The sequence below is a fragment of the Plantibacter sp. CFBP 8798 genome (assembly GCF_014841195.1).
In the GTDB taxonomy this organism is placed as follows: Bacteria; Actinomycetota; Actinomycetes; order Actinomycetales; family Microbacteriaceae; genus Plantibacter; species Plantibacter auratus.
The window spans coordinates 966,393-1,074,439 of record NZ_JACYTS010000003.1; the positions used below are offsets into that span (position 1 = coordinate 966,393).

A 108,047-nucleotide genomic window follows, 5' to 3' on the forward strand; every position below is an offset into this window, starting at 1 on the left:
GGAGATCACCGTGATGACCTCCTCCTCGCCCGGGTGCTGATGGGGTGCGTGGCCCTGCCCGGGGTAGACGATGACCTCGCCGACCGTGAGCCCGGCGCCCTCGTCGAGATGCGGGGTGACGAGCCACTTGATGGTGCCCCAGTCGAAGACCCGGGTGGGGACCTCGTCGGGGCGACGGCCGGCGGTGGCGGGGGTGATGGCGTGTTCGGTCATGTGAGGCTCCTCGTCGAGTGGTCGTGCGATGGGCGGTGCGGGCGGTCAGCGGGTCGGGATGGCCTTGAAGTCCTCGATCTGGCGCTTGATGGCGCGCTCGGTCGGGAGACGCTCGACGGATGATGCGCCGAAGAACCCGGAGACACCAGTCGTGTTGGCGAGGATGTAGGCGGCGTCCTCGGGTTCGGCGATCGGACCGCCGTGGCACAGCACGATGACGTCCGGGTTGATCGCGACGGCCGCGTCCCGCATCTCCTGTACCCGGTGCGCCGACTCCTCCAGCGAGAGCGCCGTGGTCGCGCCGATCGTGCCGGCGGTCGTGAGGCCCATGTGCGGGACGAGGACGTCGGCACCCGCCTCGGTCATCGCGACCGTCGACTCGACGTCGAAGACGTACGGCGCCGTGAGGAGGTCGCGCTCGGCGGCGAGGCGGATCATGTCGACCTCGAGGTCGTAGCCCATGCCCGTCTCCTCGAGGTTCTGGCGGAAGACGCCGTCGAAGAGCCCGACGGTCGGGAAGTTCTGCACGCCGGTGAACCCCATCGTCTTGAGTTCGTCGAGGAAGCGCTCCATGATCCGGAACGGGTCCGTCCCGTTCACGCCGGCGAGCACCGGGGTGTCGCGGACGATCGGCAGCACCTCCCGGCTCATCTCCACGACGACCTGGTTGGCGTCCCCGTAGGCGAGCAGCCCCGACAGTGAGCCGCGACCGGCCATCCGGTACCGGCCGGAGTTGTAGATGATGATGAGGTCGACGCCGCCCGCCTCCGCGGACTTCGCCGAGATGCCGGTGCCCGCCCCGGCGCCGATGACGGCCTCACCGCGCGCGACGGTGGTGCGGAGACGTTCGAGTGCGATGGTCCTGTCCATGGTCAGTCCTCTTCCGTTGTGCTGTGCTGGCCGGTGCTGTTCCGCTCGATCAGGGCGTGCAGGGTGTCGGCGGCGAGCCTCGCGAACACCGGATCATTGAGATGCTCCAGACGGTCGACGACGGTGACCGCGCTGCCCGCCACGCCCGCGAGCACCGCATCGACGAGCGCCGCGTCCGCCGCCGCGTCGCGGAAGGGCAAGCCCTCGGCGTCGAGCGCCGAGACACCGCCGCGCGGGATCAGCAGGACCGTGGGGGCCTCGGCTCCTGCGAGCTTCACCCCGATCCGCTCGCCCAGTTCGCGGTTCTCGTCGACCGTGGTGCGCATGAGCGTCACCGTCGCGTTGTGGACGAAGAAGTCGCGATCGGCGAACCGCTCCGGCACGGTGTCGCGAGGGCCGAAGTTCACCATGTCGAGCGCTCCGAGGCTGACGAGCTGCGGGACGCCTGCCGCGCCGGCCGCGGTGAGTCGGTCGGCGCCCGCCGTCAGAACGCCGCCGACGAGGTCGTCGGCCAGTTCGGTCGTCGTGAGGTCGAGGACCCCCGCGAGCATGCCGCTGCGGGCGAGCGACTCCAGCGCCTGCCCACCCGAGCCGGTGGCGTGGAAGACGAGGACCTCGTAGCCGAGTTCGTCGAGGCGCTCGCGAGCCACGTCGACCGCCGGCGTCGTGACCCCGAACATCGACGCCCCGACGAGCGGGCGGTCCGTCCGTTCGGCGGACGAGGCCGGACCGCGCGCCTGCGCAGCCGCCGCCATGCCGGCGATGGCCGCCACCGCGTTCCCGAGGACGGCACGGGAGATCTGGTTGATCCCGGCGATGTCGACCACGCTGTACATGAGCGTCACATCGTTCGCGCCGACGTACGGCGCGACGTCCCCGGACGCCATCGTCGACACGAGGAGCTTCGGGGCCCCGATCGGCAGTTCGCGGAAGACCCGGGCGGCGATGGCCGACCCACCGCTGCCACCGAGGGCGAGGACGGCGTCGACCCGCCCGGAGGCGTGCAGCCGGCCGATCATGGTCGCGGCGCCCTCGGCCATCGCACTCACGGCGGCGCCACGATCCTCCGCGGCGAGCAGCGTCTCGAGATCGGTCCCGGCGGCGGCCGCCACCTCGTGGTTCGGATGATCCACGGCAGCGTCGTACTCGTGGGGCTCACGCGTTCCGGCGTCGACGACCACGACGTCCGCGCCCAGTTCGCCGAGACGCTCGGCGACCCACCGGTACTCGGCGCCCTTGGTATCGAGGGTGCCGACGAGGGCGACGGTCGGTCGGACTCCTGCTTCGGGTGCTGTCATCGTCGCTCTCCATCGTCGTCGTCGTGAGCGCAGGACGGCCGCGTATCGGCGCGCCCCACCTGACGGATCCGCTCCGACCCCGCCAGCGCCTCCATCCTGGTCCAGGTTTTGAAACGTGTCAAGAAGTGGCGCAGCATCCTCGCTTTCTCGCATACCAACGCTGTAGCATCAGCTTTTGAAACGTGTCAGAGTTGATCGCTGAGCGAGCTGCGACGCGCCTGCCTGACGAAAGGACCAGCAGCCACGATGGTGACCACGAGCGCCCCCAGATTCGAGCACCTCCGAGAGGCCCGAGGGATCGGCGACGCCACCCCGAGGCTGAGCTGGACGAATCTGGCGCCCGCCGGCTGGGAGCAGCACGCCGCCGAGATCGAGATCACCCGCGACGGACGGGTCACGACCACGGGCCGGGTCGCCACCGGTGAATCCGTCCTCGTCGCCTGGCCCGCCGCTCCCCTCCGCTCGCGTGAGGTGGCATCGGTGCGCGTACGGGTGTGGGGCACCGACGGCGGCCCTGGCCAGGCGGTCGAGGTGGCCGACTGGAGCCCGGTGGCGACGGTCGAGGCCGGCCTGCTCGCACCGGGCGACTGGGTCGCGGTGCCGGTCGCAGCAGACTGGGATGAGGATCCGGAGAGCGACACCCGCCGGCCGCCCCTCCTGCGGCGCGACTTCGTCGTCGGCGCCGGTCTGGCCTCCGCCCGCCTGTACCTCACCGCGCACGGCGTCTACGAAGCGGAGATCAACGGTCATCGCGTCGGGGACGAGGCGCTCGCGCCGGGTTGGACCAGCTACGCGAGCCGGCTGCGCACAGCGACGCACGACGTCACCGAGCTCCTGCACCCCGGCGACAACGCGATCGGCTCCTGGATGGGCGACGGCTGGTACCGGGGTCGACTGGGGTGGCGCGGTGGCTTCCGCAACCTGTTCGGCTCGGACCTCTCACTCATCGCCCAGCTCGAACTCCGCTATGAGGACGGTCGCGTCGAGACCATCGCGACCGACGAGCACTGGCACGCCTCGTTCGGCCCCATCATCAGCTCCGGCAACTACGACGGTGAGCACTACGACGCCCGCGAGGAGCTCCCCGGATGGTCGGAGCCCGGCTTCGACGACAGCGGGTGGGCCGGCGTACGGATCGGCACGCGCGACCCCGCCACCTTCGTCGCACCGCAGGGACCCCCGGTGCGCGCGACGCAGGAGGTCGCGCCGATCGCGGTCCTCACGAGCCCGAGCGGCAAGCGGATCCTCGACCTCGGCCAGAACCTCGTCGGTCGACTGCGGATCCGGGTGACCGGTCAGGCGGGCGAGACGGTCGTGATCCGGACCGCGGAGGTCATGCAGGGGGGCGAGATCTACACCCGTCCGCTCCGCGAGGCGAAGGCGACCGACAGCTACACCCTCGCCGGCCGCCCGACCCCGGTCGACGGCGGTCCCGCGGAGGAGTGGGAGCCGCGGTTCACGATCCACGGCTTCCGGTACGCGGAGATCACCGGATGGCCGGGCGATCTCGACGAGGCGGTCGCGAACGGCGACGTCGTCGCGCGGGTCTACCACTCCGACCTCGAGCGGACGGGCTGGTTCGAGAGCTCCGACGAGCGGGTGGACCGCCTGCACGAGAACGTGCTCTGGAGCATGCGTGGGAACTTCGTCGACCTCCCCACCGACTGCCCGCAGCGGGACGAGCGCGTCGGCTGGACCGGCGACCTGCAGGTCTTCGCACGGACCGCGTCCTTCCTCTACGACGTGTCGGGCATGCTCGGCTCCTGGTTGCGCGACGTCGCGGTCGAACAGCACGAGGACGGCACCGTGCCCTGGTACGTGCCGTTCATCCCCGACGACGGCCAGTGGACGCCGAACCGGCCCGGTGCCGTGTGGGGCGACGTCGCCGTCCTCACCCCGTGGGTGCTCTACGAGCGGTTCGGCGACATCGGCGTCCTCGCGACGCAGTACGACAGCGCGAAGCGGTGGGTCGACCTCGTGCACCGGCTCTCCGGGCCGAGCCATCTGTGGGACGAGGGGTTCCAACTGGGCGACTGGCTCGACCCCGCGGCACCACCGGACCGGCCGGCCGAATCGCTGACCGACCGCCACCTCGTCGCGACCGCCTACTCCGCCTGGTCCACGGCGCACCTCGCGAAGACCGCCGCCGTGCTCGGTCGCGTGGACGACGCCGAGTACTACGCCGAACTCGCAGAGGCGACCCGCCGGGCGTTCCTCGCGGCGTACGTCGGCGAGGACGGGCTGATGGCGAGTGATGCGCAGACCGCGTACTCGCTCGCGATCGCGTTCGAGCTCCTGCCGGACCCGGCGGCCGTGGACCGCGCCGGCGAGCGGTTGAGCGCCCTCGTCGCCGCCGCCGGCAACCGCATCGCGACGGGCTTCGTCGGGACGCCGATCGTGAGCGACGCGCTGACGACGTCGGGACATCTCGACCGCGCGTACGACCTCCTGCTCGAGGACGAATGCCCGTCCTGGCTGTACGCCGTCGATCAGGGCGCGACGACCATCTGGGAGCGCTGGGACAGCATGCTGCCCGACGGGACCGTGAACCCGGGGCAGATGACCTCGTTCAACCACTACGCGCTCGGAGCGGTGGCGGACTGGCTGCACCGGGTCGTCGCCGGCATCGCTCCGGCGGCGCCCGGCTACCGCTCGATCCTGTTCCGACCCCGACCCGGCGGTGGGCTCACCCACGCCTCGGCCGTGCACCTGACGCCCTACGGTCGCGCGTCGATCGCCTGGCGGATCGTCGACGGCATGCTGCACGTCGAGGTCGAGGTGCCCACGGGGACGACGGCCGTCGTCGATTTGCCGGGCGACGAGCCGCTGTCGGTGACGAGCGGCACGCACCGATTCGAGGTGGCGGTCGGAACGGTAGACGATCCATTCAGAGGAATAGAACCGCTCCACGCGACGCTGTAGTCAGCGTGAAGAAGATCGGGTTCCTGTCCTTCGGACACTGGCAAGACGTTCCGGGCTCGAGCGTGCGCACCGGGCGTGACGCACTGCTGCAGAGCATCGACCTCGCGGTCGCGGCGGAGGAGGTCGGTGTCGACGGCGCGTACGTGCGCGTGCACCACTTCGCCCGACAGCTCGCGTCGCCGTTCCCGCTCCTGGCGGCGATGGCGGCGAAGACCTCGACGATCGAACTCGGCACCGGTGTCATCGACATGCGCTACGAGAACCCCCTCTACATGGCCGAGGAGGCGGCGGCCACCGACCTCATCAGCGACGGCCGACTGCAGCTCGGCGTGAGCCGGGGATCACCCGAGACGGCGCTCCGCGGTTCGGAGTCGTTCGGGTACGCACCGGGTGAGGGTGAGACCGACGCTGACGTGGCTCGCGCCCACACCGAGGTGTTCCGCGCGGCCATCGCGGGCGCGGGTGTGGCTCGCGCCAACCCGCAGATGACGGGGACAAACGGTCTGCTCGCGATCCAGCCGCAGTCCCCGGAGCTCGGTGAGCGCATCTGGTGGGGCGCCGGCTCGCGGTCCACCGCGGTGTGGACGGCGGAGCAGGGCATGAACCTCATGTCGTCGACGCTCCTCACCGAGGACACCGGGGTGCCGTTCGACGAATTGCAGGCGGAGCAGATCCAGATGTTCCGTGACGCCTGGTCCGAGGCCGGTCATGAGTGGCAGCCGCGGGTCTCCGTGAGCCGCAGCATCCTGCCGCTCATCGACGATGAGACGCGCCGCTACTTCGGGCTGCGCGCCCAGGCCGACTCGAAGGACCAGGTCGGACACCTCGACGGCGGACTCGCGCGCTTCGGCCGCAGCTTCATCGGCGAGCCCGACGTCATCGCCGCAGAGCTCGCGAAGGACGCAGCCGTGCAGGCCGCCGACACCGTCCTCGTCACCGTCCCGAACCAACTCGGCGTCGAGTTCAACGCACGCGTCCTGGAGTCGATCGTCAAGGACATCAAGCCGTCACTCGGGTAGCCCAAGGGATCACAACTCCTGCCGACCGCCTGTCCGCAGTTCGACATGCGCACCAGGCGCCGCCACCACGGTCGACGGCGAACCGTCTGCAGGAGTTGTGGTCGCCGGACTCAGCCCAACAGCTCGGCGAGCGCCGCGGGCACCTGCCACGCGCCGGCCGCGTCGCGCTCAAGCGGGAGCTCGGCGGTGATCGCCGGGCCGGCGGTCGGGAGCGGGGCGATGACGCGCGGCGTCGGAGCCCAGGTGACCTGGAGGCCCGCCGCCTGCAGCTCCTCCACGTCGAGCACGATGAGCACGAGCGGCAGCTGGAGCGACCCGTACACCCGCTCGAGCACCTCGGGCAGTCGGTCAGGGGTCGTCGCATGGACGAAGCCGGCGTCGACGAACGGCACGGCTCGAGTCGACACCTCGTACTCGCCGAACGGCCGACTGGCCTCCCAATCGTCGACGATCGCGACATGCAGGATCTTCGTCATCTCCACCCTCTCCCTTTAATGAGACGCTACCGTATCATTAGAGCATGGAATCGAGACGTGGTCGCCCGACGGCAGCCGAACGTGACCGACGGCGCGACGCGATCCTCGACGCCGCCATCCGCCGGTTCACCGAGCACGGGTACGGCGGGACGACGATCGAGGCGATCGCCGCCGACGCGGGCGTGACGAAGCGGACGATCTACGCCTGGTTCGGCGATCTCGCCGGCATGCTGACGGCGGCGGTCGAACGGCAGCACGGGTATCTCCTCGCGGCCGACGAGCCAGGCTCCGAAGCCGAACCCCTCGAGGACGCGGCGACACGACTCGTCATCGCGCTGCACTCGGATGTCTCGATCGCGCTGCACCGGCTCGTGATCGCGGAGTCTCCGCGCTTCCCCGAGGTCGCCGCCGGCTTCTACGCCGCCGGCCCGGCCCGCTCGATCGCGTTCCTCGCCGACCACGTCGGCGAGCGCGCGGAACAGCTCTACACCCTGCTCCTCGGCGAACCGCATCGACGCAGGCTGCTCAGCTTGTCCGCTGCGCCGACGCCGACCGAAGCACGAGCGCACGCCCGCGCGTGCTTGGCGCTGGTCGCCGACAGGTAGCCCACGACCTGTCGGCCACGCAACCCGGGCCGGCCCCGATTTTGACCGCGTAAGTCGTCTGACACACTGACGATCATGAAGCGCTCCACCATCCCCGCCCTCGCCGTCATCCTCCTCACCCTCGCCGGCTGTTCGGCGGGCACCCCGGGGCAGACCTCGTCGCCCTCCGCGACCACCGCGGCGCCGACGCCGACGGCCACACCCTCGGCGACCTCCGAGCCCATGAGCGACGCGACCTGCGAAACCGTCCTGACGGAAGAGGAGTACGCGAGCCTCGCGGAGGACGGGCTGGTCCTGAACCCCGACATCTTCGTCCTCGACGACACGATGCAGTCGATCATCGACGCCGGCGGCCTCGGTTGCTACTGGACCCGCTCCGGCGGCGACATCCGCGTCTGGTACGCGCAGGGAGCCACGACCAGCGCCGAGTGGGACGCGCAGCAGCAGTCGCTCATCAGTGCCGGGTGGACCGAGATCGACACGCCGGTCGCCGACACACTCCAGGCTCCCGACGTGAACGACCCCGACTACCTGCCCGTCGTGACCTACCGGGACGGCGTCATCTACTACGCCAGCTACGTGGAGCTGCTCCCCTCGGTGAAGGCCCTCCAGGAGTAGGCACCCGCCGCACGCTCAGCGGTCGAGCGTGACCACGTCACTCAGGCCCGCGGTCGCGTCTGCGGCCAGAACCCCGTGACGCGCGAAATCGGCCCACATCTGACGCAGGAAGCGGCCACGACGGTCGACCTCGGCCCACGTCGCCGAGCCGATGAGCGCCGTCCGGCTCCACGACCGTTCGGTGCCGAGGAGCAGGGGCAGGTCCGTCACGTGCGACGCCCCGTAGGGACTGCCGGGCGGCGCCCAGCTGAGCTCGTACCGCGTGGCCCGACCGCCCGACGCCCGATGCCGTTCGACGAACTTCCGGGCGTCGCGCGTGTAGGTCACGTGCGTCGTCGCGCCGACGAGCGCCCGCCGGATGGGGTCACCGACGAGCGGCATCGAGGTCATGCGGGCGAAGGCCGGGATGAGCGGCACGTACAGCCGTGTCTCCTCCGTCGTCGAGCCGATCAGGACGTCGATGCGCGAGGCGGCTTCCCGCCAGGCGGCGTCGCGGTCTGCCTCCGCCGGGAGCGGCGCGTGACCGTACTGGGTGCCGAACGCCATGCCGCCACGCAGTCCGAACCGTCGCGCCGCCCGCTCCACCTGCTCTTCGAGCGCGAGTAACTCGACCACCGGGGTGTCCCGCGTCGGGCTGCCGGCCGCCCGCATCATCGCGCTCGCCATCTTCGCCCGACCACTGCTGATGCCGAGCGGCGCGCTCTGGACGATGGCGCGCTGGAAGAGCCCCGCGGTGCCGTCGCTGATCATGAGGTGCGCGATCGCATCGCCGCCCGCCGACTGCCCGAAGAGCGTGACCGACCCCGGGTCGCCGCCGAACGCAGCGATGTGCTCGTGGACCCACCGGAGCGCAAGGACGAGGTCCAGCAGGCCGAGGTTCGCCGGCAGCGTCTCGCCGTCACCGAGGAAGCCGAGGATCCCGAGCCGGTACGTGACCGACACCACGATGACCCGCTGCTCGACGACCAGGCTGATCGGATCGTAGACGTCGAGGTCGCCGGCGCCAGTGACGTAGGCGCCGCCATGGATCCACACCATCACCGGCAGCGACTCGTCCGGGCGCATGTCGGCAGGGACCGTGATCGAGAGCGCCTGGCAGTCCTCGGAGTCGACCATCCCCTCGCCAGCACCCTCGAGGACGGCCTCGAGCACCCGGGAGGAACGCTGCGGTGAGGCCGGCGCCCGCTCGAAGGCCCGGAACGGCACCGGATCGCCGTCGGCGCCGACGGGAAGACCGGTCGGCACCGGCACCTCGAAGCGCCCCGCGCGGGCGTATGGGATGCCGCGAGCCCGGACCACCGCGCCGTCGACCCGACCGAGGATCGTGCCGAGGGAGGTCTCGAAGGCACGTGCGTCCGCCGGCGGTGGGGTCGCAGAGGACTCCGCACCTGGCGCGTCGGAGGTCGGGCTCGCGTGCAACTCGGTCATCTGTCCACGCTATCCCCGAGCGGCCTGCGCACAACTCCTGCCCGACGGGCTCACACCGAAGACACGGCAGCCCAAACGGGGCCGAGCTGCCGACCGAGGGCCGGTCGAGCAGGAGTTGTGGACGGGGAAACCGTCTACGGGATGCGGATGTAGACCGGGTCGCCCCAGATCGACAGACGGTGCTGGACGTAGCGACCCCAGTCGGGAGAGTCGTACATGCCGCCCGCGCCGTCGTAGATCGCGATGTGACCTTCCGGCCAGTAGAGCAGGTCACCGGCGACGGCCTCCGACGCCGAGATCTGCACGCCCGACGCGGCCTGCGCACCGGCGCCGCGAGGCAGGGACACACCGAACGCCGCGAAGACATACTGCACGTAGCCGTCGCAGGCGAAGCTGTCGGACGGGTCGTTGCCGTTGCCGTAGGGGACGACGCCGACGAACTGCGCCGCGTAAGCGAGGATCGCCTCGCCGGATCGGGCGACGGCTGGAGCCGCGTAGGTGCGTCCCGCCGAAGCCGACGCGGACGACGAGGAGGCGGCGGATGCACTCGCGGCCGCCTCGGCAGCAGCAGCTGCAGCGGCGGCCGAGGCGGCGTCGACCTCCTCCTGGCTGGTTGCGCCGTAGCCGTCGCGCACGAAGGGCACATCGGCTGCGGTCGACGGCACAGAGTACGACACCGACTGCATCGTCGCTGCAGACGGGATCGCGCCACCGGTCGCCGCATCGACGTCGACGCCCGCAGCGGCCGCCGGCAGCGACACCGACACGAAGAGCCCGGTGGCGAGCGTCATCACGCCGAACGTGGCGAACGGCTTGGCGCGCTTCGCGAACGAGCGCTTGGCGCGTGGGGCCGAGGGCCGCTTGGTGGGCACGAGGTCGATGTGACGTCGCTCCTCCTCGGCGGAGGCGGTCCAGCTGGCGTCCTCGAGTCGAGCCGCGCGACGGGCGGCTCGTGGGCTGAGGGCCACGTGGCGGCCGCCGGTCCGGGTGGGTGTCGTGGGGGTCACGGCCGGAGTGTTCGGGTCGCGGCGCTCGAGGGCTCGCGCAGGGGTGGTGCTGGTCATGTGCGGGGTACCGTCCTGGGTCTCGGTCGCGTCGGGGGCGCGCTCGGTTCATGCTCGGTGGGTGCAGCATCGCCTCGGCAGAGCCGCCCCTCGATGACCGCGGTCGACCGGTTGCCCGATCCGAGGGAGGCGAAACGGCCACCCTACGTGGACGTCCCTGAGAGGATCCTCAGCTTGGCGCGGCCTGTGGAGGACCGATGAAGCCCCGGACTCAGGACGGGTCGACGCCGACCGTCGACTGCCGGACGACGAGTTCCGGCTGGAAGACGATCTGCTCGGGCACGCGTCGAGCGCCCGCGTCCGCCTCACGGAGCAGGAGCTCGACGGCGGTGTGGCCGATGAGTGCGCTCGGCTGACGGATCGACGACAGCGGGACGACCGCCGCCGACGCGAAGTCGATGTCGTCGTACCCGATCAGCGCGATGTCGTCCGGCACGCGCACCGAACCGAGCATGCTGAACGCCTGCAGGACCCCCATCGCGAGGAGGTCGTTGGCCGCGAACACCGCGTCGGGCCAGTCGTCACGAGGACGGTTCCGAATGGTCTCGCCCGCGGAACGGCCCTGCAGCACCGTCAACGCGGTGGTCTCCACGACCTCGAGGGTGACCTCGGCACCACCGGCCGCGGCTGCATCGACCGCCTGACGCGCACCGGCGAGCCGGTCGACGACCTGCCGGAGCGAGGACGGACCACCCACGACCGCGATACGACGCCGACCGAGTCCGATGAGGTGCTCGACCGCGAGCCGCCCGCCCGCGACGTCGTCGACGGCGACCGATGAGAAGCTCGTGTCATCGGTCTGCCGATCGACGAGGACCGTCGGCGTCCCGCGGTCGCGCAGCCGGCTGAGCCGGTTGAGGTCGTCGCCGAGCGGAGTGATGAGGACGCCGGCGACCCGCTGCTCCTCGAAGAGGTCGAGGTAGGCGCGCTCGCGGTCGATGCTCTCGTCGCTGTTTCCGAGCAGGACCGACCACCCCTCCGCATCGGCCCGGTCCTCGGCACCGCGGGCGACGTCGGTGAAGAACGGGTTGCCGACGTCGAGCACGACGAGGCCGACACTGCGGCTGCGACCGGCCCGGAGCTGGCGGGCCGCGTCGTTCCGCACGAAGCCGAGCTCGTCGATCGCCGCGTGGACGCGGTCGACCGTGACGGGCGAGACCTTCTCGGGGCGGTTCAGCACGTTGGAGACGGTCCCGACCGAGACGCCGGCTCTCGCCGCGACGTCCTTCACGCTCGCGCTCACGGCTCCCCTTCGCCTGTCGGACCCGCCAGGCGACGCCGGACGGGCTGGCTCATTGTTGCACGCAGCGCCTTCGCGCGCCCGTGCAGTCGGCTGCCCGGTCGTCTCCGTCCCCAACTCAGGAGTTCCCGGGCGCGGCGCCCCCGCCCGACCCCGACACACCGGGCGAGTCCTGAGAACGGGCCATCTACCCGCCGCCGTCCCCAACTCAGGAGTTCCCGGGCGCGGCGCCCCCGCCCGCCCCCGACACACCGGGCGACTCCTGAGAACGGGGCGACGATCAGGCGGGATCGACTGGCAGGGCCGACGCGGCGGGCAGGGTGACGACGACCTCGAGACCGTGGCCGGGTCGATTGTGCAGCACGATCGCCCCACCCGCGTTGCGCGCGATGGCGGCGACGATCGCGAGCCCGAGCCCGGAACCGTGCCCGGAGGACCGCGTCGCGTCCGACCGGCTGAACCGCTCGAGCGCCCGCGGTTCGAAGGCCGGGTCGAGTCCTCCCGCGTTGTCCGACACCCGGAGCGTGAGCTGACCGCCGTCGTCGTCGAGCATGACCGACACCCGGCGCGGAGCGCCCCCGCGCTCGGTGAAGGCCTGCAGCGCGTTCCCCGCGAGGTTGTCGACGACCCGACCGACATCGTCGGCGCGCACGGCGTACACCGCCGCACCCTCCCCCGGCCCGCTCTCAGCGATCGCGCTCACGTACTCGACCTCGATCCCGGCCAGCGCGTCGTCCGAGGCGACCCGGAACCGCGCGCGCTCGACCGCCTCGAGCACGTCGGCCTCCAACCTGGCCGCGCTCGTCCGCTCCTCCGGCGTCGCCGCCTCGATGCGGGACAGCTCGAGCAGCGAGGTGACGAGCGCCGACAGCCGCGTCGCACTGCGCTCCGCCCCCTCGATGTCGGCGAGCAGTTGCTCACGCGACGAGTCCTCGAGGCGCGCGAGTTCGAGCTGGGTGCGGAGGATCGCGAGCGGCGTGCGGAGCTCGTGACTCGCGTCGGACACGAGTTGCCGTTCGCGGTCCGCCGAGGCCCGCAGCCGCTCGATCAGGTCGTTGAGGGTGATCGCGAGCTGCGCGATCTCGTCGTCCGCGCGGCCGACCGGCAGCACCTCGTCCGTCGACCGTTCGCTGAGGCTCTGCGCGCTCACCCGGAGCCGCGTGACGGGCCGGAGCGACACCGTCGTCAGGATCCACCCGCCGGCCGCGACACCGAGGACGAGGAGCGCGAAGGACCCGACGAGCAGGAGGCGCATCTGGACGAGGACGGTCGTCTCCTCGGCCTCGTCGCGTCCGGCGATGACGTACCAGGTGTCGCCACCGACGGTCACGGGCTGTGACAACAGGATGTAGGTGGCTGAACCGGCGTCGACGGTGGTGACCTCCCGCGTCGCGGCGAGCGCCGGGAGTTGCGCGGCGAGGGTCGTCGGCAGGCTGAAGACCGGGATGGAGCCGTCAGGGGCGATGACCGCGATGCGGGTGCCGAGGCCGGGTCCCTGGAGCGGGTCGTCGGGTCTCGCCTGCAGCGCGAACACGTATTGTGCGCCGTCACTGCGGAGCGCCTGGACGGTGCCGTCGCGGACGATGCGCTCCAGCTGGGCATTGATCGCGAGTCCGGCGAAGAGCGACACGACGACGGCGATGAGCAGACTGCCGCCGGCGATCCGCGTGCGGATGCCGTGGTGCCGCGTCGACCGGCGACGGTCCGACGACACGCCCTCAGCTCCCTGCGGCGACGAGTGAGAACCCCACGCCGCGGCTCGTCACGATGCGGACGCCCGCCTCCGCCAGGTCGAGTTTGCGACGGAGGCGGCTGATGTACTGATCGACGACGTTCGGGTCGATGTTGTCGAAGGTCTCCCAGACCTCCCGCAGCATGGCCGCCCGGGAGACGACGACGCCCGGATCGGTCGCGAGCACCCGGAGGACGTCGAACTCGGTCCCGCTCAGCGGCACGTCGTGGTCGCCGACGCGTGCCCGGTGCCGGTGCAGGTCGAGCGTCAGGCCACCGACGTCCAACCGGGGCTGCACGGTGAGCGCGTCCCGACGCCGGACCGCGCGGATCCGGGCGGCGAGCTCGGCGAAGGCGAACGGCTTGATCATGTAGTCGTCGGCTCCGGCGTCGAGCCCGCGGACCCGGTCGTCCACGGCGTCGCGCGCCGTGAGCAGGATCACCGCGAGCGTCGGGTCGAGGCCTTTGAGCTCGCGGCAGACGGCGAATCCGGAGAGCCCGGGGAGCATGACGTCGACCACCGCGACCTGGAAGCCCGCGTCGCCACCGGACACCGGCGCGATCGCCTGCCGCGCGAGGTCCAGCGCGGTCGGGCCGTCGAACGCCGTCGTCACGTCGTGGCCGTCCGACCCGAGACCGCGGGACAGGAGGCCAGCCATCTCGCGTTCGTCATCGACGACGAGGATCCGCACGGTCGTCCTCCTTCGCCATCGAGCATCCACAGCCTAGGCGAGCCGACCGGGGCGCCGTTTCTGAAGGTCCTGTCAGGAACGACCGCTTCGCCTTGCCGCCCGCGATCCGACGGCCATACAGTGCAGGTGCTCCCGACCCTGAATCGATTCACATCCCGCCGGGAGCGAGCCCCTCACCGTGGAGGAACGGACCCTCAATGACGATCGACCATCCAGCGCAACCGGCGCGCACCGAACCTGCCGGGCGCAGCGCCCAGCCGGCGCTCTCCCTCATCGGAGCCGCCAAGACCTTCGGCCCCGTCGTCGCCCTGGCCGACGGCACCATCCAGATCGAGGCCGGCGAGATCCACGCGCTCGTCGGCGAGAACGGCGCCGGGAAGTCCACGCTCGTGAAGATCCTCGCCGGGCTCTACACCCCAGATGCCGGCGACTTCACCCTCGCCGGGAAGCCCGTCGCCTTCCGCGGCGTCGCCGACAGCAAGGCCGCGGGCATCTCCGTGATCTACCAGGAGCCGACCCTGTTCCCCGACCTCACCGTCGCCGAGAACATCTTCATCGGCCGCCAGCCGAAGAACGGCCTCGGACTCATCAGCACTGGCGCCATGCGGAAGGCCGCCCGCGCCCTGTTCGACCGCCTCGGCGTCCAGATCGACCCCGACCGCGTCGCCGAGGGCCTGTCGATCGCCGACCAGCAGATCATCGAGATCGCGAAGGCCATCTCGCTCGACGCCAAGGTCCTCATCATGGACGAACCGACCGCCGCGCTCTCCGGCGTCGAGGTCGACCGCCTCTTCCAGGTCGCCCGCTCCCTGCGCGACGCGGGCGCCGGCATCATGTTCATCTCCCACCGCTTCGAGGAGGTCTTCGCGCTGTGCGACCGCATCACGGTCATGCGCGACGGCCGCTACATCGCCACGCACGTCACGAACGAGACCTCCGTCGACGCGATCGTCCGGCAGATGGTCGGTCGCGACATCGCCGCCCTCTTCCCCAAGCAGGACGCAGAGATCGGCGACGCGGTCCTCACCGTCGACGGGCTGTCGCGCGCCGGCGTCTTCTCCGACATCTCGTTCACGGTGCGCTCGGGTGAGATCGTCGCCCTCGCGGGACTCGTCGGCGCCGGGCGCACCGAGGTCGCCCGTGCCGTCTTCGGCATCGACCCCTACGACACCGGACGCGTCACGCTCGACGGCAAGCCGGTGAAGGCCGGCGACCCGCAGGCCGCGATCGACGCCGGCATGGGTTTCGTCCCGGAGGACCGTCGCAAGCAGGGGCTCGTGATGGACCTGTCGGTCGCCCGCAACGCGACCCTCACCCTCCGCCACCGGCTCGCGCGGTTCGGGATCATCTCCGGCCGCCGCGAACGCGAGGCGGCCGAGGAGTGGTCGGCCCGCCTCCAGGTGAAGACCGGCTCGCAGGAGTACGCGGTCTCCACCCTCTCCGGCGGCAACCAGCAGAAGGTCGTCCTCGCGAAGTGGCTCGCCACCGAGCCGACCTTCCTCATCGTCGACGAGCCCACCCGCGGCATCGACGTCGGCACGAAGAGCGAGGTGCACCGCCTCATCTCCGAACTCGCCGGCCGCGGCATCGCGATCCTCATGATCTCCTCCGAACTGCCCGAGGTCCTCGGCATGGCCGACCGCGTCCTCGTCATGCACGAGGGCCGGATCACCGCCGAGCTCACCCGCGAAGAAGCGACCCCGGAGACCGTGATGCACGCGGCCACCGGTTCCCTGGAAGGCGCACGATGACCGACACCACCACCAAGCCGGGAGGCGGCCGCCCCGTCACCGTCGCGACCGAGCGCACGACGAACCCGATCGCGTCGATCGTGCGACTCCGGGAGCTCCCGGTCACCGTCGCCCTCGTCGTGCTCGTGCTCGTGACCTACCTCGCGAACCCGCTGTTCCTGTCGGCACAGGGGGTGAAGGACCTCCTCCTCAACGCGACGATCATGATCATCCTCGCCGTCGGTCAGGCGCTCGTCATCATCACCCGCAACGTCGACCTGTCCGTCGGCTCGATCCTGGGGCTCGTGGCCTTCGCGACCGGCACGATGTTCGCGACGATGCCCCAACTGCCGATCATCGCGGTGTTCGCCATCGCCATGCTGCTCGGTGCGGTGCTCGGCGCGATCAACGGTGCGCTCGTCACGATCGCGAAGGTCCCCGCCCTCGTCATCACCCTGGGCACGCTCTACATCTACCGAGGCCTGAACAACGCGTGGGCCGGTGGCACGCAGTACTTCGCGGACGACCGACCCGACGCGTTCGGGAACCTGTCCGTCGACACCGTCCTCGGCTTCCCGGTCATCACCCTCATCGCGATCCTCGTCGTGGTCGTCGTCGCCGTCTACATGGCCGGCGCCCGATCCGGCCGCGACCTCTACGCGATCGGGTCGGACCCCGACGCCGCGAAGCTGTTCGGCATCCCGGTCGGCCGCCGCGTCTTCCTCGCCTTCCTGGCGAACGGCCTGCTCGCCGGACTCGCCGGCGTGCTCTACGCCTCGCGCTTCAACTCGGTCGGCGCGACCACCGGGTCCGGTATGGAGCTCGACGTCGTCGCGGCGGCCGTGGTCGGCGGTGTCGCGATCTTCGGCGGCAGCGGCTCGGTCGCCGGGGCCGCGATCGGCGCGATCCTCCTCACCACCATCACGAGCGCCCTCACCGCCCTGCGCGTCGACAAGTTCTGGCAACAGGCGATCGTGGGCATCCTCATCCTGGCCGCGATCATCATCGACCGCGTCGCCAGCCTCCGTACGGCCAAGAAACTGCGAATGAGCGAGGCACGCGATGTCTGATCTGAAGACCCCGGCAGCCCCGAAGGCTCCGTTCACCAAGGGCTCCGGCCCGCTCGGCACCGACACCACCGGCGTGCTCGTGGCCGAACCGAAGGGCCGCACCGGTGCCTCGCGCATCCTCCTCGGTCGCGACGCGATCATGATCTACGCGCTGCTCGTCGTCGTCATCGGCGCCTGCCTGCTCATCCCGCGGTTCGCCTCCCCCGTCACCGTGGGCTTCCTCCTCCTCGACGTCATCCCGATCCTCCTCATCGCGATGCCGATGACGCTCGTCATCATCACGGGCGAGATCGACCTGTCCGTCGCAAGCACCGCGGGCCTCACGAGCGCCGTCATCGGTGTGCTGTGGGCCGGCGGCGGGATGGACATCGGGGTCGTCCTCCTCATCGGGCTGCTCGTCGGAGTCGTCGCCGGCGCGTTCAACGGCTTCCTCATCGCGGTGGTCGGACTCCCGTCGCTCGCGGTGACGATCGGCACGCTCGCGCTGTTCCGCGGCCTCGCGCTCGTCGTCATCGGCGACAACGCGGTCGCCAACTTCCCGCCCGAGCTCACCGCGTTCTTCACGTCGAAGATCGGCTCGACCGGCATCCCCGTGGTCATGGTCGGGGTCCTCGTCGTCGTGCTCGCCTTCGGGGTCGTCCTGCACCTGACCCCCTTCGGCCGCGGGCTGTACGCGCTCGGGTACAGCACGGAGGCCGCGAGCTTCGTCGGCATCAAGGTCGCCCGCTCGAAGTTCTGGCTCTACGTCGCGACCGGCGGTGTCTCCGCCCTCGCGGGGGTGTTCTGGACGCTCCGCTACTCGAGCGCCCGCAGCGACAACGCCTCCGGGCTCGAACTCGCCGTCATCGCGGCCGTGCTCCTCGGCGGCGTCTCGATCTTCGGCGGCAAGGGGTCCATCCCGGGTGTCGTCGCGGGTGTGCTGCTCATCGGCACCATCAACTACGCGCTCCGACTCGGCCGCGTCTCCGACGTCGTCCTCATCATCGTGACCGGGACCCTGCTGATCGCCTCGGTGGTCGGCCCCAGTATCTTCGAATCCGTCAAGCAGTGGAACCACCACCGACGGATCCGACGCAGCCTGCCCCAGCACTGATCTCCCGATCGGCGCAGCCCTCGGGGCACCCCACGCCACAGCACCAGGCGTATCCAGAAAGGAACAGACAATGCAGTCGATTCGAAACCGCGCAGCAGGCCGTTCGGCCCGTCGCGCAGCGGCCCTCATCGCCGCAGCAGCCTCCCTCGCCCTCATCGCGACGGGGTGCGCCACCGGCGACTCCGCCGGATCAGGTGGTGGCGGCGGTGCCGCGGAGAGCATCACCTTCATCCCCAAGCAGCTCAACAACCCGTACACGGACGTCGTGCTCGGCGGCGGCAAGGACGGCGCGAAGGCGGCCGGCTTCAGCGCCACCGAGGTCGTCGGCCCGCTCGAGGCGAGCGCGTCCAGCCAGGTGTCGTTCATCAACGCCGAGACCCAGGCCGGCACGAACGTCATCGTCATCGCGGCGAACGACCCCGACGCCGTCTGCCCCGCCCTCAAGGAGGCCCGTGACGGCGGCGCGAAGATCGTCGCGTTCGACTCCGACACCAGCAAGGACTGCCGCGACGTCTTCATCTCCCAGGTCGTCGCCAAGGACGTCGCCCTGATCCAGACGAAGCTCATCTCGGAGCAGATCGGCGGCTCGGGCGAGATCGCGATCCTCTCGGCCACGGCCAACGCGACGAACCAGAACGAGTGGATCAAGTACATGGAGGAGGAGCTCGCCTCCAACCCGGACTACAAGGACATCAAGCTCGTCGCCAAGGTCTACGGTGACGACGACGACACGAAGTCGTTCCAGGAGGCCCAGGGTCTGCTCCAGGCGCACCCGAACCTCAAGGGCATCATCTCGCCCACGACGGTCGGCATCGCCGCGACCGCCCGCTACCTCTCCACCTCGGAGTACAAGGGCAAGGTCGCACTGACCGGCCTCGGCCTCCCGAACGAGATGCGTCCGTTCGTGAAGGACGGCACCGTCACCGCGTTCGCGCTGTGGGACCCGGCTCAGCTCGGCTACGTCGCAGCGTTCGCCGGCAAGGCACTGGCGGAGGGCACGATCACCGGCAAGGAGGGCGACACCTTCGAGGCCGGCGACCTCGGTGAGCGCGAGGTCGGCGCCGACGGCACCGTCATCGTCGGCCCGCCGACCACCTTCGACGCGTCGAACATCGACAAGTACGACTTCTAGGAGTCACCCAGTCACACCCGACTGCCCTGTCTCAGGAACTCCTCGGCGTGCCGCGACCACACCCGGTCGACGCGCCGACGGACTCCTGAGTCAGGGCAGTTTGTCGGCGGCGTCGGGATCGTCGCGCTTCATCTCCAGCTCGAGCTTGCGGATGCGCTCGGCGTCCTCGGCGGCCTGGATCTCGCGCTCGAGGGCGGCGAGCTGCTCCTCCGTGCTGCTGACGGCGCGGTCGGGCTGCGACGGCGAGGGCGTCGCGGTCGACGAGGACCCTCGACCCGAACCCCACGAGCCGGACGTCCGCGACTGCTTCCGGCCCCGACGTTCGGGGAGCTTGATCCGGCTCGTCGACCAGTCCTTGCCGAGCAGGAACCACAGGGCGACGCCGATGAGCGGGATGAAGACGATGAGCAGCACCCACACGATCTTGGGCAGGTTACGCACGACGGGCTCGGGCTGACCCACCACGTCGATGAGCGCGATGATCGTGAGGACGATGAGCAGCAACGACAACACGAACATGTCGTCAATCCTAGGCAGACCACCGGTGGGTTCGGCCAGGATGGTCGGATGAAGACCATCCCCCTGCCCCAGACCGACCTGACCGCGTCCAGCATCGTCCTCGGCCTCATGCGGATCGAGGCCCTCGACGACGAGGCCATCCGCACCCTGTTCCACACCGCACGCGACGCTGGCGTCACCGTGTTCGACCACGCCGACATCTACGGCTCCGAGCGTCACGGCTGCGAACGCCGCTTCGGCGACGCCGTCACCCTCACCGCCGCCGAGCGCGAGCAGGTGCTCATCCAGTCGAAGGTCGGCATCCGCAAAGGCTTCTTCGACTTCTCGGAGGAGCACATCCTCCGCACCGTCGACGAGTCGCTCGCCGCCCTCAAGACGGACTACCTCGACCTCCTGCTCCTGCACCGCCCCGACAGCCTCGTCGAGCCGGAAGAGGTAGCGTCGGCGTTCGACACCCTGCAGGCCGCGGGCAAGGTCCGGAACTTCGGTGTCTCCAACCACACGCCGGCGCAGGTCGAGCTGCTGAAGGGCTCCGTCGAGCAGCCGCTCATCGTCAACCAGGTGCAGCTGAGCATCACCCACGCCCCGATCATCGCGTCGGGCGTCGCCGCGAACATGGCCGGCCTCGACCAGTCGATCGACCGCGACAACGGGATGCTCGACTACAGCCGCCTGACCGGCATGACCCTGCAGGCGTGGTCGCCGTTCCAGGCCGGCTTCTTCACGGGCGTCTTCATCGGCGACCGCGAGCACTACGCGGAACTGAACGACGTGCTCGACGAGCTCGCAGCCGCACACGGCGTGACGCCGTCCGGCATCGCGACCGCGTGGATCACCCGGCACCCCGCGAACATCCAGGTCGTGCTCGGCACCACCAAGCCGTCGCGCGTCCAGGAAGCGGCCGCAGGTTCCGACGTGACGCTGTCACGCGAGGAGTGGTACCGCCTCTTCACCGCCGCGGGCCACACCCTCCCGTAGCGGTCGCCTCCGGACCGTTCTCAGGACTTCCGCGGCGTGTCGGGTGGAGATCGCCCCACCACACCGAAGGAGTCCTGAGAACGGGACGAAGGTCGCGCCGGTACGCTCGGAGAGGAAGCGGAGGGCAGCATGGCGAAGCACGACATCGGGTTCGCCGCCGTCGCCAGACTCGCCGGCGTCTCGAACGCGACCGTCTCCAACACGCTCAACCGCCCCGAGATCGTCGCCCCCGCCACGCGCGAGCGCGTGCTCGCCGCGATCGAGGAACTCGACTTCGTCCCCAACCGTGCCGCCGCCACCCTGCGACAGGGCACGAACCGGCTCATCGGCCTCGTCATCCCCGACATCGCGAACCCGTTCTACTCGGCGATCGCCCGCGGGGTCACCGAGGCCGCGGCCGAGCACGGCTACACGGTCGCGCTCTGCGTGAGCCACGACGACCCGGACCTCGAACTCCGGCACTTCGAGATGCTCGCCGAGCACCGGGCTGCCGGCGCACTCGTCGCTCCGTTGACGGCCGACGCCTCCCGACTGGCCCAGCTGCGACGGGTCGGCAGCCGCCTCGTGCTGATGGACCGCACCGCCCCCGAGGGCACCGGCTGCTCCGTCGCGATCGACGACGTGCACGGCGGGGAGCTGGCGGTCGCCCACCTGCTCGCCAGTCCCGACCCGGCGTCCGATAGGTCGATCGTGCTCGTGAACGGCGACCTGGCGATCCCGCAGTGCGCCGATCGACGCGAGGGTGCCCGGAACGCGTTCATCGCGGCCGGTCGCGACCCCGACGACCTCCGCGAGGTCACCGTGGACGAGATGACCGTCGACGCGGGGCGCATCGCAGGTCGTCGGATCGCGGCGGCGACACCGCGTCCGACCGGCGTGTTCTGCACGAACGACCAACTCGCGCTCGGCGTCATCAGGGGGTTGGACGACGGCGGCCTCACGGTGCCCGACGAGGTGTCGGTGGTCGGCTACGGCGATCTCGCGCTCGCGGCCGACGGGCGGGTGCCGCTCACCACGGTCGAGCAGCCGAAGGACGAACTCGGGCGCGTGGCCGTCGAGATCCTCCTGGCCGAGCTGGGCGCCGACCGCGCGGCACACGAGCACGTCACGCGGACGCTCGAGCCGCATCTCGTCGTCCGCGAGTCCGCTCCCCTGCCGGCCTGAGCAGCGGCGAGGCTGGACGCGGCGGTGACGCCCGGGTACAGTCGTCAGCAGTATTTAATCGATTAAATACCCCGTACCCGCACCCACCAAGGATCGACGATGACCCACACTGCAGCAGCCGTCCACCCGCTCCTCACCCCGAAGGCACGGCGGAAGCCCCGCATCGGCCTCGTCGCCGGCGGCCTCGGCACCTACTGGCCGCAGTTCCCGGAGTTGCTCCCCCAGCTCCAGGCGTCGGCCCGGTACGTCTCGGAACGCTTCCAGCAAATGGACGCCGAGGTCGTCGACGTCGGCTTCATCTCGGACGCGCAGGAGGGCGACGCCGCGGCGGAACAGCTCCGACAGGGCGACTGCGACCTCATCGTCCTGTTCCTCACCACCTACCTCACCTCCTCGATGGTCCTGCCGATCGCCCAGCGCGCGAACACCCCGGTCCTCGTCATCGACCTGCAGCCGACCGAGCGGATGGACCACGCGAGCTTCGACACCGGTGCCTGGCTCGCCTACTGCGGGCAGTGCCCGGTACCCGAGGTCGGCAACGTCTTCCGTCGGGCGGGCATCCCGTTCCGCTCGGTGTCGGGCTGGCTGCGTCAGGAGTCGGCGTGGGACCGGATCTCGCAGTGGATCCGGGCGGCGCACGTCCGCGCAGCCCTCCGTCACGCCCGCCACGGCCTCATGGGCCACGTCTACCCCGGCATGCTCGACGTCTCCACCGACCTCACCCTGCTGCCGACCACCTTCGGCTCGCACGTCGAGGTCCTGGAGTTCGACGACCTCCGCGTCCTCGTCGACGACGTGACCGACGCCGAGGTCGCCGACCGCATGGCCCTCGCCAGGGAGATCTTCACCCTCGACGACACGGTGGTCGAGGACGACTTCGCGTGGGGAGCGAAGGTATCGGTCGGGCTCGACCGGCTCGTCGAGGAGTTCGCGCTCGACAGCCTCGCCTACTACCACCGCGGTCGCGACGGCGAACAGCACGAGCGACTCGGCGCCGGGATGATCCTCGGCGCGTCCCTCCTCACCGCTCGCGGCATCCCCACGACCGGCGAGTACGAGCTGCGGACGACGGTCGCACAGCTCGCGACCCAGGTCGTCGGCGCCGGTGGGTCGTTCTGCGAGATCCAGGCGCTGGACTTCGAGGACGAGGTCGTCGAGATGGGACACGACGGACCGGCGCACCTCGCCGTCAGCTCACGCGACCCGCTGCTGCGCGGGCTCGGGGTCTATCACGGCAAGCGCGGCTGGGGTGTGAGCGTCGAGTTCGACGTGCGGCACGGGCCGGTCACGCTGCTCGGGTTGGGGCAGGACCGCGACGGCTCGCTCGCCTTCGTCGCGTCGGAGGGCGAGGTCGTCCCCGGCCCGCTGCTCGCGATCGGCAACACGACGAGCCGTGTCGACTTCGGGCGTGACCCGGGTGTCTGGGTGGACGAGTGGAGCGCGACCGGTATCGGTCACCACTGGTCGCTGTCACTCGGACACCGGGCGGCGGACTACCGGGCTGCGGCGAGCCTGCTGGGGATCGACTTCCGCCAGGTATGACCCCGGTCCCTGAGCCCAATTCGGTGCCTGAGCCTGTCGAAGGGCAGTCCGACCGGACGGATCAGAGCACGGCGCGAAGACGCTCCACAGCGGGCTCGACCACGGCGATCGGCGCCGGCCGCTGCAACCCGTCCAGGGCGACGGCGAGCCGACGGGTGGCACGATCGACATCGCCACCACCCGCACCGAGCTCGCGGATCGGGACGAGTAGTGCCGCCCGTCGCAACCAGGGCTCGTCCTGCATCCACCGGTCGAGGACGGTCTCGGCCTTGGCTCGGGCCGTCCCGTCGAGGCGTTCCAGGAGCGGTCCGATGACGTCGGTGGCCAGCGGGTCGGCGAGCTGGGGAACCCGACCGGCGCGGACGAAGCCTTCGATCCTCGTCAGGTCGGTGTGCCTGAGTACCGCGACGCTCGACTGCAGGAGGACGATCGCGGCGAGCCGACGCTCGAAGACCGGCACGGCCCACAGCTCCGAGGCGAGGGCTGCCAGCTCGTCGTGCTCCAGTCCGCGGAACTTCCGGAGGGCGTCGCGCACGGTCCCGCGCACGGCCCCGACGGATGAACCGTAGGACCGGAGCCCATCGCCGAGGCGCTCGGCGACGTCCGCTGCCCGGTAGCCGTCGCCCTCGTATTGGAGCGCCGTGTCGATGAACTCCCCCGCAGCACTCATCCCACCATTCTCACCCCTGGCGCCGGGTACGGTGGAGCGATGACCGTCGTGATCGTGGGACTCGGACAGCTCGGCTCGGACGTCGCCGGGAGGCTCTTGGCCCGAGGCGAGGACATCGTCGGCGTGAAGCGCACGGCACCCGAGTCGACCCCGGCACCCGAGTCGACCCCGGCACCCGAGTCGACCCCGGTCCCCGAGCTCGTCGAGGGGCGCTTCACCCTCCAGCTCCGCGACCTCACGACCTCCGCCCCCGACCTTCCTGCGGACACGACGGCGATCGTGGTGGCCCTTGCGCCGCGGGCACGCTCGGTCGAGGCCTATGACGCCCTCTACCGCGACGGTGTCGGACATCTCGTGAGCGCGGTCGCCGTACTCCCCGGCACCCCGCCTCGCATCCTGTTCGTGTCGTCGACCGCGGTGTGGGGCGAGGACGGCGGGGAGACGATCGACGACACCACGCCGGCCGTCCCGACCACCGGCACCGCACGCGCGCTGCTCGCCGCGGAGGAGGCCGCCCTCGCCGCCGTGCCCGAGGCGAGCGCCATCCGCTTCGGCGGCCTCTACGGTCCGACGTCCACGATGTTCGTCGACCAGGTCCGCGACGGCCGTGTCACCCGGCCCTCCGGCTGGACCAATCGCATCCACCGCGACGACGCCGCGGGCGTGATCGTGCACCTGCTCGACCTGTCGGCGGCATCACTCCCGCCGGTCGTGGCGGGCATCGACGAGGAGCCGGTCCTGCTGTCGACGGTGGCCGACTTCCTCGCCGATCGACTCGGCGTCGCTCCCCCGACGCTCGACGACGCCGGTCGCACCCCGGAAGAACCGCACCGCGGCAAGCGCATCATGGCAGCCGCCCTCCGCGACACCGGATTCACCTACCGTTACCCCACCTACCGCGAGGGCTACTCGGCGCAGCTCCCCTGATCGGACGACCGGAGCGGATCACGGCTGCTTCGTCACCTCGGCCATCGCCCGTCGCCCGGACGGTACGAGCACGGCGACGGCGAGCACCACGAAGGTGAGCACACCGGCGACGACGAGGAGCAGTTCGACGGACACGACGTCGGCGAGCGGTCCGAACACGATCATCCCGAGGGGCATCGACACCGCCATGACGATGCCGACGAAGCCGAACACGCGACCCTGCCGCTCCGGTTGGACGCGCTCCTGCAGCAGGGTCATCGACGTCGTCGAGAAGAACGGCACAGCGATCCCGAGCAGGAACATGAAGCCGAAGAAGACCCAGAGGTTGGTCGAGAGTCCGAGCCCGATGGACAGCGCCCCGAACACCACCGAGGACCCGACGATGAGGAGCACGCGGTTCTTGGTGCCACCCCAGATCGCGATGATCGCTCCGCCGCCGACCATGCCGACGCTGAAGGCGAGTTCGTTCACGGTGAGCATCCAGACCTCGTCGCCGAAGGTGCGGGCGATCATGAGCGGCGTGAGGTAGGACGGCGCGACGACCAACAGGAACACGATCGCGAAGAGGATGAGCAGCCAGCGCACGAAGCCGTGGCGCCAGACGTAGCGCACGCCCTCGGTGAGGTCGGCGAAGTAGCCGGGGCGCTCGCCCGACCGCACGAGCGTCCGCACCGGTACGAGCAGCAGCAGCCCGATCCCGATGGCGGCCGTGACGACGTCGACGAAGAAGATCGCGACGAGCGACGCACTCGCGTACAGCGCGCCGGCCGCAGCCGGGGCGACGAGCATCATGGCCGACTGGATGGAGCCGTTGATGCCGTTGACCCGCATGAGCTTGTCGGTCGGCGTGATCTGCGGGATGAGCGCGGAGACCGCCGGCATCTGGATGCCCGCGCCGACCGAGCGGATCGCGAGCGTGAGGAAGATGAGCCAGAGGTCGGCGGCGCCGTTGATGAGGAAGATCGCGAGCGCGAGGGTCGTGATGGCGATCGAGCCGTCGGCCGCGATGATGAGCAGTTTGCGGTTCATACGGTCGGCCCACACCCCGCCGAAGATCGACACGATCGCCTGCGGCAGGAACCCCGCGACGGCGGCGAACGCGAGCACGACTCCGGACTTCGTCTCGAGCGTCAGGTGCCACATGATCGCGTACTGCACGAGCATCGAGCCGAACAGCGAGACCGTCTGTCCGGACAGGAACACCGCGACGTCGCGACGCCAGCGCGGGCTCTCCGAGGCGACGGTCGTCTCCTCCGAACCGTCGGAACCGTCGATCGTGGGTGCATCGGGTGGCGCGTCATCGGCAGCCATGGGTCCACGCTAGGGAGTTCGCTCCGAGGTGTCCAGGGGTGATCGGCGCGGACGACGGGCGCGCCCTGACCGTCGAACGGTCGATGCACCCTGTCCAGACCTTCAGACATCCGGACAGTCGGTCCGTTGACCCGCGGCCGATCGCCCGGATACGCTGCTTGCGATCCTCTGAATCGATTCAGAGTGTCCGTGACACCGAACCGAAAGGTACGCCTCGATGACGAGTGCCCGACTTCTGCACCGCGTGTGCTTCCAGCTCCAGGTCAAACCCGAACGCCTTGCGGAGTACCGCGAACGCCATGCCGCCGTCTGGCCGGACATGCTGCAGGCCCTCGCCGACACGGGCTGGCACAACTACTCGCTCTTCGTCCGCGACGACGGCCTCCTCATCGGATACTTCGAGACGGCATCCCTCGAAGCAGCCCAGGCCGGCATGGCCGAGACCGAGGTCAACGCGCGCTGGCAGGCCGAGATGGGCGAGTTCTTCGTCGACCTCGACCTCCCGCCGGACCAGGGCTTCCTCCAGCTCGCCGAGGTGTTCCACCTCGAAGATCAGCTCGCCGCCCTCCACGAGTAGCGACGTTGAAACGATTCACGTATGCTGCAACCAGCGCCGTGAACGCGCCCCAGACCACCGGAACACGCACAGAGAAGTGACCATGACCAGTTTCGACACCATCACCCCGCTGCTCGAGAAGCAGGCCATCGAACTCCCCTCCTGGGCGTTCGGCAACTCCGGCACCCGCTTCAAGGTGTTCACGACGCCCGGCACCCCGCGGACGCCGGAGGAGAAGATCGCCGACGCCGCCAAGGTGCACGAGTTCACCGCCCTCGCACCGAAGGTCGCACTCCACATCCCGTGGGACCTCGTGGACGACTTCAGCGCACTCCGTCGCTACGCCGAGGACCACGGCGTCGCGCTCGGCACGATCAACTCGAACACCTTCCAGGATGAGGACTACAAGTTCGGCAGCCTGACCCACAGCAACCCGGCGATCCGTCAGAAGGCGATCGACCACCACTTCGCCTGCATCGACGTCATGCACGCGACCGGCTCGCAGGACCTCAAGATCTGGCTCGCCGACGGCAGTAACTACCCGGGCCAGCAGGACATCCGCGGCCGGCAGGACCGCCTGGCCGACTCGCTCCAGCAGATCTACGCCCGCCTCGGCGAGGAGCAGCGACTCGTGCTCGAGTACAAGTTCTTCGAGCCGGCGTTCTATCACACCGATGTCCCCGACTGGGGAACGTCCTACGCCCAGGTGGCCCAGCTCGGCGACCAGGCCCTCGTCTGCCTCGACACCGGGCACCACGCGCCTGGCACGAACATCGAGTTCATCGTCGCCCAGCTCCTGCGCCTCGGGAAACTCGGCTCGTTCGACTTCAACTCGCGCTTCTACGCCGACGACGACCTCATCGTCGGTGCAGCCGACCCGTTCCAGCTGTTCCGGATCCTCTACGAGGTCGTCCGCGGCGGCGGCCTCGACGACGACTCGCCGGTCGCGTTCATGCTCGACCAGTGCCACAACGTGGAGGACAAGATCCCCGGGCAGATCCGCTCGGTGCTGAACGTGCAGGAGATGACCGCGCGCGCACTGCTCGTCGACCGCGACGCACTGACCGCGGCACAGGAGGCCGGCGATGTCCTCGGCGCGAACGGCATCCTCATGGACGCGTTCTACACCGACGTCCGCGGGCCGCTCGCCGCCTGGCGCGAGAGCCGCGGCCTGCCGGCCGATCCGTTCAGCGCCTACCTGGCCTCGGGCTACCAGCAGCAGATCGCCGAGGAGCGCGTCGGCGGGACCCAGGCGAGCTGGGGCGCTTAGGCGCACTCGAGCACGACGAAGCCCCGCGACCATCCCGGTCGCGGGGCTTCGGGCGTTCACAACTCAGGACGCGCGCGGCGTGTCACCCCGGGCGCGCCGGCCGAGTTCGCCGACGCGCCGGAACGGACCTGAATTGCGAACCGACAGAGCCGTCTACTTCGCGAGGAAGGCGAGCAGCTGCTCATTGACCTCGCGGTAGTGGGTCCAGAGCATGCCGTGCGGCGCGCCCTCGATCTCGACGTACTCGGCGGAGGGCAGCGCCTTCGCGAACACGCGACCGGTGGAGTCGATCGGCAGGACGCGGTCGCCGGTGCCGTGCACGATGAGCGACGGGACGTCGATCTTCGCGACGTCGGCCCGGAAGTCGGTCAGCCAGGTCGGCTGCGCAGCGACCGAGGCGTACGGCGACGCGTTGTAGGCGAGCTGCGTGTTGGCCCGCAGCGCCTCCTCGCTCAGGCGCGAGCCGAGATTCTCGTCCGTGTTGAAGAAGTTCTCGAAGAAGCTCGTGAAGAACGCGTAGCGGTCGTCGGTGACGGCCTCGAGGAGCCCGTCGAACACGTCCTGCGGGACACCCGTCGGGTTGTCGTCGGTCTGCAGCAGGTAGGGCTCGAGCGATCCGAGGAAGACGGCCTTCGCGACGCGCTCCGAGCCGTAGGTGCCGAGGTAGCGACCGACCTCGCCGGTGCCCATCGAGAAGCCGACGAGGACCGCGTCGTGGAGGTCGAGCCCGTCGACGACGGCCTTGAGGTCGGCGGCGAAGGTGTCGTAGTCGTAGCCCTCGGTGGGCTTGGAGGACTTGCCGAAGCCGCGGCGGTCGTAGGTGATGACGCGGTAGCCGGCGTCGAGGAGCACCGCGGTCTGCTTCTCCCACGACGAGCCGTCGAGGGGGTAGCCGTGGATGAGGACAACGGGCTGGCCGCTGCCGTGATCCTCGACGTAGAGCTCCACGGACGTGCTGTTCTCGGTTCCGACGGTGATGAACGACATGGTTCGATTCCTTTCGTCTTCGGCGTCCGGACTCGTCGCCCGGTTCCACGCCCCGATTTGAGAACGATCGTTCTCTTCGGTGTTCATCAGCATAGGGAACGATCGTTCTCAATGCAAGTACACTGATGGAATGACCAGCGAACAGACGATGACGATCGCGTCGCCGAGCCCGGCGGCCGCACCCGCGACACCGGCCTCCGTGCGCGACATCATCGTCGACGCCGCCGACCGCCTGTACTACGCGAAGGGCATCCAGTCCGTCGGCATGGACGAACTGCGTTCGGCGGCCGGCGTGTCGTTGAAGCGCCTGTACTCGGCGTTCCCGAGCAAGGAGGACATCGTCCTCGCGGTCATGGAGCGCCGACACGAGCTCTGGACCTCCGGCGTCAGCGCGCTCGTGGACGACGCCGAGACGCCCCGCGACCGACTCCTCGCGATCTACGACTACCTGGCCGGCTGGTTCAGTGACGACTCGTTCCGCGGCTGCGGGTTCATCAACGCCTTCGGGGAGCTCGGGGGCGTCTCGCCGGCGGTCGCCACCATCACCCGCGAACACAAGGCGTCCTTCCAGGACTACGTCGCCGACCTCGTCGCCGACGCCGGCGCTCCGGCATCGCTCGCCCCCCAGCTCGCGATCCTCGCCGAGGGCGCCCAGACCACCGCCGCCATCACCGGCTCCCCCGAGGCCGCGTTGCACGCTCGTCGCGCCGCCGAGACGCTCATCGACGCCGCCTCCTGAATCACCCGTGCGCTCGTGATGCACGGCGGTCCGTAACTCAGGACGCTCGCGGCCCGTCGCGCACGCCACGCCGCGTCGCTCGACCAACGCGCCGGACGCCTCCTGAATTGTGAACCAGACCGATGCCCTCCCCCGCTGTGACATCCTGTTGAGACGGACACGAACGGACACGTCCGACACCGATGGACAGGGGGCGGCATGGCCACGACCGGCACGCTCGGCGCCGAGGAACGACGGACCCGACTGACGGCGATCCTCGAACGCGACGGCAGCATCCGCCTCGACGACGCGGCTGCGGAGCTCGACGTGTCCTCGATGACCGTGCGACGCGACCTCGCCGACCTCGAGCAGCTCGGCCTGGTTCGGCGCGTCCGCGGCGGGGCGATCCCGACCCTGCGACCGAGGACCTTCACCGAACGGTCCGCGACGGGTGTCCGCGAGAAGGGCGCCATCGTCGAGAAGCTCCGGTCGCTCATCCCGACGGACGGCGCGATCGCGATCGACGCCTCCAGCACGGCCGGCGGCATCAGTCGACTGCTCGGCGAGTCGACCCTCACGGTGGCGACCAACTCCTACCCGAACTTCCTCCTCGCCGGCGCGAACCGCGAGGTCACCGCGATCCTCGTCGGCGGCCAAGCCGAGTCGCGGACCGATAGCTTCATCGGCCCCATCGCCTGCCAAGCGGCGTCGTCGGTGCTCTACCGGCGCTTCTTCCTGTCGGCCGCCGCCATCGACCCGACCGTCGGCAGCTCGGAGGTCACCCTCGAAGAAGCGCAGGTCAAGCAGGCGTTCGCCCGAGCCTCCGACGAGACGATCCTCGTCGCCGCGTCCTCGAAGCTGGGGCAGCGCGCGATGGCGGTCGGCTTCGCCCTGGCGGACATCGACCTCCTCGTCACGGAACTCGACCCCGCCGACCCCGCGCTCGACGCCTACCGCGACGCCGTCGAACTCCTCTGAGCACCAGGCCCCGCACGTCCCGTTCTCAGGAGTCACCGCGCGCGTCGCTCCGCGCCGACCGCAACGCGCCGAGGTTCTCCTGAGATCGGGACATCGGCCATTGCGACATCTGTGACTTCTTGTCATACTTAACACGATTGAACACCGGGCACGGACGTGCCCCGACGAAGGAGTGCGAATGTCCGTGAACCCAACCGCTGCCGAGCTCATCGCCCGCAGCAACCGCCTCGGGAGCGACCCGAAGAACACCAACTACGCCGGCGGCAACACCTCGGCCAAGGGCACCGAGATCGACCCCGTCACGGGCGAGCCGGTCGAGCTCCTCTGGGTCAAGGGCTCCGGCGGCGACCTCGGCACGCTGAAGCCCGAGGGTCTCGCGGTCCTCCGCCTCGACCGCATGCGCGCCCTGCAGGACGTCTACCCCGGCCTCGACCGCGAGGACGAGATGGTCGCCGCCTTCGACTACACCCTGCACGGCAAGGGTGGCGCGGCCCCGTCGATCGACACCGCCATGCACGGCCTCGTCGACGCGGCCCACGTCGACCACCTGCACCCCGACTCCGGCATCGCCATCGCGACCGCCGCCGACGGCCCCGAACTCACCGCGAAGATCTTCGGCGACAAGGTCGTGTGGGTCCCGTGGCGTCGCCCCGGCTTCCAGCTCGGCCTCGACATCGCTGCCATCAAGGCCGACAACCCGCAGGCCATCGGAACCATCCTCGGCGGGCACGGCATCACCGCCTGGGGCGACACCTCCGACGAGGCCGAGGCGAACTCGCTGTGGATCATCGACACCGCGGCCGCCTACATCGAGACGAACTCCCGCCCCGAGCCCTTCGGTCCGCCGCTCGACGGCTACGCAGCCCTGCCCGAGGCCGAGCGTCGTGCGAAGGCGGCGGCCCTCGCGCCCACCATCCGCGGGCTCGCCTCCGCCGACCGCCCCGTCGTCGGCCACTTCACCGACAGCCCCGAGGTCCTCGACTTCCTGGCCTCGGCGGAGCACCCGCGTCTCACCGCACTGGGCACGAGCTGCCCCGACCACTTCCTCCGCACCAAGGTGAAGCCACTCACGGTCGACCTGCCCGCCACGGCGAGCGTCGAGGAGGTCATCGAGCGCCTCGGCACCCTGCACGAGGCCTACCGCGAGGACTACCAGGCCTACTACGACCGCCACGCCACGGCCGACAGCCCGGCGATCCGCGGCGCCGACCCCCTCATCGTCCTCGTCCCCGGCGTCGGCATGTTCAGCTTCGGCAAGGACAAGCAGACCGCCCGCGTCGCCGGCGAGTTCTACGTCAACGCCATCAACGTCATGCGAGGGGCCGAGGGACTCTCCACGTACGCGCCGATCGACGAGGCCGAGAAGTTCGCGATCGAGTACTGGGCACTCGAGGAGGCGAAGCTGCAACGGATGCCGAAGCCGAAGCCGCTCGCGACCCGGATCGCGCTCGTCACCGGTGCCGCATCCGGCATCGGCAAGGCCATCGCCACGCGTCTCGTCGCGGAGGGCGCGGTCGTCGCGATCGCCGACCTCTCGCTGGAGAAGGCGCAGGCGGCGGCGGCCGAGCTCGGCAACACCGACGTCGCCATCGGGATCGCCGCCGACGTCTCGAACGAAGCCGCTGTCCAAGCCGCGATCGACGAGACCGTCATCGCCTTCGGTGGACTCGACCTCGTCGTCAACAACGCGGGCCTCTCGCTGTCGAAGTCGCTCCTCGAGACCACCGAGGCCGACTGGGACCTCCAGCACAACGTCATGGCGAAGGGCTCGTTCCTCGTCTCGAAGGCCGCCGCACGCGTGCTCATCGACCAGAAGCTCGGCGGCGACATCGTCTACATCTCGTCGAAGAACTCCGTGTTCGCCGGCCCGAACAACATCGCCTACTCCGCGACGAAGGCCGACCAGGCCCACCAGGTCCGCCTCCTCGCGGCAGAGCTCGGCGAGTACGGTGTGAAGGTGAACGGCATCAACCCCGACGGCGTCGTCCGCGGCTCCGGCATCTTCGCCTCGGGCTGGGGCGCGAACCGCGCGAAGACGTACGGCATCGACGAGCAGGACCTCGGCAAGTTCTACGCGCAGCGCACCATCCTCAAGCGCGAGGTCGTCCCCGAGAACGTCGCGAACGCGGTCTTCGCGATCTGCACGAGCGACTTCAGCCACACGACCGGACTGCACATCCCCGTCGACGCGGGCGTGGCCGCAGCCTTCCTGCGATGAGTGCGGCAGGCCGGAGCGGCACCGTCGCGGCGGTCGACCTCGGGGCCACGAGCGGGCGGGTCATGCTCGGCCACGTCGGCCCCGGCGAGCTGCGCCTCGTGCCGGTCGCCCGGTTCCCGAACACGCCCGTCCGCACGCCGGACGGCCTGCACTGGAACATCCTCGAGCTGTACCGCTCGATCATCGCGGGGCTGTCGGGCGCAGCGAAGCAGGAGCCACACCTCGCGAGCATCGGCATCGACTCGTGGGCGGTCGACTACGGCCTCCTCCGGCAGGGGCGCCTCCTCGGCGCACCGTTCCACTACCGCGACGAACGGACGGCGGCAGGCGTCGAGGCGGTCCACGGAACGGTCCCCTTCGCCGACCTCTACCGCGTGAACGGCCTGCAGTTCCTGCCGTTCAACACCGTCTACCAGCTCGCGACCGAGCGCGACGCCGGCATGCTCGACGTCGCCGACACCGCGCTCCTGGTGCCCGACCTCATCGCGCACTGGCTGACCGGTGCCCGCGTCGCCGAGGCCACCAACGCGTCGACCACCGGCCTCGTCCGCGCCGGCGAACCGACCAGGTGGGACGCCGGACTCCTCACCCGACTCGGCATCCCGGCGGCCGTCCTCCCGCCCATCGTCCAGCCGGGCGATCGCATCGGGACGCTCCTCGAAGCGGTCGCCGCCGAGGTCGGCCTGCCCTCGTCCACACCCGTCACTGCCATCGGTTCACACGACACGGCCTCGGCGGTCGTCGCCGTCCCGATGACGACCCCGGACGCCGCCTACATCTCGTGCGGCACCTGGGGACTCGTCGGGGTCGAGCTCGAACGCCCGGTCCTCACCGAGGCGAGTCGAGCGGCGAACTTCACGAACGAGGGCGGCGTCGACGGACGCACCCGCTTCCTGCACAACGTGATGGGACTCTGGCTCCTGAGCGAATCGGTGCGCACCTGGGAGCGCGGTGGCGAGACGATCGACCTGCCCGGGCTCATCGCCCAGGCCGCCGCGGTCGACGCACCCGTCTCGGTGTTCGATGCGAACGACCCCCGGTTCCTCGCCCCCGGCGACCTGCCGGCGCGCATCGCCGAGTTCCTCATCGAGCACGGGCGGGCGGTCCCGCAGTCCCGTGCCGAGTTCGTCCGGTGCATCATCGAGAGCCTGGCGCAGGCGTTCGCGGATGCGGTCCACACGGCCTCCGAGCTGTCCGGGGTCCAGGTGCGCGCGATCCACGTCGTCGGCGGCGGATCGCAGAACACGCTCCTGTGCCAGCTGACGGCCGACCGAGCGGGGATCCCCGTCATCGCCGGCCCGGTCGAAGCGACGGCGTTGGGGAACGTCCTCGTCCAGGCCAGGGCGGTGGGGATCATCGACGGCGACCTCGAGACCCTGCGCGCCCTCGTCGCCCGTTCCTTCGAGCCGACCCACTACGAGCCGCGCAAGCCTGCCGGCTCCACGTCCGTCAGCCGGTAGCGTCGCAGCATGACCGCTTCTCCACTCATCGTCAGCCTGCCCGCCGACCTGCGCGAGGAGGTGCTGTCGCAAGGCCCCCTCCCCGAGGGCGTCGAGTTCGTCGAATGGGATCTGCGCACCGAACCGCCGGTCGAGCACATCGACCTCGTCGTGCCCGTCTACCTCGGCTCGAACAAGCCGCTCGCGAACGTCGCCGCGGTGACGCCGAAGCTCGTCCAGGTGCAGTCGATCGGCTACGACGGCCTCGCGGACCTCCTCCCGGCCGGCATCACCCTCGCCAACGCGGCGACCGTGCACGAGGCCTCGACCGCGGAGCTCACGGTGGGACTCATCCTCGCCTCGCAGCGGGGCATCCCGGACTTCGTGCGCGCCGAGCGGACGGGCGAGTGGCTGCAGAGCCAGCGCCCGAGCCTCGCCGACCGCCGCGTGCTCCTCATCGGGTACGGCGGGGTCGGTGCGGCCATCGAGGAGCGGCTGCTCCCGTTCGAGGTCGAGGTCACCCGGGTCGCGTCGAGCGCGCGGGAGGACGAGCGGGGGCCGATCCACGGCATCGACGAACTGCCCGGACTCCTGCCGCACGCTGAGATCGTCATCGTCGTCGTCCCGCTCACCGACGGCACCCGCGGCTTGATCGGAGACGACTTCCTGGCGGCTCTGCCCGACGACGCCCTCGTCGTGAACGTCGCCCGCGGCCCGGTCGCCGACACCCACGCACTCGTGGAGCACGCGACGAGCGGTCGCATCCGACTCGCGCTCGACGTGACCGACCCTGAACCGCTGCCCGCCGACCACCCGCTCTGGTCTTTGCCGAACGTGCTCGTCTCCCCGCACATCGGGGGCGCGACGAGCGCCATGCTGCCGCGGATGGCGCGTCTCCTGCGTCGACAGATCGAACACCTGTTGGCCGACGAGGAGCCGGAGAACATCGTCCTCCGCACCTGAGACGGGCGTCGACGTCCGTCGATGTCCCAGCGCAGAAAAATCTGTGGTTGGGGCTCGCGTTGAATCGGTTCAAGAGGTAGGGTTTGTGGTCTGACCACACCGCAGTGTCGAAGGAGGATCGATGAACGCACCAGCGACGGCCGCGCCGGCAGCGGCCACGGCGACGCAGCCCGCCACCGCAGCGGCGGAGCCCAGGGCCTGGGAGGTCGTGCTCGCCCGCATCGAGTCGGACCTCCTCAGCGGTGTCCTCACCCCCGGCGACCGCCTGCCCGGCGAACGTCAGCTCGCGATCGACCTCGGCGTCGGTCGGTCCAGTGTCCGCGAGGCGATCCGCGTCCTCGAGGTCCTGGGGCTCATCCGCACCCACACGGGATCCGGCCCCACCGCCGGCGCGATCATCGTCGCCACGCCGTCCGGTGGCATGGCCACCCTCATGCGGCTCCAGGTCGCCGCGCAGGGCTTCGCCGTCCAGGACGTGGTCGACACCAGGCTCGTGATCGAGACCGCGGTCGTCCACAGTCTGGCGTCGCGTGCCGAAGCGGCCGTCCCCGATCTCACGCACCCCGAGTCCCTGCTCGACGCGATGGACCAGCCCACCCTCACGGAGGCCGAGTTCCTCGCCCTCGACGCGCAGTTCCACCTGTCGCTCGCCGAGGCGGAGGGCAACCAGGTCCTCGTCGCCACGATGTCGGGCCTCCGCGACTCCATCGAGCGCTACGTCCTGGCCGGTGTCCCACAACTGGCGTCGTGGTCAGCCACCGCCGACCGCCTGCGCGCCGAGCACCGGGGCATCGTGGAGGCGATCCGCCACGCCGACGCCGAGCTGGCCCGCCAGTCCGTCCGCTCCCACATCACCAACTACTACCAGGCTCGCGAACTGTCAGAAGACGACAGTCCGCACCCCTCGACACCCACCTCAAGCGACAGTTCGCGGAAAGAAGAGACAGACCATGGTTGAACGCCGCATCCCCAAGCCCCACGACCTCCTGCCGCTCATGCAGTTCAAGAAGCCGGAGTTCAACGCCCGTCGGCGACGCCTGGCGGCCGCCACCACCATCAGCGACCTGCGCACGATCGCGAAGAAGGTCACGCCGACGGCGCCCTTCGACTACACCGACGGCGCCGCCGAGGGCGAGATCTCGCTGGCCCGGGCACGGCAGGCGTTCCAGGACATCGAGTTCCACCCGGCCGTCCTGAAGAACGTCGCGAACGTCGACACCGGCTGGGACGTCCTCGGCGAGCGCGTCGCGTTCCCCTTCGGCATCGCTCCCACCGGCTTCACCCGCATGATGCAGACCGAGGGCGAGCGCGCGGGAGCCTCCGCCGCAGCGGCCGCGGGCATCCCCTTCACCCTGTCGACCATGGGCACGACCTCGATCGAGGACGTCAAGGCGGCGGCACCCGGTGGCCGCAACTGGTTCCAGCTCTACATGTGGAGCGAGCGCGAGCGGTCGATGGCGCTCGTCGACCGCGCGGCAGCAGCCGGCTACGACACCCTCGTCGTGACGGTCGACACCCCCGTCGGCGGCGCCCGCCTGCGCGACGTCCGCAACGGCATGACGATCCCGCCGTCGCTCACCCCGAAGACCATCGTGGACGCGCTCCCCCGCCCGGCATGGTGGATCAACTTCCTCACCACGGAGCCGTTGGCCTTCGCGAGCCTCGACCGCTGGTCGGGAACCGTCGCGGCGCTCATCGACACGATGTTCGACCCGACCGTCGGTCCTGACGAGGTCAAGTACATCCGCGAGCAGTGGAAGGGCAAGCTCATCGTCAAGGGCGTCCAGTCGGTCGCCGATGCGAAGCTCGCCGTCGACCTCGGTGCGGACGCCGTCCAGCTCTCCAACCACGGCGGCCGCCAGCTCGACCGCGCGCCGATCCCGTTCCACCTCCTGCCGAGCGTCGTGCGCGAGGTGGGCAAGGACGCCGAGGTGCACCTCGACACCGGCATCATGAACGGCGCCGACATCGTGGCGTCCGTCGCGCTCGGTGCGCGCTTCACCTTCATCGGCCGCGCGTACCTCTACGGGCTCATGGCCGGCGGGCGCGAGGGCGTCGACCGCGCGATCCAGATCCTCTCGGGCGAGATCGTGCGCACGATGAAGCTGCTGGGTGTCGCGTCGCTCGAGGAGCTGCAGCCGCACCACGTGACCCAGCTGTCGCGGTTCACGACGCTGCAGCCGATGCCGGAGCAGTCGTCGCTGAGCGCCGGCCGGCCGGCCACCGCGAAGCCCGCGGCACCGACCGCTCGGAAGGCTCCGGCCCGGAAGCCGGCGGCCGCGAAGGCCTGACCTCCCGACCGAACGCGGTCACCGCCGCACTCCACGGGTTGTCCCCGATGTCCTCTATCGCTCCTTCGGGAACGATGGAACCGTCCCGACGGTCGCAGCACTTGCGCCGTCGGGCCGGTGTTCGACGATCTGGAGGCGACGGTGGCACAGCTCCTCGTGATCGGTGGGAGCGGCCGCACCGGGCGACTCATCATCAGCGAGGCTCTCCGCAGCGGCCACTCGGTCACCGCGCTCGTCCGAGACCCCGCCGCCGTCGTCCCCGGCGACCGCCTGACGGTCGTCCAGGGGTCTCCCCTGCGGAGCGAGGACGTCGAAGAGGCCATGCGTGGCGTGCAGGCCGTGATCATCGCCCTCAGCAACATCGGTTCGTCCGACTGGCCGTGGGCACGCCAGGTCAGCCCTCCCGACCTCATCTCGAACGCCGTCCGGGTCGCGACGGATGCGATGCGCTCGCGTGGCCTCCGTCGAATCGTCCTCCTCTCCGCGCTCGGTGCCGGCGAGTCGGTCCGGAGCGTCCCCGCCGGCCTGCGGTGGGCGACGCACTTCCTCCGACTCGGCACCGTCTACGCCGATCACGAGCAGGCGGACGCGTTCCTCCGCCGCTCGGAGCTCGACTGGACCATCGTGCACCCGACCGTGCTCTCGGCCAGCGACGCCCGACGCCCGGTCGTGTCGTCACCGCCGGGAAGCTGGCCGAGCTCGCTCCGGATCCCTCGCTGCGACGTCGCCGCGTTCCTCGTCGACGCGGTCGACGACGAGGACCTCATCGGCTCGGCTCCGGTCATCTCCTCGGGGCCGCGCCGCAGCTGATGGGGCGCCCGCCGACGGGCGCCGCCTCGAATCAGGAGCCGGCGGCCGCCCGTGACGCTGCAGGACGACGCCCGATGATGCGGTCCGTCAGTTCGCAGACGCCCCACCAGGTGACGCGGAGCATGGCTTCGACGACGATGCCGCTCGTCATCTTGGAGGCCCCGAGCGTCCGCTCGGTGAAGGTGATCGGCACTTCGACGATCCGCAGACCGGCGCGGTTCGCGTGCCAGAGCATGTCGACCTGGAAGCCGTAGCCGTGGCTGTGGACCTCGTCGAGCTGCAGCCGCCGCAGTGCGTCAGCGCTGAACACACGGTAGCCGCCGGTCACGTCGCGGGCGGGGAGCCGGAGCGCGAACCGGGCGTAGGCACTGCCGACCCGCGAGATGGCCTCGCGATGCTTGGGCCAGTTGACGACGGTGCCGCCCGGGACCCAGCGCGACCCGAGGACGACGTCCGCCTCCGCGGTGGCCGCGAGGAGCGCCGGCAACTGCTCGGGGGCATGGGATCCGTCGGCGTCCATCTCGACCACGTTGCCGAATCCGCGCCCGAGCGCCCAGGCGAAGCCGGCCTTGTAGGCGGCGCCGAGCCCTTCCTTGCCGGTGCGATGCAACACGTGCACCGCGTCGTCCTCGGCGGCGAGCCGGTCGGCGATCGCTCCGGTGCCGTCGGGTGAGTTGTCGTCGACCACGAGCACCTCGACGGATGGTGCGGCGACACGGACGCGCGCGACGATCCTCTCCAGGTTCTCGCGTTCGTTGTAGGTGGGAATGATGACCACCGTGGAATCCATGTGCCGTCCTCGTGTCTGCTCAGCCAGCGTAGCGCGCTGAACAGGACCGTATCGGCGGCCTCGGACCGGACGGCCGGACGCTCAGGAAACGGTCGGCGAACGTCCGGCTGGGGGTCAGTTGTTGCTGGCGAAGTGCGCCGGGATGAAGATGGCGAGCGCGATCATGAGGATGCCACCCATGAACCAGACGGCCTGCAGGACGTCCGTGCGGAACGCCTCGCCGAACGCCCACATGCCGCCGGCGAACAGGGCGAAGGCGATCACGACCCAGAACCCCGTCGCATCGCTCAGGGTGCCGGAGCGCCCTGCGTTGGCGCGTTCGTGGTCACGTCGTTCTCCGGCGTCCATGGGTGCCCTTCCTCAGGTTCAAGCGGTCAGTGCAGGTATACGCCGCCCCACTGGCACCCGCAACCCCTCGACACCGACCCCGGCCCCTGAGCTCGTCGAAGGGCTACCCGCGCAGCTCCAGCGTGCAGCACTTCACGCCGCCACCGCCGAGGAGCAGCTCGGACAGGTCGACGCCGATCGGCGTGTAGCCGCGCTCGCGCAGTTGACGCTCGAACCCGACGGCGCGGGCGGCGATGACGACCTCGCGACCGTTCGAGATCGAGTTGAGGCCCAGGACGGCTGCGTCCTCGGTGCTCACGTGGATCGCGTCGGGGTAGCGCTGCTCGAGGATGCGGTTGCTCGCCTCGTCGAACGCGGTCGGCAGGTAGGCGATGTTCGCGGGTGAGCCGTCGGCGGGAGCCACCGGGTCGAGCACGGCGATCGCGGTGTCGAGGTGGTAGAAACTCGGGTTCACGAGGTTGAGGGTCACGACCTCGCGGTCGAAGATCCGACGCACCTCGTCGTGGCTGCGGGGATCGGTGCGGAAGCCGGTCCCGGCGAGGATGGTGTCGCCTACGAGCATGATGTCTCCCTCGCCCTCGTTCACGAACTCGGGGCGCTCGACGCGGAAGCCGTTCGCCTCGAACCAGTCCATGTAGGCCGGCCCCTCGGGGATGCGCTCCTCGTAGGTGAACTTCGCCCCGTAGGCGATACCGTCGAGCGTGAAGCCGCCGTTCGCCGCGAACACCATGTCCGGCAGGCCGTCGAGCGGGTCGATGAGGTCGATCCGGTGGCCGAGATCGAGGTAGGCCTGGTGCAGCTGTTCCCACTGCGACACAGCGAGCGAGGTGTCGGTCGGGTCGTCCGGGTTCATCCAGGGGTTGATCCGGTAGCTGACGGTGAAGCGGTCCGGCCGGCACATGAGGTACCGGCGCCGGTTCGCGACGCGGGTGCCGGTCGTGGCGTCCTGCGGGGTGGGGGTGGGGTGGTTGAGCGTCGACGACACGTCGGCCTCCAAACGAGCGAGGGTCGGCGGACGAGGTCCAGGGGCCCGGGGGCACGCCACGTTCATCATCGCATGCGATTCGCAGCGTTTTCACGGAGTTTGGCGCAGGAATGCTGCGAAGTGACAGCTTCTCGCGCAATGATTGCGCTTACACTGAGTCTCATGGACAACCTCGACCGCGGCATCATCGACCTGCTCCGACAGAACTCACGCGCCGGCTACGGCGACATCGGCACGGTCGTGGGCTTGTCGGCCTCAGCGGTGAAGCGACGCGTCGACCGCCTCGTCGCCGACGGGGTCATCCAGTCGTTCACGATCCAGGTCGACCCCACGGTCGACGGCATGCAGACAGAAGCCTACGTCGAACTCTTCTGCCGCGGCACCGTGTCCCCCAACGAGCTGCTGCGGATCCTGTCGGGCGTGCCGGAGGTCGTCGACGCCGGCACCGTCACCGGGAGCGCCGACGCCATCGTGCACATGCGGGCCAGGAACATCCCAGCCCTCGAGGACGCCCTGGAGAAGGTGCGGATCGCCCCCAACGTCGACCACACCCGCAGTGCGATCGTCCTCACCCGCCTCATCCACCGCCACATCGACTGACCCCTCCCCCGGCCCGCGAACTGTCACCAACGCACAGTGCGGCTCGTTTGAAGTCGCCATTCGTGACCGTTCGCGGGCAGGATGGGCGGATGGAGTGGACGATTCAGGCGGGGACCAGTGTGTTCGAGCAGCTGCGGACGCAGGTGATCGAGGCCGTCCGCGACGGACAACTGGCGACCGGGGCGAAGCTCCCGACGGTGCGCGGGCTGGCCGACGAGCTGGGGATCGCACCGAACACCGTCGCCAAGGCGTACCGGCTGCTCGAGACCGACGGGGTCATCGAGACCCGGGGACGCGCGGGGACGTTCGTGTCAGCGCACGGCGACGCGATCGACCGGCAGGCGCAGCTGGCAGCGGCGGCCTACGCTGACCGCATCCGAGACCTCGGTGTCTCGCCGAAGGACGCCGTGGCGCTCGTGGAGGCCGCGCTCCGCGCCTGAGCCGCCGGGCTCAGATGACGCTCTGGGACCAGGGGTCGGGGTTGCCGAAGCGATGCGCGGTGATCGAGATCGCCTGTTCGCGGAGGAAGGGCAGCAGCTCCACCCGTCCGGCCTGCGTGACCGGTCCCGCCCAGATCGCGATCTCGGGGTCGCCGCCGAGCGCCTCTGCGAGTCGCTTCGCGAGCGGCTCAGGCTCGGAGGCCTCCGTTCCGGGTTCCGCCTCCGCGACCGTCTCGGGACGCGGACCGACGATCCGTACCCGGGTCGCGACCGGCGGCTCCTGGCCCAGCTCGCCCGTGTCGATCGACCCGCGGGCCGCCATCCGGGTCAGCCACTGGTCGTCGGTCTCCAGCGAGACGGGGATGCTCAGCTCGGACAACCAGTCGCGGACCTCGCGCGGCAGCCGCCCACCGAGGCTGACGGTGAACCGCGACCGCGACCGCACCGCGGCGATGAGGACCCGCAGCGCATCGCCCAGGTCGGCCCCCGACGCGACGCGTACCGCGACCGGAACCGGCCGGTAGCGCAGGAGGTTCCGTTCCACGCCGAGCTGCGAGACGTCCTTCACCTCGCCGAACTCGTTCCCCCACGCGATCGCGTCACTGAGCGCCGACCGTCGCAGCACGTCGAAGGCCTCGTAGGTGAGCGACGGCTGGGCCGCCTCGATGAGCTTCACGATGCGGGTGTCGAGCCCGCGGAGGTGCAGGCTGCGGCTCGCCGATCCCGGATCCGGTCGCCACTCGCCGAGCCCGAACAGGTAGTTGGGGCCGCCGGCCTTCGTGCCGGTCCCGACCGACGAGCGCTTCCACCCGCCGAAGGGCTGGCGCTGCACGATCGCACCGGTGATGCCCCGGTTGACGTACAGGTTGCCCGCCTCGACGGTGTCGAGCCATTCCCCGAGATCGACCGGGTCGAGGGTGTGAAGGCCCGCGGTCAGTCCGTAGGGGGTCGCGTTCTGCAGGGCGATCGCCTCGGTGAGGTTCGCGGCCTGCATAATGCCGAGGACCGGTCCGAAGTACTCGGTCACGTGGAAGGGCGAGCCCGGCTGGACACCGGTGCGCACCCCCGGCGACCAGAGGCGCTCGCTCGGCTGGCCGAAGTTGACCGAGGAGTCGTCGAGCAGTTTCGGCTCGACGAGCCACTTCTCGCCGAGGCGCAACTCGGTCAGCCCGGCGAGGAGCTTCTCCCCCGCCGGCTCGACGATCGGCCCCATCTGCGTCCGCGCATCGGACGGCCAGCCGACCCGGAGCGAGCGGACGGCGTCCTCGAGCTGTCGCAGGAAGCGGTCCGATCGTGCCACCGAACCGACGAGGATCACGAGCGACGCGGCCGAGCACTTCTGCCCGGCGTGCCCGAAGGCGCTCTTCACGATGTCGGCGACGGCGAGGTCGAGGTCGGCACTGGGCGTGACGATGATCGCGTTCTTCCCGCTCGTCTCCGCCAGCAGCGGCAGGTCGGCACGCCACCCACGGAACAGCTGCGCCGTTTCGAAGGAGCCGGTCAGGATCACCCGGTCGACGGCCGGATGGGACACGAGCCGACGTCCGAGGTCGCCCTCCGCCACATCGGCGAGCACGAGGAGGTCGCGCGGCACCCCGGCGTCCCACAGTGCCTCGACGACCACGGCTGCGCACCGCTTCGCCTGTGGAGCGGGCTTGATGATCACGCCGCTGCCGGCGGCGAGCGCCGCGAGGACGCCTCCGGCCGGGATGGCGACGGGGAAGTTCCAGGGCGGCGTCACGACCGTGAGCGCGGAGGGGACGAAGCTCGCGCCGTGCACACTCTCGAGCAGGGGCGCGTTGGCCGCGTAGTAGTGCGCGAAGTCGACGGCCTCGCTCACCTCGGGATCGGCCTCGGCGATCGTCTTGCCGGTCTCGCTCGCCATGACCTCGATGAGGTCTGCCCGACGGGAGGCGAGCACCCGAGCTGCAGCGTGCAGGACGGCGGCCCGTTCGGCGGCGGGGCGGGCTCCCCATCGCTCACCGGCGGCGCGGACCATCGTGATCGTGCGTTCGAGGACGCGTGGGTCGTCGATGGCCGCGGCCGCGACCGCTGCGCCACCGAGGGTCGACTGCGGGACGCGCGCCAGGATCGACGCTCCCCACACCCGGTTCGCCGCGAGCGAGGGGTCGGTGTCGGCGGCGTTCTCGAAGCCCGGGGCGCCGTCGACGACACCACCGCGCTCCGAACGGGAGAAGACCGCCGTCTCGACGTACGCCGAGGACGGATCGGCGTGGAAGCGGTCATCGCCACCGCTCGATCCGCGTTCCAGCCCGAGGACCTGCTGCGTGAGTCCCGCGTCGGGCGCCTGTGCGGGATCGCGGAAGCGGTCGTCCCCGTCGTTGTCAGGCAGCGGTGCCTCCGGGCCCTCCGCGGCGCGGTCCTGCGTCCGGTTGGGGGTGGGCACCTGCCCGACGGTCTCTCCGAGGGCGTCGACCGACGCGAGGAACCGGCGTCGCTCGCGCGCGAACAGGGTCGGCTTCTCGGCGAGCTCGAACACCGCCGACATGAAGTTCTCCTCGCTGGCGTTCTCCTCCAGACGGCGGACGAGGTAGGAGATCGCGACGTCGAACTCCTTCGGGTTCACGACGGGCGTGTACAGCAGCACCGTCCCGACGTCCCGCTTGATGGCTTCGACCTGACCGGTCGCCATCCCCAGCAGCATCTCGAAGTCCACCCGCTCGCGGACACCGCGGTCGCCCGCGAGGAGCCATGCGTAGGCGATGTCGAAGAGGTTGTGCCCGGCGACCCCGACCCGCACGACGTCCGTGTGCGCCGGCGTGAGCGCCCAGTCGAGCACGCGCTTGTAGTTGGTGTCGGTCTCGCGCTTCGATCCGGTCGTCGCGAGCGGCCAGCCGTGGATCGCCGCGTCGACCCGCTCCATCGCGAGGTTCGCGCCTTTCACCAGCCGCACCTTGATGGGCGCGCCACCGGCGGCCACGCGCTGCTTCGACCAGGCGGTGAGCTGCATCATCGCCTCGAGGGCGTCGGGCAGGTAGGCCTGGATGACGATGCCGGCCTGGTACTGCAGCAGCTGCGGCTGGTCGAGGAGTCGGGTGAAGACCGCGATGGTGAGGTCGAGGTCGCGGTACTCCTCCATGTCGAGGTTGATGAAGGTGCCGGTCGCGAGCCCCTCCTCGTAGAGCGGCACGAGGCGACGGACGATGCGGTCGACGACCTGCTCGAACGACCACATGGAGAGTTGGCTGGCGATCGACGAGACCTTGATGGACACGTAGTCGACGTCGGGGCGCTGCAGGAGCTCGCGGGTGCCGGCGAGCCGCTTGGCCGCCTCACCCTCGCCGAGGACGGCCTCCCCGAGGAGGTTCAGGTTGAGTCGGGAACCGTCGGCGCGCAGCTTCGCGATCGCATTACCGAGCTCACGAGGACGGCTGTCGACGATGAGGTGCCCGACCATGCCCCGGAGGACGCGGCGTGCGGCGGGGACGACGACCCAGGGCAGGACCGGGCCGACCAGACCGCCCGTGCGGACGGCGGCCTGCTCGTACCAGGGCAGGAACCGCGGCGTCCGACCGGCGAGGGCGGCGAGGGCGTTCCCGGCGACGAGCGGGTCCTCCGGGCGCATGACGCCGTCGACGAACCCGACGGTGAATTCGAGACCGTTGGGATCGCGCAGCACGCCGGCGAGCCGCTCGGCAGCGGGATCGGTCGGAGCTTCCGCCCCTTCGTCGACCCATTTCGACGCGAGGGCGATCGCGCGATCCGCGAGTCCGACCGGTTCGGTGGGACCCTCGTTCGCAACGTTCGCCATGCTGCTCAGCCTATGCTCCGATCCGCCGATCCCAGTTGAGGCTCGCGAGTACACGCCTGGCGGCTGAGCACCCCGTCGCCGAGCACCCCACTCCACGGTCCCTGAGCCTGTCGAAGTGCGCCTACGAATAGGGTGTGGTCATGCACTCCGTCGAGCAGTACGACGCCGTCATCGTCGGCGGCGGGCACAACGGCCTCACCGCAGCCGCCTACCTCGCACGCGCGGGCAAGCGCGTCCTCCTCCTCGAACGCCTCGACCATACGGGTGGAGCAGCCGTCTCGGAACGTCCGTTCCCCGGCGTGGACGCACGTCTGTCCCGGTACTCGTACCTCGTCAGCCTGCTGCCCCAGCAGATCATCGACGACCTCGGGCTCGACGTCCGGCTCGTCCGGCGCCGCTTCTCCTCGTACACGCCCGACCCCGACAACCCGGGCACGGGGCTCCTGATCGACAACCGTGACGACGACGCCACCGTCGCGTCGTTCGTGTCGATCGGGTATCCGGAGGACGCCGCGGGCATCGCCGAACTGCACCGTCGGATCGGTCACCTGGCCTCGGTGCTCTGGCCGACGGTGCTCGAGCCGCTCCGCAGCCGTTCCGATGCGCGTGACGCGGCGATCGCCGCCGCCGCGGACCTCGGGGTGCCGGCCGCCGAGGTCGCGTCGATCTGGTCAGCGGTGTTCGATGAGCCGATCGGCCGTGCCATCGAGGACGCCGCGCGTTCCGACCTCGTCCGCGGTGTCGTCTTCACGGATGCGCTCATCGGCACCTTCGCCCGCGCCGACGACCCGACCTTGCAGCAGAACATCTGCTTCCTCTACCACCTGATCGGCGGCGGGACCGGCGACTGGGACGTCCCGGTCGGCGGCATGGGCGCGGTCACGGACGCGCTGCGCCGCGCGGCCGAGGAGGCCGGTGCCGAGATCCGGACGCTCGCCGAGGTGACGTCCATCCAGCCGGAGCACGGGCTCGTCGCCTACGTGGACCTCGCCGCGGAAGCGGAGCTCGAGGCGACCGAACCGATGGCGACGCTGGACCGGTTCCGGCCTCGTCCCGGGGTCGTCGTCCGCGGCGAGTGGATCCTGTCGGGTGCGGCTCCGGCGGTGCTGGAGCGCCTCCTCGACCCGGCGGCGGAGCAACGGGCGGCCGCGGCCGCGTACGCCGTGTGGTCGGCAGCGCGGGGGACGCCGGTGCAGTGGAGTGATGCCGACGCGATCCTCGGCACGGCGCCAGCGCCGGAGGACGGTGTCCCGCATCCCGAGGGCGCCCAGGTGAAGGTGAACCTGTTGCTGCGGCGGCTCCCCGAGCTCCTCGACCCGGCCGTCGATCCGGCGGCAGCCTTCGGCGGCACCTTCCACATCAACGAGGGCTGGGCGCAGCTGGAGCACGCCTACCTCGAGGCGGAGGCCGGCCGGATCCCCGACCCGCTCCCCTGCGAGATCTACTGCCACACGCTGAGCGACCCCAGCATCCTCTCGCCGGAGCTGCAGGCCTCGGGGGCGCAGACGCTCACCGTGTTCGGGCTCCATGTGCCGCATCGGCTCGCGGTCGCTGCGGATGCGATCCCCGGCGGCCACGACGCCTTCCGCGACGCACTGCAGGCCGCGGTACTGCGATCGTTGGACTCGGTGATCGCGGAACCCATCGAGGACCTGCTGCTGCTCGACGCCGAGGGGCGGCCCTGCATCGAGACGCGGACGACGCTCGACCTCGAGCGCTCGCTGGCGATGCCGGGCGGGAACATCTTCCACGGCCCGCTGTCGTGGCCGTTCCTGGAGGACGACGCCCCACGGACGACAGCGGCCGAGCGGTGGGGGGTCGCGACGGCGCACCCGCGCGTCCTGCTCTGCGGCGCCGGGGCCCGACGCGGTGGCGCGGTCAGCGGACTCGGAGGGCACAACGCCGCGATGGCCGTCCTGCACGCCTGACCTGCACGCCGCAGAACGCGTCGCCGCGCTCAGTGGTGGCGGTGGTCCTGGATGGTGATCTTCGGGCCACGACGTGGCTTGTGGATGCCACTCCGGCTGATGAGCCGCAGCACCCGCTGCCGGTGACCAGCCCAAGGAGCGAGCAGCTCGAGCATGCCGTCGTCGTCCACGGGTGAGCCGGTGAGCGCCTGACCCACCGAGGCCGCGAGGTGGTAGTCGCCGACACTCACGGCGTCGGGATCGCCGTGAGCTCGGAGCGTCACCTCGGCGGCCGTCCACACGCCGATGCCCGGCAGGCTCTGGAGGCGCCGCGACGCGTCGTCGGGGTGCTCGTCGATCGTCCGCTCGATCGCGGAGGCGAGTCGTGACGACCGCACGACCGTCTCCGAGCGCTGCGGCCCGACACCCGCCGTATGCCACTCCCAGCTCGGGATCATCCGCCAGGTCTCGGCGGACGGCGCGACGACCATGCCCTCCGGTGCTGGACCGGGGGCGGCATCGCCATGTCGGCGCACGAGCAACCGCCACGCACGCCACGCTTCGAGTGCGGTCACCTTCTGCTCGAGGATCGACGGCACGAGCATCTCGAACACGAGCCGGTTGCGGCTCAACCGCAGTCCCGGGTTCCGCCGGGACACCTCGGTGAGGAGCGGGCTCCGGCTCACGTCGAGTTCCGACCAGTCGTCGTCCCGACCGAGCAGCTCCGGCACTCCGGCGATCATCCACTCGGCGCCCGGACCCCAGGCGGCCGCCTCGACCTCGCCGTCGCGGACCGTCGAGACGTACAGGGTCGCGCCGCCCTGTGGGGTGCGTGCCGTCAGCCAGACCCCGCCAGGCGTGCGGCGGTAGCAGGGGCCGTCGCCTCCCCGGGCGATGAGGCGCAGGGTGCTGTGGACGTCGAGTGGACCGCTCGGGCGGTACACCGTCCGCATCGGTTCCGCCTCGCGCGGCACCGGTCCGGTCGACTGCAGCGCGGCCTCGACGGACGACAGCGACGGAGCGGCGAACGATGTGGAGGCGGACATGGTGGTCACCCTACGTGGTGACCACCGACATCCGGCGACGCCGACGACGGTCGAGGATCGCGAAGACGCCCCGACCGCCGCCGATCCGCTATCGCACCAGGCGGAAGTCATACCCGGCCTGATCGATGAACGTTCCGTTCACGCGTTGCTCGATGCGTCCGCCCTGGTAGCGGCCCGGGAGGTAGTCCCGACTCCATTCGACGGTCCACGAGCCCGAGGAATCGGCCTTCGTCGTCCCGAGTCGGGTGCCCCAGGCTCCGATGATCTCGATGTCGGCCAGCGGTGTCGCCGTGCCGGTGAACACCGGCCGCGTACCGGTGAGGGTGTCGCCGATCCTCGGCGAGGTCACCCTGAGGACGGATGCGACGGTGAAGTCGTAGACGGAGCGGTGCGTCTCGACACCGCCGACGATCTGTCGGACGGTGCCACCGGCGTACCGGGCGGGGAGCAGCGACTTGTTCCAGGTGATCGTCCAACGCCCACTCGCAGCCACGGCCTCGGTGGTGCCGACGAGATCGCCCCAGGCGCTCCAGATCTCGAGCCTCGCGCCAGGCTGTGCCGTGCCGCTGAACTCGGGCACGGACGAACCGATGACGCCACCGGTCGCGGGCGATTCCAGGACGAGCGGGGCGACGACCGCGCGGGCGGCCACGGTGAAGTCGTACGGCGCGCGAGACTGCTCGACGCCGTCGATCTCCTGGCGCACGGAGCCGCCGCTGTACCGACCGGGGGTCAGGCTCTTGTTGATCGGCGCCACCCAGCGACGGTCGTCTCCGACCTCGGCTGCAGCGATCTCCGTACCCCAGGCACCGATCACCCGGATGGTCGCGCCCGGCTCTCCACGACCGCTGAACACCGGGTCTGCGGTCTCGACGGTCTCCCCGATGGCGGGTAAGAGCAGGGTGACGTCCTCGACCGGGCCCGGCTCGGGCGTGGGCTCCCGATAGGTGAACCGGAGCAGTGCCGTGGTGCGCTGTTCCCCGAAGACCTGCGTCGCGGTCGCGGTGTACGCGCGCGACTCAAGCGTCCGGAGTGACTGCTGACTCCAGGCGCCGGTGTCATCCACCTCGACGTCGACCAGTGTCACACCCGTCGTGTCGTCGAGGACGGTCACCCGCGCGCCCGGTTCTCCGAGACCGGAGAACACCGGACGCGGATCGTCCACCGTGGCGTCGAGTGCGGGCGTTCGGACCGTCACCGCTGTGACGACGCGGTAGGTCAGCGACCAGTTCGCGGTCGAGTCGTCAGAGCGTTGACGAACCGTGCCGGACTGCGCTCCGGGCGCGAGATCGCGGGTCGGACGGGCAGACCAGGTGCCCGCTGCGGTAACGGTCGCCGTGGCGAGTGGTCCGCCGGACGAATCGAGGACCTCGACGACCGCATCAGGCGTGCCTCGCCCGCTGAACACGGGACGTGGCTCCCGGACGACGGAACCGGGCGTCGGCGCTTCGAGGATGACCGGGATGGCGACGGGGACGGGATCGAGTCCCTCCGGGGTGACCCGGTCGGCATCCACGACCGAGCCGAAGCCGCCCACGGCCAGCCTGCCGTCGAACTGACGGAGGAAGCCACCTGCTCCGCCGTTCGAGACGAGGCCGTATCCGCTGACACGGTCGTTCGCGAACTCCTCCCAGCCCCATTGCTGCGCGGTCGAGCCGGTGCAGACCGCCGGGTACACGTACTTGTAGGCCTGCGACGGATCAGGCTGGAGGCACCTCGTGACGCCTCCGACCGTGGTCGTGACCGGACCGGACGCATCCACCGACGGGAACGTCCAGCGGCCGGATGCGGCGAGCGCCTGGTCGAGCGTGGCGTGCAGCGTCACCCTGGCCGGGTTCAGGACGTCCGTCGAGCCACCGACCGCGAAGAAGGCGTCCGAGCCGGAGGGGAACGCCTGGCCGACGAACCTTCCCTCGACCGAGGACACCGCCGGGGTCGTGTCAGGCGCCGGCCCGGCGGCTCGGGCGGCCGGACCGGTGAGCAGACTCACCGTCATGCCGAGCAGACTCACGAATGCGATGGGGATGGGGAGTTTCATGGGCGATGGGCGACCTTTCGCAAGGGTGCGCCCGAGACGACCCGAGGGAGGGCCGTCCGGACGCACCGGCGGAGCGTTCGCGAACGAACGCGGTCAGCCTACAAGTATTCCAGTTGCTTAATCCAGTATGTCGACCGACTCTTCCGGTTCACCAGTCGCTCGGTGCCGACGCCTTCGTGGGCGGCAGGGCGACATCCCTCGCCCACTGCGCCTGCCACGCAGGGAGGTCGGTTGGAGCCGGGCCGGTGAGCTCGATGAGCTCCGAGAGCGCCACCACGCCGCCCGAGCGCTTGAGGAACCGACCTCGCACGAGGGCCTGGGTGTAGATCTCCCCACCCACGACCACCCGGTGTTCGATGAACACACCCTTGTCGTCATAGCCCGTGACCCGGGTCTCGACGGCGAAACGCTGCCAGGGCTGCAGCGACTTCCGGAAGGTGATGCTCTCGCTCGACACCACCGGGTACCAGCCCAGGTGCTTGAAGCGATCCCAGAGTCCGTTCCGGATCAGGAGGTCGAACCGGCCGAGGTCGAAGATCGACAGGTAGACACCGTTGTTCATGTGGCCGAGGACGTCGAGGTCGGTCGGCAGCACGCGCAACCGGATCCGACCGACGTCCCAGGTCTCGAGGCGCTCGCCTCGGCGGGCTCGACGGCGGGACTGCAGGAACATGGCGATGGTGCGGAAGATGAGGTGCACGGATGTGACCGTATCCCGCCGGCGCGGCGTCGTACACCATGGTTGTCCCGACTCGACAACACCCGGGTCCTGGGACGCCTGGCGACGTGTGGCGTCCGACACACCTGGACCGGATCGCCGACGGTCAGTCAGCGGCGACGGTGTTGCCCTCCCCACTGTCGGTGACCACCGGCGCCGACGAGGTCGCGACCTTGTTGCCGTTGGCTCCCTCGACGAACGTGACGTTGTCGACGGTCGAGACGTTCACGAGGGTGATGGAGCTGTTGAACGAGAGGTTCACGACGGCTCCCGTCACGGTCACGATGCTGTTGGAGGCCTCCACGACGACGTTCTCGCAGTCGCCGTCGACGGTCACGTTCGAGCTGTCGTCGACGATGGTCGCCGTGCCGTCGACGCACTCACCGGTGACGTCGGGGATCGTGTACTCGGAACCGGTGGTGGACTCGGCGGCGACCGTCGGTGACGCGCTCGTCGTCGACGTCGCATCCGCGTCGGTGCATCCGGCGAGGGCGATGACGACGAGGCCCGCGGCGGCGAGGAGGGTGGGTTGCTTGGGCATGGGTGCTCCTTCGGAGGCTCGGTAGGGGGAGGCAGGAGGCCCCGGCCCGGTGCAGTGACGCCGGGCCGGCGGCTCGATGGTCAGCTCACTGGGTGAGGGTGAAGTCGTACCCGGACGAGGCGATGACCTTGCCGGCGACGGTCTCGGTCACGGTGCCGCCGAAGTACCGCGCCGGGAGATAGTCACGCGGCCAGGTGATGGTCCACTCCCCGGTCCGTGGGTCGGCGATCGCGGAGCCGAGGTCGGTGCCCCACGCGCCCGTGATCTGCACCCGCGCCCCCGGGTTCGCCGCACCGGTGAACACCGGCCTGGTGCCGGTGAGGGTGTCGCCGACTCTCGGCGAGGTGACGACGAGTCGGGGCTGGACGATCGTGAAGTCGTACACGAAGGTGTGCGTCGGCACCCCGTCCACGAACTGCTTCACGGTGCCTCCGGCATACCGGCTCGGCAGGAGGCTCTTGTTCCAGGTGATCGACCAAGCACCGCTCGCGTCGACCCGCTCCACTGAGCCGAGGACGTCGCCCCACGCGCCACGGATCTCGATGCGCGACCCCGGTTCGCCGGTCCCACGGAACACTGGGGTCGTCTCACTGATCGTCTCGCCGCGCCTCGGCGACTCGACCACCAAGGGGGCGATCGGCTCGTCCGGCGCCCGGACGATGTTCGCCGTGAAGTCGGCGATCGTGATGCGGGAGGAACCGTAGGTGACCTTGCCGCCCGTGGCCTCGCCGACGGGAGCGTCGTCGTTCGCCCGCAGCGTGAACCTCAGCGTGGTCGTGCCGTCCGGCAAGACACCCCCGATGCCCAACGCGTCGAGCGTGAAGGCCGGGTGGTCGACCGCGGTGATCCGCGTGTACACCGGGTGGTAGACGTCGATACGCTGACCACCGGCATCGGCGTTGAACGTCGCCGCCACCTCCACGGACTGACCGGGGGTGAGCGTCGGTCTGGGGATCGAGGCGCCGGGCGCGAGCGGCGACGGGACCGTGAAGTCGAAACGCACCTGGGCATCCGACCCGGTTCCGCTCTGGGTCGCGGTTCCCGTGTAGCGGCCGGGCTCGAGCTGGATCGACGGAACCGACCAGGAGGTCGAGTCCAGGGGGACGTTCGTGCTCGCGAGCAGGGCCTGCGCGTCGGTGCGGATCGAGACGGACGATCCGGGCTGCCCGATACCGCTGAACGTGGGGGTCGGCGAGTCCACCGTGGCGCCGATCGCCGGGGTCCGCAGTTCGAACGGCTCGATCGGGGCCAGCTGCGACTCCACGACGACATCGGTGAGCGCGTCCATCGTGAGCTCGACGAAGGTGTCGTTGTCCGTCCCGCCCAAGGAGTACGGACTCGACACCGGGTACAGGGCGTAGCCGGCCACCCACGTGTTCGAGACGTACCGCCACTCGAAGTCCTGCGACGGGGAACCGGTGCACGTCCGGGCTGCGACGAGCGCGCGGGAGCCGTCGCCGGCGGGCGTCAGGCAGAGCGTCGAGGACGTTCCCGTGCCGGTGATCGGCCCGGCCGCACCGACGGCAGGGAGGGAATACGTCCCCGCGAGCGACGCTGCTCCGCCCACCGAGGACGAGTACAGCCGCTGGACGTTGCGACCCGACTCCGGCGAGGAGAGCCCGACGTACGCCGAGGATCCGCTGGAACGGTTCTGCAGGACGAGCTTGCCGATCACGCGAGACGAGCCGGCCGCAGGGGCCACGGCGTCCGACACACCGGGGGCATCCCCGGTGCCGAACGCGTCACCGGGTGCATCGTCGTGCTCCTGCGGGTCCGCGATGGACCCGACGGGCGGAGCAGCGGCTGCCGGACCCGGGAGTCCCACGGCGGTGAGCAGGATGGTCGCGGCGGCCAGGGCCGAGAGCGTGGAGCGCCGGAGTAGGGAGCGCGGAGCACGGATCAGAGCAGTCACGAGGACCGAGGCTACTCATCTGGAATATCGCCGTGGGGGCTGCCGCCGAATCTGTGGAGAACTCGTCCTCAGTCGGTCGGCACGTGCCGCTCGTCTGGCCCGACGTACTCGGACAGCGGACGGATGAGCGCGTTCGACGCCAGCTGCTCGGCGATGTGCGCCGTCCACCCGACGATCCGAGCGGCGACGAACAGCGGCGTGAACGTGGCCGTGTCGAACCCGATCAGGTTGTACGCCGGGCCCGAGGGGTAGTCGAGGTTCGGCTTGATGTTCTTCCGCGCGACCATGTCCGCTTCGAGCGTCGTGTACAGCTCGAGGATCTCGGGCTTGCCGTAGTGCTCGGCGAGCCGCTCGAGCGCCTTGAGCATCGTCGGCACGCGCGAGTCGCCGTTCTTGTAGACCCGGTGTCCGAAGCCCATGATCTTGCGCTTCTCGGCGAGCGCCGCGTCGAGCCAGGCGCTGGCCTGGTCAGCCGTCCCGATCTCGTCGAAGACGTGCATGACGGCCTCGTTCGCCCCACCGTGCAGGGCGCCCTTGAGCGCGCCGATCGCACCGGTGACCGCCGAGTACAGGTCGCTGAGGGTCGAGGTGATGACCCGGGCGGTGAACGTCGACGCGTTGAAGGAGTGCTCCGCGTAGAGGATCATCGAGACGTCGAACGCCTCGACGACGACCGGATCGGCCTCTTCGCCGAAGGTCATGAAGAGGAAGTTCGCGCTGTAGCCGAGGTCGTCGCGCGGCGGGACGAGCTCGAGGCCGTGGCGGCGGCGCTGGTCGTAGGCGACGATCGCCGGCAGCTTCGCGTACAGGCTCGCGGCCTTCACCGCGTTGGTCTCGGGGGTGTTGGTCTCGGCGGTCGGGTCGTTCGCGCCGATCACGCTGACGGCCGTGCGGAGGGCGTCCATCGGGTGGCTCTCGGTCGGGAGGAGGTCGATGGCCGCCTTGACGTTGTCGTCGAGCGCGCGCTGGCCCCGCTCCGACGCCGTGAACTCCGCGAGTTCGGCGTCCGTGGGCAGTTCACCGTTCCAGAGCAGGTACGCGACCTGCTCGAAGCTGCAGTGCTCGGCGAGTTCCTGGACCGGATACCCGCGGTAGAGCAGGGAGTTCGTCTCCGGGTTCACCTTCGAGACGCTCGTCACGTCGACGACGACGCCGGCGAGACCCTTCTTGATGTCGCTGGTCGCTTCGGTCATGCGTTGCTCCTTTGCGTACTGCCTGCGCGCGTCCTGCGCGCGTCGGTCGAGCTTGGCACCCGGCTCGCCCCTCGACAAGCTCGGGGAGCGGAGACCCAGGTGGTGTTCACCGGTGAGGGGACGCCTACCGGTCGATGGTGAAGTTGAAGACCGAGGTGTCGAAGCGGTTGTAGCCCTCGTAGTCGATCAGTTCGTAGAGGTCGGCACGGTGCTGCATCTCACCGAGCTTGCTCGTGAGCGAGCCCTCGTCGTTCAGCGTGTCGAGCGCGCGACCGGCGGCGCCCATCGCGATGCGGAGGAGCGACACCGGCCAGATGACGAGGTTCACGCCCACATCGGCGAGCTGCTGAGTCGTGAACAGCTCGCTCTTGCCGAACTCCGTCATGTTGGCGAGGATCGGCACGTCGACCGCGTCGCGGACGGCGGCGAACTCCTCGAGCGACCGCATCGCCTCGGGGAAGATCGCGTCGGCTCCGGCGTCGACGAGCTGCTTGGCCCGGTCGATCGCGGCGTCGAGCCCGTCGACGGCGGCGATGTCGGTGCGCGCCATGATGAGCAGGTTCGGGTCTCGCCGGGCGTCCACGGCGGCACGGATCCGGCCGAGCGCGGTGGAGGTGTCGACGACCTGCTTGCCGTCGAGGTGGCCGCAGCGCTTCGGGTTGACCTGGTCCTCGATGTGGAGCCCGGCGAGCCCGGCGTCCTCGATCTCCTGGACGGTGCGTGCGACGTTCATCGGCTCCCCGAAGCCGGTGTCGGCGTCGACGATCGCGGGCAGCTCGGTCATCCGGGCGATCTGCTTGGCGCGACCGGCGACCTCGGTGAGGGTCGTCAGTCCGATGTCGGGCAGCCCGAGGTCGGCGGAGAGCACCGCGCCGGAGATGTAGACGCCGTCGAAGCCCTTCTGTTCGATGAGCCTCGCCGAGAGCGGGTTGAACGCGCCCGGGAAGCGCAGCAGCTCACCGGTGGCGAGTCGCTCGCGGAACAGCCGGCGCTTCTCGGCCGGCGTGGTCTCGCTGTACAGCATCAGCGCAGTCCCTTCTGGAGGTCGGCCGGCATCAGAACAGGCCGTTCGGGTGGGGTGCCGAGGCGAGGACCCCGGAGGCGGCCTGGATGCTCAGCTGCTTGACCTCGTCGGCGTCGAGTTCCGGGAGACGTTCGGCGAGCGCGAGGAAACGCTCGATCTCCTCCGGGTCGAGGACGTCGGCGGCGAGCGTGCGGAACTTGTGGACGTAGTCGGCGCGCGCGAACGGCCGGGCGCCGAGCGGGTGGGCGACGGCGACGGCGATCTCGTCGACGATGGTCGACCCGTCCGTGAGCGTGATCTCGATGCGCCCGCCGAACGCCTGTTCCGCCGGGTCCAGCGAGTGGTAGCGGCGCGTCCACTCAGCGTCCTCCGCCGTCGAGATCCGGTGCCACAGCTCGACGGTGTCGGCGCGGGTGGCGCGCTCGGGACGGTAGGAGTCGACGTGGTGCCACGCGCCGTCCTGCAGCGCCACCGCGACGATGTAGGGGATGGAGTGGTCGAGCGTCTCGCGCGACGCCGTCGGGTCGTACTTCTGCGGGTCGTTCGCGCCGGAGCCGATGACGTAGTGCGTGTGGTGCGAGGTGTGGAGGACGATGCGGTCCACGGCTCCGGGGGCGAGGACTTCCGGGTGCTCGTGGTGCAGCTTGCGGGCGAGGTCGATCCACGCCTGCGCCTGGTACTCCGCCGAGTGCTCCTTCGTGAAGGAGTCGAGGATCGCGAGCTTCGGCTCACCGGCGCCGGGCAACGGGACGTCGTACGAGGCGTCGGGGCCGTCGAGCAGCCAGGCGACCACGCCGTCCTCGCCCTCGTAGATCGGCGACGGGCTGGTCTCGCCGCGCATCGCCCGGTCGACGGCCTCGACCGCCATCTTGCCGGCGAACGCAGGAGCGTGCGCCTTCCAGGTGGAGATCTCGCCCTTGCGCGACTGGCGGGTGGCCGTCGTGGTGTGGAGCGCCTGGCCGATCGCCTGGTGGATGGTGGCCTGATCGAGGCCGAGCATCGTGCCGATGCCGGCCGCGGCGCTCGGGCCGAGGTGTGCGACGTGGTCGATCTTGTGTCGGTGCAGGCTGATCGCCTTCGCGAGGTCGATCTGGATCTCGTAGCCGGTCGCGATCCCGCGGACGAGGTCGGCGCCCGTGCAGCCGACATGCTGGGCCACCGCGACGATGGGCGGGATGTTGTCGCCCGGGTGCGAGTACTCGGCGGCGAGGAAGGTGTCGTGGAAGTCGAGCTCGCGCACGGCGACGCCGTTGGCCCAGGCCGCCCATTCCGGGGAGACGCGGCGGGCGAGGTCGGGCCCGAACACGGTGGCACCGTCGCCGCCGGTGCTGACGGGGTGGCTGAGCGCCTGGGCGCGAGCCGAGGAGACGGGCCGGCGCGTGAGCGAGGCGGCTGCGACGGCGGCGTTGTCGATCACGCGGTTGATGATCATGTCGACGACCTCGGGCGTCACCTCCACCGGATCGGTCGCGACGCGGGCGAGCTGCCAGGCGAGCTGTCCTTCGCGGGCGAGGTTCTCGTCACTGCGGTGGACGCGCAAGTGGTGCTGGATCACGGGTGTTCCTTTCGGGTGCGGCCCGTCCGAGTGTGCTGCGGGGCGTCGCGTCCTCCAGCCTACGCCCGCGGGTCCGTGGCGCCGCAGCAGGAGAACCGCCCGGGAACAGGACATTTCGCGTGGAACGGTCCTGCTGTCGCGCTGTTCTCCTGGCACCGTGGAATACCAGCTTCGTTCTCCGCATCCACCCAGCCCGCGTACACCGCGCATACGGCGGCCACGGACAGAGTGACACGCGTACCGACCCCTCACGAACCGAAGGAGACGACCGTGCCGATGCACACCCCTGGGGCACCGCAGACCCCGCACCTGTTCGGCGACGTGATCCGAGCCGAGGCGCTCCACTACATCGAACTGTTCGCGGAGAAGCCGTTCGTGCCGGCCCTGCTGCTCTACTGCTCGAACGGTGCGTACCGCATCCTGTCGCCGGGCGAGGACCACCCCGGCAGTTACGTCGCCGAAGGGCCGCTGTCCGCGGAGCGGGTGCGCGTGAACTTCATCTCGTGGCCGTCCGAGGACTGGAACCGGAACGTCGCCTTCCACGTCCTCGACTTCGACCGGACGACCGGAGAGTTCACCCAGCGACTGCGGCTCCCGGGCGATCCCGAGCCGAAGCACCAGGCCGGCCGCCACACCGAGGTCACCGACCTCGGTGCCTGGGACGCGGACACGACGTGGGAGACGGCCGAGCCGCTCCTCCACGAGACCTTCGAGGCACTCGCCCGCGGCTGACGGAGCGAGCGGTGGGCCGAGCGAGCGGCTGGCCGACACCGGACGGGACGAACCAGCGCGTCCGGACGATCGCCGACGGTCGGGGTCAGGCGGCGAGCAGCTGCGGGTCGGCAGCGGGGCGCAGCGGGGTGATCGTCGCGTCGGCGAGCGCGTCTTCGCCGAGGGGCAGCTCGACGACGATCGGGGCCGCCGCGGTCTCGAAGCGGTCGGCGATGTCGAACATGAGCGCGTCGAGGCGGGTGCGCAGCGCGTCGGCGATGGTCACCACCACCTCGGAGGAGGCGTCCTTCCGGCCGCGTTCGATCTCCGACAGGTAGGGCGTCGAGACGGCTGCGGCGGTCGCGACGTCCTGCAGGGTGCGTCCCTGTTCGAGTCGACGCGTGCGCAGGGCCGCGCCGAGGGCCTCGCGGTACAACATGGCGACTCCTTCCGGCTGCGGGCGCGGGCTCCGTGACCGCGTGCTCTCACTGTAGGCGCGGCTCGGCCAGGCTCGGGGAGCCCGCGTTCTGCCGTCAGCGGACAGGGCGGGCCGGCCGTTACAGGAAGATGTCGGGGTAGAGCTCCGACTCGTCGACGCCCGGCGAGTACTTCGCGAGGTCGGTGACCCCGGCCTCCGCGAGGACGTCCTCCACGATGAGCGACCGACCCGTGAGCTCACGCGCCGACGCCGTCAGGACCTCGTAGGCCGCGTCGGCGTAGATCTCCGGCGTGCGACTCTTCGCCAGGAGGGCCTCGCCGCCGAGGATGTTGCCGACCGCCGCCGTCTTGATCGTCGTCTTCGGCCAGAGCGTGTTCGCGGCGATGCCGTCGCGTCCGAACTCGGCCGCGAGACCGAGCGTCACCATCGACATCCCGTACTTCGCGAGCGTGTAGCCGGTGTGTGCGCCGAGCCACTTCGGGTCGAGGTTGAGCGGTGGTGACAGCGACAGGATGTGCGGGTTCTCCGCGTCCTTCAGCATGGGGATGGCTGCCCGCGACAGCATGAACGTGCCACGCACGTTCACGTCCTGCATGAGGTCGTACCGCTTCGCGTCGAGGTCGAGGGTGCGCGCGAGGCTGATGACGCTCGCGTTGTTGACGACGATGTCGATGCCGCCGAACTCACCGGCCGTCTCGAACACGGCCCGCGTGATGTCGTCGTCGCTCCGGACGTCGCCGAGGATCGGGAGCGCCTGCCCGCCGGCCTCACGGATCGCGTCCGCTGCGGTGTGGATCGTCCCCTCGAGGCGGGGATCGGGGGTGTCGGTCTTGGCGAGGATCGCGACGTTCGCGCCGTCGCGGGCCGCACGCAGGGCGATCGCGAGGCCGATGCCGCGGCTGCCGCCCGACATGAGGATGGTCTTGCCGGCGAGGGTGGTCATGCGGTGGGCTCCTTCGGGGTGGTGGTAGTCGACGCGGCGGCGCGCTTCGCCGACGCGGCGGCGAACGCCGCGACGCGCGCGACCGACTCGGGCGTCTCGATCGCCGCGCCGATCGTGCGGGCTTCGTCGTCCAGGGCGTCCTGGTAGCCGCGGCCGACGCTCTCGCGCAGCAGCCGCCGCGCCTGACCGAACGCGGCCGTGGCTCCGGCCAACCAGAACGCGGCCACCTCGCGTGCGCGGGCGTCGAGCTGCTCGGCGGAGACCACCTCGGTCACGAGCCCCCAGTCGAGCGCCTCGTCGGCGCTCAGCGTCCGCGTGCCGAGGGTGAGCTCGAGCGCCCGACGCATGCCGACCGCCTCGGGCAGCAGGGTGCTCACGCCGCAGTCGGGCGTGAGGCCGATGTCGGCGTACTTGCTGACGAACTTCGCCCGGTCGGAGGCGATGATCACGTCGGCGACGAGCATGAACCCCAGTCCGCCGCCCGCGACAGCCCCCTGGACGGCGGCGACGATCGGCTTCGCGACCGACTGCAGGGTCCGGTGGCCCTCGTGGATGATGTCGGCGAGTTCGGTGACGAAGGCACCCGTCGATCCTGCGCTGCCGTCACCCATCCGCGACATCGCGAGGACGTCGCCACCCGCGCAGAACGCCGGACCGTTGGCGTCGAACAGGACCGCCCGGACGTCGTCGCGCTCCGCGACCTCGAGGGCGAGGTCGCGCCACCGTCTGGCCGCACGGTCGTCGATCGCGTTGAGGCTCGCGGGCCGGTTGAGCGTGAGGTGCGCGAGGCCGTCGCTCACCTCGAAGAGGATGGTGTCGTCGCTGGTCACGGAGTGGCTCCCTGGTCGGTGGGTGGGTTCGTCGGCATCGGAGAGCCGGTCATTTCGGCGCCATCCGGATCGCGCCGTCGAGGCGGATCGTCTCACCGTTGAGGTAGCCGTTCTCGACGATGTGCAGCGCGAGCGAGGCGTACTCGTCGGGGCGGCCGAGGCGGGCCGGGTACGGCACCTGGTGCCCGAGCGACTCCTGCGCCGCCTCGGGCAGTCCGGCGAGCATGGGCGTCTCCATGATGCCGGGCGCGATCGTCACGACCCGGATCCCGAAACGCGCCAACTCGCGGGCGATCGGCAGCGTCATCGAGTGCACCGCCCCCTTCGATGCGGCATAGGCGGGCTGGCCGATCTGTCCGTCGAAGGCGGCGACGGACGCGGTGTTGATGATGACGCCGCGGTCTCCTGCGCCGTCGACGGGATCACCGTCCGGATCGTTGTGCTGCATCGCGTCGGCGGTCAGCCGGATGACGTTGAAGGTGCCGAGGACGTTGACGCGCAGGACGCGTTCGAAGGCACCGAGGTCCGCCGGGCCGTCAAGGCCGAGCACCTTCGCCGGTGGTGCGATGCCGGCGCAGTTCACGACGACCCGCAGCGGGCCACGCGCCACCGCCGCTTCGACCGCCGCCTGCACCTGCTCGCCGTCGGTGACGTCGGCTGGCACGAAGGTCGCGAACCCGCCGAGCTCCTCGGCCCGCTCCGCCCCGGGTGAACCGGGGAGGTCGACGAGCACGACGCGCGCGCCGGCGCCGGCCAGCCGCGTCGCGGTCGCGAATCCGAGTCCCGAGGCGCCGCCGGTGACGATCGCCGAACTGCCGGTCACATCCATGTCGTGGTTCCCTTCACGTGGTGGGCGCGCCCATCAGAGGCGCTCGATGATCGTCGCGTTGGCCATACCGCCGCCCTCGCACATCGTCTGCAGCCCGTAGCGGCCGCCGGTCGCCTCGAGTTGGCCGAGGAGGGTGGCGAGGAGCTTCGTCCCGGAGGCGCCGAGCGGGTGCCCGAGGGCGATCGCCCCACCCCGCGGATTGAGCCGGTCGTCGTCCACCCCGAATTCGCGTTGCCACGCGAGCGGGACGGACGCGAACGCCTCGTTGACCTCGAACGCGTCGATGTCGTCGATACCGAGCCCGCTGCGCTCCAGGATGCGGCGGGTGGCGGGGAGGATGCCGGTGAGCATCTCGATCGGGTCGCTCCCGACCGCGGCGAAGGAGACGAAGCGCGCACGCGGCGTCAGCCCCAGCTCGAGCGCCCGGACCTCGCTCATGATGAGCGCGGCGGAGGCGCCGTCGGTGAGCGGTGAGGCGTTCCCCGGGGTGATCCGCCAGGCGATCTCGGGGAAGCGCGCTGCGAGCCGCTCGTCGCGGAAGACGGCGGGGAGTCCGGCGAGCGCCTCGGGGGTCGTCCCGGCACGGACCGTCTCGTCGGTCGTGACGACGGAACCGTCGGGGAGGGTGACGGCGACGACCTCGCCGTCGAACCCGCCGGACGCCCAGGTCGCGGCGGCGCGCTCGTGGGAGCGGGCGGCGAAGGCGTCGAGCTCCTCGCGGCTGAGGTTCCAGCGGGCGGCGATGAGTTCGGCGGAGACACCCTGGCCGACGAGGCCATCGGGGAAGCGGGCTCGGAGGGCGGAGCCGAAGGGGTCTGCCCCCTGCACGTTGGAGCCCATCGGCGCCCGACTCATCGATTCGACACCGCAGGCGATGACGACGTCGTTGCCGGCCGACATGACGCTCTGCGCGGCGAAGGTGGTGGCCTGCTGGCTGGAGCCGCACTGCCGGTCGATGGTGGTGCCGGGCGTCTCCTGCGGGAGGCCTGCGGCGAGCGCCGCGTTCCGCGCGATGTTCTGCCCCTGCTCGCCGGACTGGGTGACACAGCCGGCGTAGACGTCCTCGACGACCGCGGGATCGATGCCGGTCCGCTCCACGAGCGCACGGATCGTGCCGGCGAGGAGGTCCGTCGGGTGCACGGCGTTCAGCGCACCGCCCGGTTTGCCCCGGCCGGACGGCGTCCGGATCGCGTCGACGATCACTGCAGTGCGCATAGCCATCTCCTTCGAGGTCTGCGTCCACCCTAGGCCTGGCGCCTGCGCCGACGGCGGCGGTTGTGGCCCTTCGACAAGCGAGGGGCCGGAACGTCCGTGTCCGCTGGACCGGCCCGACGATCCGCGGTCGGCGCCACGTACGATTGAGCGGTGGCCGACCCGAAGATCCTCCTGTACTACGCGTTCGCTCCCCTGGCGGACCCGGAGGCGATCCGGCTGTGGCAGCGCGACCTCTGCGAGTCTCTGGGTCTCCGTGGCCGCATCCTCATCTCGAAGGACGGCATCAACGGCACCGTCGGCGGCGAGCTCGACGCCTGCAAGCTCTACGTCCGGAAGACGAAGGAGCACCCCGCGTTCCATGACCTCGACGTGAAGTGGAGCGACGGCTCCGGCTTCGACGAGGACGACCCCGTGCGCACGGCCAGGCACCGACCCGCACCCTGGCGTCGGAGTAGCGACTTCCCGAAGCTCAGCGTGAAGGTGCGCGAGGAGATCGTGTCCTTCGGCGCCCCCGGTGAGCTCGTGGTGGACGAGCACGGCGTCACCGGCGGCGGGGTGCACCTGCAGCCGACGGAACTGCACGAGCTCGTCGCGGAGCGCGGCGACGACGTCGTGTTCTTCGACGGCCGGAACGCCTTCGAGGCCGAGATCGGGCGGTTCGCCGGTGCGGTCGTGCCCGACGTCGCGACCACCCGGGACTTCGTCGCCGAACTCGACAGCGGCAAGTACGACCACCTGAAGGACAAGCCGGTCGTCACCTACTGCACGGGCGGCATCCGCTGCGAGGTGCTCTCGGGACTCATGCGCTCTCGCGGCTTCGGCGAGGTGTACCAGCTCGACGGCGGCATCGTCCGGTACGGCGAGCAGTTCGGCGACGACGGCCTGTGGGAGGGATCCCTGTACGTGTTCGACAAGCGGGGCTCGCTCGAGTTCAGTGATCATGCAGCCGTCATCGGTCACTGTGTCGTCTGCGACGCGTCGACGAAGCACCTGCAGAACTGCGCGGACCCCTCCTGCAAGACGCAGTTGGTCGTGTGCGAGGCGCACGCGGACGGGCCGGACAGCGGCCCGCGATGCGCCGTGCACACCGGGGCCGACGTCTCCACCGATGCTCGCACCGGCCGGCCCGCCTGAGCCGCCACCGTCATGACCGCCCACTTCCGCCTCCGCACCGAGCTCGCCGGGACGATGCAGCAGGCCTTCGACCTCTCGCGGTCGATCGACGCCCACCTCGGCTCGATGGCGGACACCGGTGAACGGGCGGTCGGCGGCGTGACCTCCGGGCTGATCGGCCTCGGTGAGACCGTCACCTGGCGGGCGAGGCACTTCGGTGTGCCGTGGACGATGACGAGTCGGATCACCGCGTTCGAGGAACCCCACCGGTTCACCGATGAACAGGTGTCCGGTCCGTTCCGGACGTTCCGCCACGTCCACCTCTTCGAACCGCTCGAGCGCCCGATGGGGACGGCGCGGACCATCATGCTCGACGACGTCACGTTCTCGGCGCCGTTCGGTCCGCTCGGCGTCGTGGCCGAACACGTCGCGCTCACCCGGCACCTGCGACGGCTCATCGAGTCGCGGAACCGGTGGTTGGCTGAGGCACTTCGACAAGCTCAGTGACCGATAGGTGCGGCTCAGTGACCGGAGGGTGCGGCGGTCCGGTCCCTGAGCCTGTCGAAGGGCGGATACCTCGACATCGAGATAACCCGACACCCGTCGTGCCGCGCCCTGACCGCGCACATCCGCCCCTGCCAAGATGGAGCCATGGGTGCTCGCACGAAGTCGAAACTGGCCATCATCGGGGCGGGGAGCGTCGGTTCGTCCCTCGCCTACGCCTCGCTCATCCGCGGCAGCGCCCGGCGGGTGGCGCTCTACGACATCGACGGCAAGCGGGCCTCGGCCGAGGTCCTCGACCTCGCCCATGGGACGCAGTTCACCGGGTCGAGCAGCATCACGGGCGGTGACGACATCTCGGTCGTCGCCGATGCGGACGTCGTCGTGATCACGGCCGGCGCGAAGCAGGAACCCGGCCAGACCCGACTCGACCTCGCTGGCACGAACATCCGTATCCTCGAGCAGCTGCTCCCGAAACTCGTCGAGCACGCACCGGACGCCGTCTACATGCTCGTCACGAACCCGTGCGACGTCCTCACCGTCGCCGCCCAGCAGATCACGGGGCTGCCGCGCGAACGCGTCTTCTCCTCCGGCACCGTCCTCGACACCTCCCGCCTGCGCTGGTTGCTCGCTGAGCGCGCGGGTGTCGCGACCTCGGCGGTGCACGCACTCATCGTCGGCGAGCACGGCGACAGCGAACTGCCGCTGTGGTCGCAGGCGACCATCGGTCCCGTCCCGATCCTCGACTGGGAGCTGCCCGACGGCTCGCGCTTCACGGAGCAGCGGCTCGACGAGATCGCGACCGACGTCCGGACGGCCGCCTATCGCGTCATCGAGGGCAAGGGCGCGACGAACTACGCGATCGGACTCTCCGGGGCACGGATCGTCGAGGCCATCCTCGGCGACGAGCACGCCATCCTGCCGGTGAGCACCGTGCTCGACGGGTACCACGGCGTCAGCGGGGTCGCCCTGTCGGTGCCGAGCATCGTCGACCGTTCGGGCGTGCGCTCGGTGGTCGAGGTCGCGATGTCGCCCCGCGAGGAACAGCAGTTCGCCGACTCGGCCGCTGCCGTCCGGGCGTCGCTCGACTCCCTCGGGCTGTAGCAGCCGACCTCCTCCTCGACTCCGCCGTCCCTGTCTCAGGAGAGGTGCGGCGCGCCGCCCCGATGCGCCCACGCCACGCCGGGCATCTCCTGAGACGGGGACAGGCGCCTTCACCGGGATCTCCCCCGAGCGGCCGATGCGCAACCGGTGTCGGCCCCGATAGCGTTGCAGGACGAGGCGCGGATCCGGCCGCGCCCCTGGGGAGGCACCGGATGACCGCTGGCGTGACGATCGAGTTCGATGGACTCTCGAAATCCTTCGGGGCGGTGCAGGCGGTCGACGACTTGACGTTCCACGTGGAACCGGGCAAGGTCACCGGCTTCCTCGGCCCGAACGGCGCCGGGAAGACGACGACCCTGCGCATGCTGCTCGGCCTCGTGCAACCGACGTCGGGGAGGGCGACCTTCGGCGGTGTCCCCTACGCCAAGCTGCCGGTCCCAGCAGCGACCGTCGGAGCGGCTCTCGAGGCGGCGAGCTTCGTCCCCGGCCGCACCGCCCGGAACCATCTGCGCGTGCACGCCTCGGCAGCGCGTCTGCCGGCGAGCCGGGTGGACGTCGTGCTCGCGCAGGTCGGGCTGCTCGAGGTCGCCGACCGACGCGTCGCCGGGTACTCACTCGGCATGCGACAACGGCTCGGCCTCGCGACCGCGCTCCTCGGCGACCCCGGTGTGCTCGTCCTCGACGAACCGATCAACGGGCTCGACCCCGAGGGGATCAAGTGGATACGCGGCTTCCTCACCGCACTCGCGGCCGAGGGTCGGACCGTCCTCATCAGCTCGCACCTGCTCAGCGAGGTGCAGCAGTCCGTCGACGAGGTCGTGATCATCGCGAAGGGACGGCTTGCGCACGTGGGCACGCTCGCGAGCCTCGACGCCGCCGACACCCTGCGCGTCGTCGTGAACTCCCCGGAGCACGAGCGGCTCGCCACGGCGCTGACCGCCGCAGGGTACACCTTCGACCAGGCCCGCGCGGGGCTCGTCGTGCACGATGTGGAGGCGATCGACATCGGCCGGGTCGCGCTCGCCGCCGGCATTCCGCTCAGTGCGTTGTCGCGGCATCGATCAGGGCTCGAGGATTCGTTCCTCGCGCTCGTCAGCGGTGGGGAGGACCACGCATGACCTCACTACTGGCAGCCATCCGCTCCGAGTTCCTCAAGGTGTTCACCACCCGCGTGTGGTGGGGCCTCGCGCTCATCCTGTTCGTGTACGTCGGGTTCGCCGCGGCCGGGGCGGCGCTCCTCTTCGCCAACATCCCGGGCGCGGCCGAGTCCAGCGGGGCCGGGGCGCAGGCGACGAGCGAGATGCTCACCCAACCCGGTCTCATCTACGGCTTCGCGACGAGCATCGGGTACGTCTTCCCCGTCCTGCTCGGTGCGCTCGCCACGACCGGCGAGTTCCGGCATCAGAGCCTGACGCCGACGTTCCTCGCCAACCCGAACCGCGGCCACGTCCTCGTCGGCAAGGTCCTGGCACTGACCGGGGTCGGCGCGCTGTACGGCGTGATCGCGCTGGTCGCGTCCGTCGGTCTCGGCGGCGGCGCCCTGGCCATCAGCGGCATCGATCCGATGCTGACCGACCCCGACACCTGGGCGCTCATCGGCCGTGCGGTGCTCGCGATGGCCCTGTGGGGTGCGATCGGCGTCGGTCTCGGGGCGGTGCTGCCGAGCCAGGTGGGCGCGATCATCGTCGTGCTGGCCTTCACGCAGTTCGTCGAGCCGCTGCTGCGCCTGGCCTCCTCATTCTCCGAGGTCACCGCGTCCATCGGCCGGTTCCTGCCGGGTGCTGCGACGGACGCGCTCGTCGGACCGAGCTTCTACTCGATGATGTCCGCTCAGCAGGACGCGCTGACCTGGTGGCAGGGCGGACTCGTCCTCCTCGGCATCGGGGTCGTCGTCGCGCTCATCGGCTACGCCACGACCTGGCGCCGCGACGTCACCTAGGCACGGCGCGCGCGACGGCTCAAGCCAGCCAGCCTCTCGCCGGCGAGGCGTAGGCTCGACGGACAGCCACCGACCGGTCACCGCACCGGAGACAGGAGCACCATGGGCCGCGCATACCTCGTCGAGCAGGTCGAGCACGAGGGTGGCAAACCCACCCGGACGGTCGACCTCCGCGACCTCCCCGACGCCTCGCTGCCCGACGCCGCCGTCACCGTCGACGTCGAGTACTCGAGCATCAACTACAAGGACGCCCTCGTCCTCACCGGGAAGCCGGGTGTCGTGCGGTCGTTCCCGATGGTCGCGGGCATCGACCTCGTGGGCGTCGTCGCGGCGTCGAGTGATCCCGCGTGGAGCGCCGGCGACCGCGTGGCCCTGTTCGGCGACGGCCTGAGCGAGACCCGGTACGGCGGGCTGTCCGAACGTGCGAAGGTGCGGTCCGACGCGCTCGTCCGCGTCCCCGACCACGTCTCGAGCGCACAGGCCGCCGCGATCGGCACCGCCGGGTACACCGCGGCCCTCGCCGTGCTCGCGCTCGAGCACGGCAGCACGACGTCCGGTGCCGTCCGCGTCGGCGGGCTCCCCGTGCTCGTCACGGGAGCGGGTGGTGGCGTCGGGAGCATCGCGATCGCGCTACTGGCCGCCGCCGGCTTCGAGGTCACCGCCTCGACCGGGCGGGTCGACGAGCTGGGTGACGCCCTGCGGCGGCTCGGAGCGACGTCGATCGTCGACCGTGCCGAGTTCGCCGAGGCCGGCCGCCCACTCGGCAGCCAGCGCTGGGCGGGAGCCGTCGACTCCGTCGGCGGTCAGACGCTCGCGACGATCCTGTCGCAGGTCGAGTACGGCGGGGCGGTCGCCGCCTGTGGGCTCGCCGGCGGGTCCGACCTCCCGACGTCGGTCATGCCGTTCATCCTGCGCGGGGTCACGCTCGCGGGCGTGAACTCCGTCGAGGCACCGCTCCCCCTGCGGCAGGCCGCCTGGGAGCGCGTGACCACCGCGCTCGACCTCGACGTGCTCGACACCCTGACCGAGACGGTCTCCCTCACGGATGCGGCGGATGCGGCGGAGCGGGTCCTCGCGGGCTCCGTCCACGGCCGGATCGTCGTCGACGTCCGCGCCTGATCGGACCCAAGGAACAGGCCCGGCCGTCCCCATCTCAGGAGGACCGCGGCGCGGCGCACGCCCACCCGAGCGACACACCGGCCGACTCCTGAGACAGGGACATCACCCGACCCGCCGTCCCTAACTCAGGAGAGTTGCGGCGCGGCGCACGCCCACCCGGGCGACCCACCGGCCGAGCCCTGAGACAGGGACACCGCCCAGCGCTCCAGGAACGCGACAGCGGCCGGTGCCCGAAGGCGACCGGCCGCTGCCGACGGAACTGCTGAGACTCAGTAGCCGGCGGTCGACATGACCGAGCCGAGCGCGACGGCGTAGAAGATGCCGCCGATGATGCCGAGCACGACGAGGATGATGCCGATGATGACACCGATCTTCGCGAGCTGGTTCGGGTAGCCGGCGTCCTTCGACTGCTTCTGCGCGACGAGGCTGATGATCAGGCCGACGAGCGGCACGACGATCGCGAGGATGAGGCCGACGAGGCCGAGCGTCTTGCCCGGGTAGTCGGCGGGCAGGGCGCCGCCCGGCTGCTGCGGGGCGTTGTACTGGGGTGCGTTGGTCATGATGGTTCCTCTCGAGGATGGTAGATGCGCCACGGGCGCGAGCCAACAGTAGTGGGTTAGGTACCCGACAGGCGATGGGGACAACTCCCCAATCGCTCGGATGTCACGGTCTTACGGGCAGGTGATGGTGGTGCCGCCGCTCGTGTGTGTCCCTGATCCGAGCTCGCCGCACACCTCGGAGATGGCCGAGGCACCGATCGCGATACCCGCGATGGTCGCGATGATCGCCAGCACGATGAAGACGATCGACAGGATGAGACCGACCTTCGCCAGCGTGTTCTTGACACCCGCGTTCTTCGACTGCACCAGGGCGACGATGCTCAGGATGAGACCGATCGGCGGGGCGAGGAAGGCGAGGATCAGGCCGACGATGCCGAGCGTCTTGCCGGCGGTCGCGTCGCCGGTGGGAGCTGCGCCGCCGGAGTACGCGGGAGCCGCGCCGTACTGGTCCTTCGGGGGCTGCGGCGCCTGAGGAGCCTGCGGCGGCTGGCCGGGGTATTCACCGGGAGGAGGAGTCGACATGGCTGTGGTCCTTTCGAACAGGCGGATCTACGGAGGTTCGAGCGGGCCCAGAATACCGGTCAGACGTCGTTTTGTGCCCTGTTCGAGGCAAATGATTGCGAACGGCCCCGATCAGCGCCATGATGCGCAAGCACCGCGTCCCCGCCCACGATCCGGATCCGGTCGAAACCGCCGTGCGTCGGGCAGCTCGTCCTAGTGCAGGTTGAGGGCCGCGATGAGTTCGGCGCTGCGACGGGTCGTGATGATGAGCCGCGAGTACTCCGCGTCTTCGAGATCGATGACGACCGACGGTTTGGTGCCCTTGATGACCAGGAAGTCCATGCCACCGTGGAACTTCCACTGGCCGATGGCGAGCGTCAACGGGATCGCGGTGCCCGGCGCACGGATGCCCCGGACCCAGATCCAGGGATCGTCGGTGATGGTGGCGGAACGGATGCTCGACCGTGGCACGACGACGTTGCTCCGACGCAGCGAGAGCGCTTTGTCGTACGCGGACAGCTCGATCTCCAGTCGGTCGGGGTGCAGACGCAAGGAGGCCATGCCTCTAGTCTGCCAACCCCCGCCGACGTTCGCGTTGCCGGAAGTTCACAAAGCGGTAACGCATGCCCTGTGCAGCGTCCGACGTCGGCGGCGGGGCGACCGTCCGACTCAGCGGATGGCCGCCGCAGCCGCTCGGGCCGCCGCGGGCAGGGCGTCGACGATGCGCCCGATCGCCTCGTCATCGTGCGCCGCGGAGACGAACCAGGCCTCGTACACGCTCGGCGGGAGCGACACCCCAGCGTCGAGCATGCGGTGGAAGAAGGCCGGGTAGCGGAAGGCGTCCTGGCGCAGGACCGCGGCGTAATCGGTCGGTGCCGTCTCGCTGAAGGCGAAGGAGAACAGGTTCCCGGCGCGCTGCACGGTGTGCGCGACCCCGGCCTCCGTGAGCGCGTTCGAGGTCGCCTCGGACACGATCGCGGCCGCCGCGTCGACCCGACGGTAGACGTCCTGGTCGGCCAGGCGCAGCGTCTCGATGCCGGCGGCGAGGGCCACCGGGTTCCCCGAGAGCGTCCCGGCCTGGTAGACCGGGCCGGTCGGTGCGAGCAGGTCCATGAGCTCGGCGCGCCCACCCAGCGCGGCGAGGGGCATGCCACCGCCGATGACCTTGCCGAAGGTGAAGAGGTCGGGCTGGTACACGCCGACGGGGATGCTGATGGCGCCGGTCGAGTTCGCGACGGCGTGGTTGCCTGCCTCCCAGGCCTCGGCGCCCGGGACGGGCTCCGTGCCCGGCGCGACGGCGGCGAGTCCGCGGTTGTCGAGCCCCCACCAACCGGCGGAGGAGACGCGGAACCCGGTGAGCACCTCGTCGATGATGACCAGCGCGCCGTACTCGTGCGCGAGCTTCACGACGCTCGCGTTGAACCCGGGAGCCGGCGGGACGACGCCCATGTTGGCGGAGGCCGCCTCCATGATGATCGCGGCGATGTCCTGGCCGCGCTCGGCGAAGACCTCGCGGAGTGCCGCCCGGTCGTTGTAGGGGACGACGATCGTCTGGGCTGCCGTCTCGGCGGTGACCCCGGCGGACCCAGGCAGGGCGAGGGTCGCGACGCCGGATCCCGCCTCGGCGAGCAGGCCGTCGGAGTGGCCGTGGTAGTGCCCGGCGAACTTCACGATGAGGCTGCGACCGGTGGCACCGCGCGCGAGGCGGATCGCCGTCATGGTCGCCTCGGTGCCGGTGGAGACCATGCGCAGCTTCTCGATCGGCGCGACGCCGGACGCCTGGACGCGCTCCTTGACGAGCTCCGCGAGCTCGGTCTCGGCCGGGGTGGACGCGCCGAAGGAGAGGCCGCGCGCCGCAGCGGCCTGCACGGCCTCGACGACCTGCGGGTGCGCGTGTCCGAGGAGCGCGGGGCCCCACGCGCTCACGAGGTCGACGTACTGCACGCCCTCGGAGTCGGTGATGTAGGGGCCGGTCGCGGACACCATGAACCGCGGCGTGCCGCCGACGGAGCGGAAGGCACGGACGGGCGAGTTCACCCCACCGGGGATCGACCGCTGGGCTCTGGCGAATGCTGCGTCGTTCATCGGGTTCCTCCTGCACGCAGACCGCGCGCCTCATCCAACCAACCGGCGAGTTCGACGGCCCAGTAGCTCAGGACGACCTCGGCTCCGGCGCGCTTGATGGACAGCACCGACTCCTCGATCGCGCGTCGGCGGTCGATCCAGCCCTGCCGGGCGGCGGCCTCGATCATCGCGTACTCGCCGGACACCTGGTACGCCCAGACCGGGATCGACACCGTGTCCGCCACGTCGGCCAGGACGTCGAGGAAGCTCCCTGCGGGCTTCACCATGACGATGTCGGCGCCCTCGGCCTCGTCGATGAGCGCCTCGCGCAGGCCCTCACGGCGGTTGGCGGGGTCGAGCTGGTAGGTGCGGCGGTCGCCCTGCAGCTGCGAGTCGACGGCCTCGCGGAAGGGGCCGTAGAGCGCGGACGCGAACTTCGCCGAGTAGGCGAGGATGATCGTGTCGTCGAACCCGGCGGCGTCGAGCGTCTCGCGGACGGCGGCGACCTGGCCGTCCATCATGCCCGAGAGGCCGAGGAGGGCCGAGCCGGACTCGGCCTGGGCCAGCGCCATGTCGCGGTAGCGGTCGAGCGTGCGGTCGTTGTCGACGCGCCCGCGGTCGTCGAGGACGCCGCAGTGTCCGTGGTCGGTGAACTCGTCGAGGCAGAGGTCGGTCTGCACGACCAGGGCGTCGCCCACCTCGGCGACGAGCGCGCGGGTCGCGACGTTGAGGATGCCGTCGGGGTCGGTCGCGCCGGAACCCACGGCGTCGCGCTCGGCCGGGACGCCGAAGAGCATGACCCCACCGATGCCGGCCGCTGCCGCCTCAGCCGCGGCCCGCTTGGCGCTGTCGACGGTGTGCTGCCGGACACCCGGCATCGAGGAGATCTCGACCGGCTCGGCGACGCCCTCCCGCACGAACATGGGGAGCACCAGCTCCGCCGGGTCGAGTCTCGTCTCGCTGACGAGGCGACGGATGGCCGGCTGCTGCCGGAGACGACGGGGACGGGTCTCGGGAATGCTCACCCGTCCAGCCTACGCGCCGCTGCCGACGCGCCCTCCCGGTTCGCGCAGGGCGTGAAGCCGGTCAGCGGATCCCGTCGCCGGCGTCCTCGTCGCGGTTCTGGCTGAGCGCCACGGACACGATCGCCTCGATCAGCGAGTCGACCGTCTGCTGCTCCGCCACGACGTCGACCCGGAGCCCGTAGCCTCGGGCGTCACGAGCCGTGCGGGGTCCGATCGCGGCGATGACGGTGCTCTCGGGGATCTCGGGGAATTGCGAACGGACCTGCTCCGCCACGCTGCCCGAGGTGACGAGGATGGCACGCACCCGGCCGCTGGCGACGTCGGCGACGATCTTCTCTGCCACCGGGACACCGACCGTGCGGTAGGCCACGACGGACTGGACGTCGTGTCCGGCGGCGATCAGGCCCTCCGTGAGGAGCGGCTTGGCGATGGCCGAGCGGAGCGTGAGGATGCGCTTCGGGTGCGGTTCGAGCGCCGTGAGCTCCTGCACCATGCCCTTGGCGGAGTTGTCCTTCGCCGGCACGAGGTCGACGCTGTAGCCGACGGCGGTGAGCGCGGCAGCGGTCGTCTCGCCGACGGCGGCGACCCTCGTCGTCTCGGGGATCCGGATCCGCTGCGAGGACAGCACGTCGACCGTGGTCGCGCTCGTCACGGTCAGCCAGTCGAACTCGCCAGCCTCGAGCGCCGCGAGCGCGGCCCCGAGGGTCTCCGGGTCGTCGGTGCTGGCGAAGTTGATCATCGGGGCGACGACAGGCGACCCGCCCTTGCCACGGACCGTCCCGGCGACCGAGTCGCCCCACGGACCGCCGCGCGGCACGAGGACGCGCCACCCGCCGAGCGGCTTGGTGGCGGTGGGAACGGTGTTCGACTTCGTCCAGTCCTTCACGCAGCGCCTCCCAGCGGGGCGAGGTCGGCTGCGCCGGCCTCGATGAGCTCGTCCGCGAGCGAGACACCGAGCGCGTCGGCCGCTTGCAGCAGCTCCCGTCCGTGTCCGTCGCCGGAGAACCCCTCCGCGCGGCTCTCCCGGTGGATCATCTCGGTGCCGTCGAGCGAGTAGACGGCGGCCTGCAGCACGAGGTCCTCGTCGTCGAGCCAGGCTGCGGCACCGACGGGGGCCGAGCAACCGGCCTCGAGTCGACGGAGCACGGCCCGCTCCGCCGTCGCCTGCCAGCGGCTCGGCGCGTGGTCGAGCAACGCGATGGAACCGGCGATGGACGATTCGTCGTCGTCGAGGCACTCGATCGCGAGCGCCCCCTGCCCCGGCGCGGTCGGCCAGGTGTCGAGGTCGAAGAGCCCGGTGACGGCGTCGAGGCGTCCGAGGCGGGTGAGACCGGCGGCCGCGAGGACGACGGCGTCGAGGTCGTCGTCGATCCGGCGCAGGCGGGTGTCGATGTTGCCGCGGATGTCGACGACCTCGAGGTCGGGCCGGATGCGCTTCAGTTGGGCGATCCGACGCGGTGAACCGGTGCCGATCCTGGCACCCTGCGGCAGGTCGTCGAGTGAGCGGTCGTCGGAGGCGCACAGGGCGTCGCGCGGATCCTCGCGCATCGGCATGGCGGCGATCGTGAAGCCCTCGGCCGGAGCCGTCGGCAGGTCCTTCAAGGAGTGCACGACGAGATCGCAGGCGCCGTCGAGCAGGGCGTCGCGGAGCGCGTTGACGAACACACCCGTCCCGCCGATGGTCGAGAGCGACTCGCGACTCGTGTCGCCCTGCGTCGTGACGGTGACGATCTCGACGTCCTCACCGGTGGCCGCTGTGAGGGCGTCGGCCACATGACCGGTCTGCGCCAGCGCCAGGGCGCTGCCGCGGGTTCCGATGCGAAGGGTCATGGGGCGATCCCCGAGAACGCCGGTTTGAAGCCCAGCCGGGCGTTCTCGCAGCACCCGGGGCGGCAGACGTCGTACCAGGGGCCGAGGTCGGTCATGTGCGGTCGGTCCTCGACGGGCGTGCCGTCGCGGCGCTCGAGGACGAGGTCGACGAGTCCCTTGACGTAGGCGGCGGCGGTGCCCGGCGTCGGGACGCGGACAGCGGCCAGGCCGTGCTCACCGGCCGTCTCGATGGCCTCGTTGTCGAGGTCCCACATGACCTCCATGTGGTCGCTCACGAAGCCGAGCGGCACGATGACGATCGCTTTGCGGCCGGCGGCGGGCAGCTCGGCGATCGCGTCGTTGATGTCGGGCTCGAGCCACGGCATGCTGGGCGGGCCCGAACGGGACTGGTAGACGAGCTGCCACGGCACCGAGACACCGCTGCCGACCGCGCCACCGAGGACACCGGCCTCGCGGAGCTGGTCGATGGCGTTCGCCATGACGACCTCGGCCACCGCGAGGTGCTGGGCCTCGTACGCGCCGTGGTCGCCGAAGCCGCGGAAGTCGGGACCGGAGCGTGCGGCGTCGCCGGTGGGGATCGAGTGCGTCGCGAAGAGCACCTCGATCTCCGTCTCGGCGGAGAGCTCGGGCTGCTCGCGCAGGTACTCGGCGATCGCCTCACGGACGCCGTCGATGAACGGGGTCACGAAGCCGGGGTGGTCGAAGAACTGACGCACCTTGTCGATCTGGATCTCGCCCTGGAGGTTCGTCTCGTCGACGGCGATCGCGAAGTCCTCGCGGTACTGCCGGCAGCTCGAGTACGAGGAGTAGGCGCTCGTGGCGATCGCGATGAGCTTCGTGAAGCCGCGCTCGTGCGCCTCGGTCAGCGCGTCGCGCAGGTAGGGGTCCCAGTTGCGGTTGCCCCAGAGGACCGGGAGGTCGATGCCACGGGAGGCGAGCTCGAGCTCCAGGGCCGCCTTGAGCGCACGGTTCTGGTCGTTGATGGGGCTGACGCCACCGAAGTGGCGGTAGTGGTGCGCCACCTCTTCGAGACGCTCCTCGGGGATCCCGCGCCCGCGCGTGACGTTGCGGAGGAACGGGATGACGTCGTCCTGGCCCTCAGGCCCGCCGAAGCCGGCGAGGAGGATGGCGTCATAGTCCGTCGGCTCGGAGACGTGCTCAGGACCAGCCGCTGCGGCGTCGGTCGCGCCGCGGACGATGCGCTCGGGGGACTCTGCTCCGGTGCTCCCCAGGTTCATGGCTGCCATCAGCGCACCACCTCCAATGCCTCGGCGGGCGTGATACGGCGGCCCGTGAAGAACGGCACCTCTTCGCGCACGTGGCGGCGCGCTTCGGTGTTGCGCAGGTCGCGCATGAGGTCGACGAGTTCGACGACGTCGTCGGCCTCGAGCGGCAGGAGCCACTCGTAGTCGCCGAGGGCGAAGGAGGCGACGGTGTTGGCGAGCACACCCGTGAACGCCGCACCCTGACGGCCGTGCTCGGCGAGCATCTTGCGACGCTCCTCCTCCGGCAGGAGGTACCACTCGTAGCTGCGCACGAAGGGGTACAGGCAGAGCCAGCCCTTCGGCTCGATGCCGCGGAGGAACCCGGGGACGTGCTGCCGGTTGAACTCGGCGTCGCGGTGGACGCCCATGGCGTTCCAGGTGGGTGCCAGCGAACCGAGGATGGCGGTGCGGCGCAGCTCGCGGAGGCCGGCCTGCAGGCCCTCGGCGGTGTCGCCGTGGAGCCACAGCATGAGGTCGGCGTCGGCGCGGAGGCCGGAGACGTCGTAGATGCCGCGCAGGGTCACGCCCTGGGCTTCGACGAGCGCGATGGATGCTTCGAGTTCGGAGACATGCTCTTCGCCGAGCGGCAGCGCACTCGCCGGCTCGCGGCGCAGGACAGCCCAGAGGGTGAATCCTGAGGGGCCAGTCGGGGTGGCTGAGTCGGTCGGGTGGTGCGATGCCTCGGCAGAGGCCGGGTGAGTCATAGTCCTATCCTCACCCAGTTCGGTCGATTGGGCAAAAGGGGCAGGTCACGATTGACACCGAGCCCAGCCTCACCGCCGATACAGTCGGGTGATGACCAGCGAGCAACCTCCCGTCGAGTACCACGTCGCCAGAGCGGCCGAGATGGATCCGGTGACGCTCTACCGCGTGCTGAAGATCCGCGTCGACGTCTTCGTCGTCGAGCAGACGGCGCTCTTCGCCGATCTCGACGGTCGCGACATCGAGGACGGCACCCTCATCGCCTGGGCGCAGGAGGGCGACGAGGTGCTCGCGACGATCCGGATCCTGACCGAGGCCGAGCACTCCGAGATCGGACGGGTGGCCACCGCGTTCACCGCCCGCGGGCGGGGTCTCGCCGCGGAACTGATCCGCCGCGCCGTCGCCGACCACGGGCATCGGGAACTCCGCATGGGCGCCCAAAAACGCCTCGCCGACTGGTACGGCCGGTTCGGGTTCGAGATCAGCGGCCCCGACTACGTGGAGGACGACATCGTGCACGTCCCGATGACGAGAGTCGCCACGCCGAGCGACTGACCGGCGGCGGGACGCGTCAGCGCGCGATGGCGCGGACGATGCCCCACACCGCCAGCCCGGCCGCACCGGCGAGCCCCGCGACACCGGCGTAGAAGACCGCCGGGCGTTCGACCTTGACGGTCGCGATCTGCACGATGGCACGACGCTTGGCGCGGTGCACCTGCTTCGGGACGTTGAGCTTGTCCTCGATCGCATTCAGCGTGGCGACGAGCTCGGCGCGAGCCTGCTCGGGCGAGGGCGTCGCCCCCGGGAACTGGTCAACGGTCATACTCGCCGAGTCCCTTCACTGCCTTGATGTCTTCCTTCACGTTGTCCATCGGGCTCGGGTCCTCGTTGATCTTCTTGAAGTACCGCAGCGCGATCAGCACGAGGACCGCAGCGACGAGGACGAAGAGCACGAAGACGCAGAGCGCCGCCAGCCACGAGGGCATGACGAGCGCGAGCGCGAGGATCAGCACGGCGACGAGCACGCCGACCGCGAAGAAGAGGAACACCGCGGCACCGGCGACGAAGGCCGCGCCGATACCCGCGTACTTGCCCTTGTGGGCGAGCTGCGTCTTGAGGTTGGCGATCTCGGCCTTGACCAGGTTCGAGACGACCCCCGGCAGCTGGCCGACGAGGGTCAGGAGGGACTCGTCGCGCTTGTCGTAACGCGGCTCCGACCGGTTGCGGTCACTCATGAACGGCATCGTCGGTGCTACTCGCCGCTCTTGGGCTTCGGAGCCGTCGTCTTGGGCGCGGCAGGCTTGCGCACTGCGGGCTTCGAGGCCGACGACGTCGAGGTGCCGGAGGCCGTGCGTGCGTCCTTGACCGTCTCGGACACGTCCTGGACGGTGTCCTCGGTCTTGGAGATGGCTTTATCGAGCTTCTGGCCGGGCGTCGAACCCTGCTGGCTGACGACCTTCGCGACGGCGCTGACGCCGCTCCACAGAGCCGCGGGGACCTCGCTGATGCGTGCCTTGGCGAAGTCCTCGACCTTGCCGCGCTGCGCGCGCACCGGCTTCGCGTTCCACAGCTTGACCCACTGCGTCTTGATCTGCTCGTAGCGTTCGCGTCCGGCGCGGGTACCGAGCACGTAGCCCGTGAGCCCACCGACGACGAACATGACCTTGCCCTTCATGGCGCCTCCGTCTGTTCGAGTGGTGCTGTGATGCTGCATCCAACGGGACCAGCGTAGTCGGGTGTCACTCCGACGCCACCATCCGGTCGGGGGTTGACAGGAAAAGATGCCGGGTCGGGCATATGGGCGCGTCTACCGCTGCAGCGCCTGATGGCGGAGTCGTGCCGCCGCCTCGTGGGCGTCGGGGACCACCGAGGCGAGCCCCGTGCCCGACAACCAGGCACCCGTGACCGCGAGGTCGGGCACCTCGGCCACCGCTTCCCGGATGGCCGTCGAGCGTTCACGCTGGCCGCGCGCGGCGGTCGGCTGCGTCCCCGTCCAGGAGATGCGGTGGAAGCCGCGGACGCTGCCCGGGTCGAGCTGGACGCCGAGCATCACCGACGCATCGTGCAACGCCGTCGAGAGCAGCTCCTCGTCGGTCAACGCGCTCGTCGCGTCGGCCTCGCCCTGACGGCCGAAGGACAGGCGGACGACGTGGCGGTGCTCGCCATGCTCCTTCGCGCGGTCGGCGAGCCAGGCCCACTTCGCCGTCGCGTGGGTGAGCGCCTTGGCGTGGAGCGTCGAGCCGGGTGCGACGAGCAGCCCGGAGCCACGCGGTGCGGCGTCGAGGGCCGGTTCGTCGAGCACGATCGTCACGAGCTCGATGGGCGCGGGCAGGACCGGGTCGCCCGCGTCGTCGCCGGCGGCGGGGAGGTCGCGGAGCGCCGGCCCGACGTCGGCCAGCAGGTTGCGGGCCGGCTGCTCGGGCGTCGCGATGAGGACCAGATCGGCCTCGAGCACCCGGCCGTCGGTCAGGGCGACGTACCAGGGGGCTTTCGACGCACCTGCAGCCGCGGGACGCTCGCTCATCCGCGGGAGGCCGGCGTCGCCGAGGCCGACACCCGGTCCGTCCACGTCGATGTCGAACGGGTTCCGGGAGATCGCCGTGACGGCGACGCCGGTGATGAGCGTCGACCCCCACCGCTCGAGCTCCGCGGTCAAGCCGTCGACGAGGACGGTCATGCCACCGTCGAGGCCACCGACCGCGGCACCGGCGGGCGCGTTCTCCCGGAGGGCCGCGACGGCGAGGGACAGCGCCCCGGTGCGGGTCAACGCGGCGTTCAGCCCGGGAGCCGCGCGGTCGACGTCGAGGTCGTCCGGAGCGGCCGAGTAGACGCCCGAGGTGACCGGTGCGACGAGGAGGTCGTGGACGGCCGCGCCCATGCGCTTCCGGACGAGCGCACCGAGGTTGTGCTCGGTGCCGATCGTGAGCGGCGGGCGGATGCGGTCGAGGTAGGCGCGCAGCGCGCCCTTCCAGCCGATGACCCGACGGACGTCGTCGGCGAGGGGGTTCGTCGGGATGCCCAGCAGCCCCGCCTTGGGGAGCGGGACACTCCGCTGCGGCTGTCCGGGCTTGGCGACGTGCAACCAGGCCCCGGCCCGGTTGGGACGCACGACGCGGTCGGTCAGCCCCAGCTGCTCGATGAGCTCGGCGACCGAACCACCGCGCGTCGCGAAGCTCTCGGCACCGACGTCGACGCGGAGACCCGCGACCTCGGCGGCCGCGAGCGCGCCACCGAACGACTCCTGCGCGTCGACGACCGTCACCGAGATGCCGACCTTGGCGCAGTCGACCGCGCCGACGAGTCCGGCCACACCACCGCCGATGACGACGAGACGCTTCGGCTCCAGACTCATGCGGGCTGCCAATCGTGGGCGAGGGCGACGATGCGGGTCAGGACGTCCGGGTCGGTCTCGGGCGGGACCCCGTGGCCGAGGTTGAGGACGTGCGACGGCGCCGCCGTCCCGCGCTGGAGGATGTCGAGGACGTGCGCCTCGAGGACCGGCCATGGGGCGGCGAGCAGTGCCGGGTCGATGTTGCCCTGCACGGGGACGCCGCCACCGAGACGTCGGATGCCCTCGTCGAGCGCCAGCCGGTAGTCGATCCCGACCACGTCGGCGCCGACCCGGTGCATCGCACCGAGCAGTTCACCGGTCCCGACGCCGAAGTGCACCTTCGGGACGGGGAGGTCGGCGACGTGCGCGAGCGCGGCCCGGGAGGCCGGGGCGACGTGACGCTCGTAGTCCTCGAGGGAGAGTGCCCCCGCCCACGAGTCGAAGAGCTGCGCGGCCGACGCGCCGGCGAGCACCTGGGCGCGGAGGAAGCGACCGGTGACGTCCGCGCACCAGGCCATGAGCTTCGCCCACGACGCCGGGTCGGCGTGCATGAGGGTGCGGGCGGCGAGGTGGTCCTTCGATGGTCCGCCCTCGACGAGGTAGGCGGCGAGTGTGAACGGCGCACCCGCGAAACCGATGAGCGGCGTGCGGCCGTCGCCGATCCCCGCGAGCCCGGCGACGGTGAGCGCGACGCCCTCGCGGATCGGCGCAAGCGTGTCGTCGAGGACGGCCGGGTCGAGCGCGACGAGCGCGTCGACCTCGGCGGCCGTCCGAACGGCGGAACCCATGACGGGACCACGGCCCGGCACGATCTCGACCGCGACCCCGGCCTGCTTGAGCGGCACCACGATGTCGCTGAAGAAGATGGCCGCGTCCGTCCCGTGCCGTCGGATGGGCTGGAGGGTGATCTCGCTCGCCATCGCCGGGTCGAGGCAGGCGTCGAGCATGGCCGTCCCGATCCGCAACTCGCGATACTCGGGCAGCGACCGGCCGGCCTGACGCATGAACCAGACGGGCGTCCGCTCGGGACGGGTGCCGCGGTACGCGGTGATGAGCGGCGACGACTGGGTCACGCCGGTGACGAGGGGGTGTTCGGGTGGGAGACTCACCCCTTCATCCTCCCATTCCCGCGCTGAGCGCGGCATGGGCGAAGCCCCGCGATGCGCGGCCCTGCCGGTGCGGACCGTCCGGCGACGGCCCGCACCGGAGTCCGACCGTGGTTCAGAGCCGGTGCGACACGCTGCACGAGTGGTCGTAGCCGACCGACTCGTCGAAGGTGAACTCCACCGTCGCCACGAGATCGTCGATGGACGGCGACGCGGAGAGGTCCTGCCAGATCCCGAGCGAGTGCCACTGGCCGTCCTGCTTCATCGAGTCGGGCGAGTGGATCCACCGCGTCGCCCCGCCGTTCTGCGACAGGCCGAGGTCGATGTTCGCCTTATCGCCAAAGGGCGCACCGCCGGCGGTGATCCGGTACTCCTCCAGCGAGACGGTCGTCTTGCCCGAGGCGTCGCTCCCGTTCCAGACCAGGTGGACCTCGCCGGTCGCATGGAACAGACCACCCGTGTACGTGCAGGTGACCACGACATCGCCTCCCCGTGGGTACGAGGCCGGGGCTGGGGCCGCACCCATGAGCCCGGGCGTGACCATCGCTGCCGCGGCGGCGAGCGTGACGACTCTCCTGAAGTGCTGCATAACGTTCTCCTTCGATCGTTGTGTTCCGTTCGGTCGAACGGCTTGATCCGTAGTATTGCATCTGACATTTCATATGTCAGTACCCGACTGGTGGTGAGGGTGCCCTGAGCGACATCCCGGGAGCCCGACAGCGCCGCTCGGGTAGACTCATCGGGTGCTCATGTGTGTGACGGCGAGCCATAAGAACGCCACCTTCGACCTCCTCGAACGACTCTCAGTCGGTGCCGAGGGCGTTGCCGCGCGCCTGGTCGAGCACCACGAGTGCGTCTCGGGTGCCGTCGTCGTGGCCACCTGCAACCGGTTCGAGGCGTACATCGACCTCGACGAGCCCGTCACCGCCGCCGCATCCGTCGCCTTCGAGGCCGCTGCGGAGGCCGTCAGCGAGACCACCGGCATCCCCGCCGAGCAGCTGCGGGAGGTGTTCGACCTCAGCGTCGGCACCGCGGCAGCCGAGCACCTCTTCGCCGTGTCGGCCGGACTCGAGTCCGTCGTCGTCGGCGAGGGCGAGATCGCCGGCCAGGTGCGGCGCTCCCTCGAGGCCGCTCGCGCGGGTGGCACCACCAGCTCCGAACTGGAGCGCCTGTTCCAGCGCGCGTCCCAGACCTCCCGCGGCATCAAGAACCGCACGCCGCTCGGGCGTGCCGGTCGCTCCATCGTGCGTCTCGCCCTCGACCTCGCGGAGAGCCGTATCGACGACTGGGCCACGCAACGCGTCTTGCTCGTCGGCACCGGTGCGTACGCCGGCGCGAGCCTCGCCGCCCTCCGCGACCGCGGCGTCACCGACGTCCTCGTGTACTCGCCGTCCGGCCGCGCCGAGAAGTTCGCGCGCTCGCACGAGATCGGCTGGATCGGACACGACGACCTCGCCCGCACCACCGGCGAGGTCGACATCATCGTCACCTGCACCACCGCCGAGGGCCACGTGGTCGACGCCGAACTGCTCCGCGCGGGTCGCACGGCCGTCGCCGCCGACCACCGTGCGCGAGCCGCGGCTGCCACGGACGCACCGACGCTCTCGCTGGTCACCGCGGCCGACGCACCGGCCGCACCCGAGCCCACCGGGGTCTCCGCACTCGTCCACGACGTCATCACCGAAGCCGCCGCCGAGTGCCCCGTGCCGCACGCCTCGGCCCAGCTCGTCATCGACCTCGGCCTGCCGCGCAACGTCGACCCCGACGTCTCCACCGTTTCCGGCGTCGTCCTGCTCGACCTCGAGACCATCCGCATCCACGCGCCGCTCGAGGAGCTGCAGGCCACCGAGGTCGCGCGCTCCATCGTCAGCCGCGCCGCGCAGAAGTTCGCCGCGGTCGGCGAGGAGCGAAGCCTCGAGCCCGCCGTCGTCGCACTCCGCAGCCACGTGCACGCGCTCGTCGAGGCCGAGGTCGCCCGTGCGACCGCTCGTGGCGACGACGACGGGTCGACCGCCCGCGCACTGCGTCACCTCGCCGGAGTGCTGCTGCACGAGCCGACGGTGCGGGCACGGAACCTCGCCCGCAACGGCGAGCAGGCCGCGTACACGACGGCGCTGCAGACGCTCTTCGGTATCGAGGTTCCCCAGGCACCGGCGGTCGTCGCACCGGTCGCCGACACCGACTCGGCCGCTTCCGCCTCCTAGGCTTCCGACGGCAAACTGGCGTCGGGCAGCCCGGTCGCCGAGCCTGTCGAGGTGCGCGCGAACACGCGACCGACCATGGACGTTCCCCGTGGGCCCTTCGACACTTCGACAGGCTCAGCGCGGCGCAGCTCAGGGACCGGAGAGGGTTACCGCTCAGGGAACGAGTCAAGCACCGCCCTTCGACACTTCGACAGGCTCAGTGCGGCGCAGCTCAGGGACCGGAGGAGGGTCACTGCTCAGGGACCGGAGGAGGGTCACCGCCCAGGGACCGGAGGAGGATCACCGCTCAGGGACCGGGGCGGGAAGGGCGCTGGGACGACGAACGGGCACCGGCGCGATGCCGATGCCCGTCATGATCCGCCTGCGGAGCAGGCCGTGGATCAGTAGTCGTAGTTGTAGTCGTACGAGCTCGCGCCGGCGATCGCGCCTGCGATGATCAGGAAGTAGAAGATGATCACGATGATGCCGGCGAGGACCGACACGCCGCTCACGATGGTGCCGGCGAGGGCCAGGCCACGGCCCTGCTCGCCGGTGCGCTTGATCTGACCGAGCGCGATGATGCCGAGCACGAGGCCGACGACGCCGAACCCGACGAACGGGGCGATGAGCGAGATGATCGCCATGACGTTCGTCTTCGGGCCGGTCGGCTGCGCGTAGCCGTACGGCGCCTGAGGCTGTCCGTACGGAGCGGCGGGCTGGCCGTAGGGGTTCTGCTGCTGCCCGTAGGGTGCCTGCGGCTGGCCGTAGGGGTTCTGCTGCTCGCCGTAGGGAGCCTGCGGCTGACCGTACTTCGGCTGCTCGCCGTACTGCGGAGCCTGCTGGCCCGGCTGCTCACCGTAGGGCGAGGGCTGGCCGTACTGCGGAGCCTGTTCCCCGTACTGCGGAGCCGGCGGAACCTGCGATTCGCCGTAGGCCGGCTGCTGGGGGTTCTGGCTCTGACCGTATGGGTCGTTCGGCTGGCCGGAGTTCGGATCAGTCATGAAGGTGCACCTCGCGCATAGGGGTTCGACGAACGGACTCATGCTTGCAGCGTGCCGTCGCCTTGTCAACACAGGGTAACCCGCGATCCCTGATGTTCACTGGGCTCGCGCGGTGCGCACCGGAGGCGGTGGCAAGATGGACGAGGGGGTGCGGATGGACGAGGAGTCGGTGGCGGAAGCCGAGGACGTCACGCTCGCCGATGCCCCGCCGGTCGCCGAGCGGCCTGGCGCGCTGACCATCGCCGGGATCGTCGCCGTCGACTGGGTCCACTCCGTCGTCTGGCACACGCGGGCCTTCTTCAGCGGCCGAATCCCGAGGGAGTACGCCCGAGGCGACGCGAGTCGCCCCGTCGTCGTCCTCATCCCCGGCGTGTACGAGACCTGGGCGTTCCTGAAGCCGGTCGCCGACCGCCTGAACGCCGACGGCTACCGGATCCGCATCGCCCGCGGCCTCGGATACAACCGCAAACCCATCCGCGACACGGCGGCCCGCTTCGCCCGCGCGCTCGGGCGGTTGCCGAAGCCCGCCGCCGGGTGCGTCATCGTCGCGCACAGCAAGGGAGGCCTCGTCGGAAAGGAGCTGCTCCTCACCGAACGCGAGCGGCTGGGCCTGCTCGGGGTCGTCGCGATCTGCTCACCGTTCTCCGGGTCGGTGCTCGCGAAGTACGTCGTCGACCCGAGCCTCCGCGCCTTCCTCCCGACAGACGAGACCATCGTCGCGCTCGGCGCCCCGCACGACGTCAACGCCGACATCGTCTCGATCTACAGCACCTTCGACCCGCACGTGCCGTCCAGCAGCGTGCTGCCCGGAGCGACGAACGTGCTCCTCCCGGTGCCGGGTCACTTCGTGATCCTCAGCACGGACGAGCTCAAGGACGCCGTGGAACTCGCCGTCGACGGGTTCGCCGATCGGGTGCGGCCCGCACTCGACACCGAGAACCTGGCCGACCGGTGAGCCGCGCACCCGAGAGCTCGGGCAGCGCGCTCCCCGACATCCTCGTGTCCGCGGTCGCGATCGTCCGCGGACGGCGGGTGCTCATGGTGACGGCTCGCGGCCGCGACGTCCTCTACATGCCGGGCGGGAAGATCGACGCGGGCGAGACGCCCGCCGAGGCCGCCGTCCGGGAGGCACGCGAGGAGGTCGCGGTCGAGATCGATCCGGCGCGGGTGTCGCCGTTGTTCACGGTGGTCACGCAGGCGCACGGCGAGCCCGACGGCCGGCTCGTGCGGATGCACGTCTTCGCGGCCGAGACGCACGAGACACCGACGCCCTCCGCCGAGGTGAGCGCGGTCCACTGGGTGGGCACGGAGTCACTCGACCGCTGCCCACCTGCGGGACGCGACGTGCTCGAGCGCCTGGCGGCGGCGGGGCTCATCGACTGAGGAGCCCTTCAACAGGCGGATACTGCCCTTCGACAGGCTCAGGGACCGGCGGGGGTGAGCCCTGCGACACGCTCAGGGACCGGCGGGGTGAGCCCTTCGACACGCTCAGGGACCGGCCGACCAGGGACCGGATGAGTGAGACCGGCTCAGTGCACGTACTCGAGGAGGTCCTGGCCGAGGATCCGAACGGCGTCGACCACCCCGAGGCGCGTGCCGAGCTCCGTGTCGTCGTAGCTCGTGCACACGGCGTAGCTCACGGCACCGTTCGGGCCGCGGAGGATACCCGCCTCGGCTCGCACGCCGACTCCGGAACCGGTCTTGTTGAAGAGCTGGATGCCGTGGTCGGGCTCACGGTGGGCCAACGGGTCGAGCCCGAAGCCCGAGGCGACGAGCGAGAGGTCGGTGTTGAGCGACAACCAGGCCAGGACCCGGCGGCTCGTGGTCGCGTCGACGATCTCGCCCGTCGCGAGCGCCTGGAACAGCCAGGCGAGTTCGCGGGCGGACCCGACGGAGAGCTGCGGTGCGTTGTCGGGGCCGCGGTGGTCGCGGACGATGTCGAGGAGGGCCGTGCGCTTCAGCCCGATCTCCTCGGCACGGTGGCGGACGGCGTCGAGACCGATGTGGCGGAGCAGGACGTTCGTGGCGAGGTTGTCGCTCGTGGCACCGACGAGGGCCGCGAGGTCGGCGACCGGGAGGGACGGCGCTTGGAGGTGCTGCCAGATCCCGGAGTCGGCGACGGCGTCGAGTGGCTCGCGGTCGAGGATGGTGAGCCCGCTGAAGTCGGCGTCGCCCAGACGGGCCGCGACCTCGATGAGGAGGAGGACCTTACCGATCGAGGCAGTGGGCACGACGACGTGGTCGTCGGCCGACATGAGCATCTCGCCGGTGGTGATGTCGTTGATCCGGAGGCTGACCTGCGCACCCGACGCGGCCAGCTCACCGAGGGCGCTGAACCCGCGGGTGAAGGGTTCGATCTGGGCGGAGGCACGGTGGCGCCCTCGACGCGCATCGCGCGAACGGCGACGTTCCGACTCGTGCACTCGTGAAGCCACGGCTGACCGAACTCCTCTGCTCCAGATGGTGATCCCGACGATCCTGCGGGTGTGGACCTGCCCCGGTCAGCCCACTCGACGGCCGTCCGACGACCCGCGCAGCGGGCCTCCGGATGTGCCGTCCACGGTATCGTAAGCGCCCTTCGCGCTGGCTGCGAATCTGGGCCTGGGAACGTCGTTCCCGGGCGCGTCGGTCCGACATCCGTCGCTTCCATCGCCCGCGAATCCGGTCGGTCCACCGCCCCGGATCCCGCAGGTTTCAGCTCGTGATCAGCCGCGAGCGCGGGCTGGGAACTGGGTCGCGAACTTGCCGCCGCTGACGTCGATCAGCGCACCGGTGACGTAGCCCGCCTGGTCGCTCGCGAGGAACCGGACGACGTTCGCGACGTCCTCCGGTTCCTCCCAGCGACGCACCGAGAGCGTGTCGAGGAGTTCGTCCTGCTGCGCCGTCGGGAGCTCGGCGAAACCGTTCATCGCCGTCGGCACCATGCCGGGGGCGTAGGCGTTCACCGTGATGCCCCACGGCCCCAGCTCGCTCGCGAGGACCCTGGTGAGCTGCACCACCGCGGACTTCGACGCCGCGTAGGCCGCGCTGCCGACGCTCGGGATGACCGCCGCGAAGCTCGCGGCGTTGATGATGCGGCCGGAGCGCTGTTCCTTCAGATACGGGATGACCGCCTTCGACACCCGGAAGACGCCGCCGACGTTGACGTCGAAGCACCTCGTCCACGCGGCGTCGCTCGTCTCTTCGAGCAGCGACTGTACGTTGACCCCGGCGTTGTTCACGAGGACGTCGATCCCTCCGAGCCCGACGGCAGCCGCCGTGACCGCGCTCGACACCGAGTCCTCGGACCGCACGTCGCACGCGATGGCGACGAGGTCGCCGCGGTGGGACGCCACGAGCGCATCGAGGGAGGAGACGTCGAGGTCGAGCACCGCGACGCGGGACCCCTCGGCGAGGAAGGACTCCACGAGGGCGAGCCCGATTCCGCGAGCACCTCCGGTCACGATCACCCGTCGATCCGTCAGGTCCAGCAGCATCGGTGTCTCCCATCGTTTGAGCGCGTCCGTCGACGCGTCGACCCGGTGTCGACGGCCGCGTACGCACCAGGCGAGTAAAACATACTTATGATCGATCAGCTCGATACACTGGCGTCATGACGGATCGAGTGCTCTGGGTGACGGGTGGCGGCAGCGGCATGGGGCAGGCCGTGGCGGTGTCTGCCGCTGAGGCGGGCTGGCGCGTCGCCGTGACGGGGCGACGCCGCGAGGCGCTCCTCGAGACCGTCGAGGCCGTCACCTCCGCCGGCGGTGTGGCCGTCGCCGCGGAGGCCGACGCGTCGGACCCCGCTTCGCTCACCCGAGCCCACGAACGCATCGTCGCCGGACTCGGCCCGGTCGACGACCTCGTCACGGCGGCGGGGCTGAACGCACCACGGCGTCGGTGGGACGACCAGTCGATGACGGAGTTCGCCGCGATCGTCGACACCAACCTCACCTCGGTCGCCCGGACGATCGATCTCGCACTGCCCACCATCCGTGACGCACAGGGACGGATCATCGTCATCTCCTCCTTCGCCGGTTGGCGCTTCTCGACGAAAGGTGGCGTCGCCTACAGCGCGAGCAAGACCGCGCTCGCCTCGCTCTGCGCGACCCTCAACGAGGAGGAGGGACTCCGCGGCGTCGGCGCCACCCACCTCTGCCCGGGCGACGTCGACACCCCGTTCCTCTCCATGCGGCCGCAGGTGCCGGACGCGTCGGCGCGTGAGACGATGCTGACACCCGAGGACATCGGCCGCGCCGTGCGGTTCATCCTCGACGGCCCGCCACACGTGCGGATCGATGAGCTCGTGATCTCCCCTACCCGTCCGTCAGCACGGGCGTGAGTCGCACACGGGGGACATCGGCCTTCGAACGGACGCTCGACCGGATCGGCACCGACATCGTCGACGGCGGACTACCCGCCGGCACGGTGTGCACGGTGGACGAGCTGGTCGACCGCTCTGGGCACTCGCGGTCGGTGGTCCGGGAGGCGACCCGCGTGCTCTCCGGCATGGGACTCCTCGCCAGCAAGGCGCACGTCGGCCACACCGTGCAGCCGTCGTCGAGCTGGGACTGGTTGCAGCCTCGGGTGCTCCGCTGGACACTGGCGAGCGGACGACGGGAGTCCACCCTCCTCGCGATCCGCGAACTCCGCACCGCAACCGAGCCGGAGTCGGCACGGCTCGCGGCCGAGCGACGCAGCGACGACGACGCCCGCGAGCTCCGCGTGACGAGTGAGGCGCTCCGCGCGGCTGCGGTTCGCCAGGATCCGATCGCGTTCCTCGAGGCCGACCTGCTGCTGCATCGCCTCATCCGGCGCGCGGCGGCGAACCCGATCCTCGACCGGGTCGGCGACGCCGTCGACGAGGCCCTCCGGGATCGTGTGGACCAGCTGCCCGGCGACGGCATCGACCACCACGACGCGGCGCTGCACACGGACCTCGCGTCGGCGATCGAGGCGCAGGACGGCGAGCGGGCCGCCGCGACGATGCGCATCATCATCCTCCGCACGGCCTGACGGCGGCGATGCCCGACCGCCCCTCGCACTCACGGTTCTCGCAGCTTCGTGAAACACGTCCGTCACGCAGGTAACGACCGTGTTGCAGTGCTGGAAAATATTTGCAAGCTTCCTGTACTTATTGAATACTGTTTCCACACCCACTGAAAACAGCAGGGATCGACCGCGGTTTCCCGGTCACTCCGGATCCCGGGCCAACGACGGCTCGGACTCCCGATCCCAGAATCGAGGAGCAGCACCATGCGCAAGCGCACCCTTCCGCTGGCCGTCCTCGCCACCGCGGCACTCGGCCTCACCGCCTGTGCCGGTGGCGGTTCCGGCTCAGGCGACGTCTCGGCAGACGGCCAGACGCTCACCGTCTGGATCATGCAGGGCACCAACCCCGACTCCGAGGCCTTCTTCAAGGAGGTCGGCTCGGCCTTCAAGAAGGAGACCGGCGCCACCCTCAAGGTCGAGTACGTGCAGTGGGCCGACGCCCACGACCGCTTCGTGACGTCGATCGCCGGGAACACCACCCCCGACGTCGCCGAGACGGGCACCACCTGGACGGCCGAGTTCGCCGATGCCGGCGCCCTCGCCCCCATCGGCGACTACGTCGACAAGGCCGGCCTGAAGGACGACCTCGTCAAGGGCCTCGCCGACTCCGGTACGTACGACGGCGAGCTCTACGGCATGCCGTGGTACGCCGGCGTCCGCTCGATCGTCTACCGCACCGACGTCTTCGAGGAGCTCGGCCTCAAGGCGCCGACCACCTGGCAGGAGATCATCGACGCCGGCACCGCGATCAAGGCCGCCAAGCCCGACATGATCCCGTTCCCCGTCCCCGGTGACGCCGAGTTCACGGCGTACCCCTGGGTCTGGGGCGCCGGCGGCGAGGTCTCCGAGCTCGACGGCGACACCTGGAAGTCGGGGCTCGCGAGCGACGACTCACGCAAGGGCATCCAGTTCTGGACCGACCTGGCCACCAAGTACGACCTCTCCTCCTCAGGTGCCACCACCTGGAAGGAGACGGACGTCCTCGACAACTTCGTGCAGGACAAGGTCGCCATGGCGATCATGGGCTCCTGGACCCCGGCGACGATCGTCCAGAAGAACCCGGAGCTCGAGGGCAAGTTCGCCGCCATCCCGATCCCGGGTGAAGACGGCGGCATGTCGCCCTCCGTGCTCGGCGGTTCGCACCTCAGCATGTTCAACACCTCGAAGAACAAGGACCTCGCGTTCCAGTTCATCGAGATGATGACCACCGGCAAGTTCGCCTCCGAGTGGGCCGAGCAGACCGGCTACTTCCCCGGCCAGACCTCGCTCCTCAGCGACTCGACCGAGAGCGACGACCCGCTGGTGAAGCCCTTCGCCGAGCAGTTCGTCGACGGCGGCGCTTCCCTCCCCGTGACCCCGAAGTTCGGTGCGGTGCAGGCGAAGAAGACCACCAACGCGATGATCCAGGCCATCCTCTCCGGAAGCAAGTCGGTCGACCAGGCGACGACCGATGCCGCCAAGGAGATGGACGACATCATGAACGGCAAGTAGCCGATCGTGTCGACCCTCACCCCGCCCACGGTCACCCGCGAAGCCCCCGCTTCGCGGGTGGCCGGGGGCCCCTCCCCCAAGCGGCTGCGCCTCCTGATGCGCACCCGCCCCTGGCTGCTGCTCGCGCCGGCGCTCCTCATCCTCGCCGTGCTCCTCCTCTGGCCGCTCATCCGCGTCGTCCTGTTCTCCCTGCAGGACTACGGACTGCGCGAGATCGTCAGCGGCGACACCAACTTCAACGGCGGCGCCAACTACGCCGAGGTCTTCGCCGACCCGACCCTCTGGACCGTCGTCCTCCCGAACACCGTCTTCTTCGCCGCGGCCGCCGTCATCGGCACGGTCGTCCTCGGCACCCTCGTCGCCCTGCTCATGGCGAACCTCGGCTCCTTCTGGCGCACCATCGTCGGCAGCGCCATCATGGTCGCCTGGGCGATGCCCGCCGTCACCGGCACCTACGTCTGGGTCTGGATCTTCGACGCCGACCGCGGCATCGTCAACCAGACGCTCATGGGGCTCGGGCTCATGGACGAGCCCTTCAACTGGTTCACGAACCAGTTCACGTTCTACGGCATCGCGCTGCTGAACGTGATCCACCACGGCTTCCCGTTCGTGGCCATCACCGTCCTCGCCGGCCTGCTCGGCGTGTCCAAGGAGATGCTGGAAGCCGCCGAGATGGACGGGGCGGGCGCGTTCCGTCGCTTCTTCCAGATCACCTTCCCGTCGCTGCGCCAGGTGTTCTCGGTCGTGATCATCCTGTCGACCATCTGGGACTTCAAGGTGTTCGCGCAGATCTACCTCATGCCGGGTGGTTCCGGCTCGAACCGCGAGGTGTTGAACCTCGGCGTGTGGTCGTACGTGGAGTCCTTCGGGCAGAACCGCTACGGCTTCGGCTCCGCGATCGCGGTGCTGTTGACGCTCGTCCTGCTCGGCATCACGATCGTCTACATCCGCGCCCTCATGAAGGAGGACGAACTGTGACCACCCACGCTCCCGCCCCCACCGCCGCCCGTCGACCGGCTGAAGGACCGGGCACCGACCGGTCCACCAAGCCGCAGGTCCCGATGCACCGGAAGGCGAGCGGTCGGAAGATCCGCTCGAACACCGTCAAGGCGATCCTCGTCACCCTCCTGCTCGTGTTCACGCTGTTCCCGGCGTACTGGATGCTGTCGAGCGCGTTCGACGCGCAGGCGTCGAGCGGCGGCCAGTCCTTCTTCCCGAAGGAGTTGTCGTTCACGAACTTCGAGTCGGTCCTGACCGACGGCGGGTTCGCGGTCTTCCTCCGCAACTCCGCGATCGTCGCCGGTGCGACGGTGCTCATCTCCGCCGCCGTCGCGCTCCTGGCGTCGGTCGCGGTCGCCCGCTTCCGGTTCAAGTTCCGCACCGCGGTGCTGCTCATGATCCTCGTCGTGCAGATGGTGCCGCTCGAGGCGCTCGTGATCCCGCTGTTCGTGCAGATCCGCGACCTGCAGCTGCTCAACACGCTGCTCGGACTCATCATCGTGTACGTCGCGCTCGCACTGCCGTTCGGCATCTGGATGCTGCGCGGCTTCGTCGCGGCGGTGCCCGTGGAGCTCGAAGAGGCGGCGTTCCTCGACGGCGCCAGCTGGTGGCGAATGTTCCGCTCGATCATGCTCCCGCTCGTGGCCCCCGGCCTCGTCGCGACGAGTGTGTTCAGCTTCATCACGGCCTGGAACGAGTTCATCTTCGCGATGACCCTGCTCGGCGGCTCGACGGAGAACTACACGGTGGCCATCGGCCTCAAGCAGTTCTTCGGTCTGAACTCCAACGACTGGGGTTCGGTCATGGCGGCGTCGACCATCATCACGATCCCGGTCATGATCTTCTTCATCCTCGTGCAGCGCCGCCTCTCCGGCGGACTGGTGTCCGGAGCGGTGAAGGGATGATCGACCCCGACGTCGCGCGGCTCGTCCGGGGCGTCCTCTGGCCGGGCTTCCTCGGCCGGACCGCCCCGGACTGGCTGCTGCGCGAGCTGGACGGCGGCCTCGCGGGCGTCGTGTACTTCGGGCAGAACCTCTCCTCGGACCCCGCGGAGGTCGCGGCACTGTCGGCCGAACTCCGCGACCACAGGCCCGAGATCCTCATCGGCGTCGACGAGGAGGGCGGCAACGTCTCCCGCCTCGAGGCGCAGACGGGCTCCACCCTGCCCGGGCATGCGCAGCTCGGTGCACTCGACGACGTCGAGACGACGCGCGCGGTGGGTGCGGCACTCGCCGAGCGGCTCCACGCCGCCGGGGCGAACGTCGCCCTCGCGCCCGTCGCCGATGTGAACACCAACCCCGCGAACCCGGTCATCGGGGTGCGCTCGTTCGGCCCCACCGCCGAGCTCGTCTCCCGCCACGTCTCCGCGATGGTCGACGGTCTGCAGACCGGCGGGGTCGCCGCCTGCGTCAAGCACTACCCCGGACACGGCGACACGGCGAGTGACTCGCACCTGGATCTGCCCCGCATCGACCTGGACCTGGCGGAGCTCGAAGCCGAGCACCTGCCACCGTTCGACGCGGCGATCGCCGCCGGCGTCGCGAGTGTCATGACCGCCCACATCGTCGTCCCGGCGTTCGGTGACGCCCCGGCGACGCTCAACCCGATCCCCCTCCGTCGGCTGCGCGAAAGCGGCTTCGACGGCGTGATCATCTCCGACGCGCTCGACATGGCCGCCATCCGGTCCACCACCGGCTCAGGACGCGGCGCTGTCCTCGCCCTCGAGGCCGGCGTCGACCTGCTCTGCATCGGCAACCCGTCCAACCTCGGGCCGAAGCAGGGCGCGACGACCGACGAGGACGACTACCTCGAGGTGTTCGAGGCGGTCTGCGCCGCAGTCGCCGACGGCGAGCTCGATCGAGCGATCGTCGAGCGCGCGGCCGCCCGTGTGGCGTGGCTCGCGCGGTCCGTCAGCCCTTCCCCGGTCCCTGAGCTTGTCGAAGGGCGCTTCTCCGACGCCATCCGGCGGGTCGTGCGCGTCCGGGGCGACGTCGCCATCACGGCCTCGGCGATCACCCTCGTCGACCTCCGCGACCGACCGACGTTCGCCGTCGCCTCGGCCCACGATCCGTTCGCCGAGTCACTCGCCGAACGGTTCGACGTCACCCGGCTCGCTGCCGGCCCGAGCCTCCGGACACCGGATCCGCAGGCCGAGGCGCCCGCCTCCGATGAGCTGACCCTCCTGCTCGCGACGATCCCCGCCGACGACGGGGTCGTCCTCCTCTCGGACCGTCTCGGCGACGACACCCCGCAGCGGCTCGCGGTGGACCGCGTCGCGCTGGTCCGCCCGGACGCCGTCGTCGTGAGCGTCGGGCTGCCGATCTCCGAGGACGCCGTCCTGCCCCTGCCGGTGATCGACACGCTCGCGGCCTCCCGGGCGTCCGCCGACCGGGTCACCGAACTCCTCACCGCGGCCTCCACCGCGGCGCCGATGCGCCATCAGTACGACCAGCACCACCGGAACGGATCATGAACCACCTCGCAGCACCCGTCCTCGCCATCGATCTCGGGAAGACCTCCTGCCGCGCCCGTATCACGAGCGGATCCGACGACGACCTGACCGTCTTCGCGGAGGCCCGCGGCCACGGGGCACCGGGGCTCGCCGACCACGAGGGTGCAGAGCTGTCGGCCCGCGCAGTCCTCGAGACGGTCGCGCACCTCCCGGCCGACCTCCTCGCCGCGGTGCAGCACGTCGGGATCGGTGCCGCCGGGGTGGAGGCGGCACCGCACGAGGTCGCCGCGTTCACCGCCGAACTGCGTCTGGCGCTCGGAGCGACGATCGCCGTCGTGAACGACGCCCTGGCAGCCCACGCCGGCGCCTTCGCCGGTGGTCCCGGCACGGTACTCATCGCCGGCACCGGATCCGTCGTGTTCGACGTCGACGCCGACGGCTCCGTGAAGCAGATCGACGGTTGGGGTCCCTGGCTCGGAGACGAGGGCAGCGGTCGGTGGATCGGGCAGCAGGGCCTCGAGGCGTGCATGCGTGCCTTCGACGGGCGCGGCCCCGCGACCACCTTGCTCGCCGACGCCGAGGCGCTCATCGGGTCGATCCCCGCGCTCCCCCGCTGGGTCTCCAGCACCGGAGCACCGGCCCGCCAACTCGGCACCTTCGCGCCCACGGTCATCATCCGAGCCGAGGAGGGCGACGCCGTCGCCGCGGACATCGTCGACGCCGCCTGCGCCCACCTCGCCGTGAGCGCCGCCGCCGCCGGCACGGGCGCCGTGTGCGTCGTCGGCGGGATCGCCTCCCACCCCTACGTCGCCGCACATCTCGCGACGGCCATGCACGAGATCGGCGTCGACCTCGTCGCACCCCGCGGTGACGCGCTCGACGGAGCCAGACTCGTCGCTCTCGACACCGCGATCTCCTACGACGGAAGGGTCGTGCGCGACGATGTCCACGCAGCGTGAGAGCGCCTCGACCGGGGCCGCTGAACCCGAGCGGGACCGCATCCGCGCGGAGCTCGCCACCCTCTCGACGGAGCAGGTGAACGAGCGACACCCCGACCTCGACGCCCTCTCCACGCGGGAACTCGTCGCCGCGATGAACGAGGACAACCGTTCCGTCCCCGACGCCATCGCGGCCGTCGAACCCGAGATCGCCGAGGCCGTCGAAGCGATCGTCGAGCGCCTCCGCCGGGGCGGACGACTCGTCTACCTGGGCGCCGGGACCGCCGGACGGATGGGCATCCTCGACGCGAGCGAGGCGCCACCCACGTTCGGGACCGACCCCGGCCTCATCGTCGGGCTCATCGCGGGTGGTCCGGGCGCCATCCAGCAGGCGGTGGAGAACGCCGAGGACCGCGACGACCTCGGTCGGGCGGATCTGGAATCGCTGTCGATCACCGCGGACGACGCCGTCGTGGGTGTCTCCGCATCCGGTCGCACGCCCTACGTCCTGGGCGCGCTCGAGTTCGCGCGCTCGATCGGTGCGATCACCATCGGCCTGTCGTGCAACGCCGGCTCCCCACTCGCCCGGGACGCGGACATCGGCATCGAGGCGGTCGTCGGTCCGGAGCTCCTCACGGGATCGACCCGACTGAAGGCGGGGACGGCGCAGAAGCTCGTGCTGAACATGCTGTCGACGATCACGATGGTGCGGCTCGGGAAGACGTACCGGAACCTCATGGTCGACCTCCTCACCACGAACGAGAAGCTCCGGGCGCGGGCGGAACGCACGGTGATGTTGGCGACCGACGTCGACGCCGCCACGGCCGCGAAGACGCTCGCATCCGTGGACGGCTGGGTGAAGGCCGCTATCCTCGTCCTCGTGACCGGCATCGCCGCAGATGAAGCAGTCGCCCGCCTCCGTGGTGGCGACGGCTCCCTCAGCGCGGCCATCGCAGCGCACGCCGTCGAAGACCCGACGGGGGCCGCACCGGATGTCCACTGACGCGCTGCTCGTGCTCCGCCAGGCGATCCCTCGCCTGAGCGCCGCCGAGACGCGCGTCGCCGAGACCATCATCGGCACCCCCTCGCTCGTCGTCGAGTTGACCATCACCGAACTCGCGAAGGCGTGCGGCACCTCGCAGGCGACCGTCGCGCGGTTCTGTCAGACCATCGGGTACACCGGCTACCGGGAGTTCCGGGTGGCCGTCGCGACCTCCACGAGTCGCGAGCAGGCGGAGCGTGACCGGTTCGAGGTCGACGACGCCGACATCGACCCGGACGACTCGGTGGAGACGGTCGTCGCGAAGGTCGCGTACCAGGAGGTGCAGGCGATCGAGCTCACCGCCCGCTCGCTCGACCGCGACGCTCTGGACGCGGTCGTCGACGCCCTCCTCGTCGCCCCACGGATCGACATCATCGGCTTCGGGTCCTCGAACCTCACGGCGCAGGATCTCCACCAGAAGCTCTACCGGATCGGCATGCCGGCCAACACCTTCGTCGACGCCCACCTCGCACTGCCCTCGGCCGCCCTCCTCGGGCCCGGTGGGGTCGCCATCGGCATCTCGCACTCCGGGCTCACGGTCGAGACCGAGCAGGCGATGCAGCTCGCGCGGGCCGCCGGCGCGACGACCGTGTGCATCACGAACTTCCCCGACTCCCCCATCGCCGGCCGGTGCGACCTCGTCCTCGCGACGCAGGCGAGGGAGAGCCGATACCGCTCGGGTGCGATGTCCTCGCGCATCGCCCAGCTCGCGCTCGTCGACCTGCTCTTCATCCGCGTCGCCCAGCGTCGCTACGACGCCGCGGCGGAGTCGCTCCGCGTCACCTACGAGTCGATCCAGGACCACCGCATCGACACCTGAGTTCGGAGATCACGGCAGCAGCGAGACGCCCGTGTGCTCGGCGAGGGCGAGTAGCAGCTCGTCCTGGAACGCCTCGTCGCGGACCGCGCGGTGCGGCTCCTCGCGTCGCTGGTGGTGCCAGTAGCCGGAGGTGTCGGCGCCGCGCCCTTCGGCGAGCGCCACCTGGGTCCGGTGCCCGAGTTCCAGGTCGTCGGGCGCGTTCGGGCCGCCCATCCGTGTCGGGACCCACCCCGGGTCGACCGCGTTGCTGAACACCCCGGGACGCACTCGCGCGATGGCCGCCGCGAGGACGGTCACGAGGAGTTTGCTGTCGGAGTAGCTCGCCGTCCTCGTGGAACCCGACCAGTCGAGACCGTCGAGCGTCGCGGTACCGCCGCGGTGCATGCTGCTGCTGAGGAACACGAGTCGCCGCGCGGGGACGAGGGCGCTCAGCAGGTAGGGCGCGACCACGTTGACCGGTAGGACGGCCGCTCCGTCGAGGACGCCGGCGTTGTGGATGATCGCGTCCACGGGACCGGCAGCTGCGACCTGCTCCGCGAGCTCCTGGACGCCGTCGAGGGTGGCGAGGTCACCGGTGACGAGGTGCGCGGAGGGCTCGTCGAGCAGCCGGACCTCGTCGGCTCGGGCGAGGCTCCGGGCATGGACGAGCACCTCGTGCCCGTGCTCGACCAGCTCGGTCGCTGCACCGAGCCCCAGGCCGACGGCGGCACCGGTCACGAGGATGCGCGCCATCAGCGACCCCCTGCCCGTCCGGCCTCGCTGGTGTCGGGCTGGTTCGTGACCGCCGCAGCGTCACGCTGCTCCGCCTCCCGCTGGGACGCCGCCCAGTTCGCGAGCAACTGCAGACGCTCGGCGGACGGTGAGCCGGGCTCCGCCGTGTAGACGAGCACGACGTGGCCTGGGTCGGCCGTGATCGCGAGCTCCTCGTAGGCGAAGGTCATCTCGCCGACGATCGGGTGGTTGAACCGCTTCGTTCCCGTGCCGTGGGTGCGCACGTTGTGCGCTCCCCAGAGGGTGCGGAAGGCGTCGCTCCGGGTCGACAGCTCACCGACGAGGTCGTGCAGTCCCTTGTCGTGCGGGTCCCGGCCGGCCTCGGCACGCATGACCGACACGCACATCTCGGCGAAGACGTCCCAGTCGGGGTAGAAGTCCCGGGAGGCCGGGTCGAGGAACTGGAACCGGGCGAGGTTCGGGGTGCGCCCGCCGTCGCCGATGACCGGTGAGTAGAACGCGCGCCCGAGCTCGTTGGTGGCGAGGAGGTCCTGGTGGGTGTTGCGGACGAAGGCGATGCCGTCGGTGATCGCGTCGAGCATCCAGTGCAGGCTCGGCCGGGTCGCGGGGTTCTTGGCCGCCCGGCGACGCGGTCGACCGGAGAGCGGGACGCCGTCGGCCGCGCGGGCGAGGTCGAACAGGTGGGTGCGTTCCGCCTCGTCGAGCTGCAGCGCACGGGCGATGGCGTCGAGGACGGTCGACGACGCTCCGGCGATGGCCCCGCGCTCCAGCTTCGCGTAGTACTCGACACTGACCCCGGCGAGCGCCGCCACCTCGGATCGCCGCAGCCCGGCCACCCGTCGGTTGGGGCCCGCGGTCAAGCCGGCGAGTTCCGGGGTCAGCCGTGCCCGACGCGTCATGAGGAACTCGCGTACGTCTGCTCGATCGTCCATGCCTCCGACGATACGTCCTCGAGGCGAGCCGACAGGTGCCCTCTCGGTACACCTCTCAGGCGGGACTCCCTCCCGCGTCGCCCGGGGCGTTGACTGGTCGCCTGCACCACCCGACAGAAGGAGCACACATGCGCGCAGTCGTCATGCATTCGCCCGGCGACGTCCGGGTCGAGGACCGTCCGGACCCCGTCATCGTCGACCCGACCGACGCCGTCATCCGGCTCACGGCGACCTGCATCTGCGGGTCCGACCTGTGGCCGTACCGCGGGGTCGAGCCCGTCGACCACACGAACATGGGGCACGAGTACGTCGGTGTCGTCGAGCAGGTCGGCGAGGACGTGCGGACGGTCGCCGTCGGCGACTTCGTCGTGGGCTCCTTCGTGACCTCCGACAACACCTGTGAGATCTGTCAGGCGGGGTACCAGTCGAAGTGCGTGCACGCCGAGTTCGTGTCGGTCGCCGCGGGCACGCAGGCGCAACTCGCCCGCATCCCCCACGCTGACGGCACACTCGTGGCGACGCCGGGGCAGCCGGACGCGGAGCTCATCCCCTCGCTGCTCGCCGCGTCCGACGTGCTCGGGACGGGCTGGTTCGCCGCGGTCGCCGCCGAGGTGGGGCCGGGGAAGACGGTCGTGGTCGTCGGTGACGGGGCCGTCGGGCTCATGGGCGTCCTCGCGGCCCGGGAGCTCGGGGCGGAACGCATCATCGCGATGTCGCGTCACGCCGACCGGCAGGCGCTCGCCCGTGAGTTCGGTGCGACCGACATCGTCGAGGAGCGCGGCGCCGAGGGTGTCGCACGGATCAAGGAGCTGACCGGAGGTCTCGGCGCGCACAGCGTCATCGAGGCGGTCGGCACCGAGGAGTCCATGCTGCAGGCGATCCGCTCCACTCGCGGTGGCGGCCACGTCGGCTTCGTCGGCGTCGCCCACGAGGGTGTCTCGCTGCCGCTCGACGAGCTCTTCTTCGCCGAGGTGCACCTGCACGGTGGGCCGGCGCCGGTGCGACGGTTCCTCCCCGAGCTCATCCGGATGATCTGGGAGCGGAGGATCGACCCGGGGAAGGTCTTCGACCTCACGCTGCCACTCGAGGACGCCGCCGAGGGGTACCGGGCCATGGACGAGCGCCGTGCGATCAAGGTGCTGTTGACGCTGTGAGCCGCGCCGCACCGATCACCTCGACGCCCGACGCGCCGGTCGGGGCGTCGACCCTCCCCGCAGCCGGGACGCCCACCCGGATGCCCTGGTTCGCGCTGGCGGCCCTCGCCGCGATGGGGTTCGTCCTCGTGGCCGCGGAGACGATGCCGGCCGGGCTCCTCCCGGTCATCGCCCGGGATCTCGACACGAGCGAGGGCCTGATCGGTCAGTTCATCAGCGTATGGGCGCTCGGGACCGTGATCGTGACGGTCCCGGCGCTCGCCCTCACCCGTGGCATGCGTCGCAAGCCACTCCTCCTCGGCGCGATCGTCGGGCTGATCCTCGCGAACACCGCGACCGCAGTCGCGGGGGACGTCGTCGTCGCGCTGGTGTCGCGGTTCGTCGCCGGTGCGTTCTGCGGGGTGGTCTGGGGCATGCTCGCCGCCTACGGACGTCGCATCAGTCCGCCCGACCGTGGAGGCCTCGCACTGTCGATCGTGTCCGTCGGAGCGCCCGCCGGGCTGGCACTCGGGACACCGCTCGGCGCCTGGCTGGGCACCGCGTTCGACTGGCGCTGGGCGTTCGGAGGACTCACGGTGCTCGCGCTCGTCGTGCTCGTGTCCATCGCTGTGTTCGTACCCGACGCGGCAGGGCAGCCTCGCTCGGCACGGCTCCCGCTCCGACAGGTGCTCGTCCTGCCCGGTGTCGCGGTCGTCCTGGCGGTGATCGTCGTCTGGATGCTGGCTCACAACACCGTCTACACCTACATCTCGCCGTTCCTTCGGGCTTCGGGCACCGGGCTCGGGGCCGATCTCGTGCTGCTCGTCTACGGTGTCGCATCCATCGCGGGCATCGGTCTCACGGCGGTGCTCATCGATCGGGCTCCGCGCGCGCTGCTCCACGGGAGCGTCGCGATGTTCGTCGCGGCGGGCGCGCTGCTCCTGCTCGGCCACGTCTCGATCGTCGCCGTCCTCATTGCGACTGTCCTGTGGGGGCTGGCGTTCGGTGGCTCCTCCGCCCAGCTGCAGTCGGCGCTCACCCGATCGGGACGCGAGCAGTCGGACGTCGCAAACTCCTTCCTGCCCGTCGCGTTCAACCTCGCGATCTTCGCGGGCGGTGTCCTCGGCGCACTCCTCCTCGGCACCTTCGACGGCCTGATCCTCCCGGTCGTCATGATCGCCCTCGGACTCGCTGCGCTGCTGGTCACGGCCGTGGGACGCCGGTCGGCCTTCGCCGCGGGGTGACGCGGAGGCCGAGCCGGTGGCGGCGGTCGCGTGAGACCATCGGGCATGGCTTCCATGGACGACGCACCGCGGATCGGGGACCTCGAGGTCGACGGCGACGCACTCACCGGCGACGGCACGACACTCTCGGAGCTGGCGGACGAACTGGCCTGTGGCGTCGACGAGACCACCACCGCCGGGTCACCGCCGGCTGGTTGGCGGGTGCTCCGCCGGTTGGAGAGCGGTGCGGTGTATCTCGGTTCGCCGGTCGACGCGGACCACCGGACCTGGCGCGTGGCACAGGTGCATCCGGGAGAGCGGCCTCCGGTGGTGCGCGTGCACCCGGACACGTTGGTCGTGCGCCCGAGCCGGGCCGAGCGGCGACAGGGCTTGGTGCTGCGCTGGCCGTCGTTCGTGGAGGAGATCGCCGACCCGATGCAGCTCGTCATCGACGTCGTGAACCTCGGTCACTCTCGTTGGTCTCCGGAGGGTGATTCTTTCCACGCCATCGGAGCGCTCACGGAACCGGGCGAGGTCACATTCGGCTTCGCCTGGATGAGTTCTGCGCAGCAACGCGCGGTCCCACTCGAACCAGGTGAGTACGCTCGGATCCCCGTGCATGTGCAGGACCGCGCGACCCCGACGGAGCTCCGACAAGGGCCGTGCGACCTCCACGTCGTGGTCGTCGAACTCGGGCTCCGTCTCGCCGAGCCGCTCCGGGTCGAGCTGACCGCGGAGATGATCGCGCGTCAGGTCGCCAAACGGAACCGCCACCGACCAGATGCCGCGAGTGAGCGCCGAGCGCTCGACCGACAGATCGACGACGAGCGTGTGCGTGTCGACGCCCGTCGCTCCTGGGCCGCGATCGCTGACGTGATCGGGAGCACGATGTCGGAGAACGAGTCGATTGCGCGCATCGCGGCCGTACTCGACTGCACGACGGAGCAAGCGGCATCCGTGTACGACTCCTCACTGCGCGCGGTGGGACGGGCGGACGCCGACCGCCGTGACGAGCAACTGCGGGAACTCATCCGACAACGCGACGCCCTCGGGTGACGGCCCACCCACCGAGAGCGCAGAAGACGTCCGCTCAGGCCGCGTTTGAGAGCGTCTTGCGCACTCTCGCCGAGCGCATCAGCGCTCGCGCTCGCTCAGCCGGGCCGGATACGCTGGCGGGCGGGGCGAGACGACCGCTCGACCCACGAGGGGATGCCGGATGCTGACTGACGCACTCACCATCGTCCTGGCGGTCGTGTCGGCGCTGCTCCTCGGATTTGCCGCGCGGCGGGTGCTCGACGCCCCGGTCGGATGGCCGCGCAGCATCCTCGTCGGGCTCGTCGTGTTCGTCACCGGCCCACCGTTCGTGAACTGGCTGCTGCAACAGACCGGCCTGGTCCAGCCTGGTGAGGCCGGAGATGCTCGAGCGGCCTTCGCAGCGATCGCCGTGGCGCTGCTCGCGATCGGTTGGATCTTCGCGCTCGGCCTCGGTGTCCTCGTCGCCATCGAGGTCATCATCCCGACACGGCCGCTGATGAACCCGATCGACGTCGTCCGCTCGGCGATCAAACGACGGCGACGGACGAGGCGATACCTGCAGATCCTCACCATCGCGTCACGGCACGGCGCGGGCTGGCTCGTGCACGGCCGATCCCGCGTCCAACTCGAACTCACCACGAGTGAGCAGCGCGCCAACGCGATCATCGCAACGATCAACGACTCGGGCGTCACCTTCGTGAAGCTCGGACAGGTGCTCTCGACGAGACGCGACCTGGTCCCCGAGCCGTACCTCAGCGCCCTCGCGTCGCTGCAGTCCGAAGCGACCACGCTGCCCTGGCACGAGGTCCAGGTCGTCATCGAGACGGAACTCGGTGCTCCCATCGACACCGTGTTCGCGTCGATCGACTCCGAACCGCTCGCGGCCGCGTCCGTCGCGCAGGTGCACACCGCTGAGCTGCTCGACGGTACCCCCGTGGTCGTGAAAGTCCAGCGACCGGCCGCCCGGGTGCAGGTCGAGGCCGACGCCGACATCGTCGTCCGCCTCGCCGAGCGCGCTGAGACGCACACCAAGTTCGGGCAGGACCTCCGCCTCGCCTCCGTCGCGCGGGCCTTCACCTCGACGCTGCTCGAAGAACTCGACTACCGGATCGAAGCCCGCAACGTGGAGATGATCCGCAGCACCTTGAAGCGTCGCGAGGAGCGCGACGAGGGCGTCCGGATCACGGTGCCGCGCGTCTATCCGGCGGCCTCCGGCGCCCGCCTGCTCACCATGGACCTCGTCGACGGGTTGCCGCTCAGTCGAGCACGGGACCGCATTGCGACCATCCCGAAGGAGGAACGCGAGACCCTCGCGACCGGCCTCATGGAGGTCGTGCTCGAACAGATCCTCGTGCACGGGGTCTTCCACGCCGACCTCCACCCGGGCAACGTCATCCTGCGAGAGGACGGATCGCTCGGGCTGATCGACTTCGGGGCCGTCGGCGTCATCGAGCGCAGCCAGCGGCAGCGACTCACCGCGGTCATGCTCGCGACCGTCAGCGAGGACGACATCGCGGCGACCGACGCCCTCCTGCTCATCGTCGACCTGCCTGAGGACGCCGACCTCGACGCCCTCCGCCACGACGTGGGCATCGTCATCACGACCGAGCGCCACCGCCCGGGTGGCGACGGCTCGATCTTCAGCCGACTCCTCGACGTCATCCGGCAGCACCACATCGCGCTTCCCGGCGACCTCGCCGCCGCGTTCCGGAGCTTCGCGACCCTCGAAGGGTGCCTCAAAGCACTCGACCCCGACTTCGACATGTTCGAACAGGCCCTCCCGATGGTCCCGCGGCTCCTCCGCCGCTCGCAGTCCATCCGGCAGACGGCGGTCACCCTGCAGGCGCAGGCCGCCGTCACCGCCGCGTTGGCCCGCAACCTCCCGCGTCGACTGGACTCGCTGCTGTCCGGACTCGAGGACGGGACCGTCGGCGTGACGCTGAAGGGCTTCGCCGATGAACCGGCGAAGGGGCTCGTGGAGGGCGTGACCGCTGAGATCGTCGGAACCCTGATCTCGATCGCCGCCCTGGTGATCGCCGTGGTCCTCGTCGTCACCGGTGCCGGCCCGGTCCTCCCCGGCGGCCTACGGGTGTTCGATCTCATCGCAGCGTTCATCGGGTTCCTCGGCTTCCTGGGGCTGCTGCGCGTCCTGCGGCAGACCGTCGTCCGCAGGGGTCGGTGACCGGAGCACCCCACTGTTCACCTGACGGCGCTACCGTGATCGGGTGAGCGAGCCCCGACTGCAGCGACGCCTGGGCACGAGCGCCGCGGTGTTCATCGGCCTGGGCTCGATGATGGGCGCCGGCGTCTTCGCGGTGTTCCAGCCGGCGGCGCAGGTCGCCGGCGCGGGACTCCTGATCGGGCTCGTGATCGCCGCGGTCGTCGCCTGCTGCAACGCGATGTCCTCCGCGCAGCTCGCCGCACAACTCCCCTCGGCTGGCGGCACCTACCTCTACGGCCGCGAACTCATCGGGCCGTGGTGGGGATTCGCCGCCGGATGGAGCTTCGTGGTGGGCAAGACTGCGAGCGCCGCAGCCATGGCGGTCGCTTTCGCCGCGTATGCGGCACCGGCCGAGTGGAGTCGTCCGGTCGCCGCGCTCGCGGTCGCCCTGGTGGTCGTGACCAACTGTCTCGGGGTCACCCGCACCGCGACCGCGACCCGGGTGATCGTGGTGGCTGTCCTGCTGGTCCTCGCCGTGGTCGTCGGTTCAGGCCTCGTCGGGCCGGGGGCCGGTTCGACGGGGGTCGCGTCGCTCGGGTTCGACGCCAGCCCGCTCGCCGTACTGCAGTCGGCGGGGCTGCTGTTCTTCGCCTTCGCCGGGTACGCGCGGATCGCGACCCTCGGCGAGGAGGTCCGCGATCCGGCCAAGACGATCCCCCGCGCAATCGGGATCGCCTTCGCCGTCGCCGTGGTCGTCTACGCGGCCGTCGCGATCGTGTCGCTGCTCACGCTCGGCGCGGACGGCCTCGCGTCCAGTGCGCGACCGTTGGCCGCGGTGGTGGAGACGAACGGGTGGCCGTGGGCTGCGACGCTGGTGCGACTCGGTGCGGCGGCGGCTTGTCTCGGAGCACTGCTCGCGGTGTTCGCGGGCATCGGCCGGACCGCCTTCGCGATGGCGAGGACCGGCGACCTGCCGCGCGCCCTCGACGCGGTGCACCCGCGCTTCGCGACCCCCTACCGCGCGGAACTGCTCATCGGGGCGGTCGTCATCGTCCTCGTCCTGCTCGTCGACCTCCGGAGCGCGATCGGGTTCTCCTCGTTCGGCGTCCTGCTCTACTACGTGGTCGCCAACGTCGCGGCGTACCGCCAGACGCGCGAGCACCGACGGTACCCGCGGGCGGTGAGCGTGTTCGGCGCCGTCGGTTGCGTGGTCCTCATGTTCACGCTGCCGCCGACGTCGGTCATCGTGGGCACGGTGGTCGTGCTCCTCGGCTTTGCCGGGCGGGCGATGCTGGCACCTCGACAAGCTCGGTGACCGGGGTCAGGCTCGGTGACCGAAATCGGTCCCTGCCCTTCGACACGCTCGGGATCCGCGTGTCGAAGGGTCGACCGGCTACAGCTGCGCGGAGAGCCGGAAGATGTTCTCGACGGCCAGCTCGGCGGCGATCGCGTCGCCGGCCTCGACCGCCTCGCGGAGCGCCGGGTAGCCCTGCTCCTTGGCAGCCCAGTCGGTGTTCTCCTCGGTGCGCGTCGCGGAGGACCGGTAGGTGAGGCCGTCGATGATGTCCTTGGTCGCCGCGACGAGCGTGGCGTTCGGGCAGGCGGCGATGAACGCGTCGAAGAGCTCCCAGCTGAGTCGCCCGTGCTCGGCGATGTCGCGCTGCTCGACGACCACGATCACCTGGTTGATCGAGCGGACGAGCGCCTTCTTCTGCGTCGCGCCGAGGCCGGGGACGGTGACGCGGACGACACCGCCGAGCATCGCGCCCAGCGTCTGCATGACCTCGGTGCGCTGCGCCGGGTCGGGCAGGGCGACGCGGGTGTACCGCTGTGCGGCCATCTCGATGAGGCCGACGCGGGCGAGGTCGTTGAGGGCCTCGCGGATCGGCGTGCGGGAGATCCCGAGCCAGGACTGCAGTTCGCCGTCGTTGAGGTGCTCGCCGGGCTCGAGGGTGCCGTCGAAGATGGCCGTGCGGATGCGCTCGACGGCGACCTCGCGGAGTGAACGACGCTCGACGGGCGGGTTGGCTGAGGGCACGGGCATGCGGGTTCTCCTTCGTCGGCGAATGCTATGCCATCAGCGTACCGAATATCAGCGGATCCACCCGGGGTTGACGGGAGATTCGACGACACCTGACGGGCGGGGTCTCCGCGCGGACATCGCCGGGACGCCCTCCCGCAGGCGGCTAGTCCTGAGGGATCAGCGGGACGATGTCGCGGCTCGGCGGCACGACCTCGCCGCTCTTACTGCCGCCGATGACCTTGCCCTCGGGGCGGTCGTAGACGAGGTCGAACTCGGTCTCATCGGTGCGCACCCAGGCGCCGATCCAGCCGGTCGCCGTCTCACCGGCCGGTGTCGCCTGGAGGAGCGAGTAGCCGGCGGACGCCATCGGGGCCTTCAGCTCTTCGGGCGTTCCGAGGCCGAGCGTCACGTAGTCGAGGTTGACGGCGCGGGTGGTGACGGAGACCCGGTACGGGAAGACGCTGCCGCCGTACTCGTCGCCGGCTTCGAGTCGGACCTGCACGAGCATCGGACGCAGGCCGTCGGTGGTGCCGGCAGGCGCCGGGAAGTCGTCGACGATCGCGAGGGCGGTCACCTTCGTACCGTCGACGTCGTCGGTGAGCGTCTGCTCCTGGAGCGGCGTGCTCGGCGGCTGCGACACCGACGGCGTCGGCGAGGCGGAGGATCGGCCTGCTTCCGACGAGGAGCCGGTGGAGCAACCGGTGAGGGCGATGGCAGCGACCGTGAGAGCAGCGGCCAGGGTCGTTCGACGAGAACTGATGCGCATGACTCAATTCTGCCAGACGCGCCCTGGTGCGATTCGTCGCCGGGTGGCCGGTCGCGGGTGACGCGGTCGGGCTCCAGAAATGTGCCGGGCGGCCTTCTCGCAGAACCGGCGACGGGCGCTCGCGCTGCAGTCGCTCAGACGGCGCCGCCGAAGTAGACCTCGACCTCCCGGACAGTGCCGTCGACGACGCGAGTCGCCTCCATATTGCGGTACGTCTTCCCGTGCACCACGTACTCGTAGCGGTGGAGGACGATGCCGTCGGTCTCGACGATCTGGAGCGTCATGCCGGGGGTGTCGAAGTGGTCGGCGCTCGGAAAGCAGCGTTCGAGCCAGGCAGCGCGGTCGAGGTGATCGTCCTGCGGGCTCGTGAAGACGAAGTCCGCGTGCATGAGCGCCTCGGCAGCAGCCCGATCCTGCTCTCGGAACGCCCGCATGAACGCCTGAACCGTATCGATCGCCGATGAACGCATGCGGTGATCCTACGCGCGGGCCTGGCGCTGCGGTCGGGGAAGGTGTTCGCGTGGGGCCCTCGATACATTCGGGGACCGACTGCCGGCGTTTCGATCCCTGCGCCGGTCGCGGGGCCAGCTTGAACCTCCCGCAACGCTCTTCGACAACCGCGGAGCCTCGCTCCGTGAGCCTGTCGAAGGACCCACGAGCAACCTTCCCGCCACCCCCGCGCCCGAGCACCTGTCCCGCGGGCCTGGCGTCAGGCCAGCCATCGGACGTCCGTTCTCCAACTCGGCGACGGGCCTGCTGATCCCTCACGCCCCACGCCTCGACAACCGCGGAGACCTGTTCCCTGAGCTTGTCGAAGGACCCCCGAGCAACCTCCCTCACCGCACCTCGACCGGCTCGGCGACCGCGTCACGGCCGGTCCCTGAGCTTGTCGAAGGGCGCCCCGAGGAAGCATCAACTGTCGGATAAATACCCAGATCAGGGGCTGATTCGGTGCGCGTTCGAATGTCAGTGGTCCGTGTTTGGATGGATCCATGACCAGCACCGCACCGAACCCGCTCGCCGCCGCGGCCGGGTTCGATGCGGTCTGGCAGGGCGCGCTCGATGCGATCCGTCCGGGCTCGGGTGTCGCGGAGCAGCTCGAGAACATGAACGACGAGGCGGTCCTCCGGGTCCTCGACGAACTCGGTGCCGTGCAGCACGCGGTCGAGGTCCTCGCCGCCCGCGCCACCGGTGCAATCGCGTTGCGGCCGTCGCCTTCCCGCCGCGATGGCACGCTCGTGCGCGCCGCCGGTTACGCCAACCCGGGCGTCATGGTGTCCGAGCGGTGGCGGGTGGCACGCGCCCGCGGCGCGGCGATCGCGGAGGTCGGTGCTGCGATCACGCAGCCGCGCGGGCTGCTCGGCGAGTTGGAGGAGTGCCCGTTCCCCACGGTCGCCGCCGCCCTCGAACCGACACCCGGTTCCGACGCCACAACCGCCCAGGCCGACGGACCCAGCGGGTCATCCTCCTCGGCCACCACGGATGGTGACGCATCCGCTGCCCTCGGCAGCCCGTCGGCACCCCTCAGCGTCGATGGTGCCGCGGTC

104 protein-coding genes (1 of these 104 only partly in view) are annotated in these 108,047 nt (G+C 70.5%); 51 read left to right on the top strand and 53 right to left on the bottom strand.

From position 1 onward, the window contains the following. The 3 genes in view from IFU30_RS17130 to IFU30_RS17140 are tightly spaced (at most 45 nt apart) and all read right to left on the bottom strand, a layout consistent with a single transcriptional unit that may run on beyond the window. Nucleotides 1-213, bottom strand: partial view of a cupin domain-containing protein gene (locus IFU30_RS17130; RefSeq protein ID WP_138945501.1) — the beginning only. 228 nt of this gene lie to the left of the window's left edge; only the first 213 of its 441 coding nucleotides appear in the window; the start codon lies at nucleotides 211-213; the stop codon falls past the left edge of the window. 45 nt (nucleotides 214-258) lie between these two features. Then, nucleotides 259-1,083: a phosphoenolpyruvate hydrolase family protein gene (locus IFU30_RS17135; RefSeq protein ID WP_192006312.1), complete on the bottom strand. Its 825-nt coding sequence runs from the start codon at nucleotides 1,081-1,083 to the stop codon at nucleotides 259-261. A gap of 2 nt (nucleotides 1,084-1,085) precedes the next feature. Continuing rightward, complete coding sequence (locus IFU30_RS17140; RefSeq protein ID WP_192006314.1) at nucleotides 1,086-2,381, bottom strand: Tm-1-like ATP-binding domain-containing protein; 1,296 nt, start codon at nucleotides 2,379-2,381, stop codon at nucleotides 1,086-1,088. 246 nt (nucleotides 2,382-2,627) lie between these two features. Here IFU30_RS17140 and IFU30_RS17145 point away from each other — a divergent pair, with 246 nt between their 5' ends. Then, entirely contained in the window at nucleotides 2,628-5,303 is a 2,676-nt protein-coding gene (locus IFU30_RS17145; protein ID WP_192006316.1) for a glycoside hydrolase family 78 protein, read from the top strand. Between the two features lie 5 nt (nucleotides 5,304-5,308). Beyond that, complete coding sequence (locus tag IFU30_RS17150) at nucleotides 5,309-6,322, top strand: LLM class flavin-dependent oxidoreductase (RefSeq protein WP_192006318.1); 1,014 nt, start codon at nucleotides 5,309-5,311, stop codon at nucleotides 6,320-6,322. Between the two features lie 110 nt (nucleotides 6,323-6,432). On the opposite strand, the gene IFU30_RS17155 is transcribed toward IFU30_RS17150, so the two are convergent. After that, on the bottom strand, nucleotides 6,433-6,798 hold the full coding sequence (locus tag IFU30_RS17155; RefSeq protein ID WP_192006320.1) for a DUF952 domain-containing protein: 366 nt from the start codon (nucleotides 6,796-6,798) through the stop codon (nucleotides 6,433-6,435). Nucleotides 6,799-6,842: 44 nt separating this feature from the next. Here IFU30_RS17155 and IFU30_RS17160 point away from each other — a divergent pair, with 44 nt between their 5' ends. Beyond that, nucleotides 6,843-7,403, top strand: coding sequence for a TetR/AcrR family transcriptional regulator (locus IFU30_RS17160; protein WP_192006322.1), 561 nt, complete (start codon nucleotides 6,843-6,845; stop codon nucleotides 7,401-7,403). Nucleotides 7,404-7,478: 75 nt separating this feature from the next. Beyond that, nucleotides 7,479-8,021, top strand: a complete 543-nt coding sequence (locus tag IFU30_RS17165; RefSeq protein ID WP_192006324.1) for a hypothetical protein — start codon at nucleotides 7,479-7,481, stop codon at nucleotides 8,019-8,021. Between the two features lie 15 nt (nucleotides 8,022-8,036). Here the strand turns inward: IFU30_RS17165 and IFU30_RS17170 are convergent, their stop codons facing one another. The 5 genes from IFU30_RS17170 to IFU30_RS20970 all read right to left on the bottom strand — a co-directional run bounded on the left by IFU30_RS17170 (nucleotide 8,037) and on the right by IFU30_RS20970 (nucleotide 14,176). Beyond that, a complete protein-coding gene (locus IFU30_RS17170; RefSeq protein WP_192006326.1) occupies nucleotides 8,037-9,449 on the bottom strand; it encodes a carboxylesterase family protein in 1,413 nt (470 codons plus the stop codon). A 134-nt stretch (nucleotides 9,450-9,583) separates the two neighbouring features. After that, the gene (locus IFU30_RS17175; protein WP_192006327.1) at nucleotides 9,584-10,513 is read right to left on the bottom strand and encodes a C40 family peptidase; all 930 of its coding nucleotides are present in this window, start codon (nucleotides 10,511-10,513) and stop codon (nucleotides 9,584-9,586) included. 211 nt (nucleotides 10,514-10,724) lie between these two features. Continuing rightward, nucleotides 10,725-11,756 (bottom strand): substrate-binding domain-containing protein, encoded by a 1,032-nt coding sequence (locus IFU30_RS17180; protein ID WP_192006500.1) that lies wholly within the window; start codon nucleotides 11,754-11,756, stop codon nucleotides 10,725-10,727. A 277-nt stretch (nucleotides 11,757-12,033) separates the two neighbouring features. Continuing rightward, nucleotides 12,034-13,467, bottom strand: coding sequence for a sensor histidine kinase (locus tag IFU30_RS17185; protein WP_124767611.1), 1,434 nt, complete (start codon nucleotides 13,465-13,467; stop codon nucleotides 12,034-12,036). 4 nt (nucleotides 13,468-13,471) lie between these two features. Continuing rightward, the gene (locus IFU30_RS20970; protein ID WP_079706411.1) at nucleotides 13,472-14,176 is read right to left on the bottom strand and encodes a response regulator transcription factor; all 705 of its coding nucleotides are present in this window, start codon (nucleotides 14,174-14,176) and stop codon (nucleotides 13,472-13,474) included. A gap of 197 nt (nucleotides 14,177-14,373) precedes the next feature. Between IFU30_RS20970 and IFU30_RS17195 the strand changes: the two genes are divergently transcribed. From IFU30_RS17195 to rhaS, 4 genes are all read left to right on the top strand, one after another. Next, on the top strand, nucleotides 14,374-15,927 hold the full coding sequence (locus IFU30_RS17195; protein WP_079706410.1) for a sugar ABC transporter ATP-binding protein: 1,554 nt from the start codon (nucleotides 14,374-14,376) through the stop codon (nucleotides 15,925-15,927). Then, nucleotides 15,924-16,976, top strand: coding sequence for an ABC transporter permease (locus IFU30_RS17200; RefSeq protein ID WP_191942005.1), 1,053 nt, complete (start codon nucleotides 15,924-15,926; stop codon nucleotides 16,974-16,976). The genes IFU30_RS17195 and IFU30_RS17200 overlap by 4 nt, the downstream gene beginning before the upstream one ends. After that, nucleotides 16,969-18,069, top strand: a complete 1,101-nt coding sequence (locus IFU30_RS17205; protein WP_079706408.1) for an ABC transporter permease — start codon at nucleotides 16,969-16,971, stop codon at nucleotides 18,067-18,069. Before IFU30_RS17200 ends, IFU30_RS17205 begins: the two co-directional genes overlap by 8 nt. Nucleotides 18,070-18,139: 70 nt before the next feature. Continuing rightward, nucleotides 18,140-19,201 (top strand): rhamnose ABC transporter substrate-binding protein, encoded by a 1,062-nt coding sequence (rhaS, locus tag IFU30_RS17210; protein WP_085514253.1) that lies wholly within the window; start codon nucleotides 18,140-18,142, stop codon nucleotides 19,199-19,201. Between the two features lie 90 nt (nucleotides 19,202-19,291). Here rhaS and IFU30_RS17215 read toward each other — a convergent pair whose 3' ends face one another. Beyond that, nucleotides 19,292-19,720: a PLD nuclease N-terminal domain-containing protein gene (locus IFU30_RS17215; protein WP_192006329.1), complete on the bottom strand. Its 429-nt coding sequence runs from the start codon at nucleotides 19,718-19,720 to the stop codon at nucleotides 19,292-19,294. Nucleotides 19,721-19,768: 48 nt separating this feature from the next. Here IFU30_RS17215 and IFU30_RS17220 point away from each other — a divergent pair, with 48 nt between their 5' ends. From IFU30_RS17220 to IFU30_RS17230, 3 genes are all read left to right on the top strand, one after another. Beyond that, nucleotides 19,769-20,698 (top strand): aldo/keto reductase, encoded by a 930-nt coding sequence (locus IFU30_RS17220; protein ID WP_079706405.1) that lies wholly within the window; start codon nucleotides 19,769-19,771, stop codon nucleotides 20,696-20,698. 129 nt (nucleotides 20,699-20,827) lie between these two features. Then, a complete protein-coding gene (locus tag IFU30_RS17225) occupies nucleotides 20,828-21,862 on the top strand; it encodes a LacI family DNA-binding transcriptional regulator (protein WP_192006331.1) in 1,035 nt (344 codons plus the stop codon). 99 nt (nucleotides 21,863-21,961) lie between these two features. Continuing rightward, nucleotides 21,962-23,404, top strand: a complete 1,443-nt coding sequence (locus IFU30_RS17230; protein WP_192006333.1) for an L-fucose/L-arabinose isomerase family protein — start codon at nucleotides 21,962-21,964, stop codon at nucleotides 23,402-23,404. A 61-nt stretch (nucleotides 23,405-23,465) separates the two neighbouring features. Here IFU30_RS17230 and IFU30_RS17235 read toward each other — a convergent pair whose 3' ends face one another. Beyond that, nucleotides 23,466-24,074 (bottom strand): DNA alkylation repair protein, encoded by a 609-nt coding sequence (locus tag IFU30_RS17235; protein WP_192006335.1) that lies wholly within the window; start codon nucleotides 24,072-24,074, stop codon nucleotides 23,466-23,468. 39 nt (nucleotides 24,075-24,113) lie between these two features. Here IFU30_RS17235 and IFU30_RS17240 point away from each other — a divergent pair, with 39 nt between their 5' ends. After that, nucleotides 24,114-25,001, top strand: a complete 888-nt coding sequence (locus tag IFU30_RS17240; RefSeq protein ID WP_192006337.1) for an NAD-dependent epimerase/dehydratase family protein — start codon at nucleotides 24,114-24,116, stop codon at nucleotides 24,999-25,001. An 18-nt stretch (nucleotides 25,002-25,019) separates the two neighbouring features. Here the strand turns inward: IFU30_RS17240 and IFU30_RS17245 are convergent, their stop codons facing one another. Beyond that, nucleotides 25,020-26,312 carry an MFS transporter gene (locus tag IFU30_RS17245; protein WP_192006339.1) on the bottom strand — a complete coding sequence of 431 codons (1,293 nt, stop codon included), beginning with the start codon at nucleotides 26,310-26,312 and terminating at the stop codon, nucleotides 25,020-25,022. Between the two features lie 217 nt (nucleotides 26,313-26,529). Between IFU30_RS17245 and IFU30_RS17250 the strand changes: the two genes are divergently transcribed. Then, nucleotides 26,530-26,889 carry an L-rhamnose mutarotase gene (locus tag IFU30_RS17250; protein ID WP_197977608.1) on the top strand — a complete coding sequence of 120 codons (360 nt, stop codon included), beginning with the start codon at nucleotides 26,530-26,532 and terminating at the stop codon, nucleotides 26,887-26,889. An 82-nt stretch (nucleotides 26,890-26,971) separates the two neighbouring features. Beyond that, complete coding sequence (gene rhaI / locus IFU30_RS17255) at nucleotides 26,972-28,138, top strand: L-rhamnose isomerase (protein WP_192006341.1); 1,167 nt, start codon at nucleotides 26,972-26,974, stop codon at nucleotides 28,136-28,138. 153 nt (nucleotides 28,139-28,291) lie between these two features. On the opposite strand, the gene IFU30_RS17260 is transcribed toward rhaI, so the two are convergent. Further along, nucleotides 28,292-29,125: an alpha/beta fold hydrolase gene (locus IFU30_RS17260; RefSeq protein ID WP_124767622.1), complete on the bottom strand. Its 834-nt coding sequence runs from the start codon at nucleotides 29,123-29,125 to the stop codon at nucleotides 28,292-28,294. 148 nt (nucleotides 29,126-29,273) lie between these two features. Between IFU30_RS17260 and IFU30_RS17265 the strand changes: the two genes are divergently transcribed. The 8 genes from IFU30_RS17265 (at nucleotide 29,274) to IFU30_RS17300 (ending at nucleotide 38,542) form a co-directional block, all read left to right on the top strand. Then, the gene (locus tag IFU30_RS17265) at nucleotides 29,274-29,864 is read left to right on the top strand and encodes a TetR/AcrR family transcriptional regulator (protein WP_192006491.1); all 591 of its coding nucleotides are present in this window, start codon (nucleotides 29,274-29,276) and stop codon (nucleotides 29,862-29,864) included. Nucleotides 29,865-30,062: 198 nt separating this feature from the next. Then, on the top strand, nucleotides 30,063-30,821 hold the full coding sequence (locus tag IFU30_RS17270; RefSeq protein WP_192006343.1) for a DeoR/GlpR family DNA-binding transcription regulator: 759 nt from the start codon (nucleotides 30,063-30,065) through the stop codon (nucleotides 30,819-30,821). A gap of 178 nt (nucleotides 30,822-30,999) precedes the next feature. After that, on the top strand, nucleotides 31,000-33,039 hold the full coding sequence (locus IFU30_RS17275) for a bifunctional aldolase/short-chain dehydrogenase (RefSeq protein WP_192006345.1): 2,040 nt from the start codon (nucleotides 31,000-31,002) through the stop codon (nucleotides 33,037-33,039). Beyond that, the gene (locus IFU30_RS17280) at nucleotides 33,036-34,499 is read left to right on the top strand and encodes a rhamnulokinase (protein ID WP_192006347.1); all 1,464 of its coding nucleotides are present in this window, start codon (nucleotides 33,036-33,038) and stop codon (nucleotides 34,497-34,499) included. The genes IFU30_RS17275 and IFU30_RS17280 overlap by 4 nt, the downstream gene beginning before the upstream one ends. A gap of 9 nt (nucleotides 34,500-34,508) precedes the next feature. Then, entirely contained in the window at nucleotides 34,509-35,441 is a 933-nt protein-coding gene (locus IFU30_RS17285) for a 2-hydroxyacid dehydrogenase (protein WP_192006349.1), read from the top strand. A gap of 121 nt (nucleotides 35,442-35,562) precedes the next feature. After that, the gene (locus tag IFU30_RS17290) at nucleotides 35,563-36,399 is read left to right on the top strand and encodes a FadR/GntR family transcriptional regulator (RefSeq protein ID WP_192006351.1); all 837 of its coding nucleotides are present in this window, start codon (nucleotides 35,563-35,565) and stop codon (nucleotides 36,397-36,399) included. Beyond that, nucleotides 36,392-37,732 carry an alpha-hydroxy acid oxidase gene (locus IFU30_RS17295; protein WP_192006353.1) on the top strand — a complete coding sequence of 447 codons (1,341 nt, stop codon included), beginning with the start codon at nucleotides 36,392-36,394 and terminating at the stop codon, nucleotides 37,730-37,732. Before IFU30_RS17290 ends, IFU30_RS17295 begins: the two co-directional genes overlap by 8 nt. Before the next feature lie 141 nt (nucleotides 37,733-37,873). Continuing rightward, nucleotides 37,874-38,542 (top strand): NAD(P)H-binding protein, encoded by a 669-nt coding sequence (locus tag IFU30_RS17300; protein WP_192006355.1) that lies wholly within the window; start codon nucleotides 37,874-37,876, stop codon nucleotides 38,540-38,542. Between the two features lie 31 nt (nucleotides 38,543-38,573). On the opposite strand, the gene IFU30_RS17305 is transcribed toward IFU30_RS17300, so the two are convergent. The 3 genes from IFU30_RS17305 to ddaH all read right to left on the bottom strand — a co-directional run bounded on the left by IFU30_RS17305 (nucleotide 38,574) and on the right by ddaH (nucleotide 40,665). After that, complete coding sequence (locus IFU30_RS17305; RefSeq protein WP_138945531.1) at nucleotides 38,574-39,332, bottom strand: polyprenol monophosphomannose synthase; 759 nt, start codon at nucleotides 39,330-39,332, stop codon at nucleotides 38,574-38,576. 114 nt (nucleotides 39,333-39,446) lie between these two features. After that, nucleotides 39,447-39,680: a hypothetical protein gene (locus IFU30_RS17310; protein ID WP_079706387.1), complete on the bottom strand. Its 234-nt coding sequence runs from the start codon at nucleotides 39,678-39,680 to the stop codon at nucleotides 39,447-39,449. 103 nt (nucleotides 39,681-39,783) lie between these two features. Next, nucleotides 39,784-40,665: a dimethylargininase gene (ddaH, locus tag IFU30_RS17315; RefSeq protein ID WP_342450890.1), complete on the bottom strand. Its 882-nt coding sequence runs from the start codon at nucleotides 40,663-40,665 to the stop codon at nucleotides 39,784-39,786. Nucleotides 40,666-40,827: 162 nt separating this feature from the next. Here ddaH and IFU30_RS17320 point away from each other — a divergent pair, with 162 nt between their 5' ends. Both IFU30_RS17320 and IFU30_RS17325 read left to right on the top strand, forming a co-directional pair. Beyond that, the gene (locus IFU30_RS17320) at nucleotides 40,828-41,265 is read left to right on the top strand and encodes an Lrp/AsnC family transcriptional regulator (protein WP_079706386.1); all 438 of its coding nucleotides are present in this window, start codon (nucleotides 40,828-40,830) and stop codon (nucleotides 41,263-41,265) included. Between the two features lie 89 nt (nucleotides 41,266-41,354). Beyond that, nucleotides 41,355-41,705, top strand: a complete 351-nt coding sequence (locus tag IFU30_RS17325) for a GntR family transcriptional regulator (RefSeq protein ID WP_192006359.1) — start codon at nucleotides 41,355-41,357, stop codon at nucleotides 41,703-41,705. Between the two features lie 10 nt (nucleotides 41,706-41,715). Here the strand turns inward: IFU30_RS17325 and IFU30_RS17330 are convergent, their stop codons facing one another. Then, nucleotides 41,716-45,477 (bottom strand): proline dehydrogenase family protein, encoded by a 3,762-nt coding sequence (locus tag IFU30_RS17330; protein ID WP_192006361.1) that lies wholly within the window; start codon nucleotides 45,475-45,477, stop codon nucleotides 41,716-41,718. Nucleotides 45,478-45,617: 140 nt separating this feature from the next. Here IFU30_RS17330 and IFU30_RS17335 point away from each other — a divergent pair, with 140 nt between their 5' ends. Further along, entirely contained in the window at nucleotides 45,618-47,405 is a 1,788-nt protein-coding gene (locus tag IFU30_RS17335) for a phytoene desaturase family protein (RefSeq protein ID WP_192006363.1), read from the top strand. A gap of 29 nt (nucleotides 47,406-47,434) precedes the next feature. Here IFU30_RS17335 and IFU30_RS17340 read toward each other — a convergent pair whose 3' ends face one another. The 8 genes from IFU30_RS17340 to IFU30_RS17375 all read right to left on the bottom strand — a co-directional run bounded on the left by IFU30_RS17340 (nucleotide 47,435) and on the right by IFU30_RS17375 (nucleotide 57,411). After that, nucleotides 47,435-48,430, bottom strand: a complete 996-nt coding sequence (locus tag IFU30_RS17340; RefSeq protein ID WP_249404847.1) for a DNA-3-methyladenine glycosylase family protein — start codon at nucleotides 48,428-48,430, stop codon at nucleotides 47,435-47,437. An 88-nt stretch (nucleotides 48,431-48,518) separates the two neighbouring features. Next, entirely contained in the window at nucleotides 48,519-50,468 is a 1,950-nt protein-coding gene (locus IFU30_RS17345) for a hypothetical protein (RefSeq protein WP_192006365.1), read from the bottom strand. A 148-nt stretch (nucleotides 50,469-50,616) separates the two neighbouring features. Continuing rightward, a complete protein-coding gene (locus IFU30_RS17350; protein WP_236555286.1) occupies nucleotides 50,617-51,168 on the bottom strand; it encodes an acyl-CoA thioesterase in 552 nt (183 codons plus the stop codon). A 124-nt stretch (nucleotides 51,169-51,292) separates the two neighbouring features. Further along, nucleotides 51,293-51,727 (bottom strand): hypothetical protein, encoded by a 435-nt coding sequence (locus IFU30_RS17355; RefSeq protein ID WP_192006367.1) that lies wholly within the window; start codon nucleotides 51,725-51,727, stop codon nucleotides 51,293-51,295. A gap of 85 nt (nucleotides 51,728-51,812) precedes the next feature. Further along, entirely contained in the window at nucleotides 51,813-53,639 is a 1,827-nt protein-coding gene (locus IFU30_RS17360; RefSeq protein ID WP_192006369.1) for a hypothetical protein, read from the bottom strand. Between the two features lie 68 nt (nucleotides 53,640-53,707). Further along, nucleotides 53,708-54,832: a bifunctional 2-methylcitrate synthase/citrate synthase gene (locus tag IFU30_RS17365; RefSeq protein WP_192006371.1), complete on the bottom strand. Its 1,125-nt coding sequence runs from the start codon at nucleotides 54,830-54,832 to the stop codon at nucleotides 53,708-53,710. Nucleotides 54,833-54,956: 124 nt separating this feature from the next. Beyond that, nucleotides 54,957-55,856: a methylisocitrate lyase gene (gene prpB / locus IFU30_RS17370; protein WP_124767637.1), complete on the bottom strand. Its 900-nt coding sequence runs from the start codon at nucleotides 55,854-55,856 to the stop codon at nucleotides 54,957-54,959. Nucleotides 55,857-55,887: 31 nt separating this feature from the next. After that, complete coding sequence (locus IFU30_RS17375; protein WP_342450891.1) at nucleotides 55,888-57,411, bottom strand: MmgE/PrpD family protein; 1,524 nt, start codon at nucleotides 57,409-57,411, stop codon at nucleotides 55,888-55,890. A gap of 270 nt (nucleotides 57,412-57,681) precedes the next feature. Here IFU30_RS17375 and IFU30_RS17380 point away from each other — a divergent pair, with 270 nt between their 5' ends. Then, nucleotides 57,682-58,143, top strand: a complete 462-nt coding sequence (locus IFU30_RS17380) for a hypothetical protein (protein ID WP_192006375.1) — start codon at nucleotides 57,682-57,684, stop codon at nucleotides 58,141-58,143. A gap of 85 nt (nucleotides 58,144-58,228) precedes the next feature. Here IFU30_RS17380 and IFU30_RS17385 read toward each other — a convergent pair whose 3' ends face one another. From IFU30_RS17385 to IFU30_RS17405, 5 genes are all read right to left on the bottom strand, one after another. After that, a complete protein-coding gene (locus IFU30_RS17385; RefSeq protein WP_192006377.1) occupies nucleotides 58,229-58,561 on the bottom strand; it encodes a helix-turn-helix domain-containing protein in 333 nt (110 codons plus the stop codon). Nucleotides 58,562-58,679: 118 nt separating this feature from the next. After that, nucleotides 58,680-59,504 carry an SDR family oxidoreductase gene (locus IFU30_RS17390; RefSeq protein WP_192006379.1) on the bottom strand — a complete coding sequence of 275 codons (825 nt, stop codon included), beginning with the start codon at nucleotides 59,502-59,504 and terminating at the stop codon, nucleotides 58,680-58,682. Further along, on the bottom strand, nucleotides 59,501-60,334 hold the full coding sequence (locus IFU30_RS17395; RefSeq protein WP_192006381.1) for an enoyl-CoA hydratase-related protein: 834 nt from the start codon (nucleotides 60,332-60,334) through the stop codon (nucleotides 59,501-59,503). Before IFU30_RS17395 ends, IFU30_RS17390 begins: the two co-directional genes overlap by 4 nt. 49 nt (nucleotides 60,335-60,383) lie before the next feature. Next, nucleotides 60,384-61,163 (bottom strand): SDR family NAD(P)-dependent oxidoreductase, encoded by a 780-nt coding sequence (locus tag IFU30_RS17400; RefSeq protein ID WP_192006382.1) that lies wholly within the window; start codon nucleotides 61,161-61,163, stop codon nucleotides 60,384-60,386. 33 nt (nucleotides 61,164-61,196) lie between these two features. Next, nucleotides 61,197-62,378 (bottom strand): thiolase family protein, encoded by a 1,182-nt coding sequence (locus IFU30_RS17405; RefSeq protein WP_192006384.1) that lies wholly within the window; start codon nucleotides 62,376-62,378, stop codon nucleotides 61,197-61,199. 150 nt (nucleotides 62,379-62,528) lie between these two features. On the opposite strand from IFU30_RS17405, the gene trhO reads away from it, so the two are divergent. The 6 genes from trhO (at nucleotide 62,529) to IFU30_RS17435 (ending at nucleotide 68,154) form a co-directional block, all read left to right on the top strand. Continuing rightward, the gene (gene trhO, locus IFU30_RS17410) at nucleotides 62,529-63,512 is read left to right on the top strand and encodes an oxygen-dependent tRNA uridine(34) hydroxylase TrhO (protein ID WP_192006386.1); all 984 of its coding nucleotides are present in this window, start codon (nucleotides 62,529-62,531) and stop codon (nucleotides 63,510-63,512) included. A gap of 12 nt (nucleotides 63,513-63,524) precedes the next feature. Continuing rightward, nucleotides 63,525-63,998 (top strand): SRPBCC family protein, encoded by a 474-nt coding sequence (locus IFU30_RS17415; RefSeq protein WP_192006388.1) that lies wholly within the window; start codon nucleotides 63,525-63,527, stop codon nucleotides 63,996-63,998. 144 nt (nucleotides 63,999-64,142) lie between these two features. After that, a complete protein-coding gene (locus IFU30_RS17420) occupies nucleotides 64,143-65,096 on the top strand; it encodes an L-lactate dehydrogenase (protein ID WP_192006390.1) in 954 nt (317 codons plus the stop codon). 212 nt (nucleotides 65,097-65,308) lie between these two features. Then, a complete protein-coding gene (locus IFU30_RS17425) occupies nucleotides 65,309-66,214 on the top strand; it encodes an ATP-binding cassette domain-containing protein (RefSeq protein WP_086475196.1) in 906 nt (301 codons plus the stop codon). Beyond that, nucleotides 66,211-67,035, top strand: a complete 825-nt coding sequence (locus IFU30_RS17430; RefSeq protein ID WP_079706366.1) for an ABC transporter permease subunit — start codon at nucleotides 66,211-66,213, stop codon at nucleotides 67,033-67,035. Before IFU30_RS17425 ends, IFU30_RS17430 begins: the two co-directional genes overlap by 4 nt. A gap of 102 nt (nucleotides 67,036-67,137) precedes the next feature. After that, nucleotides 67,138-68,154 (top strand): MDR family oxidoreductase, encoded by a 1,017-nt coding sequence (locus IFU30_RS17435; RefSeq protein ID WP_192006392.1) that lies wholly within the window; start codon nucleotides 67,138-67,140, stop codon nucleotides 68,152-68,154. Nucleotides 68,155-68,423: 269 nt separating this feature from the next. Here the strand turns inward: IFU30_RS17435 and IFU30_RS17440 are convergent, their stop codons facing one another. The 9 genes from IFU30_RS17440 to hemQ all read right to left on the bottom strand — a co-directional run bounded on the left by IFU30_RS17440 (nucleotide 68,424) and on the right by hemQ (nucleotide 76,103). Beyond that, nucleotides 68,424-68,714, bottom strand: a complete 291-nt coding sequence (locus IFU30_RS17440) for a hypothetical protein (RefSeq protein ID WP_064294905.1) — start codon at nucleotides 68,712-68,714, stop codon at nucleotides 68,424-68,426. Between the two features lie 111 nt (nucleotides 68,715-68,825). Next, nucleotides 68,826-69,236: a DUF4190 domain-containing protein gene (locus tag IFU30_RS17445; protein ID WP_137244237.1), complete on the bottom strand. Its 411-nt coding sequence runs from the start codon at nucleotides 69,234-69,236 to the stop codon at nucleotides 68,826-68,828. 192 nt (nucleotides 69,237-69,428) lie between these two features. Next, the gene (locus tag IFU30_RS17450; protein ID WP_137244238.1) at nucleotides 69,429-69,776 is read right to left on the bottom strand and encodes a hypothetical protein; all 348 of its coding nucleotides are present in this window, start codon (nucleotides 69,774-69,776) and stop codon (nucleotides 69,429-69,431) included. A 108-nt stretch (nucleotides 69,777-69,884) separates the two neighbouring features. Further along, nucleotides 69,885-71,300 carry a glutamate-1-semialdehyde 2,1-aminomutase gene (gene hemL, locus IFU30_RS17455; RefSeq protein WP_137244239.1) on the bottom strand — a complete coding sequence of 472 codons (1,416 nt, stop codon included), beginning with the start codon at nucleotides 71,298-71,300 and terminating at the stop codon, nucleotides 69,885-69,887. Then, nucleotides 71,297-72,304, bottom strand: coding sequence for a porphobilinogen synthase (gene hemB, locus IFU30_RS17460; RefSeq protein WP_192006394.1), 1,008 nt, complete (start codon nucleotides 72,302-72,304; stop codon nucleotides 71,297-71,299). The genes hemL and hemB overlap by 4 nt, the downstream gene beginning before the upstream one ends. A 61-nt stretch (nucleotides 72,305-72,365) precedes the next feature. Next, complete coding sequence (locus IFU30_RS17465; protein WP_137244240.1) at nucleotides 72,366-73,190, bottom strand: uroporphyrinogen-III synthase; 825 nt, start codon at nucleotides 73,188-73,190, stop codon at nucleotides 72,366-72,368. Beyond that, entirely contained in the window at nucleotides 73,187-74,134 is a 948-nt protein-coding gene (gene hemC, locus IFU30_RS17470) for a hydroxymethylbilane synthase (RefSeq protein WP_064294911.1), read from the bottom strand. The genes IFU30_RS17465 and hemC overlap by 4 nt, the downstream gene beginning before the upstream one ends. Then, on the bottom strand, nucleotides 74,131-75,381 hold the full coding sequence (locus tag IFU30_RS17475; protein WP_249404848.1) for a ferrochelatase: 1,251 nt from the start codon (nucleotides 75,379-75,381) through the stop codon (nucleotides 74,131-74,133). Before IFU30_RS17475 ends, hemC begins: the two co-directional genes overlap by 4 nt. Continuing rightward, on the bottom strand, nucleotides 75,381-76,103 hold the full coding sequence (hemQ, locus tag IFU30_RS17480; protein ID WP_064294913.1) for a hydrogen peroxide-dependent heme synthase: 723 nt from the start codon (nucleotides 76,101-76,103) through the stop codon (nucleotides 75,381-75,383). The genes IFU30_RS17475 and hemQ overlap by 1 nt, the downstream gene beginning before the upstream one ends. Before the next feature lie 91 nt (nucleotides 76,104-76,194). Here hemQ and IFU30_RS17485 point away from each other — a divergent pair, with 91 nt between their 5' ends. Next, nucleotides 76,195-76,656: a GNAT family N-acetyltransferase gene (locus IFU30_RS17485; protein ID WP_071260458.1), complete on the top strand. Its 462-nt coding sequence runs from the start codon at nucleotides 76,195-76,197 to the stop codon at nucleotides 76,654-76,656. A 16-nt stretch (nucleotides 76,657-76,672) separates the two neighbouring features. Here IFU30_RS17485 and IFU30_RS17490 read toward each other — a convergent pair whose 3' ends face one another. The 6 genes from IFU30_RS17490 to IFU30_RS17515 form a co-directional block, all read right to left on the bottom strand. Further along, nucleotides 76,673-76,924 carry a DUF3618 domain-containing protein gene (locus IFU30_RS17490; RefSeq protein WP_079003603.1) on the bottom strand — a complete coding sequence of 84 codons (252 nt, stop codon included), beginning with the start codon at nucleotides 76,922-76,924 and terminating at the stop codon, nucleotides 76,673-76,675. Next, nucleotides 76,914-77,336 (bottom strand): phage holin family protein, encoded by a 423-nt coding sequence (locus IFU30_RS17495; RefSeq protein WP_064294953.1) that lies wholly within the window; start codon nucleotides 77,334-77,336, stop codon nucleotides 76,914-76,916. The genes IFU30_RS17490 and IFU30_RS17495 overlap by 11 nt, the downstream gene beginning before the upstream one ends. A gap of 17 nt (nucleotides 77,337-77,353) precedes the next feature. Next, nucleotides 77,354-77,776, bottom strand: a complete 423-nt coding sequence (locus IFU30_RS17500) for a hypothetical protein (RefSeq protein WP_064294916.1) — start codon at nucleotides 77,774-77,776, stop codon at nucleotides 77,354-77,356. A gap of 132 nt (nucleotides 77,777-77,908) precedes the next feature. Then, nucleotides 77,909-79,453 (bottom strand): protoporphyrinogen/coproporphyrinogen oxidase, encoded by a 1,545-nt coding sequence (locus tag IFU30_RS17505; protein ID WP_191942046.1) that lies wholly within the window; start codon nucleotides 79,451-79,453, stop codon nucleotides 77,909-77,911. Beyond that, on the bottom strand, nucleotides 79,450-80,577 hold the full coding sequence (gene hemE / locus IFU30_RS17510; RefSeq protein ID WP_192006396.1) for a uroporphyrinogen decarboxylase: 1,128 nt from the start codon (nucleotides 80,575-80,577) through the stop codon (nucleotides 79,450-79,452). The genes IFU30_RS17505 and hemE overlap by 4 nt, the downstream gene beginning before the upstream one ends. A gap of 76 nt (nucleotides 80,578-80,653) precedes the next feature. Next, the gene (locus IFU30_RS17515; RefSeq protein ID WP_137244244.1) at nucleotides 80,654-81,127 is read right to left on the bottom strand and encodes a hypothetical protein; all 474 of its coding nucleotides are present in this window, start codon (nucleotides 81,125-81,127) and stop codon (nucleotides 80,654-80,656) included. 154 nt (nucleotides 81,128-81,281) lie between these two features. Here IFU30_RS17515 and IFU30_RS17520 point away from each other — a divergent pair, with 154 nt between their 5' ends. Next, the gene (locus IFU30_RS17520) at nucleotides 81,282-82,742 is read left to right on the top strand and encodes a glutamyl-tRNA reductase (RefSeq protein WP_137244245.1); all 1,461 of its coding nucleotides are present in this window, start codon (nucleotides 81,282-81,284) and stop codon (nucleotides 82,740-82,742) included. Nucleotides 82,743-83,122: 380 nt separating this feature from the next. Here IFU30_RS17520 and IFU30_RS17525 read toward each other — a convergent pair whose 3' ends face one another. Next, nucleotides 83,123-83,722, bottom strand: a complete 600-nt coding sequence (locus IFU30_RS17525; protein ID WP_137244246.1) for a DUF4190 domain-containing protein — start codon at nucleotides 83,720-83,722, stop codon at nucleotides 83,123-83,125. A 112-nt stretch (nucleotides 83,723-83,834) separates the two neighbouring features. On the opposite strand from IFU30_RS17525, the gene IFU30_RS20975 reads away from it, so the two are divergent. Together IFU30_RS20975 and IFU30_RS20980 are read left to right on the top strand one after the other, a co-directional pair. Next, nucleotides 83,835-84,677 (top strand): hypothetical protein, encoded by an 843-nt coding sequence (locus tag IFU30_RS20975; RefSeq protein WP_192006398.1) that lies wholly within the window; start codon nucleotides 83,835-83,837, stop codon nucleotides 84,675-84,677. Next, nucleotides 84,674-85,105, top strand: a complete 432-nt coding sequence (locus IFU30_RS20980; protein WP_342365758.1) for an NUDIX hydrolase — start codon at nucleotides 84,674-84,676, stop codon at nucleotides 85,103-85,105. Before IFU30_RS20975 ends, IFU30_RS20980 begins: the two co-directional genes overlap by 4 nt. 146 nt (nucleotides 85,106-85,251) lie before the next feature. Here IFU30_RS20980 and IFU30_RS17540 read toward each other — a convergent pair whose 3' ends face one another. Beyond that, nucleotides 85,252-86,157, bottom strand: a complete 906-nt coding sequence (locus IFU30_RS17540; protein WP_064294922.1) for a serine hydrolase — start codon at nucleotides 86,155-86,157, stop codon at nucleotides 85,252-85,254. Between the two features lie 270 nt (nucleotides 86,158-86,427). Further along, the gene (locus tag IFU30_RS17545) at nucleotides 86,428-87,198 is read right to left on the bottom strand and encodes an SDR family NAD(P)-dependent oxidoreductase (RefSeq protein ID WP_137244248.1); all 771 of its coding nucleotides are present in this window, start codon (nucleotides 87,196-87,198) and stop codon (nucleotides 86,428-86,430) included. A 116-nt stretch (nucleotides 87,199-87,314) separates the two neighbouring features. Between IFU30_RS17545 and IFU30_RS17550 the strand changes: the two genes are divergently transcribed. The 9 genes from IFU30_RS17550 to IFU30_RS17590 all read left to right on the top strand — a co-directional run bounded on the left by IFU30_RS17550 (nucleotide 87,315) and on the right by IFU30_RS17590 (nucleotide 96,495). Beyond that, entirely contained in the window at nucleotides 87,315-88,043 is a 729-nt protein-coding gene (locus tag IFU30_RS17550) for an SDR family oxidoreductase (RefSeq protein WP_137244249.1), read from the top strand. Then, nucleotides 88,040-88,717: a FadR/GntR family transcriptional regulator gene (locus tag IFU30_RS17555; RefSeq protein WP_137244250.1), complete on the top strand. Its 678-nt coding sequence runs from the start codon at nucleotides 88,040-88,042 to the stop codon at nucleotides 88,715-88,717. The genes IFU30_RS17550 and IFU30_RS17555 overlap by 4 nt, the downstream gene beginning before the upstream one ends. A 240-nt stretch (nucleotides 88,718-88,957) precedes the next feature. Beyond that, nucleotides 88,958-90,244 carry a sugar ABC transporter substrate-binding protein gene (locus IFU30_RS17560; protein ID WP_064294926.1) on the top strand — a complete coding sequence of 429 codons (1,287 nt, stop codon included), beginning with the start codon at nucleotides 88,958-88,960 and terminating at the stop codon, nucleotides 90,242-90,244. Between the two features lie 6 nt (nucleotides 90,245-90,250). After that, nucleotides 90,251-91,222: a carbohydrate ABC transporter permease gene (locus tag IFU30_RS17565; RefSeq protein ID WP_370282131.1), complete on the top strand. Its 972-nt coding sequence runs from the start codon at nucleotides 90,251-90,253 to the stop codon at nucleotides 91,220-91,222. Between the two features lie 83 nt (nucleotides 91,223-91,305). Next, on the top strand, nucleotides 91,306-92,148 hold the full coding sequence (locus IFU30_RS17570) for a carbohydrate ABC transporter permease (RefSeq protein WP_079706980.1): 843 nt from the start codon (nucleotides 91,306-91,308) through the stop codon (nucleotides 92,146-92,148). Then, a complete protein-coding gene (locus IFU30_RS20120) occupies nucleotides 92,145-93,716 on the top strand; it encodes a glycoside hydrolase family 3 protein (protein ID WP_197977609.1) in 1,572 nt (523 codons plus the stop codon). Before IFU30_RS17570 ends, IFU30_RS20120 begins: the two co-directional genes overlap by 4 nt. Next, on the top strand, nucleotides 93,713-94,654 hold the full coding sequence (locus IFU30_RS17580; protein WP_192006400.1) for an N-acetylglucosamine kinase: 942 nt from the start codon (nucleotides 93,713-93,715) through the stop codon (nucleotides 94,652-94,654). Before IFU30_RS20120 ends, IFU30_RS17580 begins: the two co-directional genes overlap by 4 nt. Continuing rightward, on the top strand, nucleotides 94,638-95,636 hold the full coding sequence (murQ, locus tag IFU30_RS17585) for an N-acetylmuramic acid 6-phosphate etherase (protein ID WP_192006402.1): 999 nt from the start codon (nucleotides 94,638-94,640) through the stop codon (nucleotides 95,634-95,636). Before IFU30_RS17580 ends, murQ begins: the two co-directional genes overlap by 17 nt. Further along, complete coding sequence (locus tag IFU30_RS17590; RefSeq protein WP_191942058.1) at nucleotides 95,626-96,495, top strand: MurR/RpiR family transcriptional regulator; 870 nt, start codon at nucleotides 95,626-95,628, stop codon at nucleotides 96,493-96,495. The genes murQ and IFU30_RS17590 overlap by 11 nt, the downstream gene beginning before the upstream one ends. A 9-nt stretch (nucleotides 96,496-96,504) precedes the next feature. Here the strand turns inward: IFU30_RS17590 and IFU30_RS17595 are convergent, their stop codons facing one another. Both IFU30_RS17595 and IFU30_RS17600 read right to left on the bottom strand, forming a co-directional pair. Beyond that, on the bottom strand, nucleotides 96,505-97,227 hold the full coding sequence (locus IFU30_RS17595; RefSeq protein WP_159876247.1) for an SDR family NAD(P)-dependent oxidoreductase: 723 nt from the start codon (nucleotides 97,225-97,227) through the stop codon (nucleotides 96,505-96,507). Then, nucleotides 97,227-98,159, bottom strand: a complete 933-nt coding sequence (locus IFU30_RS17600; protein ID WP_192006404.1) for a helix-turn-helix domain-containing protein — start codon at nucleotides 98,157-98,159, stop codon at nucleotides 97,227-97,229. The genes IFU30_RS17595 and IFU30_RS17600 overlap by 1 nt, the downstream gene beginning before the upstream one ends. Before the next feature lie 128 nt (nucleotides 98,160-98,287). On the opposite strand from IFU30_RS17600, the gene IFU30_RS17605 reads away from it, so the two are divergent. From IFU30_RS17605 to IFU30_RS17625, 5 genes are all read left to right on the top strand, one after another. After that, nucleotides 98,288-99,313: a zinc-dependent alcohol dehydrogenase family protein gene (locus IFU30_RS17605; RefSeq protein WP_192006406.1), complete on the top strand. Its 1,026-nt coding sequence runs from the start codon at nucleotides 98,288-98,290 to the stop codon at nucleotides 99,311-99,313. Continuing rightward, entirely contained in the window at nucleotides 99,310-100,536 is a 1,227-nt protein-coding gene (locus IFU30_RS17610) for an MFS transporter (RefSeq protein ID WP_342450892.1), read from the top strand. The genes IFU30_RS17605 and IFU30_RS17610 overlap by 4 nt, the downstream gene beginning before the upstream one ends. 45 nt (nucleotides 100,537-100,581) lie before the next feature. Next, a complete protein-coding gene (locus IFU30_RS17615; RefSeq protein ID WP_192006409.1) occupies nucleotides 100,582-101,571 on the top strand; it encodes a hypothetical protein in 990 nt (329 codons plus the stop codon). Nucleotides 101,572-101,731: 160 nt separating this feature from the next. Next, nucleotides 101,732-103,732, top strand: coding sequence for an ABC1 kinase family protein (locus tag IFU30_RS17620; protein ID WP_124767668.1), 2,001 nt, complete (start codon nucleotides 101,732-101,734; stop codon nucleotides 103,730-103,732). A gap of 43 nt (nucleotides 103,733-103,775) precedes the next feature. Then, nucleotides 103,776-105,026, top strand: coding sequence for an amino acid permease (locus IFU30_RS17625; protein ID WP_192006411.1), 1,251 nt, complete (start codon nucleotides 103,776-103,778; stop codon nucleotides 105,024-105,026). Between the two features lie 78 nt (nucleotides 105,027-105,104). Here IFU30_RS17625 and IFU30_RS17630 read toward each other — a convergent pair whose 3' ends face one another. The 3 genes from IFU30_RS17630 to IFU30_RS17640 all read right to left on the bottom strand — a co-directional run bounded on the left by IFU30_RS17630 (nucleotide 105,105) and on the right by IFU30_RS17640 (nucleotide 106,970). Further along, a complete protein-coding gene (locus IFU30_RS17630; protein ID WP_124767670.1) occupies nucleotides 105,105-105,755 on the bottom strand; it encodes a GntR family transcriptional regulator in 651 nt (216 codons plus the stop codon). A gap of 142 nt (nucleotides 105,756-105,897) precedes the next feature. Then, a complete protein-coding gene (locus IFU30_RS17635) occupies nucleotides 105,898-106,500 on the bottom strand; it encodes a hypothetical protein (RefSeq protein ID WP_192006413.1) in 603 nt (200 codons plus the stop codon). Nucleotides 106,501-106,634: 134 nt separating this feature from the next. Beyond that, the gene (locus tag IFU30_RS17640) at nucleotides 106,635-106,970 is read right to left on the bottom strand and encodes a nuclear transport factor 2 family protein (RefSeq protein WP_192006415.1); all 336 of its coding nucleotides are present in this window, start codon (nucleotides 106,968-106,970) and stop codon (nucleotides 106,635-106,637) included. Nucleotides 106,971-107,492: 522 nt separating this feature from the next. Between IFU30_RS17640 and IFU30_RS17645 the strand changes: the two genes are divergently transcribed. Beyond that, nucleotides 107,493-108,047 (top strand): hypothetical protein (locus IFU30_RS17645; protein WP_192006417.1); only part of this gene is annotated, 555 nt, incomplete at its 3' end.

Coding starts and splice junctions, on each gene's coding strand:
- IFU30_RS17135 (WP_192006312.1), bottom strand. CDS start 1,083: ATGGACAGGACCATCGCACTCGAACGTCTCCGCACCACCGTCGCGCGC.
- IFU30_RS17140 (WP_192006314.1), bottom strand. CDS start 2,381: ATGACAGCACCCGAAGCAGGAGTCCGACCGACCGTCGCCCTCGTCGGC.
- IFU30_RS17145 (WP_192006316.1), top strand. CDS start 2,628: ATGGTGACCACGAGCGCCCCCAGATTCGAGCACCTCCGAGAGGCCCGA.
- IFU30_RS17155 (WP_192006320.1), bottom strand. CDS start 6,798: ATGACGAAGATCCTGCATGTCGCGATCGTCGACGATTGGGAGGCCAGT.
- IFU30_RS17160 (WP_192006322.1), top strand. CDS start 6,843: ATGGAATCGAGACGTGGTCGCCCGACGGCAGCCGAACGTGACCGACGG.
- IFU30_RS17165 (WP_192006324.1), top strand. CDS start 7,479: ATGAAGCGCTCCACCATCCCCGCCCTCGCCGTCATCCTCCTCACCCTC.
- IFU30_RS17170 (WP_192006326.1), bottom strand. CDS start 9,449: ATGACCGAGTTGCACGCGAGCCCGACCTCCGACGCGCCAGGTGCGGAG.
- IFU30_RS17175 (WP_192006327.1), bottom strand. CDS start 10,513: ATGACCAGCACCACCCCTGCGCGAGCCCTCGAGCGCCGCGACCCGAAC.
- IFU30_RS17195 (WP_079706410.1), top strand. CDS start 14,374: ATGACGATCGACCATCCAGCGCAACCGGCGCGCACCGAACCTGCCGGG.
- IFU30_RS17200 (WP_191942005.1), top strand. CDS start 15,924: ATGACCGACACCACCACCAAGCCGGGAGGCGGCCGCCCCGTCACCGTC.
- IFU30_RS17205 (WP_079706408.1), top strand. CDS start 16,969: ATGTCTGATCTGAAGACCCCGGCAGCCCCGAAGGCTCCGTTCACCAAG.
- rhaS (WP_085514253.1), top strand. CDS start 18,140: ATGCAGTCGATTCGAAACCGCGCAGCAGGCCGTTCGGCCCGTCGCGCA.
- IFU30_RS17215 (WP_192006329.1), bottom strand. CDS start 19,720: ATGTTCGTGTTGTCGTTGCTGCTCATCGTCCTCACGATCATCGCGCTC.
- IFU30_RS17220 (WP_079706405.1), top strand. CDS start 19,769: ATGAAGACCATCCCCCTGCCCCAGACCGACCTGACCGCGTCCAGCATC.
- IFU30_RS17225 (WP_192006331.1), top strand. CDS start 20,828: ATGGCGAAGCACGACATCGGGTTCGCCGCCGTCGCCAGACTCGCCGGC.
- IFU30_RS17230 (WP_192006333.1), top strand. CDS start 21,962: ATGACCCACACTGCAGCAGCCGTCCACCCGCTCCTCACCCCGAAGGCA.
- IFU30_RS17235 (WP_192006335.1), bottom strand. CDS start 24,074: ATGAGTGCTGCGGGGGAGTTCATCGACACGGCGCTCCAATACGAGGGC.
- IFU30_RS17240 (WP_192006337.1), top strand. CDS start 24,114: ATGACCGTCGTGATCGTGGGACTCGGACAGCTCGGCTCGGACGTCGCC.
- IFU30_RS17245 (WP_192006339.1), bottom strand. CDS start 26,312: ATGGCTGCCGATGACGCGCCACCCGATGCACCCACGATCGACGGTTCC.
- IFU30_RS17250 (WP_197977608.1), top strand. CDS start 26,530: ATGACGAGTGCCCGACTTCTGCACCGCGTGTGCTTCCAGCTCCAGGTC.
- rhaI (WP_192006341.1), top strand. CDS start 26,972: ATGACCAGTTTCGACACCATCACCCCGCTGCTCGAGAAGCAGGCCATC.
- IFU30_RS17260 (WP_124767622.1), bottom strand. CDS start 29,125: ATGTCGTTCATCACCGTCGGAACCGAGAACAGCACGTCCGTGGAGCTC.
- IFU30_RS17265 (WP_192006491.1), top strand. CDS start 29,274: ATGACGATCGCGTCGCCGAGCCCGGCGGCCGCACCCGCGACACCGGCC.
- IFU30_RS17270 (WP_192006343.1), top strand. CDS start 30,063: ATGGCCACGACCGGCACGCTCGGCGCCGAGGAACGACGGACCCGACTG.
- IFU30_RS17275 (WP_192006345.1), top strand. CDS start 31,000: ATGTCCGTGAACCCAACCGCTGCCGAGCTCATCGCCCGCAGCAACCGC.
- IFU30_RS17280 (WP_192006347.1), top strand. CDS start 33,036: ATGAGTGCGGCAGGCCGGAGCGGCACCGTCGCGGCGGTCGACCTCGGG.
- IFU30_RS17285 (WP_192006349.1), top strand. CDS start 34,509: ATGACCGCTTCTCCACTCATCGTCAGCCTGCCCGCCGACCTGCGCGAG.
- IFU30_RS17290 (WP_192006351.1), top strand. CDS start 35,563: ATGAACGCACCAGCGACGGCCGCGCCGGCAGCGGCCACGGCGACGCAG.
- IFU30_RS17295 (WP_192006353.1), top strand. CDS start 36,392: ATGGTTGAACGCCGCATCCCCAAGCCCCACGACCTCCTGCCGCTCATG.
- IFU30_RS17305 (WP_138945531.1), bottom strand. CDS start 39,332: ATGGATTCCACGGTGGTCATCATTCCCACCTACAACGAACGCGAGAAC.
- IFU30_RS17310 (WP_079706387.1), bottom strand. CDS start 39,680: ATGGACGCCGGAGAACGACGTGACCACGAACGCGCCAACGCAGGGCGC.
- IFU30_RS17320 (WP_079706386.1), top strand. CDS start 40,828: ATGGACAACCTCGACCGCGGCATCATCGACCTGCTCCGACAGAACTCA.
- IFU30_RS17325 (WP_192006359.1), top strand. CDS start 41,355: ATGGAGTGGACGATTCAGGCGGGGACCAGTGTGTTCGAGCAGCTGCGG.
- IFU30_RS17330 (WP_192006361.1), bottom strand. CDS start 45,477: ATGGCGAACGTTGCGAACGAGGGTCCCACCGAACCGGTCGGACTCGCG.
- IFU30_RS17335 (WP_192006363.1), top strand. CDS start 45,618: ATGCACTCCGTCGAGCAGTACGACGCCGTCATCGTCGGCGGCGGGCAC.
- IFU30_RS17340 (WP_249404847.1), bottom strand. CDS start 48,430: ATGTCCGCCTCCACATCGTTCGCCGCTCCGTCGCTGTCGTCCGTCGAG.
- IFU30_RS17345 (WP_192006365.1), bottom strand. CDS start 50,468: ATGAAACTCCCCATCCCCATCGCATTCGTGAGTCTGCTCGGCATGACG.
- IFU30_RS17355 (WP_192006367.1), bottom strand. CDS start 51,727: ATGCCCAAGCAACCCACCCTCCTCGCCGCCGCGGGCCTCGTCGTCATC.
- IFU30_RS17365 (WP_192006371.1), bottom strand. CDS start 54,832: ATGACCGAAGCGACCAGCGACATCAAGAAGGGTCTCGCCGGCGTCGTC.
- prpB (WP_124767637.1), bottom strand. CDS start 55,856: ATGCTGTACAGCGAGACCACGCCGGCCGAGAAGCGCCGGCTGTTCCGC.
- IFU30_RS17385 (WP_192006377.1), bottom strand. CDS start 58,561: ATGTTGTACCGCGAGGCCCTCGGCGCGGCCCTGCGCACGCGTCGACTC.
- IFU30_RS17390 (WP_192006379.1), bottom strand. CDS start 59,504: ATGACCACCCTCGCCGGCAAGACCATCCTCATGTCGGGCGGCAGCCGC.
- IFU30_RS17400 (WP_192006382.1), bottom strand. CDS start 61,163: ATGGATGTGACCGGCAGTTCGGCGATCGTCACCGGCGGCGCCTCGGGA.
- IFU30_RS17405 (WP_192006384.1), bottom strand. CDS start 62,378: ATGCGCACTGCAGTGATCGTCGACGCGATCCGGACGCCGTCCGGCCGG.
- IFU30_RS17415 (WP_192006388.1), top strand. CDS start 63,525: ATGACCGCCCACTTCCGCCTCCGCACCGAGCTCGCCGGGACGATGCAG.
- IFU30_RS17420 (WP_192006390.1), top strand. CDS start 64,143: ATGGGTGCTCGCACGAAGTCGAAACTGGCCATCATCGGGGCGGGGAGC.
- IFU30_RS17425 (WP_086475196.1), top strand. CDS start 65,309: ATGACCGCTGGCGTGACGATCGAGTTCGATGGACTCTCGAAATCCTTC.
- IFU30_RS17430 (WP_079706366.1), top strand. CDS start 66,211: ATGACCTCACTACTGGCAGCCATCCGCTCCGAGTTCCTCAAGGTGTTC.
- IFU30_RS17435 (WP_192006392.1), top strand. CDS start 67,138: ATGGGCCGCGCATACCTCGTCGAGCAGGTCGAGCACGAGGGTGGCAAA.
- IFU30_RS17440 (WP_064294905.1), bottom strand. CDS start 68,714: ATGACCAACGCACCCCAGTACAACGCCCCGCAGCAGCCGGGCGGCGCC.
- IFU30_RS17445 (WP_137244237.1), bottom strand. CDS start 69,236: ATGTCGACTCCTCCTCCCGGTGAATACCCCGGCCAGCCGCCGCAGGCT.
- IFU30_RS17450 (WP_137244238.1), bottom strand. CDS start 69,776: ATGGCCTCCTTGCGTCTGCACCCCGACCGACTGGAGATCGAGCTGTCC.
- hemL (WP_137244239.1), bottom strand. CDS start 71,300: ATGAACGACGCAGCATTCGCCAGAGCCCAGCGGTCGATCCCCGGTGGG.
- hemC (WP_064294911.1), bottom strand. CDS start 74,134: ATGACCCTTCGCATCGGAACCCGCGGCAGCGCCCTGGCGCTGGCGCAG.
- IFU30_RS17475 (WP_249404848.1), bottom strand. CDS start 75,381: ATGGCAGCCATGAACCTGGGGAGCACCGGAGCAGAGTCCCCCGAGCGC.
- hemQ (WP_064294913.1), bottom strand. CDS start 76,103: ATGACTCACCCGGCCTCTGCCGAGGCATCGCACCACCCGACCGACTCA.
- IFU30_RS17485 (WP_071260458.1), top strand. CDS start 76,195: ATGACCAGCGAGCAACCTCCCGTCGAGTACCACGTCGCCAGAGCGGCC.
- IFU30_RS17490 (WP_079003603.1), bottom strand. CDS start 76,924: ATGACCGTTGACCAGTTCCCGGGGGCGACGCCCTCGCCCGAGCAGGCT.
- IFU30_RS17495 (WP_064294953.1), bottom strand. CDS start 77,336: ATGAGTGACCGCAACCGGTCGGAGCCGCGTTACGACAAGCGCGACGAG.
- IFU30_RS17500 (WP_064294916.1), bottom strand. CDS start 77,776: ATGAAGGGCAAGGTCATGTTCGTCGTCGGTGGGCTCACGGGCTACGTG.
- IFU30_RS17505 (WP_191942046.1), bottom strand. CDS start 79,453: ATGAGTCTGGAGCCGAAGCGTCTCGTCGTCATCGGCGGTGGTGTGGCC.
- hemE (WP_192006396.1), bottom strand. CDS start 80,577: ATGCCGCGCTCAGCGCGGGAATGGGAGGATGAAGGGGTGAGTCTCCCA.
- IFU30_RS17515 (WP_137244244.1), bottom strand. CDS start 81,127: ATGCAGCACTTCAGGAGAGTCGTCACGCTCGCCGCCGCGGCAGCGATG.
- IFU30_RS17525 (WP_137244246.1), bottom strand. CDS start 83,722: ATGACTGATCCGAACTCCGGCCAGCCGAACGACCCATACGGTCAGAGC.
- IFU30_RS17545 (WP_137244248.1), bottom strand. CDS start 87,198: ATGCTGCTGGACCTGACGGATCGACGGGTGATCGTGACCGGAGGTGCT.
- IFU30_RS17550 (WP_137244249.1), top strand. CDS start 87,315: ATGACGGATCGAGTGCTCTGGGTGACGGGTGGCGGCAGCGGCATGGGG.
- IFU30_RS17560 (WP_064294926.1), top strand. CDS start 88,958: ATGCGCAAGCGCACCCTTCCGCTGGCCGTCCTCGCCACCGCGGCACTC.
- IFU30_RS17570 (WP_079706980.1), top strand. CDS start 91,306: ATGCACCGGAAGGCGAGCGGTCGGAAGATCCGCTCGAACACCGTCAAG.
- IFU30_RS20120 (WP_197977609.1), top strand. CDS start 92,145: ATGATCGACCCCGACGTCGCGCGGCTCGTCCGGGGCGTCCTCTGGCCG.
- IFU30_RS17580 (WP_192006400.1), top strand. CDS start 93,713: ATGAACCACCTCGCAGCACCCGTCCTCGCCATCGATCTCGGGAAGACC.
- murQ (WP_192006402.1), top strand. CDS start 94,638: ATGTCCACGCAGCGTGAGAGCGCCTCGACCGGGGCCGCTGAACCCGAG.
- IFU30_RS17590 (WP_191942058.1), top strand. CDS start 95,626: ATGTCCACTGACGCGCTGCTCGTGCTCCGCCAGGCGATCCCTCGCCTG.
- IFU30_RS17595 (WP_159876247.1), bottom strand. CDS start 97,227: ATGGCGCGCATCCTCGTGACCGGTGCCGCCGTCGGCCTGGGGCTCGGT.
- IFU30_RS17600 (WP_192006404.1), bottom strand. CDS start 98,159: ATGGACGATCGAGCAGACGTACGCGAGTTCCTCATGACGCGTCGGGCA.
- IFU30_RS17605 (WP_192006406.1), top strand. CDS start 98,288: ATGCGCGCAGTCGTCATGCATTCGCCCGGCGACGTCCGGGTCGAGGAC.
- IFU30_RS17615 (WP_192006409.1), top strand. CDS start 100,582: ATGGCTTCCATGGACGACGCACCGCGGATCGGGGACCTCGAGGTCGAC.
- IFU30_RS17620 (WP_124767668.1), top strand. CDS start 101,732: ATGCTGACTGACGCACTCACCATCGTCCTGGCGGTCGTGTCGGCGCTG.
- IFU30_RS17630 (WP_124767670.1), bottom strand. CDS start 105,755: ATGCCCGTGCCCTCAGCCAACCCGCCCGTCGAGCGTCGTTCACTCCGC.
- IFU30_RS17635 (WP_192006413.1), bottom strand. CDS start 106,500: ATGCGCATCAGTTCTCGTCGAACGACCCTGGCCGCTGCTCTCACGGTC.
- IFU30_RS17640 (WP_192006415.1), bottom strand. CDS start 106,970: ATGCGTTCATCGGCGATCGATACGGTTCAGGCGTTCATGCGGGCGTTC.